At 37.2% G+C, this 112,703-nt stretch carries 135 protein-coding genes, 2 tRNA genes and 3 other annotated features (2 of these 140 running past the window's edge); of the genes, 21 read left to right on the forward strand and 116 right to left on the reverse strand.

The genetic code is table 11. The annotated features are described in order from the left end of the window. The 6 genes from rnc to OXT66_RS04910 form a co-directional block, all read right to left on the reverse strand. Window positions 1-549 carry the 5' portion of a ribonuclease III gene (gene rnc / locus OXT66_RS04885; RefSeq protein ID WP_268596249.1) on the reverse strand. Its footprint begins 144 nt before the window's first position, so 549 of the gene's 693 nt are visible here — the first part of the coding sequence; its start codon is at window positions 547-549; its stop codon lies beyond the left edge, outside the window. A gap of 78 nt (window positions 550-627) precedes the next feature. Then, a complete protein-coding gene (gene acpP / locus OXT66_RS04890; RefSeq protein ID WP_268596251.1) occupies window positions 628-873 on the reverse strand; it encodes an acyl carrier protein in 246 nt (81 codons plus the stop codon). A gap of 69 nt (window positions 874-942) precedes the next feature. Further along, window positions 943-1,977, reverse strand: coding sequence for a phosphate acyltransferase PlsX (gene plsX, locus OXT66_RS04895; protein WP_268596254.1), 1,035 nt, complete (start codon window positions 1,975-1,977; stop codon window positions 943-945). A gap of 10 nt (window positions 1,978-1,987) precedes the next feature. Continuing rightward, on the reverse strand, window positions 1,988-4,018 hold the full coding sequence (gene recG, locus OXT66_RS04900; RefSeq protein ID WP_268596255.1) for an ATP-dependent DNA helicase RecG: 2,031 nt from the start codon (window positions 4,016-4,018) through the stop codon (window positions 1,988-1,990). 72 nt (window positions 4,019-4,090) lie between these two features. Continuing rightward, a complete protein-coding gene (locus OXT66_RS04905) occupies window positions 4,091-5,779 on the reverse strand; it encodes a DAK2 domain-containing protein (protein WP_268596257.1) in 1,689 nt (562 codons plus the stop codon). Window positions 5,780-5,810: 31 nt separating this feature from the next. Next, entirely contained in the window at window positions 5,811-6,173 is a 363-nt protein-coding gene (locus OXT66_RS04910; RefSeq protein WP_056978361.1) for an Asp23/Gls24 family envelope stress response protein, read from the reverse strand. Window positions 6,174-6,392: 219 nt separating this feature from the next. On the opposite strand from OXT66_RS04910, the gene rpmB reads away from it, so the two are divergent. Next, window positions 6,393-6,578, forward strand: a complete 186-nt coding sequence (gene rpmB / locus OXT66_RS04915; RefSeq protein WP_035179685.1) for a 50S ribosomal protein L28 — start codon at window positions 6,393-6,395, stop codon at window positions 6,576-6,578. Between the two features lie 89 nt (window positions 6,579-6,667). Here the strand turns inward: rpmB and OXT66_RS04920 are convergent, their stop codons facing one another. The 11 genes from OXT66_RS04920 to gmk all read right to left on the reverse strand — a co-directional run bounded on the left by OXT66_RS04920 (window position 6,668) and on the right by gmk (window position 18,717). After that, window positions 6,668-7,324, reverse strand: a complete 657-nt coding sequence (locus OXT66_RS04920) for a thiamine diphosphokinase (protein WP_268596262.1) — start codon at window positions 7,322-7,324, stop codon at window positions 6,668-6,670. A 1-nt stretch (window position 7,325) separates the two neighbouring features. After that, window positions 7,326-7,979, reverse strand: a complete 654-nt coding sequence (rpe, locus tag OXT66_RS04925) for a ribulose-phosphate 3-epimerase (RefSeq protein WP_268596264.1) — start codon at window positions 7,977-7,979, stop codon at window positions 7,326-7,328. Window positions 7,980-7,990: 11 nt separating this feature from the next. Then, window positions 7,991-8,884 (reverse strand): ribosome small subunit-dependent GTPase A, encoded by an 894-nt coding sequence (gene rsgA, locus OXT66_RS04930; protein WP_268596265.1) that lies wholly within the window; start codon window positions 8,882-8,884, stop codon window positions 7,991-7,993. A gap of 74 nt (window positions 8,885-8,958) precedes the next feature. Then, window positions 8,959-11,097, reverse strand: coding sequence for a Stk1 family PASTA domain-containing Ser/Thr kinase (pknB, locus tag OXT66_RS04935; protein WP_268596492.1), 2,139 nt, complete (start codon window positions 11,095-11,097; stop codon window positions 8,959-8,961). Continuing rightward, entirely contained in the window at window positions 11,090-11,839 is a 750-nt protein-coding gene (locus OXT66_RS04940; RefSeq protein ID WP_268596267.1) for a Stp1/IreP family PP2C-type Ser/Thr phosphatase, read from the reverse strand. The genes pknB and OXT66_RS04940 overlap by 8 nt, the downstream gene beginning before the upstream one ends. A gap of 15 nt (window positions 11,840-11,854) precedes the next feature. Further along, window positions 11,855-13,201, reverse strand: coding sequence for a 16S rRNA (cytosine(967)-C(5))-methyltransferase RsmB (gene rsmB, locus OXT66_RS04945; protein ID WP_268596270.1), 1,347 nt, complete (start codon window positions 13,199-13,201; stop codon window positions 11,855-11,857). Then, entirely contained in the window at window positions 13,194-14,144 is a 951-nt protein-coding gene (gene fmt / locus OXT66_RS04950) for a methionyl-tRNA formyltransferase (RefSeq protein ID WP_268596272.1), read from the reverse strand. The genes rsmB and fmt overlap by 8 nt, the downstream gene beginning before the upstream one ends. Window positions 14,145-14,167: 23 nt before the next feature. Next, window positions 14,168-16,567 carry a primosomal protein N' gene (priA, locus tag OXT66_RS04955; RefSeq protein WP_268596274.1) on the reverse strand — a complete coding sequence of 800 codons (2,400 nt, stop codon included), beginning with the start codon at window positions 16,565-16,567 and terminating at the stop codon, window positions 14,168-14,170. 5 nt (window positions 16,568-16,572) lie between these two features. Then, the gene (gene coaBC / locus OXT66_RS04960; RefSeq protein WP_268596277.1) at window positions 16,573-17,787 is read right to left on the reverse strand and encodes a bifunctional phosphopantothenoylcysteine decarboxylase/phosphopantothenate--cysteine ligase CoaBC; all 1,215 of its coding nucleotides are present in this window, start codon (window positions 17,785-17,787) and stop codon (window positions 16,573-16,575) included. A gap of 94 nt (window positions 17,788-17,881) precedes the next feature. Further along, complete coding sequence (rpoZ, locus tag OXT66_RS04965) at window positions 17,882-18,100, reverse strand: DNA-directed RNA polymerase subunit omega (protein ID WP_054669783.1); 219 nt, start codon at window positions 18,098-18,100, stop codon at window positions 17,882-17,884. Between the two features lie 2 nt (window positions 18,101-18,102). Continuing rightward, complete coding sequence (gene gmk, locus OXT66_RS04970; RefSeq protein WP_056978370.1) at window positions 18,103-18,717, reverse strand: guanylate kinase; 615 nt, start codon at window positions 18,715-18,717, stop codon at window positions 18,103-18,105. 163 nt (window positions 18,718-18,880) lie between these two features. On the opposite strand from gmk, the gene OXT66_RS04975 reads away from it, so the two are divergent. After that, window positions 18,881-19,189, forward strand: coding sequence for a hypothetical protein (locus OXT66_RS04975; RefSeq protein ID WP_268596279.1), 309 nt, complete (start codon window positions 18,881-18,883; stop codon window positions 19,187-19,189). 42 nt (window positions 19,190-19,231) lie between these two features. Here OXT66_RS04975 and recN read toward each other — a convergent pair whose 3' ends face one another. The 20 genes from recN to miaA form a co-directional block, all read right to left on the reverse strand. Then, window positions 19,232-20,938 (reverse strand): DNA repair protein RecN, encoded by a 1,707-nt coding sequence (gene recN / locus OXT66_RS04980; protein WP_268596281.1) that lies wholly within the window; start codon window positions 20,936-20,938, stop codon window positions 19,232-19,234. Between the two features lie 18 nt (window positions 20,939-20,956). Next, the gene (locus OXT66_RS04985; protein ID WP_268596283.1) at window positions 20,957-21,415 is read right to left on the reverse strand and encodes an arginine repressor; all 459 of its coding nucleotides are present in this window, start codon (window positions 21,413-21,415) and stop codon (window positions 20,957-20,959) included. Between the two features lie 13 nt (window positions 21,416-21,428). Continuing rightward, entirely contained in the window at window positions 21,429-22,247 is an 819-nt protein-coding gene (locus OXT66_RS04990; RefSeq protein WP_268596285.1) for a TlyA family RNA methyltransferase, read from the reverse strand. 3 nt (window positions 22,248-22,250) lie between these two features. Beyond that, window positions 22,251-23,135 (reverse strand): polyprenyl synthetase family protein, encoded by an 885-nt coding sequence (locus tag OXT66_RS04995; RefSeq protein WP_268596493.1) that lies wholly within the window; start codon window positions 23,133-23,135, stop codon window positions 22,251-22,253. Then, a complete protein-coding gene (locus tag OXT66_RS05000; protein WP_268596286.1) occupies window positions 23,128-23,373 on the reverse strand; it encodes an exodeoxyribonuclease VII small subunit in 246 nt (81 codons plus the stop codon). The genes OXT66_RS04995 and OXT66_RS05000 overlap by 8 nt, the downstream gene beginning before the upstream one ends. Continuing rightward, on the reverse strand, window positions 23,363-24,721 hold the full coding sequence (gene xseA, locus OXT66_RS05005; protein ID WP_268596287.1) for an exodeoxyribonuclease VII large subunit: 1,359 nt from the start codon (window positions 24,719-24,721) through the stop codon (window positions 23,363-23,365). The genes OXT66_RS05000 and xseA overlap by 11 nt, the downstream gene beginning before the upstream one ends. Then, window positions 24,711-25,574, reverse strand: a complete 864-nt coding sequence (locus OXT66_RS05010) for a bifunctional 5,10-methylenetetrahydrofolate dehydrogenase/5,10-methenyltetrahydrofolate cyclohydrolase (protein WP_268596289.1) — start codon at window positions 25,572-25,574, stop codon at window positions 24,711-24,713. The genes xseA and OXT66_RS05010 overlap by 11 nt, the downstream gene beginning before the upstream one ends. Before the next feature lie 87 nt (window positions 25,575-25,661). After that, window positions 25,662-26,075 carry a transcription antitermination factor NusB gene (nusB, locus tag OXT66_RS05015; RefSeq protein WP_268596291.1) on the reverse strand — a complete coding sequence of 138 codons (414 nt, stop codon included), beginning with the start codon at window positions 26,073-26,075 and terminating at the stop codon, window positions 25,662-25,664. A gap of 2 nt (window positions 26,076-26,077) precedes the next feature. Continuing rightward, a complete protein-coding gene (locus OXT66_RS05020) occupies window positions 26,078-26,515 on the reverse strand; it encodes an Asp23/Gls24 family envelope stress response protein (RefSeq protein WP_268596292.1) in 438 nt (145 codons plus the stop codon). 29 nt (window positions 26,516-26,544) lie between these two features. Then, window positions 26,545-27,105, reverse strand: coding sequence for an elongation factor P (efp, locus tag OXT66_RS05025; protein WP_268596295.1), 561 nt, complete (start codon window positions 27,103-27,105; stop codon window positions 26,545-26,547). A 113-nt stretch (window positions 27,106-27,218) separates the two neighbouring features. After that, on the reverse strand, window positions 27,219-27,515 hold the full coding sequence (rpmA, locus tag OXT66_RS05030) for a 50S ribosomal protein L27 (RefSeq protein WP_268596297.1): 297 nt from the start codon (window positions 27,513-27,515) through the stop codon (window positions 27,219-27,221). Window positions 27,516-27,539: 24 nt separating this feature from the next. Beyond that, window positions 27,540-27,875, reverse strand: a complete 336-nt coding sequence (locus tag OXT66_RS05035) for a ribosomal-processing cysteine protease Prp (protein WP_268596299.1) — start codon at window positions 27,873-27,875, stop codon at window positions 27,540-27,542. Window positions 27,876-27,890: 15 nt separating this feature from the next. Continuing rightward, complete coding sequence (rplU, locus tag OXT66_RS05040; protein ID WP_054669815.1) at window positions 27,891-28,199, reverse strand: 50S ribosomal protein L21; 309 nt, start codon at window positions 28,197-28,199, stop codon at window positions 27,891-27,893. Between the two features lie 14 nt (window positions 28,200-28,213). Then, window positions 28,214-28,288, reverse strand: a sequence feature (ribosomal protein L21 leader region). Window positions 28,289-28,919: 631 nt separating this feature from the next. Further along, a tRNA-Arg gene (locus OXT66_RS05045) sits at window positions 28,920-28,993 on the reverse strand. Window positions 28,994-29,072: 79 nt separating this feature from the next. After that, the gene (locus tag OXT66_RS05050; protein ID WP_268596302.1) at window positions 29,073-29,612 is read right to left on the reverse strand and encodes a dUTP diphosphatase; all 540 of its coding nucleotides are present in this window, start codon (window positions 29,610-29,612) and stop codon (window positions 29,073-29,075) included. Between the two features lie 8 nt (window positions 29,613-29,620). Then, the gene (locus OXT66_RS05055; RefSeq protein ID WP_268596303.1) at window positions 29,621-30,553 is read right to left on the reverse strand and encodes a hypothetical protein; all 933 of its coding nucleotides are present in this window, start codon (window positions 30,551-30,553) and stop codon (window positions 29,621-29,623) included. Further along, a complete protein-coding gene (locus OXT66_RS05060) occupies window positions 30,546-31,445 on the reverse strand; it encodes a hypothetical protein (RefSeq protein WP_268596305.1) in 900 nt (299 codons plus the stop codon). The genes OXT66_RS05055 and OXT66_RS05060 overlap by 8 nt, the downstream gene beginning before the upstream one ends. Window positions 31,446-31,622: 177 nt before the next feature. Beyond that, window positions 31,623-32,966 carry a type I glutamate--ammonia ligase gene (glnA, locus tag OXT66_RS05065; RefSeq protein ID WP_268596307.1) on the reverse strand — a complete coding sequence of 448 codons (1,344 nt, stop codon included), beginning with the start codon at window positions 32,964-32,966 and terminating at the stop codon, window positions 31,623-31,625. A 38-nt stretch (window positions 32,967-33,004) separates the two neighbouring features. Then, window positions 33,005-33,352 carry a MerR family transcriptional regulator gene (locus OXT66_RS05070; protein ID WP_056978384.1) on the reverse strand — a complete coding sequence of 116 codons (348 nt, stop codon included), beginning with the start codon at window positions 33,350-33,352 and terminating at the stop codon, window positions 33,005-33,007. A gap of 83 nt (window positions 33,353-33,435) precedes the next feature. After that, window positions 33,436-34,362, reverse strand: coding sequence for a tRNA (adenosine(37)-N6)-dimethylallyltransferase MiaA (miaA, locus tag OXT66_RS05075; RefSeq protein WP_268596309.1), 927 nt, complete (start codon window positions 34,360-34,362; stop codon window positions 33,436-33,438). 98 nt (window positions 34,363-34,460) lie between these two features. Here miaA and OXT66_RS05080 point away from each other — a divergent pair, with 98 nt between their 5' ends. Further along, window positions 34,461-34,637 carry a DUF3042 family protein gene (locus OXT66_RS05080; protein WP_082620585.1) on the forward strand — a complete coding sequence of 59 codons (177 nt, stop codon included), beginning with the start codon at window positions 34,461-34,463 and terminating at the stop codon, window positions 34,635-34,637. A gap of 40 nt (window positions 34,638-34,677) precedes the next feature. On the opposite strand, the gene OXT66_RS05085 is transcribed toward OXT66_RS05080, so the two are convergent. The 7 genes from OXT66_RS05085 to OXT66_RS05115 form a co-directional block, all read right to left on the reverse strand. Further along, window positions 34,678-35,091: a rhodanese-like domain-containing protein gene (locus tag OXT66_RS05085; protein WP_268596312.1), complete on the reverse strand. Its 414-nt coding sequence runs from the start codon at window positions 35,089-35,091 to the stop codon at window positions 34,678-34,680. A 25-nt stretch (window positions 35,092-35,116) separates the two neighbouring features. Beyond that, window positions 35,117-36,031: an ROK family glucokinase gene (locus OXT66_RS05090; RefSeq protein ID WP_419146379.1), complete on the reverse strand. Its 915-nt coding sequence runs from the start codon at window positions 36,029-36,031 to the stop codon at window positions 35,117-35,119. 59 nt (window positions 36,032-36,090) lie between these two features. Further along, on the reverse strand, window positions 36,091-36,306 hold the full coding sequence (locus tag OXT66_RS05095; RefSeq protein WP_054669828.1) for a YqgQ family protein: 216 nt from the start codon (window positions 36,304-36,306) through the stop codon (window positions 36,091-36,093). Between the two features lie 40 nt (window positions 36,307-36,346). Further along, window positions 36,347-36,958, reverse strand: coding sequence for a rhomboid family intramembrane serine protease (locus tag OXT66_RS05100; protein ID WP_327059000.1), 612 nt, complete (start codon window positions 36,956-36,958; stop codon window positions 36,347-36,349). Window positions 36,959-36,995: 37 nt separating this feature from the next. Further along, the gene (locus OXT66_RS05105; RefSeq protein WP_268596318.1) at window positions 36,996-37,565 is read right to left on the reverse strand and encodes a 5-formyltetrahydrofolate cyclo-ligase; all 570 of its coding nucleotides are present in this window, start codon (window positions 37,563-37,565) and stop codon (window positions 36,996-36,998) included. Window positions 37,566-37,615: 50 nt separating this feature from the next. Further along, complete coding sequence (gene rpmG / locus OXT66_RS05110; protein ID WP_082620588.1) at window positions 37,616-37,765, reverse strand: 50S ribosomal protein L33; 150 nt, start codon at window positions 37,763-37,765, stop codon at window positions 37,616-37,618. Between the two features lie 119 nt (window positions 37,766-37,884). Continuing rightward, window positions 37,885-39,939, reverse strand: coding sequence for a peptidoglycan D,D-transpeptidase FtsI family protein (locus OXT66_RS05115; protein ID WP_268596320.1), 2,055 nt, complete (start codon window positions 39,937-39,939; stop codon window positions 37,885-37,887). Window positions 39,940-40,064: 125 nt separating this feature from the next. On the opposite strand from OXT66_RS05115, the gene OXT66_RS05120 reads away from it, so the two are divergent. Then, the gene (locus OXT66_RS05120) at window positions 40,065-42,692 is read left to right on the forward strand and encodes a YfhO family protein (RefSeq protein WP_268596322.1); all 2,628 of its coding nucleotides are present in this window, start codon (window positions 40,065-40,067) and stop codon (window positions 42,690-42,692) included. Window positions 42,693-42,826: 134 nt separating this feature from the next. Here OXT66_RS05120 and OXT66_RS05125 read toward each other — a convergent pair whose 3' ends face one another. The 9 genes from OXT66_RS05125 to OXT66_RS05165 all read right to left on the reverse strand — a co-directional run bounded on the left by OXT66_RS05125 (window position 42,827) and on the right by OXT66_RS05165 (window position 51,066). Next, on the reverse strand, window positions 42,827-43,135 hold the full coding sequence (locus tag OXT66_RS05125; protein ID WP_268596323.1) for a HesB/YadR/YfhF family protein: 309 nt from the start codon (window positions 43,133-43,135) through the stop codon (window positions 42,827-42,829). Between the two features lie 126 nt (window positions 43,136-43,261). Beyond that, window positions 43,262-43,738, reverse strand: a complete 477-nt coding sequence (gene greA / locus OXT66_RS05130) for a transcription elongation factor GreA (protein WP_268596324.1) — start codon at window positions 43,736-43,738, stop codon at window positions 43,262-43,264. 18 nt (window positions 43,739-43,756) lie between these two features. Beyond that, on the reverse strand, window positions 43,757-44,428 hold the full coding sequence (gene udk / locus OXT66_RS05135) for a uridine kinase (RefSeq protein WP_268596325.1): 672 nt from the start codon (window positions 44,426-44,428) through the stop codon (window positions 43,757-43,759). A gap of 19 nt (window positions 44,429-44,447) precedes the next feature. Continuing rightward, window positions 44,448-45,539: an endolytic transglycosylase MltG gene (gene mltG, locus OXT66_RS05140; protein ID WP_268596326.1), complete on the reverse strand. Its 1,092-nt coding sequence runs from the start codon at window positions 45,537-45,539 to the stop codon at window positions 44,448-44,450. Between the two features lie 38 nt (window positions 45,540-45,577). Then, on the reverse strand, window positions 45,578-47,992 hold the full coding sequence (gene pheT, locus OXT66_RS05145; RefSeq protein WP_268596327.1) for a phenylalanine--tRNA ligase subunit beta: 2,415 nt from the start codon (window positions 47,990-47,992) through the stop codon (window positions 45,578-45,580). Window positions 47,993-48,001: 9 nt separating this feature from the next. Continuing rightward, on the reverse strand, window positions 48,002-49,048 hold the full coding sequence (gene pheS, locus OXT66_RS05150) for a phenylalanine--tRNA ligase subunit alpha (protein ID WP_268596328.1): 1,047 nt from the start codon (window positions 49,046-49,048) through the stop codon (window positions 48,002-48,004). A 48-nt stretch (window positions 49,049-49,096) separates the two neighbouring features. Then, window positions 49,097-49,316: a binding site (T-box leader), on the reverse strand. A 42-nt stretch (window positions 49,317-49,358) separates the two neighbouring features. Beyond that, on the reverse strand, window positions 49,359-49,706 hold the full coding sequence (locus OXT66_RS05155; protein WP_268596329.1) for a winged helix-turn-helix transcriptional regulator: 348 nt from the start codon (window positions 49,704-49,706) through the stop codon (window positions 49,359-49,361). Window positions 49,707-49,729: 23 nt separating this feature from the next. Continuing rightward, window positions 49,730-50,218 carry an HD domain-containing protein gene (locus tag OXT66_RS05160; protein WP_268596330.1) on the reverse strand — a complete coding sequence of 163 codons (489 nt, stop codon included), beginning with the start codon at window positions 50,216-50,218 and terminating at the stop codon, window positions 49,730-49,732. A 68-nt stretch (window positions 50,219-50,286) separates the two neighbouring features. After that, window positions 50,287-51,066: a TrmH family RNA methyltransferase gene (locus tag OXT66_RS05165; protein WP_268596331.1), complete on the reverse strand. Its 780-nt coding sequence runs from the start codon at window positions 51,064-51,066 to the stop codon at window positions 50,287-50,289. A 46-nt stretch (window positions 51,067-51,112) separates the two neighbouring features. Between OXT66_RS05165 and OXT66_RS05170 the strand changes: the two genes are divergently transcribed. Then, window positions 51,113-51,391 (forward strand): acylphosphatase, encoded by a 279-nt coding sequence (locus OXT66_RS05170; RefSeq protein WP_268596332.1) that lies wholly within the window; start codon window positions 51,113-51,115, stop codon window positions 51,389-51,391. A gap of 88 nt (window positions 51,392-51,479) precedes the next feature. Beyond that, a complete protein-coding gene (gene yidC / locus OXT66_RS05175) occupies window positions 51,480-52,391 on the forward strand; it encodes a membrane protein insertase YidC (protein WP_268596333.1) in 912 nt (303 codons plus the stop codon). Between the two features lie 38 nt (window positions 52,392-52,429). Here the strand turns inward: yidC and OXT66_RS05180 are convergent, their stop codons facing one another. Together OXT66_RS05180 and OXT66_RS05185 are read right to left on the reverse strand one after the other, a co-directional pair. After that, the gene (locus OXT66_RS05180) at window positions 52,430-53,893 is read right to left on the reverse strand and encodes a HAMP domain-containing sensor histidine kinase (protein WP_268596334.1); all 1,464 of its coding nucleotides are present in this window, start codon (window positions 53,891-53,893) and stop codon (window positions 52,430-52,432) included. After that, the gene (locus OXT66_RS05185) at window positions 53,890-54,582 is read right to left on the reverse strand and encodes a response regulator transcription factor (protein WP_268596335.1); all 693 of its coding nucleotides are present in this window, start codon (window positions 54,580-54,582) and stop codon (window positions 53,890-53,892) included. The genes OXT66_RS05180 and OXT66_RS05185 overlap by 4 nt, the downstream gene beginning before the upstream one ends. Before the next feature lie 240 nt (window positions 54,583-54,822). Here OXT66_RS05185 and adhP point away from each other — a divergent pair, with 240 nt between their 5' ends. Then, window positions 54,823-55,842 carry an alcohol dehydrogenase AdhP gene (gene adhP / locus OXT66_RS05190; RefSeq protein WP_268596336.1) on the forward strand — a complete coding sequence of 340 codons (1,020 nt, stop codon included), beginning with the start codon at window positions 54,823-54,825 and terminating at the stop codon, window positions 55,840-55,842. Between the two features lie 136 nt (window positions 55,843-55,978). Here adhP and rpmF read toward each other — a convergent pair whose 3' ends face one another. The 27 genes from rpmF to OXT66_RS05325 form a co-directional block, all read right to left on the reverse strand. Beyond that, entirely contained in the window at window positions 55,979-56,155 is a 177-nt protein-coding gene (gene rpmF / locus OXT66_RS05195; RefSeq protein WP_268596337.1) for a 50S ribosomal protein L32, read from the reverse strand. 47 nt (window positions 56,156-56,202) lie between these two features. Next, window positions 56,203-56,757 carry a YceD family protein gene (locus OXT66_RS05200; protein WP_268596338.1) on the reverse strand — a complete coding sequence of 185 codons (555 nt, stop codon included), beginning with the start codon at window positions 56,755-56,757 and terminating at the stop codon, window positions 56,203-56,205. Between the two features lie 78 nt (window positions 56,758-56,835). Continuing rightward, window positions 56,836-57,966, reverse strand: coding sequence for a nucleotidyltransferase (locus tag OXT66_RS05205; RefSeq protein WP_268596339.1), 1,131 nt, complete (start codon window positions 57,964-57,966; stop codon window positions 56,836-56,838). A 1-nt stretch (window position 57,967) separates the two neighbouring features. After that, window positions 57,968-58,708, reverse strand: a complete 741-nt coding sequence (locus OXT66_RS05210) for a class I SAM-dependent DNA methyltransferase (protein WP_268596340.1) — start codon at window positions 58,706-58,708, stop codon at window positions 57,968-57,970. Continuing rightward, window positions 58,708-59,061, reverse strand: a complete 354-nt coding sequence (gene rsfS, locus OXT66_RS05215) for a ribosome silencing factor (RefSeq protein ID WP_268596341.1) — start codon at window positions 59,059-59,061, stop codon at window positions 58,708-58,710. Before rsfS ends, OXT66_RS05210 begins: the two co-directional genes overlap by 1 nt. Window positions 59,062-59,063: 2 nt before the next feature. Beyond that, a complete protein-coding gene (gene yqeK / locus OXT66_RS05220; RefSeq protein ID WP_268596342.1) occupies window positions 59,064-59,681 on the reverse strand; it encodes a bis(5'-nucleosyl)-tetraphosphatase (symmetrical) YqeK in 618 nt (205 codons plus the stop codon). Continuing rightward, window positions 59,674-60,309 (reverse strand): nicotinate-nucleotide adenylyltransferase, encoded by a 636-nt coding sequence (locus tag OXT66_RS05225; RefSeq protein WP_268596343.1) that lies wholly within the window; start codon window positions 60,307-60,309, stop codon window positions 59,674-59,676. The genes yqeK and OXT66_RS05225 overlap by 8 nt, the downstream gene beginning before the upstream one ends. A 12-nt stretch (window positions 60,310-60,321) precedes the next feature. After that, a complete protein-coding gene (locus OXT66_RS05230; RefSeq protein ID WP_268596344.1) occupies window positions 60,322-60,633 on the reverse strand; it encodes a YhbY family RNA-binding protein in 312 nt (103 codons plus the stop codon). Between the two features lie 12 nt (window positions 60,634-60,645). Then, the gene (gene yqeH / locus OXT66_RS05235; RefSeq protein ID WP_268596345.1) at window positions 60,646-61,785 is read right to left on the reverse strand and encodes a ribosome biogenesis GTPase YqeH; all 1,140 of its coding nucleotides are present in this window, start codon (window positions 61,783-61,785) and stop codon (window positions 60,646-60,648) included. 17 nt (window positions 61,786-61,802) lie between these two features. Next, complete coding sequence (locus OXT66_RS05240) at window positions 61,803-62,315, reverse strand: YqeG family HAD IIIA-type phosphatase (protein ID WP_268596346.1); 513 nt, start codon at window positions 62,313-62,315, stop codon at window positions 61,803-61,805. A gap of 73 nt (window positions 62,316-62,388) precedes the next feature. After that, the gene (gene rplT / locus OXT66_RS05245; RefSeq protein WP_056978409.1) at window positions 62,389-62,745 is read right to left on the reverse strand and encodes a 50S ribosomal protein L20; all 357 of its coding nucleotides are present in this window, start codon (window positions 62,743-62,745) and stop codon (window positions 62,389-62,391) included. A gap of 48 nt (window positions 62,746-62,793) precedes the next feature. Then, window positions 62,794-62,988 (reverse strand): 50S ribosomal protein L35, encoded by a 195-nt coding sequence (gene rpmI / locus OXT66_RS05250; RefSeq protein WP_054669913.1) that lies wholly within the window; start codon window positions 62,986-62,988, stop codon window positions 62,794-62,796. 31 nt (window positions 62,989-63,019) lie between these two features. Continuing rightward, on the reverse strand, window positions 63,020-63,547 hold the full coding sequence (infC, locus tag OXT66_RS05255; protein ID WP_082620590.1) for a translation initiation factor IF-3: 528 nt from the start codon (window positions 63,545-63,547) through the stop codon (window positions 63,020-63,022). A 19-nt stretch (window positions 63,548-63,566) separates the two neighbouring features. Next, window positions 63,567-63,696: a sequence feature (ribosomal protein L20 leader region), on the reverse strand. A 42-nt stretch (window positions 63,697-63,738) separates the two neighbouring features. Further along, complete coding sequence (dnaI, locus tag OXT66_RS05260) at window positions 63,739-64,665, reverse strand: primosomal protein DnaI (protein WP_268596347.1); 927 nt, start codon at window positions 64,663-64,665, stop codon at window positions 63,739-63,741. Between the two features lie 16 nt (window positions 64,666-64,681). Continuing rightward, on the reverse strand, window positions 64,682-66,040 hold the full coding sequence (locus OXT66_RS05265; RefSeq protein WP_268596348.1) for a DnaD domain protein: 1,359 nt from the start codon (window positions 66,038-66,040) through the stop codon (window positions 64,682-64,684). Beyond that, window positions 66,021-66,500, reverse strand: coding sequence for a transcriptional regulator NrdR (gene nrdR / locus OXT66_RS05270; protein ID WP_268596349.1), 480 nt, complete (start codon window positions 66,498-66,500; stop codon window positions 66,021-66,023). Before nrdR ends, OXT66_RS05265 begins: the two co-directional genes overlap by 20 nt. 21 nt (window positions 66,501-66,521) lie before the next feature. Beyond that, complete coding sequence (gene coaE, locus OXT66_RS05275; RefSeq protein ID WP_268596350.1) at window positions 66,522-67,109, reverse strand: dephospho-CoA kinase; 588 nt, start codon at window positions 67,107-67,109, stop codon at window positions 66,522-66,524. Continuing rightward, a complete protein-coding gene (gene mutM, locus OXT66_RS05280; RefSeq protein WP_268596351.1) occupies window positions 67,099-67,941 on the reverse strand; it encodes a DNA-formamidopyrimidine glycosylase in 843 nt (280 codons plus the stop codon). Before mutM ends, coaE begins: the two co-directional genes overlap by 11 nt. 12 nt (window positions 67,942-67,953) lie before the next feature. Then, window positions 67,954-70,608, reverse strand: a complete 2,655-nt coding sequence (polA, locus tag OXT66_RS05285; protein ID WP_268596352.1) for a DNA polymerase I — start codon at window positions 70,606-70,608, stop codon at window positions 67,954-67,956. Window positions 70,609-70,731: 123 nt separating this feature from the next. Further along, complete coding sequence (locus tag OXT66_RS05290) at window positions 70,732-71,430, reverse strand: Bax inhibitor-1 family protein (protein ID WP_268596353.1); 699 nt, start codon at window positions 71,428-71,430, stop codon at window positions 70,732-70,734. Window positions 71,431-71,498: 68 nt separating this feature from the next. Continuing rightward, window positions 71,499-72,830 (reverse strand): UDP-N-acetylmuramate--L-alanine ligase, encoded by a 1,332-nt coding sequence (gene murC, locus OXT66_RS05295; protein WP_268596354.1) that lies wholly within the window; start codon window positions 72,828-72,830, stop codon window positions 71,499-71,501. Window positions 72,831-72,865: 35 nt separating this feature from the next. Next, complete coding sequence (locus OXT66_RS05300) at window positions 72,866-75,268, reverse strand: DNA translocase FtsK (protein ID WP_268596355.1); 2,403 nt, start codon at window positions 75,266-75,268, stop codon at window positions 72,866-72,868. A gap of 56 nt (window positions 75,269-75,324) precedes the next feature. Further along, window positions 75,325-75,966 carry a YtpR family tRNA-binding protein gene (ytpR, locus tag OXT66_RS05305; RefSeq protein WP_268596356.1) on the reverse strand — a complete coding sequence of 214 codons (642 nt, stop codon included), beginning with the start codon at window positions 75,964-75,966 and terminating at the stop codon, window positions 75,325-75,327. Window positions 75,967-75,985: 19 nt separating this feature from the next. Next, a complete protein-coding gene (locus OXT66_RS05310) occupies window positions 75,986-76,306 on the reverse strand; it encodes a thioredoxin family protein (protein WP_268596357.1) in 321 nt (106 codons plus the stop codon). 117 nt (window positions 76,307-76,423) lie between these two features. Then, a complete protein-coding gene (trmB, locus tag OXT66_RS05315) occupies window positions 76,424-77,071 on the reverse strand; it encodes a tRNA (guanosine(46)-N7)-methyltransferase TrmB (RefSeq protein WP_268596358.1) in 648 nt (215 codons plus the stop codon). Between the two features lie 19 nt (window positions 77,072-77,090). Continuing rightward, window positions 77,091-78,305: an ABC transporter permease gene (locus OXT66_RS05320; protein WP_268596359.1), complete on the reverse strand. Its 1,215-nt coding sequence runs from the start codon at window positions 78,303-78,305 to the stop codon at window positions 77,091-77,093. Continuing rightward, window positions 78,302-79,039: an ABC transporter ATP-binding protein gene (locus tag OXT66_RS05325; protein ID WP_268596360.1), complete on the reverse strand. Its 738-nt coding sequence runs from the start codon at window positions 79,037-79,039 to the stop codon at window positions 78,302-78,304. The genes OXT66_RS05320 and OXT66_RS05325 overlap by 4 nt, the downstream gene beginning before the upstream one ends. Window positions 79,040-79,165: 126 nt before the next feature. Between OXT66_RS05325 and OXT66_RS05330 the strand changes: the two genes are divergently transcribed. The 3 genes from OXT66_RS05330 (at window position 79,166) to OXT66_RS05340 (ending at window position 80,921) form a co-directional block, all read left to right on the forward strand. Beyond that, a complete protein-coding gene (locus OXT66_RS05330) occupies window positions 79,166-79,594 on the forward strand; it encodes an HIT family protein (protein WP_268596361.1) in 429 nt (142 codons plus the stop codon). A gap of 2 nt (window positions 79,595-79,596) precedes the next feature. Beyond that, window positions 79,597-79,914, forward strand: a complete 318-nt coding sequence (locus tag OXT66_RS05335; RefSeq protein ID WP_268596362.1) for a hypothetical protein — start codon at window positions 79,597-79,599, stop codon at window positions 79,912-79,914. Window positions 79,915-80,039: 125 nt separating this feature from the next. Beyond that, a complete protein-coding gene (locus OXT66_RS05340; protein WP_268596363.1) occupies window positions 80,040-80,921 on the forward strand; it encodes a peptidylprolyl isomerase PrsA in 882 nt (293 codons plus the stop codon). A gap of 67 nt (window positions 80,922-80,988) precedes the next feature. On the opposite strand, the gene OXT66_RS05345 is transcribed toward OXT66_RS05340, so the two are convergent. The 7 genes from OXT66_RS05345 to OXT66_RS05375 all read right to left on the reverse strand — a co-directional run bounded on the left by OXT66_RS05345 (window position 80,989) and on the right by OXT66_RS05375 (window position 90,429). Continuing rightward, window positions 80,989-81,936 carry a 3'-5' exoribonuclease YhaM family protein gene (locus OXT66_RS05345; RefSeq protein ID WP_268596364.1) on the reverse strand — a complete coding sequence of 316 codons (948 nt, stop codon included), beginning with the start codon at window positions 81,934-81,936 and terminating at the stop codon, window positions 80,989-80,991. An 11-nt stretch (window positions 81,937-81,947) separates the two neighbouring features. Next, window positions 81,948-84,440: an ATP-binding protein gene (locus OXT66_RS05350; protein ID WP_268596365.1), complete on the reverse strand. Its 2,493-nt coding sequence runs from the start codon at window positions 84,438-84,440 to the stop codon at window positions 81,948-81,950. Further along, on the reverse strand, window positions 84,430-85,659 hold the full coding sequence (locus OXT66_RS05355; RefSeq protein ID WP_268596366.1) for a metallophosphoesterase family protein: 1,230 nt from the start codon (window positions 85,657-85,659) through the stop codon (window positions 84,430-84,432). Before OXT66_RS05355 ends, OXT66_RS05350 begins: the two co-directional genes overlap by 11 nt. 66 nt (window positions 85,660-85,725) lie before the next feature. Beyond that, the gene (locus tag OXT66_RS05360) at window positions 85,726-86,070 is read right to left on the reverse strand and encodes a YlbF family regulator (RefSeq protein WP_268596367.1); all 345 of its coding nucleotides are present in this window, start codon (window positions 86,068-86,070) and stop codon (window positions 85,726-85,728) included. 73 nt (window positions 86,071-86,143) lie between these two features. Beyond that, a complete protein-coding gene (locus tag OXT66_RS05365) occupies window positions 86,144-88,273 on the reverse strand; it encodes a PBP1A family penicillin-binding protein (protein WP_268596368.1) in 2,130 nt (709 codons plus the stop codon). A 127-nt stretch (window positions 88,274-88,400) separates the two neighbouring features. Continuing rightward, window positions 88,401-90,095 (reverse strand): arginine--tRNA ligase, encoded by a 1,695-nt coding sequence (gene argS, locus OXT66_RS05370; RefSeq protein ID WP_268596369.1) that lies wholly within the window; start codon window positions 90,093-90,095, stop codon window positions 88,401-88,403. Window positions 90,096-90,358: 263 nt separating this feature from the next. Then, window positions 90,359-90,429 (reverse strand) — tRNA-Gly (locus OXT66_RS05375). A gap of 112 nt (window positions 90,430-90,541) precedes the next feature. On the opposite strand from OXT66_RS05375, the gene OXT66_RS05380 reads away from it, so the two are divergent. Beyond that, complete coding sequence (locus tag OXT66_RS05380) at window positions 90,542-90,883, forward strand: DUF1516 family protein (protein WP_268596370.1); 342 nt, start codon at window positions 90,542-90,544, stop codon at window positions 90,881-90,883. A gap of 40 nt (window positions 90,884-90,923) precedes the next feature. Here the strand turns inward: OXT66_RS05380 and OXT66_RS05385 are convergent, their stop codons facing one another. From OXT66_RS05385 to asnB, 4 genes are all read right to left on the reverse strand, one after another. Then, the gene (locus OXT66_RS05385; protein ID WP_268596371.1) at window positions 90,924-91,646 is read right to left on the reverse strand and encodes an aspartate/glutamate racemase family protein; all 723 of its coding nucleotides are present in this window, start codon (window positions 91,644-91,646) and stop codon (window positions 90,924-90,926) included. Between the two features lie 155 nt (window positions 91,647-91,801). Continuing rightward, window positions 91,802-93,052, reverse strand: a complete 1,251-nt coding sequence (locus tag OXT66_RS05390) for a carboxylate--amine ligase (RefSeq protein WP_268596372.1) — start codon at window positions 93,050-93,052, stop codon at window positions 91,802-91,804. Between the two features lie 5 nt (window positions 93,053-93,057). After that, window positions 93,058-94,593 (reverse strand): UDP-N-acetylmuramoyl-L-alanyl-D-glutamate--2,6-diaminopimelate ligase, encoded by a 1,536-nt coding sequence (locus tag OXT66_RS05395; protein WP_268596373.1) that lies wholly within the window; start codon window positions 94,591-94,593, stop codon window positions 93,058-93,060. A 20-nt stretch (window positions 94,594-94,613) separates the two neighbouring features. Then, window positions 94,614-96,494, reverse strand: coding sequence for an asparagine synthase (glutamine-hydrolyzing) (asnB, locus tag OXT66_RS05400; protein ID WP_268596374.1), 1,881 nt, complete (start codon window positions 96,492-96,494; stop codon window positions 94,614-94,616). A 208-nt stretch (window positions 96,495-96,702) separates the two neighbouring features. Between asnB and OXT66_RS05405 the strand changes: the two genes are divergently transcribed. Together OXT66_RS05405 and OXT66_RS05410 are read left to right on the forward strand one after the other, a co-directional pair. Next, window positions 96,703-96,936, forward strand: coding sequence for a hypothetical protein (locus OXT66_RS05405; RefSeq protein WP_056978430.1), 234 nt, complete (start codon window positions 96,703-96,705; stop codon window positions 96,934-96,936). A 56-nt stretch (window positions 96,937-96,992) separates the two neighbouring features. Beyond that, window positions 96,993-97,487, forward strand: coding sequence for a hypothetical protein (locus OXT66_RS05410; protein WP_268596375.1), 495 nt, complete (start codon window positions 96,993-96,995; stop codon window positions 97,485-97,487). 47 nt (window positions 97,488-97,534) lie between these two features. Here the strand turns inward: OXT66_RS05410 and OXT66_RS05415 are convergent, their stop codons facing one another. The 5 genes from OXT66_RS05415 to OXT66_RS05435 are packed head-to-tail and all read right to left on the reverse strand — an operon-like array spanning window position 97,535 to window position 99,425. Continuing rightward, window positions 97,535-97,960 carry an Asp23/Gls24 family envelope stress response protein gene (locus OXT66_RS05415; protein WP_268596376.1) on the reverse strand — a complete coding sequence of 142 codons (426 nt, stop codon included), beginning with the start codon at window positions 97,958-97,960 and terminating at the stop codon, window positions 97,535-97,537. Between the two features lie 18 nt (window positions 97,961-97,978). After that, entirely contained in the window at window positions 97,979-98,398 is a 420-nt protein-coding gene (locus tag OXT66_RS05420; protein ID WP_056978431.1) for an Asp23/Gls24 family envelope stress response protein, read from the reverse strand. Between the two features lie 14 nt (window positions 98,399-98,412). Then, window positions 98,413-98,601 (reverse strand): DUF2273 domain-containing protein, encoded by a 189-nt coding sequence (locus OXT66_RS05425; protein WP_054671891.1) that lies wholly within the window; start codon window positions 98,599-98,601, stop codon window positions 98,413-98,415. A 14-nt stretch (window positions 98,602-98,615) separates the two neighbouring features. Then, complete coding sequence (gene amaP / locus OXT66_RS05430) at window positions 98,616-99,161, reverse strand: alkaline shock response membrane anchor protein AmaP (protein WP_056978432.1); 546 nt, start codon at window positions 99,159-99,161, stop codon at window positions 98,616-98,618. Window positions 99,162-99,173: 12 nt separating this feature from the next. Next, entirely contained in the window at window positions 99,174-99,425 is a 252-nt protein-coding gene (locus OXT66_RS05435; RefSeq protein ID WP_268596377.1) for a GlsB/YeaQ/YmgE family stress response membrane protein, read from the reverse strand. A 184-nt stretch (window positions 99,426-99,609) separates the two neighbouring features. Here OXT66_RS05435 and OXT66_RS05440 point away from each other — a divergent pair, with 184 nt between their 5' ends. Further along, window positions 99,610-99,828 carry a CsbD family protein gene (locus tag OXT66_RS05440; RefSeq protein WP_054671876.1) on the forward strand — a complete coding sequence of 73 codons (219 nt, stop codon included), beginning with the start codon at window positions 99,610-99,612 and terminating at the stop codon, window positions 99,826-99,828. A gap of 198 nt (window positions 99,829-100,026) precedes the next feature. Then, complete coding sequence (locus OXT66_RS05445; protein WP_419146380.1) at window positions 100,027-101,127, forward strand: deoxyribonuclease; 1,101 nt, start codon at window positions 100,027-100,029, stop codon at window positions 101,125-101,127. Between the two features lie 36 nt (window positions 101,128-101,163). On the opposite strand, the gene OXT66_RS05450 is transcribed toward OXT66_RS05445, so the two are convergent. Further along, a complete protein-coding gene (locus tag OXT66_RS05450) occupies window positions 101,164-101,307 on the reverse strand; it encodes a hypothetical protein (RefSeq protein ID WP_156410666.1) in 144 nt (47 codons plus the stop codon). 217 nt (window positions 101,308-101,524) lie between these two features. Here OXT66_RS05450 and OXT66_RS05455 point away from each other — a divergent pair, with 217 nt between their 5' ends. Continuing rightward, window positions 101,525-101,845, forward strand: a complete 321-nt coding sequence (locus tag OXT66_RS05455) for a DUF898 family protein (protein WP_054671874.1) — start codon at window positions 101,525-101,527, stop codon at window positions 101,843-101,845. 333 nt (window positions 101,846-102,178) lie between these two features. Here OXT66_RS05455 and OXT66_RS05460 read toward each other — a convergent pair whose 3' ends face one another. The 7 genes from OXT66_RS05460 to OXT66_RS05490 all read right to left on the reverse strand — a co-directional run bounded on the left by OXT66_RS05460 (window position 102,179) and on the right by OXT66_RS05490 (window position 104,985). After that, a complete protein-coding gene (locus OXT66_RS05460; RefSeq protein ID WP_268596379.1) occupies window positions 102,179-102,349 on the reverse strand; it encodes a hypothetical protein in 171 nt (56 codons plus the stop codon). 19 nt (window positions 102,350-102,368) lie between these two features. After that, window positions 102,369-102,590, reverse strand: coding sequence for a phage terminase large subunit (locus OXT66_RS09665; RefSeq protein WP_419146381.1), 222 nt, complete (start codon window positions 102,588-102,590; stop codon window positions 102,369-102,371). A gap of 5 nt (window positions 102,591-102,595) precedes the next feature. Further along, window positions 102,596-103,027, reverse strand: a complete 432-nt coding sequence (locus tag OXT66_RS05470; protein WP_268596381.1) for a terminase small subunit — start codon at window positions 103,025-103,027, stop codon at window positions 102,596-102,598. Window positions 103,028-103,045: 18 nt separating this feature from the next. Then, window positions 103,046-103,753, reverse strand: coding sequence for a hypothetical protein (locus OXT66_RS05475; protein ID WP_268596382.1), 708 nt, complete (start codon window positions 103,751-103,753; stop codon window positions 103,046-103,048). Between the two features lie 433 nt (window positions 103,754-104,186). Then, complete coding sequence (locus OXT66_RS05480; protein ID WP_268596383.1) at window positions 104,187-104,432, reverse strand: hypothetical protein; 246 nt, start codon at window positions 104,430-104,432, stop codon at window positions 104,187-104,189. 72 nt (window positions 104,433-104,504) lie between these two features. Next, complete coding sequence (locus OXT66_RS05485; protein WP_268596384.1) at window positions 104,505-104,675, reverse strand: hypothetical protein; 171 nt, start codon at window positions 104,673-104,675, stop codon at window positions 104,505-104,507. Between the two features lie 121 nt (window positions 104,676-104,796). Continuing rightward, window positions 104,797-104,985, reverse strand: a complete 189-nt coding sequence (locus OXT66_RS05490) for a helix-turn-helix domain-containing protein (RefSeq protein WP_268596385.1) — start codon at window positions 104,983-104,985, stop codon at window positions 104,797-104,799. 127 nt (window positions 104,986-105,112) lie between these two features. On the opposite strand from OXT66_RS05490, the gene OXT66_RS05495 reads away from it, so the two are divergent. Continuing rightward, on the forward strand, window positions 105,113-106,096 hold the full coding sequence (locus OXT66_RS05495; RefSeq protein WP_268596386.1) for a hypothetical protein: 984 nt from the start codon (window positions 105,113-105,115) through the stop codon (window positions 106,094-106,096). A 59-nt stretch (window positions 106,097-106,155) separates the two neighbouring features. On the opposite strand, the gene OXT66_RS05500 is transcribed toward OXT66_RS05495, so the two are convergent. Next, a complete protein-coding gene (locus OXT66_RS05500; protein ID WP_268596387.1) occupies window positions 106,156-106,290 on the reverse strand; it encodes a hypothetical protein in 135 nt (44 codons plus the stop codon). Between the two features lie 51 nt (window positions 106,291-106,341). Here OXT66_RS05500 and OXT66_RS05505 point away from each other — a divergent pair, with 51 nt between their 5' ends. From OXT66_RS05505 to OXT66_RS05515, 4 genes are all read left to right on the forward strand, one after another. Continuing rightward, window positions 106,342-106,821, forward strand: coding sequence for an Arm DNA-binding domain-containing protein (locus OXT66_RS05505; RefSeq protein WP_268596388.1), 480 nt, complete (start codon window positions 106,342-106,344; stop codon window positions 106,819-106,821). Between the two features lie 4 nt (window positions 106,822-106,825). Next, entirely contained in the window at window positions 106,826-107,086 is a 261-nt protein-coding gene (locus OXT66_RS09670; protein ID WP_419146377.1) for a tyrosine-type recombinase/integrase, read from the forward strand. Between the two features lie 571 nt (window positions 107,087-107,657). After that, on the forward strand, window positions 107,658-107,825 hold the full coding sequence (locus OXT66_RS05510; protein WP_268596389.1) for a hypothetical protein: 168 nt from the start codon (window positions 107,658-107,660) through the stop codon (window positions 107,823-107,825). A 356-nt stretch (window positions 107,826-108,181) separates the two neighbouring features. Continuing rightward, window positions 108,182-108,358: a hypothetical protein gene (locus OXT66_RS05515; RefSeq protein WP_268596390.1), complete on the forward strand. Its 177-nt coding sequence runs from the start codon at window positions 108,182-108,184 to the stop codon at window positions 108,356-108,358. Here OXT66_RS05515 and OXT66_RS05520 read toward each other — a convergent pair whose 3' ends face one another. The 9 genes from OXT66_RS05520 to OXT66_RS05560 all read right to left on the reverse strand — a co-directional run. Next, complete coding sequence (locus tag OXT66_RS05520) at window positions 108,359-108,580, reverse strand: hypothetical protein (RefSeq protein ID WP_268596391.1); 222 nt, start codon at window positions 108,578-108,580, stop codon at window positions 108,359-108,361. A gap of 129 nt (window positions 108,581-108,709) precedes the next feature. Further along, on the reverse strand, window positions 108,710-109,753 hold the full coding sequence (locus OXT66_RS05525) for a GH25 family lysozyme (RefSeq protein WP_268596392.1): 1,044 nt from the start codon (window positions 109,751-109,753) through the stop codon (window positions 108,710-108,712). After that, complete coding sequence (locus OXT66_RS05530) at window positions 109,753-110,049, reverse strand: holin (protein WP_268596393.1); 297 nt, start codon at window positions 110,047-110,049, stop codon at window positions 109,753-109,755. The genes OXT66_RS05525 and OXT66_RS05530 overlap by 1 nt, the downstream gene beginning before the upstream one ends. Continuing rightward, window positions 110,049-110,273: a hypothetical protein gene (locus OXT66_RS05535; RefSeq protein ID WP_268596394.1), complete on the reverse strand. Its 225-nt coding sequence runs from the start codon at window positions 110,271-110,273 to the stop codon at window positions 110,049-110,051. Before OXT66_RS05535 ends, OXT66_RS05530 begins: the two co-directional genes overlap by 1 nt. Next, entirely contained in the window at window positions 110,270-110,650 is a 381-nt protein-coding gene (locus tag OXT66_RS05540; RefSeq protein ID WP_268596395.1) for a hypothetical protein, read from the reverse strand. The genes OXT66_RS05535 and OXT66_RS05540 overlap by 4 nt, the downstream gene beginning before the upstream one ends. A gap of 11 nt (window positions 110,651-110,661) precedes the next feature. Further along, window positions 110,662-110,811 (reverse strand): XkdX family protein, encoded by a 150-nt coding sequence (locus OXT66_RS05545; protein ID WP_268596396.1) that lies wholly within the window; start codon window positions 110,809-110,811, stop codon window positions 110,662-110,664. Between the two features lies 1 nt (window position 110,812). Further along, complete coding sequence (locus OXT66_RS05550) at window positions 110,813-111,271, reverse strand: hypothetical protein (RefSeq protein WP_268596397.1); 459 nt, start codon at window positions 111,269-111,271, stop codon at window positions 110,813-110,815. Between the two features lie 13 nt (window positions 111,272-111,284). After that, the gene (locus OXT66_RS05555) at window positions 111,285-111,755 is read right to left on the reverse strand and encodes a hypothetical protein (protein ID WP_268596398.1); all 471 of its coding nucleotides are present in this window, start codon (window positions 111,753-111,755) and stop codon (window positions 111,285-111,287) included. A gap of 9 nt (window positions 111,756-111,764) precedes the next feature. Beyond that, on the reverse strand, window positions 111,765-112,703 hold the 3' portion of the coding sequence (locus OXT66_RS05560; protein ID WP_268596399.1) for a hypothetical protein. 189 nt of this gene lie beyond the right edge of the window; the window shows 939 of its 1,128 coding nt (coding positions 190-1,128); the start codon falls outside the window, past its right edge; the stop codon is at window positions 111,765-111,767.

Raw genomic sequence — 112,703 nt, forward strand, 5'->3', positions numbered from 1 at the left:
TAATAACTCATAATCGATTGTAACCGGACCATCGTGCTGAGCTAGTTCTTGTAATTCCGTTTTGTGGTCAAAGAAATCAGCGAAGACTCCCTGATCTAATTTAGGGAAAATTACAATATGACAAAAGCGTTCAACTGCTTTTTTACCTTGATCTAGATATAAAGCGCCTACGAAAGACTCAAAAATATCACAAAGAAGTGAATCTCGCTGACGGGCATGAGCCTTTTCTTCACCCTTACCCAAACGAATATATTGATCAAAATGACATTCTCGAGCAAAGCTACTAAAACTTTGTTCATTAACCATCGCTGCCCGTAAACGAGTTAGTCGCCCTTGTGGAAGTTTAGGATATCTTAAAAAGATGTACTCAGAAACCACTAATTGTAAAACGGCATCACCTAAAAATTCAATCCGTTCATAAAATTTAAGATGTTGTTCTTTATGCTCATTAACATATGAAGCCTGAGTAAAAGCTTCGTCTAGTAAATCCGGATTGCTAAAGTGAATATCAAAATCTTTAGCTAGCATTGCATTTAAATCGGCAATCATTAAATTTCTCCCTTTTTTAATTCATACGAAAAAAATTGAAATCCATTCCTGCTGGAATAATTTCAATCTTTTCAAGTTTTATTTACTTTGTTGCGCCAAAATATAATTAACGGCCTCGTCAATTGTATTAAGCTTTTCGGCATCTTCATCCGAAATTTCTGCGTTAAAAGTATCTTCTAATTCCAAAACAAATTCTACGAAATCAATTGAATCAGCATCTAAATCAGTTTTAAAATTAAGATTTCCTGTAATAGTACCACGTTCTACATCAAACTGATCAGAGATAATATCAGCAATCTTATTAAAGATTTCTTTTTTTTCCATGTTTTCACACCTAACTTAATACGTTTGTTTTTTATCTGTGTTCAATATACTAATTATACCAAAAGCTAGCTACTTTTTGGTGGTCATTTTACTTTCTTCTAACCGCTCTTTATTTTCAGTTACGTAATCTTTTAATTGTTCGACCAATTTAGAATCCAAAATTACTTTAATTTGAGCCATCGTGTTGCTAACCGTTTCAGCTTTGCTACTACCATGTGTTTTCACTACTGGTGCATTTAAGCCCAATAAAACAGCGCCGCCGTGCTTGGAGTAATCCATCTGGTTAGCCATACCTTTTAAGCCATCCTTGAGCATTAAAGCCCCCAACTTGGTCTTTAGTCCGCCGTCTACCACCGCAGATTTCAACAATTTCATCATCGCTAAAGCAGTTCCTTCAATGCCTTTTAGCACCGCATTACCAGTAAAGCCATCTGTAACTACCACATCGGCTACTCCGTTAAGGAGATCCCGTGATTCCACGTTACCGATAAAATTAAGATCGGCATTTTCAGCTAGTAAGTCATGAACTTTGCGGTGATTCATATCACCTTTATCCGCCTCGGTACCGTTATTAAGTAATCCTACACGCGGATTGTTAATATGCATTACATTTTCAGCGTAAAATTTACCCATCAATGCGTATTGATACATATTTGCTGGCTTAGTATCAGCGTTGGCTCCCACATCTAACATTACAAACTGCCCGTTGTCTGTATTGATTACAGGTAAAGTTGTAGTTAAACCGGGTCTATCAATTCCTTTAATCCGACCAATTACAAACAGTCCAGCTGCTAAAACTGCACCGGTGTTTCCAGCAGAAAAGAAAGCATCAGCCTCTTGATCCTTAACCGCCTGAGCTGCCATAACCAAGCTAGAATTTTTCTTTTGGCGAACGGCTTTTACTGGTTCATCTTCCATAGCGATAACTTCATCAGCTTGAACTACAGAAATATTTTGTTTATTTTTCAATAATTGATTAATTCGATCAGTTTGTCCGTATAAAATAAATTCAACACTCGAATCGTTATCACGAGCTAACTCTACCCCTTTAACAATTTCATCAGGGGCGAAGTCCCCGCCCATTGCGTCAACCGCAATTTTCATTTTGATTGCCTCACATATTATTTAAATTTGGTTTAATCATTTTTAAATACATAGCTAATTCTACATTCTCTGGTTTGGTTTGCCAATTTTTTTCACTAGTTATTTTCCTAGCAGCTTGAGCAGCGACAGTTAAAATATTTAAGTCTCCGACTGGATCGGCTAATTTAAATTCTGGTGCCCCAGACTGCTTTAAACCGACTAAATCTCCTTGTCCTCGCAATTCTAAATCTTTTTGAGATAGATAAAAACCATCAGTACTTTCAACTACCGCCGTCATTCTCTGCTTACCAATTTCAGTTTTAGGATCCGCAATTAAAATACAATACGACTGTTGTTCTCCTCGTCCTACTCGGCCCCTTAATTGATGCAACTGTGCCAACCCAAAATGATCAGCATCTAAAATAACCATCGTGGTTGCATTCTTAACATCTACGCCGACTTCAATCACCGTAGTAGCTACCAAAAGTTGAAATTTGCCACTAGCAAAGACTTGCATTACCGAATCTTTTTCGGCATTATCCATGCGACCATGAAGAAGACCCACCGAATAATGTTCGCCAAAAATCACTCGAAAACGCTCAAAAATAGCCGTAGCATTTTGCATATCTACTGCATCCGATTCTTCGATTAATGGTGCTACCACGTATACTTGATGACCTTCATTTAGTTGCTTACCAATAAAATTCAAGGCTTGTTTAGTCTTGCTAGTGGGTAGCCAAGTAGTTCTGATGGGCCGTCGGTTAGCTGGTAATTCATCAATAATAGAAACGTCCATATCACCATACGTAGTAATTGCTAGTGTCCGTGGAATAGGCGTTGCCGTCATAGACAATACATTGGTTGCCTGTCCTTTGTTTTTCAATTGAGTCCGTTGATTCACCCCAAAGCGATGTTGTTCATCAATTACCGCTAACCCTAAGTCATGGTATTTAATATCACTTTGAAATAATGCGTGAGTACCAACCACTAAATTAACTTCCCCGTTAGCAATTCGAGGTAATAATAACTTACGAGCGGCCGGTTTGGTAGACCCGGTTAACAGACTAACCGAAACGGAACTGCCCGCAAATAAATCAGCTAGTTTATTAGCATGCTGTTCCGCCAAAATTTCAGTAGGCGCCATAATTACGGCCTGCTTACCAGCAGAACAAGCAAATAGCATGGCTGCCGCAGCCACAATGGTTTTACCACTACCCACGTCTCCTTGTAATAAGCGATTCATTTCCTGAGGAGCTTTTAAATCATTAATGATTTCATTAATGACTCGTCGTTGCGCCTGTGTTAATTCATAGGGTAGATTACCAATAAACGCTTCTAACTGGTTGATATCACCATTTAATACTGCAGCTGCATTATTCTGACGCTGTGCTTGGCGTAATTGTTGAATTTGCATTTCATACAACAAGAACTCAGTGAACTTAGCCGTTCGAATGGCTCTTTGGGCTTGTTTAGGATCAGTAGGAAAATGCATTTCTCGAATCATATCAACAAAACGTTCTAATTTTAGCCCCTGTCGTAAATTTTCAGGAATAATTTCTGGAATTATGGATTGATACTCATCAAAAGCAAGTTTAACTAACGTCCGAATAGTACTTTGCTTAACTTCTTTGGTTGCAGGATAAATAGAATCAAATTGATTATCAGTAGAATTAATAATCTTAATTCCAGTAATTGATCTTCTGGTTTGGTCAAAAACACCGTGAACCATAATCTCTTGTTGAGCACTTAACTGTTTTTTTAACCAGGGTTGATTAAAAAAAGTTACCGTGTAAGGTTCCTCATTTACCAGTAATTGAAAATTAAGCCTAACTCGTTTGCGACCAAATCGAATTAATGTAGGTTCACCTAATACCGTCCCCTTTACAGTAACTTTTTGGCCATCTGTTGCGGTAACTAGATCAGTTAGGGACAAATCATCGTAGCGCCTAGGAAAATAGGTTAATAAATCAATAATTGTTTCAATTCCTAATTTATTTAAAGCCACCGCTTTTTTAGGTCCCACGCCTTTTAGTTCGGTTACCTTATCTGATAATTGTTTCATGGTGATTTTCCTTCTAATAGCATAAGGGACCGGTAACAATAACGTTTCCGGCCCTTTAGGGAATCAATAATTTTATTCTACTGAGATTAAGAATGGATAAACTGGTTGATCACCTTCGTGAACTTCCACTTCTAATTCATCGTCTAACTCAAGAATACCATCGGCAACTTCTTGAGCAACGGTTTCATTCGTGTCCGCTCCCCAGATAACGGTAATAGCTTCACTATCTTCATCCAGCATGTCCTTTACCATTTCGGTAGCAGTTTGGACTAATTCATCGCCAACCACCTTAATGTCGCCATCTACGATTCCCATTAATTGGCCTTGCTTAATTTCTAAACCATTTAGGCTGGTATCTCTAATGGCGGTGGTTACTTGACCTGATTTAACAGTGTCTAGGTTAGCTTCCATCATTTGTTGGTTGTCTTCAAGGCTAGCTTCTGGATTATATCCTAATAAAGCGGTAATTCCTTGAGAAACGGTTTTACTGTGTACAATTTTTGCAGGAACATCGGCAACTTCAGCTGCTTGCTCTGCGGCTAAGAAAATATTTTTGTTATTTGGCAAAACGATAACATTCTTAGCATTAGATGCATTAATCATATTAACAATATCTTCAGTACTAGGATTCATAGTTTGACCCCCACTTAGGACCTCACTAACTCCCATACTTTCAAATAACTTAGTTAATCCAGCTCCACTAGCAATTGAAATTACTGCGGTTTCTTTAGGCTGCTGATTAGCAACTTGCGCACTTTGTTCTGCATCTTCGTCTTGTTCGATAATAGTTTCTTGTTGTAAACGCATGTTATCTACTTTAACTTTGGCCAAATCACCAAATTCTTGGCCCCAAGCAATAACTTTGCCAGGATGTTCGGTATGCACATGAACTTTAACAATTTCTTCGTCGTTAACAACTAGTAAGGAATCACCTAACCCAGCTAGATAATCATAAAAGGTTTGATAATCAAAATCTTGGTCTACTTGCTTACCTTTACCGATTCTAACCATGATTTCAGTACAATAGCCGTAAACAATGTCGTCTGGATCTAGTTTACTTTGCACGCTTTGGTGATGAGTTGCATCAATCATTTCAGTCATTTCAGCGTCATTTGGTTGATGAGGATCTTCACTTTCAACTGATCGACCATTTAAAATATCGTCAAAAGCTTCTAAAACGAAAGTTAGCCCTTGCCCACCGGAATCAACAACTCCAACTTGCTTCAAAACTGGAAGTAAATCAGGTGTCTTGGCTAAGGCAGATTTAGCATTTGTATAAATTGCATCCATCACAGCCGTAATATCGTCGGTAGTAGCCGCAGTCTCTTTCCCTGCTTGAGCAGCCAATCTCACAACTGTTAAAATAGTTCCTTCAGTGGGCTTCATAACGGATTTATAGGCTGTTTCGGTAGCTGAAACAAAGGCATCTGCTAAATCTTGAGCTCCTAATGTTTCTTTTCCATTAGTTGATTTAGAAAAGCCCCGGAAAATTTGAGATAAAATAACCCCAGAATTACCACGAGCCCCCATTAATAAGCCTTTAGCTAAAGCATTAGCTAAAGCACCAACGTTATTACTTACTTCTTGATTGACGTACTTTTCACCACTAGCTAGTGATAAAGACATGTTAGTTCCTGTATCTCCATCAGGCACCGGAAACACATTCAATGAATTAATAAATTCCGCATTTTTAGTTAGTTTGCTAGCTGCGGCTTGCACCATCGCAGTAAACTCGGTATTGGAAATTTTGGTCACTTTCAAAAACTTAATCCTCCTTGGTCAATATTAAATATTAGTCTGCGAGTACTTGAACTCCTTGAACAATCACATTGACCGAATTTGCAGTAACCCCAAGCATACTTTCGAGGTTGTACTTAACTTTTGATTGAACGTTTTTTGAGACTTCAGAAATTTTAGTTCCGTAACTAACGATAATATAAACATCAATAGAAATGCCATTATCATTTTGGGTAACTACTACCCCACGTGAATAATTTTCACGCTTTAAAATATCATTAACGTTATCACGTAATTGGTTTCTACTTGCCATTCCAACAACGCCATAATTATCAGTAGCAGCTCCGCCGACTACCGTTGAAATAACGTCATTATCAATATCAACCGTTCCAAATTGGGTTTTGATTTTTACGGCCATAAGACATAGCCTCCTTGAAATTAACAATTTTATAAATTACATCAATTTATAATACCACAAGTAATGTTAAAACTAAACTTAAAGCCGATTATGAATGCTGTCAAGTATAATTACTTGAAAGAAAACTATTGCAATGGCGCCTAACATATGATAAATTAATCAAGTGGAATAAAGCAACGCTTTAAATATATACCGATAAAGAAAGGGGATTTGTTACCCATGGCTAAAGATTTTATCAATGGCAAACGGACTCATTTTGGTAACAAACGTTCACACGCCTTGAACTCAAGTCGTCGTAGCTGGAAGCCAAACTTGCAAAAAGTACGCATCCTTGTGGACGGTAAGCCTAAAAAAGTTTGGGTTTCTGCTCGAACTCTTAAATCTGGAAAAGTTACCCGGGTTTAGTTAAACTTTTAGATCAACTCTGTTGTTGGTCTTTTTATTTGAATTAATTAAAAACTCCTCACAACTACAAATGGTTGTGAGGAGTTTTTTTATTGCCAATCTTTACTTTGAATTACACAAACTAAACCACTATCAAAACTAAAATGGCCAGTTTCACCTACAAATTCATTGCTAGCAAATGAAATCGGCCGATTAGCCGTGAAATTAGTTAGCCGGTACTTTTCATCATTTAGGGTCAAATTAGTAACTGGTGTTAGCGGTACGAAGGCTAAATACTTTTTATCCACTTCCTTAGTAATCTGATAATTACCAGGCAAGTAAAAACTAATTGTATTTTGGCGATCAATCATTCTAATTTTCGTAGCATTTTTCCGAAATCTAGGTTCTAACACCAACCACAAATTAGCTAGAAAATGGTCGATACGGCCACCTGTAGCTCCGTAAATATCAATTTGATCCGCTTGAAACTCATTTAAAGCAACTAATAACCCTAATTGCGTATCGGTATCGTCTTTTTCAGGAATCGATTGCCGAATATCAGTGACATGCTCTTTAACCACTGCTAATTCTTCAGTAGACATAGAGTCAAAATCACCAATCGCTACCAACGGGTCAATTCCTAATTTTATTAAACGGAGATTACCTCGATCTATTCCGATCCAGTCACCTTGAATTCTATTATCCAAAAGACTTTGTGGCCATAATTCTTGCGGTCCACCGACTAATAAATTTAGTTTAGTTGTCATTTTACTTAGTAGCTTCCTTAATTGCGTTAACCTTACTTGCTGGATCAGCATCATCAAATACATATGAACCAGCTACGGCTACGGTTGCTCCTGCTTGATATGCAGCCACAACGGTTTCGTTATTTACCCCACCATCAATTTCAATATCAAAATCAAGGCCTTGATCCTTCTTGATTTGATCTAATTCTGCAATTTTTTTGATGGTTTCTGGTAGGAATTTTTGGCCCCCAAAACCAGGGTTAACGGTCATGACTAATACTTGATCTACCATGTAAAGAACGGGTTTAATCATTTCTACAGGAGTACCCGGATTAATTACTACTTCGGCCTTAGCCCCGGCATTTTTAATCATTTGAAGTGCCCGGTGAATATGTGGAGTAGCTTCAACATGAACCCCAACTAAATCAGCACCAGCATTCACAAAGTCTTCTACATAACGTTCTGGGTTTTGAACCATCAAATGAACGTCTAAAATCATGTTGGTAATTGGTCGAATAGCTTTAACCCAACCAGCCCCGTAAGAGATAGAAGGTACAAATTGACCGTCCATAACGTCAATATGCAAGTATTCAGCCCCTGCATTATCGACTACTTCGATATCTTTTTGTAAATTAACATAATCTGCACTTAAAATTGATGGCGCTACTTTGATCATAATTAAATTCCTCACTTTTTATTATAAATTGGTTTACGATTTTTAATATCCGTATATAGTTGCAAGTAGTTTTCATAACGACTGTGCATTATGATCCCTTCTTCAACCTCTTTTTTCACTTCACAATCCGGTTCATTAACGTGCACACAGCCCCGAAAGCGACAATATTTAGAAGCGCGTTTAAATTCAGGAAAATACTGAGCTAACTCATTAGCCTGAAGCTCAAACGGATCATACGATGAAAACCCGGGAGTATCCGCAATTAGTCCATCACCGATTTTTAGTAAACTAACCTTTCTAGTAGTATGTTTACCTCGATTCAAGGCCTGTGAAATTTCACCAGTCGCTAATTTTAACTCCGGAGCAATGTGGTTTAAAAGGGTTGATTTACCGGCCCCGGTTTGCCCCATAATTACCGTTTCATTGCCATCTAAGGTCTGCTGAACTTCAGTTAAAGAAGCTTCATCAAACGATGTTTCCGGTAAAATCACCTGATAATCTACTTTACGGTAGCCTTCAGCTAATTGTTGAAAGTATGCCAACTGATTAGCGGGCAATAAATCTGTCTTGGTGAAATAAATTACCGGTTTAATTCTGCTAATCTCTAGAGCAATTAATTGCCGATCCAATAAATTACTAGAAAAACTAGGCTGAACTACAGCAGTAGCCACAATAGCTTGATCAATATTAGCTATTGGTGGTCTGGTCAATTCATTTTTACGTGGCAGGATTTTCAAGATATAGCCCTGATCATTGTCATCTAATTGAAATTCTACTTCGTCGCCAACTAGCGGGGTCACCTTTTTATTTCTAAAGTTACCCCGCGCCCTAGTACGATAAAGTTCACCGTCAGAAATGACATCATAAAACCCACTTAATGATTGTTGAATCTTTCCCTGTTTCAATAATTCACCTCCCAAAAAAATGCTTCTCCACTATTATAAGCGAAAAAGCATTTCTTTAGGTAATAAATCTTTAATTAATTGGAATTAGAGGTAACATTATTATCTCGCAAAATAACTTTACCGTCTCGAACTACTTTATATTTTCCCACTTCATTATCTGCTAATTTAAATGGCAAAATGACGTTGGTATCTTTGGTAATTACCATCTGTTTGTAAACACTAGCAAATGAATGGTCATGGTCTTTCAAGTAAATTAACACAATATTTTCTGCAGGATTGGTCTTCGAATTATTATCGGATTGATCATTTTCGCTAACACTAGAACTACTATCCATACTACTTTGCACATCATCAATGCTATCAGTGCTAGATGAAGACGCAGCTAAGTTGGTGTTAGATTCATTATGACTGTACGCTGTATTCGTCATTTTATTTTGATCGGTAGTAGTTGAACTATCAGCAAACGGAATTTTAATTCGAATATTAAAGCTAGAAATAGCCGCTTGGGTTTTTTGTTTTCCACGAGATAAATAAACCATTATGCTACTACCCTGCTGAACGGTTTGGCCAGCTCCGGGGCTTTGCTTGACGACCTTACCCTTAGCTTGGATATTAGAATAAACATAATCAAATACCGGATTAATGCCATTATCATTCATATAATTAATAACTTGTTCCTTAGTCATGCCGGTGAGATCGTCTAGTGTAACCTGTTTAATGCCGGTAGACACTATAAAAGTTAATACTTTATTGTTAGGATCAAAGCTTTGTCCCGGTTTAAAATCTTGCTGCAAAATTTTACCAGACTTAAAAGTTGCCGATGAAGTGTTTCTTCGCTTAACTGTAAAGCCTCGGTTTCTTAGTTGAGCCGCCACCGTTTTATAATTTTGTCCAACATAATTCTCTAATTTAATTAATTTAGGACCAGAGCTCACTATTAAATTAACTTTAGCTTTTTTCTTAACAGACCGGCCAGCCTGGGGATTAGTTTTAATTACGTTGTTTTTTTCGACCTCATCACTAGCCTCGTAATTAACCTTACCAACAGCTAAATCACTTTGAGTTAACCGCTTAATGGCCGTTTGGCGAGTTAAATTGGTCAGATTAGGAACACTAGTTTTACTACCTAAACGAGCTAATAAAATTAGCGTCATTCCCAATAACGCTATTATGGTGGTCACTACCACCCACAACCATTTATGCTTCTTTTTTCCTTTGTTCTTTTTATTAGTTTTTGGTTGGTTAACCGATTTGTCAGCAACCTGTGAATTTGATGTTTCATTGGCTTTCGTAGCTGCTTCAACTAATTCTGGACGCATAGGAGCAAATGGCATCACTTTGGTCTTCCCGTCGTCATCCAATTCTGGAATGAATTTAGGTTCATTAGCCCTGGATTGATCTAACGATGTCCGTAAATCATCAGCCATTTGGGCCACGGTGTCATATCTGTGCTGAGGATCTTTAGTGGTAGCCTTTAAAACCACATTTTCTAAAGCCTGAGGAATTCGGGGGTCAAAATCTCGCACTGCTGGGATTGGCGTTTGAGAATGTTTAATGGCAATCGAAACGGCGGTCTCTCCGTTAAATGGTACTTTGCCGGTTAACATTTCATACAAAATAATTCCCAAAGAATAAATATCTGATTGCTGATTAGCTACCTGCCCTTTAATTTGTTCTGGCGAAAGATAGTGAATGGAACCCACGATTGACCTAGTCTGAGTCATCGTATTTTCTGATTCCGCCTTCGAAATACCAAAATCAGTAATTTTAGCGTAACCGTTTTTATCAATTAATACGTTTTGGGGTTTTAAGTCTCGATGAATAATATTATGCCGATGAGCTTCATGAACTGCCGAAAGAATCTGCTCCATGATATCAATTACTTGGGCATACGGAATTGGGAAATGATTTTTAATGTAGTACTTCAAATCTTCTCCATCAATGTACTCCATAGCAATATATTGCATACCATCCATCTCATCAACGTCATAAATTCCCACAATATGTGGATTATCTAACGCCGTGGCAGCCATGGCCTCATGTCGAAATCGTTCTTGGGCCTTTTTATCATCCCTAAAGTCTAGGCGTAATACTTTAACCGCTACTAACCGATCCAAAATCAAATCTTTCGCTAAGTAAACGTCCGCCATTCCACCTTCACCTAAGCGATCAATAATTTGATAACGGCCATTTAAAACGAAACCTTTACGCATCATCAATCACCCCGGTATCGTCTAGGATTAAAAGCACTGTAATATTGTCGGCTCCTCCATTCTGATTAGCTTCTTGAATTAGGAGTTCGCATTTTTCCTTTAAAGTAGTTTGACTATTTAAAATAGTTTTGATTTTATCAGGAGTAACCATATTAGTTAGCCCATCTGTACATAACAACAATTGATCTCCTGAAGTAGTTTGGTATCGATGGTAATCTGCCTTGGCTTCCGTATTAATACCTAGGCTTTTGGTAATAATGTTTTTATATGGGTTATGTTCTGCTTCAGCCGGAGTTAAATCACCGTTTTTAACTAACTCGTTAACGTATGAATGATCCTCAGTCAGCTGAGCTAACTCATTAGCATGCAATACGTATCCCCGACTGTCTCCAATATTAGCAATTACCACCTGTTCATCAGAAATTAACGCCGCCACTAAAGTAGTTCCCATACCTTCTAAATCTGGATCTTCAGCAGCATAATCCAAAATTTTTTGATTGGCAATTACTAACTCTGAGCTCAACCATGTCTTTGCTGCAGACAAGTCGGTCGCCGTACTCATTTTAAATTGAGTTCCCAAATAAGTGACTGTCATTTTAGAAGCTACTTCACCGGCGCGATTACCACCAATGCCATCCGCTATAATTGCCAAACTAATATCCTGAGAATTTTTAAACGCTCCGACCGCGTCTTCATTTTTCTCTCGGACCATCCCTTTGGAAGATTGATACGCAATTTGCATACTAAATTCACTCCATCACTGTTTGATTAACGTACAAACGTAAAAACCATCTGACAAATAGTCATCTGGATAAATTCGTAGATCTGGTTGATTTCGATCTGCTTTTAAATCTAAATCCGTATGGGTATATTGTACTTCAAATTCGGGATGGTTCATAACAAATTGGTCAATCACGTTTTTATTTTCCTGGTTAACAATAGTACAAGTACTATAAGTTAATTGGCCACCTACTTTTAACTTAGGGGCTACTGCATTTAAAATGGCCAGTTGAGTTTGACTTAATTTTTCAATATCTCCTGGTGTTTTTTGATATCTAATCTCTGGTTTTCTCCGCATTAACCCAAACCCGGAACAAGGAGCGTCTACTAGAATTTCATCAAACAGTTCATCTTTAAATACATCACCGACGTTTCTGGCATCTAACGCTTGAGCTACTATTTGCTCATTAACGTGCAGTCGCTTAGCATTTTGATTAATTTGCTTCATTTTGTTTTTGTGAATATCTAAAGCAACTACTTGTCCCTTTTCAGCTGCACTTAATCTTGTAGCGATTTGGGTAGTCTTGCCACCAGGAGCCGCACACGCATCCAAAATCAAGTCACTAGCTTCAATTGGCATTGATTCTGCTGGTAACATTGCACTTTCATCTTGAACCGTTAACTTACCATCAATAAAGAAATCAGATTGAGTAATTGGGATTTCACTATGTTCAATGACAATTCCCTCACTAGCCACTTCACTAGCCTTAGCGTCATAACCGGCCTCATTTAGCCCGTTGAGTAATTCATCCCGACTAATTACGGCTAAATTAGCTCTAACCGATTGCTTAGGTGGCTGGTTTAATGACATTAAAATAGAGGTGGCTTTGTCTTTTCCTAATTGATCAATTAGAAGTTCCACAATCCATTGCGGCACACTACTAGTAACAGCTAGCCGTTCAACCAAATCTTCAATTTGATTGGGGTCAGCTAACTTTTTACGATCCATAGCATGTAATACTCCAGTTACCATTCGTCTAATCCCATCGTGTCCCATCTTTTTAGCTACTTTAATAGTTTCATCAAAAATAGCACGTTTAGGAATACGATCTAAATACTCCATTTGATACATTGCCGTATATAGTAGTTGAACTACCCACTCATCGACTTGAGCTGGATTTTTTAAAAATGGAGCTAGTTGGTACTCAAACGTCATTTGGTGCTGTAACACTCCGTAAACGATAGATGTATACAGTCTTCTATCGGCTGAACTTAATTCAGCTTGCTTTAAGTCTGTATCTACCTGTAAATTGGAGTAAGCTCCCTGCTTAGTCCGCGTTAAAGTTGAAACGGCTAATTGTCGGGGATTTGTTATTTTATTCATTAAAAATCACCTGTTGTTCCTCTTTTAAATTTTGACCGCTACCATTTAGATAAGCGGTGATATCTTGTTTAGGCTTACCCGCTGGTTGGATAACTTCTAATTGAAGTACAGAGTGTTCCCCCGCTGCCACCCACAATTGATGCTTAGTTTTCTTAACAATTTGACCGGGCTGTAAGTCCGTAGTTTCTGTTAAGGGAGTAGTTTGCCAAATCTTGGTCCGTTGACCATTAAAGTTAACGTAAGCTCCTGGAGCAGGTCTCAGCCCCCTTACCTTGGCATCTACCAAGCGTGCTGGCTGAGTAAAGTCCAATTTTTCTTGATCTGGCTGAATGTTAGGAGAAAAGACTACTTGATCTTCTTCTTGGGGGATGGAAACAACACTACCATCAATCACCTTAGGCAAGGTAGTCAATAGTAAGTCTCGACCAATAATGCTAAGCTTATCAAACATCGTTGCCACGTCGTCATCTGGTCCAATCGCAATAGCCTGCTGTGCTAAGATATCGCCAGCATCCATTTTCTTTTCCATGTACATAATGGTAATACCCGTTTCAGTATCCCCATTCATAATAGCGTACTGTACAGGTGCTCCACCGCGGTACTTAGGTAATAATGAACCATGCACGTTTACCGCCGCAATCTTGGCTGCTGCTAGTAGCTTGCTAGGTAAAAATTGGCCAAAGGCAGCCGTCACAATTAGATCTGGTTGCATAGCGATTAATTGCTCTAATTCTTCACTACCACTTAACTTTTCTGGTTGCAAGACTGGTAAGTTCAATTCAGTAGCTAACTGCTTTACTGGTGAAGGGGTAATTTTATGTTTACGGCCCACTGGTCGATCAGGTTGCGTTACCACGGCTAAAATATCATAGTGGTTATCCACTAATCCTTGAAGAACTGGGACGGAAAATTTAGGGGTTCCCATAAAAATTACAGAGGTCATTTTAATTCCTTCTTTCAAATTAATTACATAAAGTCCATTGGTTCATTATCAATACCAATTTGGATTCCTGATTTGGCCCTTTGTTGAGCTTGATTTAATAATTCAGTTAAAGTTGTAGATAATGTCGGTTCTTGACGGTATTTAATGATTATTTGGTAATAATAGCGTCTATTAATCCGTTTTATTACCTTCGGAGTGGGTCCTAAAATCACCGCATTAGGCGCCAAACGCTGTTGTAGTTGATTTAATACGGCAAACGACTGTGCTATCACTTGCTTTTCGTTTTCAGCACTAATAGTGATCTTAACGGTAAAATAATATGGCGGGTACTTTCCTGCATGTCGGACTTTCATTTCCGTACGGTAAAACTCTTCGTAATTTTGTGTTTGAGCCAATAAAATAGCGTAATGATCAGGATTAAAGGTCTGAATGATCACCTGACCAGCTTTGTCGGCTCGACCCGCTCGACCCGCTACCTGAGTAAGTAATTCAAAGGTTCGTTCACTAGAGCGAAAGTCTGGAAATTCCAAACCCGTATCCGCATTTAATACCCCTACTAGGGTGACATTCGGAAAGTCCAGTCCCTTAGCAATCATTTGGGTACCCACTAAAATATCAGCTTGTTGTTCACTAAACTGTTTAATAATCCGTTCGTGAGCCCCCTTTTTTCTAGTGGTGTCCACATCCATTCGTAAAACTCGCGCAGTCGGAAACAACCGGTTGACCGTTTCTTCTAGTTTCTGACTACCCATTCCTAATTGACGCAACTTAGTACTACCACATTGATCACATTTATGGGGCATTGGTCTGGTAAACCCACAATAATGACATTGTAGCTGCCCTAGATCTTTATGGTACGTTAACGAAATATCACAGTTAGGGCATTTAGGAACAAAGCCACAATTGCGACACAAGACAAACGAAGAGTAGCCCCGGCGATTTAACATTAAAATGATCTGTTCATGCCGTTGTAATTTGGTTTTAATTGCCGATAATAAGGAGGCTGAGAGGTCACTATCTGATCCACCAGCAATTTCTTGCTTCATGTCCACAATCTCGACTTCTGGTAATGCTTGATCATTAATACGATGGGCTAATACTAGGCGTTGATAAACACCTTTACCCGCTCTAGCCCTAGTCTCTAATGACGGTGTTGCACTTCCTAATACCACCGGGCAATTATGATAAGCACCGCGCCATTTAGCTACATCCCTAGTTTGATATCGCGGATTTTCTTCTTGTTTATAACTACTATCGTGTTCTTCATCCATAATGATGACTCCGATATTAGCAAGCGGGGCAAAAACGGCAGATCGTACCCCTACCACTACTTTGGCAGAGCCAGATTCAATTCGCCGCCATTCATCAAACCGTTCACCTACCGACATAGAAGAATGCATCATTGCAACTTGCTCACCAAACCGACTTCGAATCCGTCCCACAATTTGAGGAGTTAACGTAATTTCAGGTACCAATAACATTGCAGTTTCCCCCTGTTGTAAAGCGTTCGCAATTACCTGTAAATAAACCTCGGTCTTCCCTGAACCAGTCACTCCTTCTAGTAAAAAGGTCTGATTTTCATCTTGGTTAATACTACTATTAATTGTCTGCACGGCATTTGCCTGTTCGAGGTTTAACGTTAATGGTTCAGATTTAGTCACTGCCGAAGTAAACGGATTACGGTTTTTAGTTACTTGAACTTTAGTTAACCAACCTTTTTCTTCAGCTAATTTAATAGCACTGCCCGTAATTTTTTGCTTAGCAGCTTCAGTTTGTAGAATTGGAGATGCACTTTGCTTTAATAATTCTAACAAGCGCCACTGCGCCTTAGCATTATTGGGGAGTTTGTCTTGAATTTCAGTTAGCTTTACTTCCGACTTAGCCGCCTTAATCGCAGTTTGGGTCAATTGGTGGGCATGATTACTCAGACTATAGTGTTCTGATACTAGTCCTTGTTGAAGTAACCTACTGATTCGCTTTAATTGGGACTTGTCCAATGCTTTAGCTACGTACTCTATTTGAGATTGACCGTGAAAAATATCATTATTGTCGGTCAATACAGTTTCATCAGCAACCGTCAAAAATTTCTTGGCCTTAGTCCGCATCCCGCCTGGAATAATAGTTTGTAAACAACTAATTAAAAATGAATACGTATCTGCTGCCATCCATTGAGCTAATTGCAATAATTCCTCATTTAAAATTGGTTGCAAGTCTACCGGTGCGATGATATTTTTTAATTTTCCTGAGAAGGTTTGATTATCGGTTAGCTCAACCACAAAGCCCACCACCTGACGGCGACCAAAAGGCACTAACACGCGCATGCCCACCTGAATAATATCTAATAATTGGTCGGAGATCCCATAGCTGTACGGCGTATTAGTCTGGGCTGTAGGAACATCAACAATAACTTGTGCAATTGGCAAGGTGCTTATTTCTCCTTTAAAATATCGGTTGCGATAATATCAACTATTTCCGCCGCCACTTTAGCCTTAGATTCAACTGGCGTTTGACGTTGACGACCATCAGGCCACATAAACGTCACCTGATTATCATCAGAGTTAAAGCCAATTTGACTTTGACTTACGTCATTAGCCACCATCAAATCCAAGTGTTTAGCGGTTAATTTTTTTTGAGCATTTTGCTTTAAATCATTAGTTTCCGCTGCAAATCCCACTAAAAATTGATCAGCTCTTTTCTTAGCGCCCATAGTAGCCACAATATCAGGATTTTCCACTAATTCCAAGGTCATACCGGGATGCTCTTTATCTTTTTTAATTTTATGGTCAGCAGAAGTAGCCGGGCGAAAATCTGACACCGCTGCCGCCATCACTAATCCATCAGCGGTAGCAAACTGTTCATTAACCGCCTTATACATATCATTAGTCGACGTCACAGAAATAACGTTAATTCCATTAGGAGGCGTTACTTTCATACTACCCGCTATCAAAGTTACTTCAGCTCCCGCCTTTTGAGCAGCAGTAGCCACCGCCACCCCCATCTTTCCTGATGAATCATTAGTTAAATACCGAACCGGATCAATTCGTTCTCTAGTACCACCAGCAGTGACAACAATCTTTTTACCTGCTAATAGCTGAGGCGTTGATTCTACTTGTTCTTGGACCCAGTTTAAAATGGCAGCTGGTTCTGGCATTCTGCCTTTACCTTCGTAGCCTTCCGCTAAAAAGCCGGTGGCCGGGGGCATGATGGACATCCCAAAGGACGTCAATTTAGTTAAGTTATCAGCAGTAGCTGGATTAGCCAGCATGTGATTATTCATCGTAGGAACTACAAAAATGGGACTAGTAGTTGCTAACAATGCTGAGGTAACAATATTATCTGCAATTCCATTAGCCATTTTAGCAATCGTATTAGCAGTTGCTGGTGCTATAATTGCCACATCCGTTTGATCCGCCAAAAAGATGTGATTAACTCTATCTGCGTGAGGCGTTTCAAATTCATCTACGTATACATGGTTTTTACTAACCGTCATAAACGTCAATGGCGTCACAAACTCAGTTGCGGACTTGGTCATCACCACAGTAACATTGTTGTTTTGCTTAACCAATAATCGCGTTAATTCTAAAGACTTATAAACAGCAATACTACCAGTTACGTAGAGGGTTACATTTTTATTTTTTAACATTTCCTCACCCCTAAATTAATTTTCTGTACTTATTGTACCAAAATTATTCTAGAAAAAAATAAACCGAGAATTATTCAATTCTCGGTTTACTCGACTAATCAAAGTCTTGTTCGGTTGGATCAATTTTTAAGACTCCGGCTTCAATTTCTTCAAGCGCCTTACCAACTGATTTATCAGACTTATAATCCGATTTTGGTAACAATAATTTAGCCCCAGCATCAATTTCATGAGCCCGTTTGCTGGCTAACATGATTAATGAATAGCGAGAGTCAATTTTATCTAGTAATTTATCAACTGATGGGTAAAGTAGCATAATTATTCGTCTCCTAACATTGATTCATATTCGGGCATTACCCGATTAACTTTTAAGCGTTCACTTTTAATAATTGTTTTAATTCTTTCCACTGCTTGTTCAACTTGGTCGTTAAGTACAGCGTAATCGTAATTTCGCATCATTTGAATTTCAGACGCGGCTTTTTTGATTCGCTTATTAATAACTTCAATATCATCAGTACCACGACTAATTAAACGGTGTTTTAATTCCATTAAATCAGGGGGAGTTAGAAATACGAAAATACCATCTGGACAGTTAGCCCGAACTTGCATGGCACCGTTAACCTCGATTTCCAAAAAAACATCTTTGCCTGAGTCTAAAGTTTCATTTACATATTTGATTGGTGTTCCATAATAGTTGTCAACATATTTGGCGTATTCCAACATTTCACCATTTTTAATGTTTTCTTCAAATTCCTCTTTGCTAACAAACAAATAATCTACTCCATCGACTTCACCGTCACGTGGTTGCCTGGTAGTCATCGAAATAGAGTATTTGAAGTCAACATCTGGTTCTTGAAAAAGCGCCTTACGAACGGTCCCTTTACCTACGCCAGATGGGCCTGACAATACAATTAGCATTCCTCGTTTGGTCATTGAACTAACCCCTTCAATAATTGTTAATATTATTCTATTATCACCTTTTTTGCTTACAATAACAACTACATTTCGCAAATTTAGTAATTTGGCGAAAAAAGGTTGCATTTTCGAACAGCCGTTCGTATAATAAAAACACAAACAAATGTTCGGGGTGACGATTATGCAAAACAAATCCAATAACAGTTTATATTCTTTTACACGTGGCGCGCGGCAAAAATATCACCAACTTTTTGCCCCGACATTTACTCGATTAAATTTAAAACAAATGCCTAGTTTTCAATTACGGTTATTTTTAAAACAAGCCACTAACCAACGTTTACTGATTCAAATGGATTTTAATTCTGGCGGTGAATCGGTAATTGGTAACGTAAGTCAACTTAATAATGAGTGTTATCTTATTACCACTCAAAATCAACGTTTCACTAGAATTGCCCAATTAACTGATATCAAAGCAGTTCAACGAATTTAAACTTAATAATAGTGAATGGTCCGTCAATAATTGACGGACCATTTATTTTGCAGTAGCAATGATCTCGTGTTTTTCTCTCACTGCTAAATCAATCAATTCGTTGGCGTGTTCTTCTGTCAACTTCGTAATTTCGGTTCCGGCAAACATCCGTGCAATTTCTTCTACTCGTTGTGCCTCGTTTAATTCTAAAACGCTGGTTTGAGTTCGTTCATTCACCGTTTGCTTGCTAATAAAATAGTGATGATCACTCATGGCGGCTACTTGAGGTAAATGCGTAATGCATAGTACTTGTGATTTAGTAGAAATAGTAAAAATTTTATTACCAATCGCTTGAGCCACTCTACCAGAAACTCCGGTATCCACCTCATCAAAAATAATAGAAGTTACCCCCGCAGCCTTAGCAAACATCGTTTTTAATGCCAGCATAATTCGCGAAAGTTCTCCGCCAGACGCACTTTTAATTAATGGCAGCACTGCTTCACCAGGATTGGTTTGGATGTAAAACTCTACTTGATCACGACCTATTTCAGTCAATTCCTTGCTTGGGGTAATCCGCACTTCAAAAACAGCTTTTTCCATAAAGAGATCCATTAACTGGTGATGAACAGCCTTTTCTAACGACTTAGCAGCCTTTAATCTTAGAGAAGTTAACTTAGTGGCCAATTGCTCTAACTCAGTAGTTAGTTGTTGCCGCTGCTGCTCTAACGCATCTCCGTCTCCCTGATCTCCCTGCATTTTAGTTAATTCTGATTTAATTTTAGTTTCATAATTTAGAATTTGTTCAATGTTATCACCATATTTACGTTTCAATTGAAAAATGGTATTTAATCGTTGTTCTACTTCTTCTAGTTCTTCTTGATCAAATTCTTGACTACTTAACTGTTCAGAAATTTCACTACTGGTATCTTGCAGACCATAGTAAGCACCGCTTATTGCTTCATATATTTTTTGAAAAGCCGGATCTAAATCACTGATGTCTTGTAAGGAGCTCATTGCCGTTCCAATGAAGTCTAACGGACTATTATCATCGTCACCATTAATATTCATAAAAGCGGAAGCCAAAGCATCATGGATTTTTTGAAAATTATTTAATCGATCGCGAGTAGCTATTAATTCCTCTTCTTCTCCAACGACCAAATTAGCCCTGCTAATTTCATCATACTGAAATTGAAGCATGTCTACTCGTTGAGCCCATTCTTTTTCATTTTGAGCTTTTTCTTTAATTAACTTAGTCAAATCTCGGTATTTAGCAAACTTTTCTTGATAAGTCACCAATACTTTTTTTAATTGGATTCCTGCCACCTCATCTAATAAATGAATATGTTTATCCGGATTCATCAATTCTTGTTGGTCATTTTGTCCCTGGATGTCAACTATGGTGCTCCCTATTTTTTTCAGGGTTCCCAGATTAACTAAAATACCGTTAATTCTAGCACTAGTTCTTCCCGTTGCAAAAATTTCCCGTTCAATGATGATAGTACCATCATCGTATTCAATACCGTAATCATCTAGTAATTGATAAGTAGGACTGTCCTCAGGAAAAGCAAATCTTCCTTGAATAATGGCTTTTTTAGCTCCACTCCGGACAAGATCATGGGACGCCCGGCTACCAGCTAACAGACTCACCGCATCAATAATGATGGACTTACCAGCTCCAGTTTCACCAGTCAAGACGGTCATCCCTTCTTGAAATTGAATATCTAGGTGCTCAATAATGGCAAAATCCTTAATCGCTAGTTCTAATAACATAGGCGCTCCTTTCTGAAATTAATTAAATTGAAGCATTTGGTTAATTTTAGTTTCTAGCTGTTCACGTGCTGTTTCAGCAGTACAGATAACCAAGACCGAAGAATCATCTCCCAGTGTACCAAATACTTCTGGAAAGGCCATCTGTTCTAATAAGTTAGCCACTACCGGACCACTTCCTGGAATTACTTTAATAAAAATGAAATTATCCTGAGTCCGCATAGAAACAAACGAATCACTAATGGTTTGTTGCAGTTTGCGAGAAGCATTCAGAGTTTTTTGCGGTGGCATGCTATAACGATAGCCACCATTTTGAGCAGGGACCTTTAATAATTGCATCTCACTCATATCCCTAGATACAGTTGCCTGAGTGACGTCTACACCCTTTTCTTTTAGTAAGTTCACGAAGTCTTCTTGCTTTTTAATTTCATGATCAGCTAGTAACTGCCGAATAATATTTTGGCGCTCTTGCTTTTTCAACGCCTTCACCTCACTATTCTTTATTTTTTAATTCGTTATAAGCCGCATCAATTACTGCATCGATAGAAACCGTTGAATCAATTTCTGGTTGTTGAGTTGCCTTTAAATGAACCAAAAATTCAATGTTACCACTACCGCCTTTAATTGGAGAAAAATCTAAGTTTAAAACGGAGAATCCGTTATTTACCGCAAAGGATAGGATTTTATCAATTACGGCTTCATGAACCGCACGATCCCTAACAATTCCGTGTTTACCAACATTAGCTTTACCGGCTTCAAACTGTGGTTTAATTAAAGCCACCACGCTGCCATCTTCTTTAATGATTTTGCGTAATGGTGGCAAAATCAATTCCAATGAAATAAACGAAACATCAATAGAAGCAAATTCCGGTTGACCCTCGGTAAAATCCGCTAATTCAGAATACCGAAAATTAGTATGTTCCATAACTACTACTCGAGGATCTTGGCGCAACTTCCATACTAATTGATTGCTACCCACGTCTAAAGCATAACTGAGTTTAGCCCCATTTTGTAACATTACATCAGTAAAGCCCCCCGTGGAGGAACCAATATCTAAGACTACTTTGTCAGCAACACTAATTTGGAAAGCATCTAATGCTTTAGCTAATTTAAAGCCACCGCGACTAACGTAGGGCATTGGTTCGCCCTTAATGTGTAATTCAGTATCTACCGGAATTTTAACTCCCGGCTTATCTAATCGCTCTTCGTTATCACCCAGAACCTCTCCAGCCATAACGGCACGCTTAGCTTTCTCTCTGGTATCAAATAACCCCTGTTCTACTAGTAATACGTCTACTCTTTGTTTTTCCATTAATTAATTTTCCTCATTTAACTTAAAATACGAAAAAAATGACTCTAATAAAGTTGTATTTAGTCCGGTTTGTTCTTCAGCTAATTGCAATGCCTGCCGACCTTCTTCAATAGTAGTTGCTAGTTTTTGATAAGCTCCATCTAGCCCCAATAAATTAGGATAAGTATTTTTATTGCCGTCTTGTGCCACCGGCTTCCCCAGGTCCGCTTCATTGCTAGTAACGTCTAAGATATCGTCGTAAATTTGAAAAGCTAACCCAAAACTATCAGCAAACTGCAGCCAATTAGTGTAATCCGTTGCATCAGCCATAATTAACCCACTTAATACGGCATAGTGAATTAAGTCCCCAGTTTTTCGTTTATGCAGTTGCATTAATTGGTCAAGGGTTAGTTGGTTGGCCTCGTTAGCAACGTCATCTACTTGTCCTGCTACCATTCCGTTAGGCCCAGCAGCTTGAGCAATTCCGGCTACTAATTGGACTTGCTGTTGTGTAGATAGTTGATTAGTCGTCAGCCATTCAAAGGCTAGAGTTAACAAGGCATCTCCCGCCAAAATAGCAATATCTTCCCCAAATTTAACGTGATTAGTGGGCTTTCCCCGCCGCAAATCATCGTTATCCATTGCTGGCAGGTCATCATGGATTAAAGAATAAGTATGTACTAATTCCAATGCCGTCGCTGCTTTTAGTCGATCTTCAGTTATTGAGACGTTAAAAGTTGTTAACGTCGCTAGCGTTAATAGTGGCCGCAGTCGTTTACCGCCTGCCGCTACGGAATAAGTCATCGCTTCGTTTAACAATGGTTGTTGGATTTGTTGTTTTAATTGACTAGTTAAATATTCATTGATTTTTGTCACCCACTGGGTTTCAAATTCATTCAACTTATTCATTGCCATTATCACTTTCGTTAGAAGTTTCAAAGTCAGTTTCATTACCATTTTGATCGATCATTTTAGTCATGGTTTCTTCAGCCTGGCTTAATGTTTTTTGCAATTCATTAGTTAGGGTGATTCCTTTTTTAAATTGATCCATAGCTGCTTCTAAAGGAGTGTTACCTTGTTCTAATTGTCTAACAATTTCTTCTAATTGTTGCATTTTTGCTTCAAAAGTTAATTCACTATCTGCCATTATTTCCTCCATCTGGTTGTTGTACCTCTATCGCTTTAGCAATTACTTGTCCATCATTAAATTTAATGGTTAATTTTTCTTCATTAGTTACTTCACTGACACTATTAATAATTTTTCCTTGGTCGTTGGTAGTTACTGTAAATCCACGACTCATTATTTTCAATGGGCTTAGATGATCTAAAGACTCAACCAACAACTGCAAATGCTGCTGTTGTTCACTTAAATCATTGCGGGTGTTTTGTTGCAATTGCAAAGCTAAAATCTTTAATCGTTGTTGAGCAGCCTTGATTTGATTTACTGGAGTCGTCAATTTCAAATTAGTATTAGCAGATACTAAACGTTGCTGCTTATTTTGAATGGTTTGCCTAGTAGCACTAGTTAATCGTTGGACTAACAAGTCAATTTGTTGACTATAATTCTCGTAAATTCGTTGGGGATTTCTCATTACTGGTGACTCTAATAGTCGCGTCAGTTTAAGTTGCTGTTGCTTTAAAATACTCGAAATTCCATTTACCAGTCGCACTGCATCCGTTGAAAGAGTGGCCTTCACCTGATCTAGTCTAGGAACTGCTAATTCAGCGGCAGCCGTTGGTGTAGCTGCTCGTCTATCAGCCACTAAATCAGCAATTGTGGTATCCGTTTCGTGGCCCACTGACGAAATTACTGGGATGGTGCTATTAAAAATAGCCCTAGCAACCACTTCTTCATTAAACGGCCATAAATCTTCGATCGAACCCCCACCACGACCAATAATTAAAGTATCAAATCCACCAAGTTCATTAACCTGGTTAATCCGACTAGCAATATCGGCAGCGGCTTGACTACCTTGAACCAAGGCCGGAAATAATACAATTTGAGCAATCGGAAATCTGCGTTTTACAGTAGTAATAATATCACGAATTACCGCCCCACTTGGAGAAGTAACCACAGCAATTTTTTTAGGAAAAACTGGTAGCTCTTTTTTAGGAGCACTAAACAGACCTTCTTGATCTAATTTTTGTTTTAACTGTTCTAAGGCCTGGTAAAGTTGCCCCACTCCATCTGGTTCCATCCGTTCTACATAAATTTGATAGCTACCAGATGGTTCGTACAACGAAATATGTCCCATTACTAGGACCTTCATGCCTTCTTCTGGCCTAAATTTAACTTTATTAAACGCTGACTTAAACATGATTGCATTAATTTTAGCATGATCATCTTTTAAACTGAAATACTGATGGGCGTTGGGACGTAATCTAAAATTCGAAATTTCACCGGTTAAGTAGATTTTGCCTAAATACGGATCATAATCAAATTTCCGTTTTAAATATTGGGTTAGTGCGGTCACTGATAAATAATCATTCATCATTTGTTGCCCCCCATTCCGTTAAGTCCACGGTTTGTTGCATCAAAGTAGCAATCGTCATTGGTCCTACTCCACCTGGAACTGGGGTAATGGCAGCCGCCTTTTGCCTAACCGTTTCAAAATCAACATCACCCACCAAATGGCCGTTTTCGTCCAAATTTTGCCCTACATCTACTATGACAGCACCTGATTTTATCGCCTCAGAATCTAATAATCGTAAGACTCCAGTTGCTGAAATAACGATATCAGCATCTTGAGTATATTCAGTTATATCATTCGTATAACGATGTAAGATACTAACAGAAGCGCCTGCATTAACTAATAAAGCAGCCATTGGCTTACCCACTATGGCACTTCTACCAATTACCACCGCTTTTTTCCCACGCAATGAAATATTGTACTGCTGTAGTAATGTCATAATACCCTTAGGAGTGCATGCCACTGGATAATTACCAGAGTGATTTAAGTAAAGTTTACCAACATTAGTAGTGGTAAAGCCATCAACATCCTTCTCTGGAGAAATCGATTGCATAATTTTTTGCTCATTCAACCGTGTAGGAAGCGGGTCTTGCACTAAAATTGCCTGAATTGTCTGATCGTGATTTAATTCGGCAATTAGGTTAAGTAACTGGTTTTCCGTAACAGTAGCCGGAACCGCCTTAATAATTGAGTTAACACCTAACTTCAAAGCCAGTTTATGTTTGTTTCTAACGTACCGCTGACTGGCCTGGTCTTCACCTACAATCACTACCGCTAACCCCGGAACAATTCCACGTTGCTTTAATTTTAAAATCCGGTTACGAGTTATTTCGTTTAGATCATTCGCTGTTTTTTTGCCATCCAATAAAATTGCCAAATTTTCACCTCATTTATCTCTTCTATTTTAGCGTAATTTGGTTCCACTTGGGGATACAAAAAAATAGATTTACAAAAAATTGCAAATCTACTTTTCAATATTCTCAAGTTCGTGTGACAAAACGCCGTTCACAAATTTCCGAGAACGATCATCACTAAATTTCTTAGTTAACTCTATGGCTTCGTTGACCGATACCTTAGCTGGGGTATCTGGTACAAAATGAATTTCATAAAGGGCTAATTCCAAAATAATTAAATCGGTTTTAGCTAAACGGCCTAGTGACCAGCCCGCTTTTAAGTGCTTAGAGATAATTGCATCGATTTCTGCTTTATTGTCGCTAACTCCCTGTACCAAAGTTGCTAGGTAATCAGGAAATTCATCACCATACCGACCGTCAGTCAATACCTGATAAAATTCTTCACGATCAGTATCCGGATTAGTGGCAGAAGCAAAAAGCGTTTGAAACGCAATTTCTCGAATTTGGTGTCTGTTAATATCCACTACTATTCCTCATTTTCTGAATTGGCAAACGGATCGTTAGGGTCAACCGTGTTGGTCGTTTCCTTTTCAGGAACCACTCCAGCAACGTGAACGTTGACCTGTTGGGCTTTCAAATTAGTCATAAACAATAATTGTTCTTTAACCTGATCTTGAATTTCTAAAGCAACCTTAGGAACAGAAACGCCGTAGTTCAGAAAAACTGAAATATCAACCGTTAATTGATCCCCGTCGTAACTAATTTTAACGCCCCGACTGTGCTCCTTACGCCGTCCAAATAACTCATTAACGCTTTTAGATAGTGAATTACTTTGCATACGATTAACGCCGTCAACTTCAACGGCCGCAATTCCAGCAATAATTTCCAACACTTCGGGAGTTATTTGAATTTCGCCCAAATTGGGATTATCAGATTGCAAAATGATATTAGTGTCTTCAGCCATAGTTAAGCCTCCGTTTTAGCAAATTTAGCCTAAGCTCGTGAAATGTAAGTTCCATCAGTAGTGTTAACCACTAATTTATCGCCTTGGTTGACGAAGAATGGAACTTGAAGGGTTAAGCCAGTAGTCATAGTAGCTGGTTTAGAACCACCTGAAGCAGTATCACCCTTGATACCTGGTTCAGTTTCTGCAACTTCTAAGGTAACAGTGTTAGGTAATTCTACCCCTAAGGTTTCTGAACCAAATTGGGTAACACTAACTTCCATGTTTTCTTGTAAGTAGTTTAGTTCATTCTTGATATTTTCACCAGGAATGGAAATTTGATCGTAAGTGTCCATGTCCATAAATACGTGATCAGTACCGTCTGCGTAAAGATATTGCATCTTACGAGTATCGATTTGGGCTTGTTCCATCTTAGCTCCGGCACGGAATGTCTTTTCTTGAACGGCACCAGTTCTTAAGTTCTTTAGTTTTGAACGAACGAAGGCGCCCCCTTTACCAGGCTTAACGTGTTGGAAACTAATAATCCGCCAAATTGCGCCATCTACTTCGATGGTTAAACCATTTTTAAAATCAGCAGTTGAAATTGCCATGATTGTTTTCCTCCTCAAATTTACAGTACATAACTGTATTATATAATATTTATTTGTTAAAATAGTAATTTTTGCTAAAAAAAGGGCCTGAAATAGGCCCTTTTTTGATTAAATTACTTAGTTGCAGCTTCAGCGACTGGGTATACAGACACTTGACGCTTGTCTCGGCCCATTCGTTCAAAACGAACAACACCATCAACAAGAGCAAATAAAGTATCATCGCCACCACGACTAACGTTTTTACCTGGGTAAATGTGAGTTCCCCGTTGACGGTAAAGGATTGAACCACTGGTTACAGTTGAACCATCAGCTGCCTTAGCGCCTAGACGACGACCAGCTGAGTTACGACCGTTGGCAGTAGAACCGCCCCCTTTATGGTGAGAGAAGAATTGCAAATTCATTTCAAGCATAGTATTACACCTCCAAAATAACTTTTAATTGATAACAGCTGTCTGGATGTACTGACCATATTGAGCAGTGACGTCTAACAGCCCTTTTTCAAACGTTTGTAAAATGGCCTGAGCCTGCAAACGTTGCTTTTCATCCGAAAGACTAGGAATGACAACGTGCATAAAGCCCCCATTTTCGTCATCCATGTCAACATCAACAGTTACATTAGCAACCGACGTTAACCCGTTAACAGTCGAAATTGTTAATACTGAAGCGGCAGCACAGACAATGTCTGAGCCATACTCAGCAAAATCTGCATGACCTGTCATTTCAAAATCAATAATTTGACCTTTTTCATGGGTAATTTTAGCCTTAATCATTCCATCACTTCCAAACTAAGCGTTGATAGAGTCGATAACCACTTTAGTATATGGTTGACGATGACCCTTCTTAGAACGAGAACCCTTCTTAGGCTTGTAACGGAAGATAGTAACCTTCTTTTCACGGCCTTGCTTTTCAACAGTTCCGTTTACAGAAGCACCATCAACTAACGGAGTTCCGATCTTGGCGTTGTCGCCACCGACCATAACAACTTGATCAAAAGTTACTTTGTCGCCTTCGTTTGCGTTCAACTTTTCAACGTAAATAGCGTCGCCTTCTGAAACTTTATATTGTTTACCACCAGTAATGATAATTGCGTACACGATGTGCACCTCCTTGTTTTGCTTAGACTCGCCGAAATAAAGCGACCTAACGGTACTTAATAGCTCAAATCGCGCGGTTGTAGCTGTGGAAGCCACAATTACAACAGTCCTGATTATATCTAAGAATGTCAGTCACGTCAACACCTAAGCAATAAAAAAACGACCGTTACCGGCCGTCTTTTTATTTTTTAGATGCTAGATGTTTGCTATTTTCCTTAATGGACGTTGAGTTATCGACATAAATCTGAATAAGGCCAGCAATAACTGAAACTGAAATAATAACAATTACGAATCCCACAACTTCCACCTCCACAAATCAAGCTCCTAGAATAATATAGGATAATATCATTATCTAGGATAAAGCTCTTGAATTCAATTATGATGACTAAATCTTAACTCAACTTAATAAAACAATCATTTCCTTAAGTAAATCATAATAAATTAATAGATTTTATGAAAAAAATCCATAGTTAGTTAAGCTACTGCCAAATAAAAAAATATTATTTTAAATACGTTCTCAAAACATTGATATGACGGTATCCTTGCAAATGAGTTTACTGCCAAATTACTGCCAAATGATTTCAGAAACTATGTAAATCTATGGAAAATTGCGTTAATTTAAAAAAATTATACAAACAAAAAAATAAGCTTAATTCCCTGTCATATAAAGGATTAAGCTTATTTTTTAAATTACTTATGTGAAGCTATATTATTCTCAAATGTCGCAGGAGAGATTCGAACCCTCGACCTACGGTTTAGAAGACCGTTGCTCTATCCAGCTGAGCTACTGCGACAAATCATCTTATATTATAAGTAAGAAATGATTAACCGTCAATAACAAATTAACTTTCTAGAGCAAAAAGATTTTAATTGCTAATAATTATTTTGTTGGCGCTCAAAATTTAATTGATTTTTTTGTTGAAAAGCCGTTTGAATTTGCTCTGGACTGAACTGAAAATCAACTAACCCTAATTTTAAGAACAAGTGCCATGCATGAGCAAAACTGCTTTGATCATGATTAAAGTAACTCTTAAATAACATCTGTTTCAAAATCAAATACTGCTTATCTAAAAATTGCTCTGGCTTTTTAGCAATAATATCAGCTATTTGTTCTTGGGAGTCTAAAATAACAGCAGTCCATTTTTTTAAGCTAGCCAATAGTAAGAAGAAATCAAATGCATCACAATACTCAACCAACAAAGTTTCTTCCGGAGTTTTTCCTTCATCATGCTTACCACGATGAGTTTTCCAAACTTTAAACCACTCAGAAGTATTAGCCACTTCTGCTAGTTCCACATCCAACGCAACATAAGCATTAGCTAAACGGCGTTCCGGATTCCAACTAAGTCCCTTTTGTTGTTCGATACTTCGATTTAAATTTACCGAAGCCATTAACATTTGCTTTAAATCCATAACTACTCCTAACCAAATGTGTATGAATCAGCCAAAATAGCTAAGCTCTTATTATTTATCAGATACCATTCACGAATAAATGGGTAATCTAATAATAAATCTAACCAACTTTCTTTTTGCTGTTCATCATGTACTAAAGCTCCCCACCTAGGTAAGTCTTCACTACCAGAATTCATCACGGTTAGTGTAATATCGTGGTCTAATTCCAAAACTGCTTCATCCTTAGGGCCTGACATCAACATGTAGTCGCTCTTAGCTGCGTCAACAAACAATTGATCCAAAATATCACGATCGATATCTCCAGCCGCAAAGGCGTAAAACTCACCGTTAACACTATCCAAAATGTTAAAGTCTACTTTAAAGCCAAAGTTTTCTTTTAAAATTTTGGCAAAATCAACTAAAACACTGACAGCATTTTTAATGTTAGCTGTTTCGGTACCTTCTAGGGTAACCACAAAGTAATTAACTAAGGCATCACTATTAAATAAAACTTCTTTTTTCTGTAAGTTTAAATAAAACAATGGTTGGTGATTTCTAGTTGCAGCAAAGAAGAAGCCACTACGGTTTTTAGGAGACTTAAAGAATGAGAAGTTGTCTTCGTTTAATAACTTGAACCGCCCTTGTAATTTTTCTACCCGCTTAACTTCATTAACAGCAAAATTACGTGGAATTTGCTTTAACTGTAGCATTCTATCCATGAAGATAAGTTGGACATCTTCATCTGAATATTGGTGGGGAAAGGTAACAAATTCAGAATCTAGCTGAAAATCAGTCAACCCGATGGCAGCAGTTAGTAATTCATTAGAATCTTGAGTATTGCAAAGAGTAGTAAATAGTTCTACATACTCATCCCCCCGCTTTAAACCTCTGCTAATCGCATCGCTATAACGAGTTAAAGAATCGGTACTAGAAATAATTTTAGATTCAGTTTCTTTAGTCATTAGCATTCACCTGGTCTTTCTCATCAGTATTGTCACCGAGGCTTCGCAGGTATTTTTGGTAAAGTTGGTCATTACTCTTGGTAAAGTCTTCAAAGCTACCAAAAATTTGTTTGATACTTTGCCGTTCAAATCCTAAGATGGTTTCTTCCTTAGAAAGTTTTAAAATTTCAGTTTCATTTTTCTTAATCTGTTTGCTAGCGTCCGCAGCTTGTTGATCTAAATTCAACAATGATTGTAATTGATTTTCTAACTCTTGTTTTTCTTCCTTAACCCTTGCTGATTCCCAAGGCATTGCTGACTTATTATCATAATCTCTTAGTTGATCTTGGAGTTGCCGCTTTTGAACATCTCGTTGATTTTGTTCAGCTACCAATTGGTTTAAACGTTCCGTATCATCAGCTAAATGATGCATTTGAGGTGCGTTAACTTGCTGGTTATTAGCTTCCAAGCGGAAAGATTGGGCTAACTTATCGTATTCTTCTTCGTTGAATTCAAAAGCGACGTTAATAACATCTAACTTTCCGAATAAGCGATGATCCCACCAATTACCGAAATAAATGTCAAATTGTCCTAGTTCATATTCATGATAATAAAAGAAAGGATATTCTTTTCCCAAAAAATCAATCAGCTTATAACTAAGGTGGTGGCTTAATTCCGCCGTTAAATCCTCAGCCAAAGAAAAATCATAAGTTTCTGTTGATGAGCTAGCAATATCATCACCGCTAAATTGATCTAAATATCTTTGATTATTAATTAATTGATAAACGTGTAAATCATTACCGCTTTCGATCGAATTTTGGAGGTCGTTCAAATACTCCAGTTTTCCATTTAAGGATGCTTTGAGGACTGAACCGTTTTGTCCAAATTGATCGGTACTTTTTTCTTCGACCATTGTTATTTCCTCGTTATTTTATTGTTTTGTGGATACATATTTAATGTTATCTGAATTGTTTATATAAATAAAGACATTTTACTAAAATATTGAGTTTTATTTAAGTAAAAGAATCAATTTAAAAAATACCCAAAAAGGTTTGTTTTCCAAACACTTTTCAGGTATTTCTAATTCAGCTTAATATTTATCCAAATACTGTTCTCGTTCCCAGTCCGAAACTTGAGTCCGGTAAGAATCGTATTCTAGGTTTTTAGCCTCCACAAAACTTTGGCAAAGTCTCTCGCCAATTGCGGCTTTCATCACATCATCCTTAACTAAATCCTTTAAAGCATTGTGTAAGGTGTCTGGTAAGTTTTCAATGTGGTTTTGTTTTCGCTCGGTTTCGCCCATGCTATAGATGTTACGATCAACACTTTCCACGGGTTCTAACTTATTCTTCAATCCATCTAATCCCGCTTCCAATACTGCGGCAATTGCCAAGTATGGGTTAGCAGCTGGATCAACACTTCGTAATTCAATTCGAGTAGAGTTACCACGAGCGCTTGGAATTCGAATTAGTGGTGAGCGGTTAGATCCTGACCAAGCAACGTAAACCGGTGCTTCATACCCCGGAACCAATCGTTTGTATGAGTTAACAATTGGGTTGCAAAGTGCGGTATAAGCTCTAGCATGCTTCAATAAACCGCCTAAGAAGTGATAAGCAACGTCTGATAATTGCATTTCTCCATTTTCATCGTAGAATACATTTCCGTTATCATCAAACAATGACATATTTAAGTGCATTCCTGATCCATTGATCCCACTTAATGGTTTAGGCATAAAGGTAGCATAGAGACCGTATTTTCTGGCAACCGTTTTAACTACCAGTTTAAAGGTTTGAATGTTGTCGGCAGCAGCTAAAGCATCTTCATACTTAAAGTCGATTTCGTGTTGCCCAGGAGCTACTTCATGGTGAGCAGCTTCAACATCAAAGCCCATTTCTTCTAAGGTCATAACGATTTCACGCCGACAATTTTCACCTAAGTCCATTGGGGCCATATCGAAGTAACTACCTTGATCATTTAATTGGGTAGTCGGTTGGCCATTTTCATCCATCTTGAAAAGGAAGAATTCTGGTTCCGGACCAATGTTGAAGTCTTTAAAACCAGCAGCCTTCATGTCCTTAAGCACGCGAATTAAATTATTCCGTGGATCACCTTCAAACGGCTTGTTGTCGGTTGTATAGACTTCACAAATTACCCGCGCAATTTTACCCCGTTCGGAGCTCCAAGGAAAGACCATCCAAGTAGATAAATCAGGATATAAATACATATCACTTTCTTCAATTCGCACGAAACCATCAATAGAAGAACCATCAAACATCATCTTATTGTTTAAGAGTTTTTCTAATTGGGTAATTGGAACTTCCACGTTTTTAATTGTTCCAAATAAATCGGTAAACATTAGTCTCAAGAAACTAACATTTTCTTCTTTAACCATTTGTCGAATATCGTCTTTAGTGTAATTATGCTTGGTTGCCATTATGGGCTCCTATCAAATTTAATTTGGTTTGTTAACTTCTAATGAAGTGGTTTGTGGTGAGGATTAATTAACCCTCCGCTACGCATTAATTCTGATTGCAATAACTTTCTAGCAGCACTATCGGACAATTGGTCCTTAGCCTGCTGTTTATGTTCCAGATGCTTAATATCTTGAATCGTCATTCCACTTTCCAAGTAATCTTTAATTAATAATAACCGGTCTATGTCATTTAACGAGTATAGGCGGTGATTACTAGCACTTCTGTTTGGTGAAATTAATTCCTGACTTTCATAATATCTTATCTGGCGAGCAGTTAGCCCTGTCAACGTTATTACCGTTCCCATTGGTAGAACGGACATCGATCTGCGTAGTTCTCGTTCACTCATTACAGCCTCCAAATCTTGAACTTATGTTACCACTGGTATAGAAAGTGTCAAGATTTGATGTTAGATAATCTAACATCAAAATATTAATTTTTAGTTAACAGCCAGTTAGCAACATCCGTCTCTATTTTTGTTAATTCTGCTGGCTGTGCCACTAAATCGTACCAACCATTAACTTTAGTTTTATTTCTAAACCACGTTAACTGGCGCTTAGCATAGTGCCTGGAGTCCTTTTTGACCTCTGCTACTGCGTTTTCAAGAGTAGAATTACCGTTAAAGTACGGATTAAACTCTCGATAGCCAATTCCTTTACCAGCAGGTAAACTTTCCCCTCCTTGGTCAAACAACCAATGAGCTTCTTTTAGTAACCCAGCTGTCATCATTTGCTCTACTCTGGTATTAATGCGATCATACAATACAGCACGTTCTGTAGTTAACGTTATTACATATGGATCTATTTCTGGAACATGGTTGGTTTGCTCTAAAATAGAGTGCCCCGTTTTTTCTTTTACTTCAATTGCCCGAATAATTCGAGAGGTATTAGCCGTGTCAATTTGAGCTGCTGCTAACGAATCAACTTTCTGTAATCTGGACAACAAAGCTATTTTTCCTTGTTGTTCAGCAATGTCTAACAACTCTGTTCTTAATTGAGAATCAAAGTCATAGTCTCCTCCCAGTTGCAAACCATTTAATAATGCCGATATGTAAAAGCCAGTTCCACCCACAATAATTGGTAACTTATCACGACTAATAATGTCTGCAATCGTATTTTGGGCATCGGTTACAAAATCAGCAACCGAATAACGTTCATTCACATTTTTAATATTTATTAAATGGTGTGGAATTCCTTGCTGCTCATTTGGCAAGATCTTAGCCGTGCCAATATCTAAATGACGATATACCTGCATTGAATCACCAGAAATAATTTCACCATTAAATTTTTGAGCTAATTTGATAGATAAGTTCGTTTTGCCCACTGCAGTGGGGCCCACAATCACAATTATTTTTTGCATTTTTTCACCTGAATTAGTTGTTTTTTAATCAATTTACTAGATATAACCCATTAAATAAAGCATAATAGAAACATAGATAAAAATAAGGAGGGATATTTATGTCTAAATTCGCTAAAGGAATCGTAGTTGGCGTTGTTGGTACAGTAGCTGCCGTAGCCGGTGCCTTACTATCATTCCAAAAAACAGTTGTTGAACCTATCGAAGTTCAAGAACAAAAATTTGATGATAACCGAAAGAAAGCTATGCGCAAGAGTCGTTCTGCCCACCATGGCTAATCAATCTAAAATAAAGGGTTTGAGCAAATGCTCAAACCCTTTATTTATTACTCTTTTTTTCTTTACCATCCCAGTTTTGGTAACCAGAATTTAAAATGTAAAGTTGATTATAGCCCTTCTTACTTAAAAACAAAACAGCTCGCTTACTAAGAGTTTTGCCTTGATCATAAAGGTATACAGGTAAGTCAGGTCGAATTTGACGATAGAAATTACGAATGGTTGAATATGGTACATTTCTAGCTCCTAGAATGTGACCCGCATCAAAATTATTCTTTTCTCTTAAATCAATAATTTGAGCTCGCCGCATACCGGCTTTGAACTCATCATTATTTAGATACGTAGCTCGACTTTTAACTCGGGCATTGTCATAAAGACGATATCCTAACCATCCAAGCAAGAGAACTACTACAATGATAGCTAATACTTCCGTATTATTTAATGCTGCAATAATCAAAAAAATCTCCTCACCTTGTCAAAAATTAAGCGTTCATTGAATTTTTAAATTGTAGGGCTAATGATGCGGCACCGATAACTCCAGCATCATTTCCTAACTGAGCTAATTTAATCTTAGTTGAATCTCTAACCGCTGGAAAGGCGTTGTCTTGGAAATACTTAGTAGTTAATTGGAGTAATGTATTACCGGCATTAGAAACGCCACCACCGATAATAATATTTTCAGGATTAAGGGTATTTCCAACATGCGATAATGCCAATCCTAAATATTTACATACTTCGTTAACCACTTGATTAGCTAATATATCACCATGATCAGCTAAGAAAAAGACAGTTTTAGAAGAAATACTTTGGCCATTGTCAATTTGATCTTTCAACTGAGAATTACCATGAAATTGATTAGCCATGTCTAAGGCAACATTAACTACCCCAGTTGCAGAAGCATAACGTTCTAAACAACCTCTCTTACCACAGGTACACAAGAAACCATTAGGCTTAACGGTAATATGACCGATTTCACCACCACCGCCATTAACTCCGTGGATTAAGTGACCATCGGCAATAACTCCGCCACCTACGCCGGTTCCTAAAGTAACAAAGACAACATTATCTGCTTCACTACCCGCGCCCTTCCAAAATTCACCTAAAGCTGCAGAATTAGCATCGTTTTCTATCACAAATGGTAATCCTAGCTCTTGTTGAATTTGTTCTCTGACTGGTTGAATAGTTCTCCAATTCAAGTTAAACGCTTCGTTTACTTCTCCAGCATCATTGTCGACTGATCCTGGGGTTCCCATTCCAATCCCAGCAAAATCATCAACAGTAAAATCTTCCTTAGCCATCCGATCCAAAATGGACTTAGAAATATTAGGAACAATGTGAGAACCTTCATCACTGATATCAGTGGGAATTCTCCATTGTGACAAAATATTGCCATCCATATCTAAAAATGCGAATTTAGTAGTGGTACCGCCTAAGTCAATTCCGATTAACTTTTGCACTAAAGGTCCCTCCCGTTATTTTTTTGCTCTTCAATGCGGTGCTGTTGGGTCAAAACTAATTTCGCTTGAATAAACTCATCTTGGGTAATAAGTTGGGCTTGATGGAGATGATCCAACTCCAACGCCATAACTTCAATATCCCAAATTCGTTTTCCAACATATACGTAAATGTTAAATTTCTTTAGTAGTTGTTGAACGTCATACAGCGTTTTCATTATCTCACATCCTCACTAAAAATGCTCGTGTTTCTGAAAATTAAAATTGACTGGTCATACCCATTCTAAACATGGCAAATGCCACTATAATCACCGTAAGTGAAGCAACAATTCGTTTGGCTGTACTAACTTTAGCATTAGGAACTCCTAAAACGTAACCTAATAAAAAGCCCCCAACTAAACCGCCTAAATGACCATAGATATCAATTCCACTAACAAATAAGTCAGTACCAATATTTAACACCACAAATAGTAAAAAATTGCGGGCTAAGGCACGGATTGCCTGGTTTTCAGAGAAACTTTCACCCAGCATCATAAAAGCGCCAAAAAGGCCAAAAATAGCCGTACTAGCACCAGCAGAGATATTTGGTGAAAATGCAAAACTGGCTAAGTTACCCATTACTCCCGAAAGTAAAAACAATAGTAAGTAACGCCAATGACCAAAGAAACGTTCTACCCAGGGGCCAATGAAGTATAACGTAATGGAGTTCATTAAAATATGAGTGAACCCAATATGGATAAACATCGGGGTAAATAATCGCCAATACTCTCCGGCCCGTATTAGTGGATTATATTTAGCTCCAAATAAAACTAAATTATAAGAATCCGTAGTGCCTCCGTTAATGGTCATAATGATGAACACAATAATCATGACACCTAACAAGCCATACGTAACAAATGGTTGATTTTTAATTGTTTTCACTAACTACTCCTCCTGGCGTCAGTACTTGGTCGACTTTAACATCAAACTCTTCAACTGGCCAGAGTGGTTGTTTAAAATACTGTGGTGGTAAAGCTAATGATACAGTATTACCTTGGTAGTCAGCCAAATACCGGTCGTAAAAGCCAGCCCCAAATCCAACCCTAATTCCAGTTTGTGTAAAGGCTAAGCCCGGAACCACAATTAAATCAATTTGTTTTTTAAGCACTACCGTACCGGTTTTAGGCTCTACCACCCCAAATTTAGTTTTTTCCAACGTTAATTCATCATCCATTTGATAAAATTCCATTTGAAGTTTAGGCAATGTTTTGGGAATCACCACCTGTTTACCTAATAAACGAGCCATGTTAATGATAGGCAAAGTATCTAATTCTCCTGGCATATTCAGTGTGGTTGCGATAACGTTAGCCTCTTGAAAAACAGGTAAAGATTGTAATTGTTGATATAAATTTAAAGAATCAGTTACCGCATTTGTCGTCTGAAAATATGCGGCTAACTGGTCTTCTTGAGTTTTTCTTAATTCCTTTTTATTAACCACAATTCATCATCCTTTGTAATAAAAAAAGGTTTGGGTAAAATACCCAAGCCTTATTTTGTTTCGCGATGTAATGTAACTTTGCGTTGACGTGGGCAATATTTATCAAGCTCCAAACGATCAGGGTTGTTACGACGGTTCTTGCTGGATAAATAATTACGTTCGTGGCATTCAGTACATTCTAAAGTAATGTGTACTCGCATTGAGTTATACCTCCAAACCTTTAATTAAAGTGAAGCTAATTAGATAGCTCTAACCTAAAATAGTTTATCATTAATTAATTCAAATTACTAGTTAAAAAGCAATTAAATGTTAAGTATTTTTACTTAACAGTAGATGAAGACTGAACATCCTTCCAATAAGCACTATAGATTTTTTTAGCTAGTTCCATATTATTGCTTTCGGCATCTACTCCCAAGTTAGGCATTGCTAAGGCAACTACCACTTGCGGATCATCGGTTGGCGCATAGGAAGCTAAACTTAAAGTAACTGTTTCGGTGCCATTATAGAACGTTTGAGCCGTCCCAGTTTTAGCGGAAACACTTGGACTAATAGAAGCCAATTTACCACCCGTCTTATAAGCATTATTACCATGAACCACCTGATAAAAGCCACGCTTAACCAAATCTTTTTCCGCTTGCGTCATTGGAATAGTATTTAAGACTTTAGGCATCACGGTAGTTTTCACTGCCCCTAACTTACCATCGTTGCTAGTGCCCCGAATGGATTCCACTACATGCGGTTGAATCCGATAGCCACCATTAGCCATTGTAGACATATATTGAGCAACTTGGATCATAGTATAAGCATCGTAGTTCCCAAATGAAAGGTCTAAAGCATTACCAATATGGGATCTAGTACTTGGACCAGCGATCCCCGTAGTTTCTCCCGGAATATCAATCCCAGTCTTCACTCCTAATCCAAATTGTTCAAAGTAGCCACGCATTTTATTAAAGATACTAGTAGACATATTGAGGCCACCACCAGAAACATAGTTAAACTTAGCTTCCTTCATTGCTAATTGCATCATATACGAGTTAGAAGAAACTTCTAATGCCCCGGCAGCATCCACAGCAATGTTTTGTCCCCCGTTTTTATTAAACCAAGAAGTTTTCTTTACCCCACCAACGTTAATTGGCATATCGGTTAAAACACTGTTAGTTGGAGTAATAACCCCATCCATTAAAGCTCCAGAGACCATGGCTCCTTTAACAACGGAACCCATAACGATCGAATTATTAATAGTTCCTAAAACGTTATTGGTGATTTTAGCAGTCGCTGGATCTCTATCAACTCCGGCCATCCCAATAATTGCTCCGTTTTTAGGATTCATAACTACTGCATAAGTCCCCGTTGAATATCCACCAGCTCCTTCTTCAGCTGATCTAACTGCTGCTTGTAGGTCCTTTTGGAATTTAGCGTTAATGGTCAATTGTAAGTTGTCTCCCTTTTGACCACCGTACTTTTTGATTTCCTTAGTAATTTGATTATCACTGTTTAAAATTACTTCAGTTTGAGATTTGGTTCCACTTAGAACGGATTGATATTGTTTTTCCAAATAACTTTGACCAACACTATCATTTCGTGAGTAACCTTCGGCTAATAACTCATTAACCCGATCACTTGGCAACCCCGTCTTTTCGTTAGAAACCGTTCCAGAAATATTTTGGATGGATTTACCACTTGGGTAACTTCTTGTCCAGCTGGTTCCCACGTTTACTCCGGGCATTTCTGCTAAATGTTCACCTACTTCAGCTAATTCTCGTTGAGAAACTCCGGAGTCCTTGATGTAGGTAGTTGATAGTTGGTACGAACTACTCATTTTAGCAAAAATAACCGCAGCATTCTTCATAGCTTTAGTAAAGTGAAGTTGCTTACTATTGTTTTGTACATAATCTAAAGCCATATTATATTGAGCCGTTGCAGTATACTTGCTAATATTAGGGATCTTAGCCATAATCTTTTTTAAGTTGTTATTATCTGCTAAATAATAATCTGCCAATTGCCGAGAAGTTAAGGAGCTATGTGATACCTTTACGTATTTAGACAGCGTATTAGCTGTCTTATAAATATCACTAGATAACTCATTAACTCCCTTGGTATAGGTAATGGCTTGATGGGCTGAATTACCCACCAATACTTTACCGGTTGAATCATAAATCATTCCCCGTTGAACATTACCAGTCATCGTGGAAGTATCTGATTTATTCACTTCAGCTTTAAAGCGAGCCCCATACATAACTTGCAAATACGCCAGCTGCGCTAATAAAGCGGCAAATAAAATTCCGACAATCACAAAAATAATGTTCAGTCGGAAAGGTAGAGTGGAACCTTTTTTATTCTTATTACGGTCGTTTTTCTTTTTAAATATTTTCAAAGTTTATTACTCCTTACCATGATAAATATTCTATCAAATTTAAGGGGCAAAAACTAGCTGCCATAACTAATCTTAAACATATTATGGTAACCTAAAATAATGAATTAACTGGAAAGGAAGTTAACATGAAATTAAAACAACATCCCTTAATTATTAGTTTTTTACTACCAATAATTATTACTACTATTTATTTTGCCTTCCGGGGGATGGCTCCGTTTGGTCAGTCGTCCATTTTAACCGTCGATCTTGGTCAACAATATATTGACTTCTTCGCTTATTTTAAGCATACGTTGTTAACTGACCCAAGCAGTTTTTTATACTCTTTTTCTAAAGGGCTTGGCGGTGATATGCTGGGTACTTGGGCGTATTATTTAATGAGTCCGTTAAATCTCATTTTATTATTTTGTTCCACCAGCCAGTTGCCCAGTGGCATATTAATTCTAACGGTACTTAAATACGGCTTATCTGGGTTAACCTTCGCCTATTTATTAAAAGCCAACAAAGTTAATACTGCATATATCCCTGTTTTTGCAATTTCGTATTCATTGATGGGGTGGGTGATTGCTAATCAATTAAACATTATTTGGTTAGACGCAGTTATTATCTTGCCGTTAATTTATTTAGGATTACAACGCCTTATTTTACAGCAACGCGTTGGTACTTACATTACTTGGCTAGCCATTATGTTAATCGTTAATTACTATCTTGCTTTCATGATCGCTATCTTTACCGTTTTAACTAGCTGGTTTATCAATATTAATTTCAGTAATAGTCGGCGTCAGTTTTGGCAAAACCAATGGCGGTGGTTATGGAGTTCTTTAGTTGCTGGTGGAATATCCGCAGTTATTACCCTACCAACTTTTTATTCTTTACTAACTAGCAAAATTAATTATTCAGAAAATAAAATAAATTGGAAAATTGAATATCTTCCACTAAAATTTTTCGGCAAGTTTTTTACCGGCTCCCTAGATTTTAAACAATTACCCAGTGGGACGCCCAATATATTCGTAGCTAGTTTAGTACTAATTTTATTTAATTATTTTTATTTTTCCAAGCAGTTCAACCGCAAACTCAGACTAACACATGGACTAATTACCCTCATTTTATTTGTATCAATGTGGTTTGAACCCTTAGATTTATTTTGGCACGCCATGCAAATGCCAGTGTGGTACACTTATCGATTTGCTTTTATATTTTCATTTTGGTTAGTTTTAACTGCTGCAAAAGTTTTCACTACAGTTTTAAGTGATGAATTGTCATTAAATGCTCTTAAAAAAGCACTGATCATTAGTTTTATAACTATATTTGTAGTGGGTATACTGTTACCCAAACTAGAGTACCTAACTCTCACTAATTATATCTGGGGAATTATCTATTTTAGTTTAACTGCAGCTTTAATAATTTTAGTGCAGAAATTTAAACTATGGCAAGTTAATTATCTTCCGGGACTGCTCCTACTCTTAGTTGGAGCCGAAATGGCCTTTAACTTAGTAAACTCCTTGAACAACCTTGCCTACCTCTCCAAAGATGAATATACCGTCCCAGCTTCAATTATTCAGCAACAGGCTGCTAGGCTTCCACAAAAACCAAATAACTTTTACAGGGTGGCTAGCACGTTTATGAGAACTAAAAATGATGCTTTAACTGGCAGCTATAATGGTACCTCTGTTTTTAGCTCAACCTTGGAAAGTACCAGTAGCAAATTTTATGGTAATTTAGGTGCCCCCGATGGAGATTCTTTTATTGCTTACACTAACGGTACCACCTTTAGTGATACTTTATTGGGGATTAAATATTATTGGAGTGCTAATGCTGTTCAAAATCCATTAACTGGCAAACCGGCCAATTCACCACTAGAAACTCAAACCACCCGACCGGACCTTAATAGTTATCCGATAATGAATAAGGATCAATACGTTTCTACTCATGTAAACTCAAATGCCCTCCCAATAGCATTTCTAGCTAATGCCACTGACTTTAATTATCAAACTACCAATTCGCCCATTGCATTTCAAAACCAACTCTTTACTCAAATTACCAACCAATCTCAGTCTTTAATTGTCCCGACTAAATTACCTACTTTAAATTACCAAAATCTTTATCCGGTTAACAAATTAACCAATTCTGTATTGAGAAAACGCCAATTATTGAATCCTGCTTCGTTTAACTTTACTTTAAAAGCTAAAAAGGGCCATTCCTATTACCTAACCTTAGGCTCTGATGTTTCTAGCAAAGAAGTAGCGATTTACGTCAACGGTAAAAAAATAAAGCAATATTCCAATTACCGACATACCGTAATTGCTAACTTAGCTAACGTAAAGAAAAATGAAAACGTAGCTGTTTTATTTGTGGTTAAAAAGAACAACGCTTGGCTCCAAAATGTTAATTTGTATCAATTAAATAACAAACGTTTAAACACAGCATTAAAAGAAACTAAGACTCGTTCATTAAAACTTACCCATGTTTCCAATACCAACGTTACAGGAAACATTACCATCAATAAAAACCGGCAAGACTTACTAACCACCATTCCAGCTTCTAAGGGCTGGCATGTCAAGGTTGATGATCATCCAATTAAAACCCAAACCTGGGGACAAATGTTTCTTAAAGTTCCTCTGTCTCGTGGTCACCACCGGATTCAAATTACCTATTGGCCACAAGGGCTGACTGCTGGCATAATTATTTCCTGCTGTTCACTTTTACTTTTGGTAATTATTTTAATTAAGAAACGCCCAAAACAAACCCTTATTTAAAAATCTCCAAGTCATGAAATGACTTCGTGGTCCAAAATAAAGAAAAATAGACTTTAACACATTTCCACGTGTTAAAGTCTATTTTTTATGGCTTCAAACAATTTATGTCATAACCATTTTTATTAATTTTGTATTTATAGTTCGCCATTTTCCGTATAAGTGTAGATTAAATTTTCCCCTTTAGCAGGATCAAAATCAATATCAAAATCTAATCCTTTAAAGAACCATTCATCTGGCATTGCCACAAAAAAGTTAATGCCATCTTTAATGGTGCTAGCGTACATTTCTCCTGGATCGTCATCTCGAGCTAAAGCTAAAGAAAAACCGTTATGAACTGGCGTTTTACCGTAAACTTTACCGTAAAAATGAACCCCATTACCGCTTTTTAAACCCATTTCATCTTGAAACCACTTGCTAGCTGCATCAGATACCGTAATCTTCATTTAAAACACCTCTTAATTCATTATGAATTCGGTTACATTATACCATTGATAGCTTTTTTTCACAAAGTTTTAATTGTAAAAAAATAGCTAATTAGTCAATTTCGTAAACTAATTAGCTATCTGTTTTTATTTAACTTCTGTAATTTTAACCTTCATTGAACCAGCTGGAGTATCGATAGCCACTTCTTCGTTGATTCGGTGACCAATTAAGCCCTTAGCAATTGGGGATTCATTAGAAATTTTGCCCGCCATTGGATCTGCTTCTGCAGCCCCCACAATTTGATAAGTTTCTGGTTCTTCATCCGGTAACTCCTGAAAAGTAACCATTTTACCAAGGGTTACTTCGTCTTTATCACTAGAATTAGAATCAATAATTTCAGCATATTGAAGCATATGTTCAATCGTTTGAATTCGACTTTCTAGCATACTTTGTTCGTCCTTAGCAGATTCATATTCAGAGTTTTCTGATAAATCTCCGTAGCTTCGAGCAATTTTAATTCTTTCAACTACTTTAGGTCGTTGGTTAATTTTTAAATCTTCTAATTCTTCTTCTAATTTGACGCGCCCTTCAGCGGTCATTGGATATGATTGTTGTTCAGCCATGTTTTTTCCCTCTTTTTATTAAATGGTAGAATCGACGTTATTTTCGACTTGAGTATTGCCGCGTTTACTTAAGATGGAACGAATTTTAGTAGTTAATAGATCAATGGCCACCTGATTTTGCCCGCCTTCTGGAACGATAATATCAGCATACCGTTTGGAAGGCTCCACAAATTGATGGTACATCGGCTTAACAGTTGATAGATATTGAGTGATCACGCTATCCAGTGAACGCCCCCGTTCCTTGGTATCTCGTTGAATTCGCCGAATCAAACGGATATCATCATCAGTATCAACAAAGACTTTAATGTCCATCAGGTCCCGTAAGCGTTGATCATCTAAAATTAAAATTCCCTCTAAAATAATTACTTCTCGAGGTTCTTGCCGAATAGTCTCAGAACTTCTAGTAAGTAAATTATAATCATAAACTGGTTTTTCAATTGCTTGGTAATTTAATAATTGTTGTAATTGTTCAATTAAAAGGTCCGTATCAAACGCCAGCGGATGATCATAGTTAACAGCTGCCCGTTGTTCCATAGTCATGTCCGCTTGATCGTTATAATACGAGTCTTGTTGTAAGATCGTCAAGGAGTAATTGGATAATTGATCAAAAATTGTACGACTAACGGTGGTTTTTCCACTACCGGATCCACCAGTTACCCCAATTACTACTGGTCGTCGTTTATCGGTCATTAATATTTCCCTTCTTAATTTATTCCATGTATTTAGCAACATTTGCTTGGTGTTGTTCATACGTTTTAGCATAATAGATTTTTTGAGTTTTGGTATTAGCTACAAAGTACAAGTAATCCTTCTTGCGATCAATTGGATTAAGTACCGCTTTAATGGCGCTAATCGATGGGCTATCAAATGGTCCTGGTCCAAAACCAGCATTAACGTACAAGTTATATGGTGAGTCGACCTTCAAGTCTTTAGCCGTTAACGTTTTACTATTCTTGTGAATAGCGTAAAGAACCGAAATATCTGATTGAATTGGCATTGAAATATCAATTCGATTTAAGAACACACCAGCCATTCTTTGCCGTTCTTTTTGATCAGCACCTTCTCGTTCAATTAACGAAGCTAAGGTTAGAACTTCTTGAACAGTCATTTTGCTCTTTTTAATCTTATTATAATAAGGTTTCAAGACAAAATTAGTTTGAGCCACCATTTGGTCAACTAGTTCTTGTAATGAAGTATTCTTTTTAACTTCATACGTTGCAGGATACAAATAACCTTCTAATAAATACCGTACTCCTTTAGCTTTGAGCGCTGAATTCAATAAGTGTGGGTATCTAGTAGCTAATTTCTTAACGAAAGTTCTGTTATTAACTAGTTTCTTGAAATCACTTGCAGAAAAATCAGTGGTATCTTCAATTTGTTGAGCAATTTGGTCTACGTTAGCACCCTCACGTACCAATAATTTACCCGTACTACTTTGAATTGGTTCATCACTACCACCCTTTTGTAGGTCTTTAGCAATCGTCTTAAGACTCATAGAAGGTTTTAATTGATAGTAACCAGCCCTAAAATTACTCATGTTGCTAGACTTAACATAGTAATCAAAGACCATACCACTACGTACAATTCCTTTATTTTGTAAAATCGAACCAATTTGCTTGTTCGAAGCCCCCAAAGGAATGTGGATTTGAGTAACCGTATTGTCTTTTGGATTTAAAGGCTTCAATGATTTTTGGAAATAACGGTAACCTAAAAAGCCCACCACTAAAGCCAAAGCAACTAAAATACCAATCACCCAAATAATTATCTTTTTACCTAAACTAGGCTTTTTTTCACTTCTCATCAGTAGTTCCTCCTTGTGATTGATTATACAACGTGAGCCTACCGAATCGAGGCGTTTAATTCTTCAGTTAAGTGTTTTTTAATTTTATCAAAAGCAGTGTTGACTTCTTCATCTTTCAAAGTGTCCTTAGGATTAACGTAGGTCAATGAGTAAGCCATTGATTTACGTCCAGCAGCTACTTTAGCGCCCGCATAAACGTCAAACAAATTAACTGCCTTAAGATATTGCCCACCACGCTTATTAATAATAGCCATTATCTGGCTGTTAGTAACGTCTTTAGCCACTTCAATCGCAATGTCTCGTTTGATGGCTGGATATTTAGCAACTGGTTCGTATTTGCTATCTTGTTTTGGCATATCAATCAATTCTTGTAAGTTGAGTTCAAATGCGTAAGTAGTCCCAATCTTATATTGCTTAGCCACTGAAGGATGAATTTCACCGATAAAACCAACTTCGTGTTCATGAACTAAGATTTTAGCGGTTTTACCTGGGTGCATTTCAGGGAATTCGTTAGTAGCAACGTATTCTACTGGTCCAACAACACTAAGATTAGTTAATAATTGGTTCACAATACCCTTTAGTTGATAGAAATCAGCTGGTTGAGCTGCTTGGTTCCAACTAGCAGAATCAAATTCACCAGAAATTACTCCGGCTAAATGTTCAACTTCGACTGGGCGAACTTGATCAACATCAGTTTTGTAAAAGACCCTACCTTGTTCATATAAAGCTACGTTTTTAACGTGATGAGCATTATTATAAGCCACATCATCTAACAAACCACTGATCAAGCTCATTCTTAAAACTGAGTGGTCTTGAGTCATCGGCCAGTTTAACTTGGTTAATTCGCTAGGCTGCATCAAGAACATCTTTGCTTTGTCAGCAGTAGTTAAAGAATAAGAAATAGCTTGCGTTAATCCTAGTCCTTCTAACGCATGGCGACTAGCTCGCGTAATTTTTTGTGCTTCTGTTAAACTACCAACGGTTTCTTGAGCAACCGGTAAGGTAGTTGGCAGTTCATCGTAGCCGTAAATTCTAGCAATTTCTTCATACAAATCAGCGGCTTCAAAAATATCCCAGCGTCGAAGCGGAACGGTTACCGCAATGGCTTCATTGTTAACCTGAGTTTCAAATCCTAACCGATCAAAAATAGCAATGATCTCAGCTTCTGTTAAGTCAGTTCCTAATACTTGGTTAACTCGGTTAACAGTAATGGAAATAGTTGGCGGAGTAGTTTGGAGTTCTGTGGCATTAAGAGTACCTTTGGCAACACTACCAGTAGCTAATTCTTGAATCCAAGCTGCGGCTTCATCTAAAGCGCGTTGAACGCCAGCAACGTTAATGCCGCGTTCGAACCGTTGAGCAGCTTCTGTGTGAATTACATGGTGCCGGGCGGTCTTTCTAGTACTAATTGGATCAAACACAGCGGCTTCCAAAACAATATCAGTGGTTTGATCAGTAACTTCACTATTTAAGCCACCCATCACCCCAGCAATTCCAACTGCACCATTTTGATCCGCAATTATAGTATCTGTACTAGTTAATTCATATTCTTTTTCATCCAAAGTTTGAATGGTTTCGTTTTCCTTAGCTTTTCGAACTTCTAGATGATTACCAGCTATTTTAGCTAAATCGTAAGCATGTAGTGGTTGACCATATTTCCAAAGGACGTAGTTAGTAGCATCTACCACGTTGTTAATTGGACGAATACCCGCTTGCCATAAACGAATTTGTAGCCATAGTGGACTAGGTTTAACTGCCACGTTATTAATTACACGAACTTTATAAGTAGGTGCTAAATCGGAATTAGCTAAAACCGTAATTTGTTCGTCGGTAGCCTGAGTACCATCTTCGGTCACTGATTTAACTTCAAAATGATCTTTAAGATCGTAAATAGCAGCCAGGTCCTTTACAGTTCCAAAAATGCTTAACATATCTCCTCGATTAGGAGTGACGTCAATATCAATCAAGGAATCTTCCATACCTAGGTAGGAATATACTGGATCTCCCAACACCGCATCATCCGGAAGGAAGTAAATACCATCAGCCCATTCCTTAGGTACAACGTCCTTAGCCATACCTAATTCTTCTAATGAGCATAGCATCCCACTAGATTCAATACCGCGCATTTTTGATTTCTTAATTTTAACGTTACCAGCTACACGAGAACCTGGTAAAGCTACAATAACTTTTTTACCGGCAGCGACGTTAGGGGCCCCACAAACAATTTGAAGGTTTTCAGCCTCACCCACATCTACTTGACACACATGTAAATGATCAGAATCTGGATGATCTTCTAAGGAGATAACTTCACCCACTACAATTTTCTTTAATCCATCCATGGGAACGGTAACTGAATCTACTTCAACAGCAGACCGTTCAATTTTTTCAGCTACTTCTTTAGCTGGTAAATCAAGGTCCAAGTATTCTTGAAGCCATTTGTAAGAAATTTTCATCTGTCTTTTTTACCCCTTTCGGTCAAATTGTGTTAGGAAGCGTACATCGTCTAAATAAAAATCACGAATGTCATCGACACCGTATTTCAACATTGCAAACCGATCAGGGCCAATCCCAAAGGCAAAACCACCATAAACATCTGGATCAACGTTAGCCATTCTTAAAACGTTAGGATGAACCATGCCGGCTCCTAACACTTCAATCCAGCCAGTATGTTTACAAATATCGCAACCTTTGCCCATACAGTTAAAACAAGTAACGTCTACTTCAACTGAAGGTTCCGTAAATGGGAAATAACTAGGCCGCAATCTAAAGTCAAATTTGCTCCCAAAGATATGATTGATCATGGTTGCTAACGTACCCTTTAAATCAGCCATTGTGATGTGTTTGTCAATCACTAAACCTTCAATTTGGTGAAATTGATGAGAATGAGTGGGATCATCAGTATCCCGACGGTAAACGATCCCTGGAGAAATCATTTTTAACGGACCAGCATTAAAATCATGCGTTTCTAAAGTCCGGGCTTGCATTGGCGAAGTTTGAGTTCGCATCAAAATATCATCTGAAAGGTAGAAGGTATCTTGCATATCTCTAGCGGGATGGTCCTTGGGCAAGTTCATCATTTCAAAGTTATACTTATCTTCTTCTACTTCAGGACCGGTTAGAACTTGATAACCCATTCCAATGAATAAATCTACCACTTGGTCAATAATCTGTTGAATTACGTGTGGTTGGCCTTGACGAACCGGAGTTCCAGGCAAAGTCACATCAATGGTTTCACTACTTAGCTTGGCCTGTAAAGCAAGATTTTCTAAATATTGTTTTTGTTGTTCAATTTTTTCAGTTAAAGCATCCCGAATTTCGTTAGCATAACTACCAACTACTGGCCGTTCTTCCACTGATAAATCCCGAATTCCTCGTAAAGCTGAAGTGATTGGTCCTTTTTTTCCGAGTAATTTCACCCGAATATCATTTAAGGTTTGGAGATCAGCAGCATCTGCAATTGATGTTAATCCTTGATCCTTAATCTTAGTCAACTCATCTTTTAATGACATATTGTTCTTCCTTTCTTCAACGCAGCCCACAAAAAAACTCCGCCCCCACAAAGGGACGAAGTCACGCGGTACCACCCTAATTTGCAGTTAAATTAATAACTACACACTTAAAATCAGTAACGGTGATCAACCGGCAAAATTTTCGTTAATAATTAATTCCCATTTTGCTGCTCCAACAGTGAATTCAACGACGCTTCGCCTTTTTCGCACCGCCCAAAAGGTCTCTGATTCCAGCAATTCGTTTACTACTTGTTATTATCGCAGTTTCTCTCAAAATAATAAGCTATAATAAAAAAATGGTCAAGTCGATTTAACAATCGGCTGGGTACCATTTTTCAGACCAGCTATGAATGGCAGCCATAATGGGAGCCAATTCTTTGCCTTGTTCAGTTAATGAATATTCCACAAATGATGATTCTGGTACGGAATACCGTTCTACGACCCCGTCTTCTTCTAATTCGCGCAATCGATCAACTAATACTCGATCGCTACATTTTTCTACTTGACGAGAAATTTCTCTAAAACGTAAAGTGCCTTCTTGAAGTAAGACATCAATAATTAATCCGTTCCATTTTTTGCCTAAAAATGAAAAAGTTTTTTCAAATTTCGGACAAAGATAATAATTGTTTAATTGTTCCATGGTTGGGTCAGCTTTCATTTCATGGTCCCTCTTTCTAAAAATTAACCAACGCTTTTAAGTAAGGCAGATACCTTATTTCTAATCGGAGTAAAGAATTCACGAACTGCTTCGTAATCGTCTACTAGTGAGACAATCATACTTTCTCGGTACTTAGGCCGAGCGGATGTTAGGCCCCACATATGTTTTAAAATGATATCACGTTCTTTAGGTGATAAACTAGTTACCTTTTCTGCATTTCTCAACGCCACTCTAGGGTGAATAAATGCGTGAGAACCTAAATCAAATTTAGTAGTACGCCAGTCATAATAAAACATATCATGTAATAGCCCTGCTCTGGCAGTGGCTTTGTAGTCCAAGTGCCGAGCTTTCGCAATTTTATAACTGTCAAATGATACTGAAATTGAATGCTCTAAACGAGTAGAGTTGTGATGCTGAGTGTACTCACCTAGTTTTTGAACGCTAGGGTCAGCTAATAAGTCAGAAACCAATGCAACGTATTCAGGATCGTTTTTCCATTCATTATTTAACATGCAATTCCCCTTCTCATTTTTTCTACCAGTATAATACTAGTAATTGAACCGAATAGCAACATATTTGACTATTTTTTTGTTAGTTGAAACATTAAAATTCCGGCAGCCACTGCTACGTTCAATGACTCCGCTTTCCCGTTCATGGGGATATATAGATTTTGGGTGGTGGCAGTTAAAATTTCTGCGCTAGTGCCGTTACCTTCATTCCCCATAATTAACCCGAACGATTCGCCAGTAGGTACTTGATCATAAGCTACTGCTTGAGGATTTAATTCAGTACCGTACGTAGGAATATCTTGGTGCTTAAATTCAGTTAACCATTCCAACAAATTGCCGCTTAAAAGTTTAATATGAAATTGACTGCCCTGCATAGAACGTACTACCTTGGGATTATAAAGGTCTACGGATCCGTCACCTAAAACCACTCCAGTCAGACCTGCTGCATCTGCTGTTCTAACAATCGTTCCAACGTTACCAGGATCTTGCAATTGATCTAATAGTAACCATTGACCATGTAAGTTGTTAGGAATCTTACTGGATTTATTATTTACTAAGGTCGTTGCAAACACCCCTTGTGGTGTTTTCGTGGATGAAATGTGTTTGGCTACTTCTTCAGTAATTTCATATCGCATAGTTGTTGTTGGCAGGCTTTTTAATTGATTCCAATCGTTAGGATCCACTACCATAATTTCAACCAGGTCAATCCCCGCTTTTAAGGCTTCAGAAACTAAGTGCCATCCTTCTAATAGGTAGGTACCACTTTCTTTGCGCCCTTTTTTAGTTTGTAGTTTGCTCCACCGTTTAACGTGGGAATTTTGATTTGACGTAATACGTTCAACATTTTGCATAGTTAAGCTCCTATATCTGAAAAAATATAATAATGAGGTGTTATTAATGGATTTAAAAACAATTTCAATTAACGTTACCGGTATCGTCCAAGGAGTGGGCTTTCGTTATTACACCATCAAGGCCGCCAGAAAATTGGCGCTGACCGGTTGGGTCCAAAATTTACCAGATGGTTCGGTTCAAATTACGGCAACTGGACCAGTCGAACAGTTAGATCAGTTTAGTGCAATTGTTAAAAAATCTCCTGCCCCTGCCGGTAAAGTAACTAATTTTACTATCAATTACTTACCCTACCATACTTTTGATGGTTTTAACGTTAAATATTAACTAAGTTCTTAGTTTAAATTGAAATAAAGCTAAATTTAAAGTAAGATATTTTTGTTTACTATATATCGGATAGAGAAAGGCAGATTAGATGAAAAAATTCAAACGAGGTGCAACCCTGTCATTATTGGGAGGCCTCGCATTAGTATTAAGTGGCTGTGTTCGAACTAAAAACGGTCACCCTTACGGTTTTGTATATGATTATTTAGCCAAACCAGCTCAACACGTGATGGAATGGTTAACGCAGTACGTTGGTAGTTATGGTTGGGCCATTATCGTTTTAACGGTGATTGTCAGAATGATTTTACTACCAATGATGGTTAGTCAAATGAAAAAGTCCACCATCCAACAAGAAAAGATGCAGTTAGTTAGACCCCAAATGGATATCATCACTAAACGCCAAAAAGCAGCTAAAACCCAAGAAGAACAAGCGGCTGCTAGCCAACAAATGATGAAACTGTACCGGGATAACGGTATTTCTATGACTGGGGGGATTGGTTGTTTACCCCTAATAATTCAAATGCCAATCTTTGCTGCTTTATATGCTGCAATTCGTTATTCACCAGAATTATCCCATACCGTTTTTATGGGCATTCGCTTAGGTGAAACCAGTTGGGTATTAGCCGTGTTGTCGTTTTTGGCCTACTTATTACAGGGATACCTATCCATGTTGGGGACCCCAGCCTCTCAAAAGAAGCAGATGGCATCTATGATGCTATTATCTCCCATCATGATTTTATTCTTTACCATGTCAGCTCCCGCTGGTTTAGGCCTTTACTTCTTTATTGGTGGTTTGTTCGCCTGCGTCCAAACTCTGATTATTAATCTATATCGACCAAAAATCAGACGCGATGTAGAAAAAGAAATGGGTGAAATCAAACAAGTCGTAGTTGATGATATTTCCACCCCCGTAAGTGAAGAACAAGAAGATCATAGTCTTCCTGCCACCCCTAAAAAAAATAATCGTAATCGCAATGCTGGTAAACAGCACAGAGATAAATAAAAAAAGCTTTGATTGTCACTTGGCAATCAAAGCTTTTTTTAATGTTGTTGATCAATTGGTAATTCTATTTGGAAAATAGAACCATAACCGGGTGAACTTTCAATCGAAATTTTACCGTGATAGGCATCAATTAAGCGAGCAGCAATCGAAAGTCCAAGACCATTACCACCTTTATTTCGACTGCGAGCTTTGTCTACTCGGTAAAAGCGATCAAATACCTTTTGTAAGTCATCAGCGGCAATTCCTTCCCCAAAGTCTTGCACAGCAATATTAACCATTGTTTGTGTTTTGGATAGTGACACGTGAATTTCTTTTCTAGTTTCTGAATACTTAACTGCGTTATCTAGTAAAATAATTAGCACTTGTTCCAAATGATTACGATAGATTTTAACAAATAAATCGCTATTGACATCATTGTCCAAAGTAATTACGAAATCGGGATGAATCATTTTGAAATCGTTATAAACTTGGTTGACTAGTTCAGACACATCAGTCACTTCTTCACCGTAGTTAACCTCTATTTGTTCTGCTCTAGACAAATCTAACATTTCAGCTACCAAGCTTTGCATTCGTTTAGTTTCTTGAAGCGAGGCCGTTAGGGACTCTGTTAAAATTTCTGGGTCGTCTTTTCCCCACCGCAATAGCATTTCCATGTGTCCCTGAATTACTGCTACTGGCGTTCGCAATTCATGGGAAACATCTTCCACAAATTGTTGCTGTTGATCGATGTAACGTTGCATTTGATCCAACATATCATTAAATAAATTTCCTAAAGCAGCTAATTCATCATGAGATTTAATACTAGGTACTCGAATGTCTGCATCTGGAGTTTTTTTAATTTCATTCATGGTATTTCTAATTTCATTAATGGGTCTTAGTAACCAAGCGGTTAGGATATAACCGAATAAAGCCGCAATTAAGACTGCTAAAATAATTAAAACTGCCGTTAAGGAAGCCACCTGGCGAACAGTGTTGTGGTAGCTATCTAATTTATCAATTACTTGAACGTAGCCCACTATTTGACCAGTTCGATTAATCAATGGTTGACGCCCAACTAGAATGGATTGATTGCCGTTCTTGATGGTGGTTACTTTTTGTTGTTTTACGGGATTAAACTTTACTACGTTATTTTTTCTAGAAGTAAATAACCGTTTGGAATTGGCGTTATATACTTCTAGAGTAACATCATGACGAACCAAATTAGTAGCTAAAGAGTCAGTATACCAATTTTTTTGTTGGTTAGGTCGTTGGTCTTGAAAAGCCAATGCTCCTTCGACAGAATCACTAGTTAATTGATTATTAGTATTTATTCTGGTAGTTACCGCTGTTAAAGTATTCCCTACTTGTGTACGCTCTTGCTGTAACAGGACTCCAGAAAAACGGTAAAATAATAACACCGTAAACAACGAAACAATTACTAGTACACCCACACCAGTCGCTAACGCCCATTTTTGTTTTAACGAGGCTTCGTGATTAATAATTTTTTTCCAAAACGTTTTCATGAACGCATCACATATCCCGTCCCTCGTACAGTTTGAATATAACTAGGTTGATCTGCTTTATCAATTTTATTTCTTAAGTAGCGAATGTAAACATCCACCACATTAGTTTCACTATCAGTATCGTGTCCCCACACTTGGGTTAATAAGAAATCACGAGATAGTACTGTATCAACGTTTTCCATTAGAATTAAGAGTAATTCGTATTCTCGTTTAGTCAAGTTAATTACTTCGTTATCCCGTCTAACGATACGCCCATTTTTTTCAATAGTAAGATCTTTAAATTGCATCTTGTCTTGTTGTTCACTAACTGCTGGCTGTTGTTTTTCAATCTCAATTCGGCGCAGTAACGCTCTAATTCTAGCTAGTAGTTCTTCAATAGCGAATGGTTTCACGATATAATCGTCTGCCCCATGATCAAACCCGGATACCCGATCAATCACCGAATCACGTGCGGTCATCATTATAATGGGGGTATTTTTCTTTTCTCGTAACCGTCTAGCCACCTCTAAACCATTTAATTCTGGCAGCATTAAATCTAATAAAATGACATCAAAATTTTCGTCAAGGGCTGTTTGCAGTCCCGTTCTGCCATCTATCGCTACTTGAATCTCATAGCCCTCATGTTTTAGCTCTAGTTCCACGAACCGGGCTAGGTTTTTTTCATCTTCAATGATTAAAATTCGACTCATTTAATGTTACTCCCTATTTCAACTTTTAATTTAGTTGGACGTAAGTTCTCTCTAATTTTAACATACTCTTCAGAGCTTTACAGGCGTTCTCAGCTGCTACACTATCGGAATTTAATCATTTATAAGTAAAAAATCAGTTAAATCGCCAAAAACATTGTTCATGATTTCACTTGAATTGCAGTATTATTTATGTTTTAATAATAGCGTTCCAAAGTTGAGATAAAGAGAGGTTATTTGGATATGAAAGCAGCAGTTGTAAGAGATTCAGTTGATGGTTACGTTGATATTAAGGATGTTGAACTCCGTCCCATCAAAGCCGGTGAAGCACTAGTTAAAGTTGAATATTGTGGATTATGTCACACTGATTTACACGTTGCCGCTGGTGATTTTGGTAAAGTGCCTGGCAGAATTATTGGTCACGAAGGAGTCGGCCGAGTAATTGAAGTTGCAGATGACGTTACTAACTTAAAATTAGGTGATCGAGTATCTATCGCTTGGTTCTTTAAGGGTTGTGGTCACTGTGAATACTGTAATACTGGCCGCGAAACTCTTTGCCGAAACGTTGAAAATGCTGGTTTTACCGTTGACGGTGCCATGGCTGAAGAAGTTATCGTTGATGCTAACTACGCAGTAAAAGTACCAGAAGAATTAGATCCTGTTGAAGCCACTTCCCTCACCTGTGCCGGGGTTACTATGTACAAGGCATTAAAAGTTGGTGAAACTCGTCCAGGTCAATGGGTTGAAGTAGTTGGTGCCGGTGGATTAGGTAATCTTGCGGTTCAATTGGCTCACAACGTTTTTGGTGCCCACGTAGTTGCTGTTGATGGTAACGAAGCTAAATTGGCTGCTGCTAAAGAAAATGGTGCTGATATCACTATTAACCGTCACGATCCAGATGTTGCTGAACAAATCCAAGCTAAAGTTGGTGGTGTTCATAACTCTCAAATTACTGCAGTTAATACAGACGCATTTACTACCTCTGTGAACGCTTTACGTCCAGATGGTAAACTAGTCGCGGTAGCCCTTCCTAAGGGTGATATGGCCCTTAATATCGATAAAACCGTATTAGATGGTATTCAAGTTGCTGGTTCGTTGGTAGGAACTCGCCAAGACTTAGCTGAAACTTTCCAATTTGGTGCTGAACAAAAAGTAAAACCAATCGTACAAACTCGTCGGTTAGAAGAAATTAACGACATCATCGATGAAATGAAAAATAACCAAATTGTTGGTCGAATGGTTATCGATTTTACCCAAGAATAATAATTAAATTGAAATTTTTCTTACAAAAAAAGCGGAAGATAAGGCCTTTAAGGTCTTACCTTCCGCTTTTTAGTTATTAAAAGGCAAAATAAAAACCCCCGTTAGAATCCATGGTGTTCTAAACAAGGGTTATTTATTATTTAACGTTCATAACCTGACGGCCATCGTAGTAACCGCAACTAGGACAAACTTTGTGAGATACACGAAGTTCGCCACAGTTTGGGCATGCGCTCAAGTTAGGAGTATCTAACTTGATATGGGTCCGACGTAAACGCTTCTTAGTTTTTGAAGTTCGACGTGCTGGTGTAGCCAATTCAAACCCCTCCTTTTTATAAAATATCCACTAGTGAAATTTTATGTCTAATCTTCACTATCATCAAAAAATTGAGATAGCTTAGCTAGACGTGGATCAACTTTTTTAGTATCTTCTTGGCGTTTTTGAAATTCCTCAGAACTCAAAACTTCCCAATCATTTCCCTTCGGCATTTCTTCATTACCGGCAATTTCGTCAGAAGATAAAACGATCATTGGAATTTGTAATACAATGTTTTCCGCTACGGCGTTATCAATGTCGATTTTTCCATCTTCACTGACCATGAATACCGCTTCTTCATCATCGTATCGTTGTTCCGCTGCCTTGCTGTTGACGTAAATTTCATCCATCTGAAAATTAACTGGTAAGTCTACTGGTTTTAAGGAACGAGTGGAAGGAACCGTCAAAGTACCTTTAACATGTAGTGAAGTTACTACATCGCCTTTATCAGTAAACGCTACTCCAGAAATTTTAAACTCAGATGCATCTAAAACTTGGTCTGGGAAACGTTGTAATAATTGTTGCTTAACATTAATAGTTTCATTAATCTCAAGCGGCCGATTGCTAGAGTAATCTTTAAGTTCGTTAAAATACAATTTCACTTCTAGTCCTCCAATGCAACATGTCTCATTATACTGACTACTTAAAAGCTTGTCAAGGTGAATTCCTTGATAGCATAACTAACTTAAATTAATAATTGGGTGGCGATAAAAATCCTGTGGTTGATTAGTTATCAACTGTCTTAACATCCCTGCTCGATAGTCCAATACCAATTCTTGTTTGCTTAAATCATCCGTTACCTTAGTAATTAATGGTAACTCCAAGTGTTTCTTTTCTTGATTTAAATAGGCTTGACCAACTTTGTTGAACCCCAAGATGCGTAAATAATCGTTAGGTAACTTCATTTCTGCATCATAGGCGTGCATTAGCACATAAACGCATAAACGTTGAATCCGAGTATAGGTATACCGCTTCGTTTTAACTCCTCGAAGAAATTCTGCAAAACTAGTTGCCTGCTTAGCTACCTGTTTTAGTCGATATTCAATTCCTTCGGTCATTTGATAGATGCGCCCTAATTCTGCAATAGGTGTAGCTACTAATTCATACCGTAATAGTGGCCAGAATGCTTGCCAAGTTACCATCTGATTATTAGTAATCAGTTGATAAGTAGCTGCCGGTAATTGCCTCTTTAATTTAGACCATTCTGTATCCTGAATCGCTGCTCTAATGGCTGAAGCACTACTAATGAATCCCGTAGTTAACTTAGTATCTTGATGATTACTTTCCAGCCGTTGAACCGGAACTAACTCAATATCAGCCCCTTGTTGGACCTTAGCATTAGCATAACTAAAAAATAAAATATCATTAGATTGGTTAACTGTAATTCCAGTCGCCTTGGTCAAATAATCACTATACTGCGTCGCAAATGTTTGATCAAACTGCTTAAATTGATCTTTATCTGGTTGATTAGCAATTAACTTTTGGTAATCCAAATTAGGCGTCTCCGCCCCAAATGATAGCCAAGTAGCATGAATAGCCTCAGCCAGTTTAACGCCCCCAGCAGCAAATAAATGGGCTGGTTGAACCGCATAATTAAACGGTAATTCCACTACGAGATCAACACCATTAGCTAATGCTAATTGAGCTCTTTGCCACTTATCAAACGCCGCCGGCTCTCCTCGTTGAACCCAGTTACCACTTAATAAAGCGATCACTACATCAGCTCCGGTTTGCTCCTTGGCTGCCTTTAATTGATACAGATGACCATTATGAAATGGGTTATATTCAGCGATAATCGCTACCGCTTTCATGCTACCCCTCCTTGATGCATTCAAAGAACCAGCGCTTAACTTTTTCCTTATAACCGTGTTTACCAAAATCGGTAGTCACGGTAACGGAGTTAAAGCCAGCGGCTTGCAACATTTGTTGATAGTCTTTAACTGCATAAGTTCTTTCCTGATGGAGTTCTTCATAACGTTCATAGTTATTTTGTTGTTCATCAAATTGAAAGAAACTCAATTCATGTTCAACAGAATGTGGCGCAAATTCACCTTGATAACTAGTCCACATAAATGCCCGATCGTCGTCTTGGTAATTGTACATATAACCTGGATAAACTTCATCAGTTTGATATGGTGTAATCACGTCGAATAAAAATTTTCCACCTGGTTTAACATGCTGATTAATTTGCTGAAATGCTTTGAGTAAATCTGTTTGATCAATCAAATAACACAATGAATCATCAAAACAAGTTACCACATCAAAAACTGGCAATTCAGAAAGATCTCGCATATCTACTTGCACTAAATTTGGCGTTAACCCCGCATTAATTAAATGTTCACTGGCTAATGCCAACATATCATCAGATAAGTCGCCACCAGTGACTTGATAACCATTAGACTGCAAAATAACTGCCAATCTACCGGTCCCACAAGCTAAATCTAAAATAGATTCATCGGAATTAACTCTTTTGGTAGTATATGCAGCCCACTTATCGTACATTTCTGGATCAAATAGGTCGTCATAAAATTGAGCAAATTCTTGGTAAATCATTATTCTGTGATCCAGTCCGTTACATTAAGCATTGGCGCATCAGACCAAAGTTTTTCTAAGTTATAAAATTCACGGGTTTCCTTTTGGAAGACGTGAACAATTACGTCACCAAGATCCACTAAAATCCATTCAGCTTTAGTTCGACCACTAACTTGATAAATTTTAACATCATTGTCTTCCATTTGATCAATGATATCTTCTGCAATGGCTTTAACTTGTCTGTTGGAATTAGCATCTACAATGACAAAATAATCGGCCATTAAGCTTTGTTGCATATCTAACACAACAATGTCTTCACCGCGTTTGCTATCAGCAGCTTTTACTGCTAATTCTGCTATTTTTTTACTATCCATTATTACTCCTTAATTTGTTCCGGTACCCAGGCATTATACGTGATGATAGTTTGCGGATATACCGGAAGTTTGTTTTCAATTAAATACGAAAGCGTTTGTTGAGTCTGACAGCTGACCCCAGCTGCTAAAGAAATCTCCGTAGCTTTTCGAGCTTTTATAACTCCCGGAAAATCCCTGCCAGGTTCAATATAATCTGCCATATACACAATCTGAGCTAATTTACTCATATATTGATGGCCCACAGTATGGTACTCCACCGCTTTTAAAATATCAATATTTTCAATTTGTAGTTCTGTTTTCACAAAAAGCCAACCAACTACTCCGTGCCAAATAGCATTGCCGTAATTCAACAACTCAGTATCTAAATGATATTGGTTAATTGCTTTAATAAAATCTGTATCTGGACGTTGTTTAGCATAATCATGGACCAAACCAGCAATACTTGCTTTTTCAACTGACTCTCCATATTTTTGCGCTAGTTGAATGGCAGTACGTTCTACCCGTAAAACATGGTTGAACCGACTAGTAGTTAGTGCTTCACGTAGTTTGGCCACTAACTCTGCCCTACTAAGTGGAGTGTACTTACCAGTATAAGTGATTTCTGGTTCTAGATTATTCATACAACTGATGCTCCTTTATATACTGTTCTACTGCCGTTGGCACCAAATAATTAATCGATTGATGCTGTTTAACTTTACTTCTAATTAACGTTGAAGAAATATCAACAAACGGCACATCTACCCAAATAATGGGATATGGTGATTTTTGTTCATATCCATGGCGTTTAACCCCCACAAAGTGAACCAAATTAACTAATTCATCAATTTGATACCATTTAGGAAGATATTCTACCATGTCACCACCGATAATAAAGTAGTATTCTGTCTCCGGATGAGCCTGATGAAGGGCCCTCATAGTGTCAACCGTGTAGCTGATACCGCCTCGAATAACCTCCATCATTTCAATGCAAAACTGAGGATTATCAGCAATTGCCCTATTAACCATTGCAACTCGATCTGCAGCCGGAATTGCTATTTTTTTATCGATGTGAGGTGGCGTAGCATCTGGCATAAACCGAATTTGTTCCAAACCCAATTGATTTAATACTTGGTCAGCAATAATTAAATGACCCAAGTGAATTGGATTAAAGGTACCACCTAAAATACCGATTTTACGTGAGACTTCATTTTTTTGCTTTACGGGCTGAGTTTCAACTACGGTTGTTGTTTGCCGTTGTGCATTTGCCATTTGATCGATCTCCTACATTTTAAATACGTCTTTAGAAATGTTTTGGTTTTCCTCATCTTCGGATGGCATAAATAATAATAGCACCCGACCGATGGTTTGAACCACGGTAATGTTACTATTTTTTTCAACGTAATTTTTAACGTCTGCAGTGGTTACGTCAGCGTTTTGTAGCACGTTCACTTTCATGAGTTCGCGTTTATTTAAGGCTCCGGTAACTTCTTGTAACCAAACTGGTGATAAACCGTTCTTACCAATTGAAAAGACCGGGCGATAACTATTAGCTAAAGCTCGTAAATAACGTTTTTGTTTTCCTCTAAGTTCCATGTAAACTCCTCTTTAAATCATTGCTGGTCGAATCAAAACGGCCACTCCCTCAGGAGCATATCCGGCAACCGTTACCCCGGCTGGGACTGTTATCCAACCAAGTCCTTCTAAAACAATGTCGCTTTTCTTGTCTGTCTTAAATTCGTGCCGCACTAATTTAGGAAAATCCGCTACATTCTCAGCAGTTGGTGGCGTTAACATTTCACCAACGTGTTTTTCGTAAAAGCTAGTAGCGTTTTCTAACTTGGTCCGGTGCACAAATAAGTTGTTTTCTACGTATAAGGTAAAGCCATGTTTAGCGTCTCCAGCCACGTAATCAAAACGAGCTACACCACCCAAAAAGAGTGTTTGAGCTGGATTTAATTGATAAACACGCGGTTTAATTGTTTTAGCTGGAGTAACTAATTTCAATTCTTTTCCGTTTAATAAATGAGCCATTTGTTCTGGTTGAATAATCCCCGGAGTATCTACAATCTTTTGACCATCATCTAACGGAATATTGATTTGATCTAAAGTAGTTCCTGGGAAACGAGAAGTGGTAATTAATTCTTGAATTCCAGTGGCCTGTTTAATGATTTGATTAATTAACGTGGATTTACCAACGTTAGTAACCCCAACTACATATACATCCTTACCATCGCGCAACTTATCAATTTGATTAAGCAATTGATCCACATTTTGGTTACTTTTAGCCGAAACTAAAGCAACATCTACTGGCCGAATTCCGGCAGCATTAGCTCGTTGTCTTAACCAGTCTTTTACCTTGCTAGTTTTAATTGAGCTTGGCAAGATATCTAGTTTATTTCCAACTAATAAAACATCGTTATTACCAACAAATCTATGCAAACCAGGAATTAAGCTACCGTTAACATCAAAAATATCAACTACATAAACGATTAATGAATTAGTATCTCGGATTTGGCTTAACAGTTTCAAAAAATCATCATCAGTTAAACTGACCGGCATAATTTCATTATAATGCCGAAGTCTAAAGCAACGTTGGCAATACACCTCTCCATTAGCTAATCCTTTATCTAAAGCTGATTGAGGAGTGTAACCCAGCTGATCTTTATCTTCTGTTTGCACCTTAGCTCCACAACCAATACAGTGAACTACTTGGCCTTCAAATACGACATCATTTGTTTCAGTCATTCATTTCTCCTTTTAAATTACCAATGCATTTCGGGATACTTAGCTTGAACTTTTTTCCAAACAATTCGTTCAAGATTACGGTTAATCGTGGTATTCCAAGCATCGTTAGGAACTAACGGTTTAACTAAGATACAGTCAATTCCACACCGATTGGCCGCCCGTACGTCGGTCAATACCTGATCACCAATCATCACTACCTCAGAACGATTTAAGTGCCACTCTTTGATTGCCCGATTAATTCCAATTCCCGTTGGCTTTAGAGCTCTAGAAATAAATTCTAAGCCTAGTGGCTCAATTGCTTTGGCAATTCTTTTTTTACTATTGTTAGAGACTACAATAACACTTATCCCGTTATCTTTCATTTCTTTTAACCAGGGTCTTAACCGGGGATCTCCTAACGACTTATCCCATGGCATTAAGGTATTATCTAAATCTGTAAAAATAGTAGTAAGTTGATTTTGTTTTAAAAATGCTGGAGTAACCTCAAAAATGGATTCAAACATCCACGTTGGTTTAAATTGTTCTAACATAATAAACCCCTAACTTACTGCCCATTATCAAAAAAACTTCCACCCTCAAAAAAGCGGTGAAAGTTTTCAATGATTATTTAAGGGCTTTTTTTGCTTCGTCAGTTAATGCTTTAAAAGCATCAGCATCGTTAACTGCTAAGTCAGCCAACATTTTACGGTTCATGTCAATGTTAGCTAATTTCAAACCGTGCATGAATTGGCTGTAACTAAGATCATTCATCCGAGCAGCAGCATTGATCCGGGCAATCCATAATTTACGGAAGTTACCTTTGTTTGCGCGACGATCACGGAAAGCATAAGTTTCCGATTTCATTACTTGGTCTTTAGCGGTCTTGAATAAACTGTGCTTTGCACCACGGTAACCTTTAGCAAGTTTTAAAACTCGTTTCCGACGTGCGTGTGTAACTGTTCCACCTTTAACTCGTGGCATAATAAATTCCTCCTGTGTAAATCAAAAATTAGATAAGTTATTCGGTTATTATTTAGAAAGCATCTTAATGTAACGCTTTACGTTAGTTGCATCCATCATGCTAGTACCACGTAATTGGCGACGTTGCTTCTTAGTCTTACCGTGGAAACGGTGGCTAGTGTATGCATTGGCACTCTTTAGACCACCATTAGCAGTTTTCTTGAAACGCTTTGCAGCGGCACGGTTTGATTTTTGTTTAGGCATTGATCTAAATCCTCCTTAAAATAATTCGCTTTTATTTCTTGTCGCTTTCTTTAGGGGCGAGCATTAAGAACATGCTACGTCCATCCATTTTAGGCTTTTGTTCAACACTAGCAACATCAGCAGTTTCTTCGGCCATTCGGTCAAGAACTTTTCTACCAATATCCTTGTGAGTAATTGCCCGGCCCTTGAACCGGATAGAAACTCGAACTTTTTCGCCTTTAGCCAAGAATTTACGTGCGTTTTTTAGTTTAGTATTGAAGTCATTGACATCAATTACTGGACTCAAACGAACTTCCTTGACATTCACAATCTTTTGCTTTTTACGGGATTCACGATCTTTCTTTTGTTGTTCAAATCGGTACTTTCCGTAGTCCAAAATCTTAGCAACTGGTGGTTTGGCCTTCGGAGCGACCAATACAAGATCCAAATCAGCATCATCAGCAAGTTTAAGTGCTTCGTCACGACTTTTAACACCCAATTGATCCCCATCGGCACCGATCAGACGAACTTCACGAGCTCTAATTCCGTCGTTAACCATCATATCCTTTGCTATGGTAATTCACCTCCAAATTTTAAACAAAAAGCAGAAAGAGCGGACGCAAGCGCCCGCTCTGATATAGCGATTAACACAATTGTTAATCGAATTCGATATCAAGCCCAGTGATTAGAATCACTAAGGCGAGAAGCGGGTTGCTTCTGCTTTCATTTCAACTTCATAATCATACCATCAGTATTACTGAGTGTCAACGATTAGTTTTGTTGCCGGCGATTATAACCTTCCATGGGTATTTCACGAGCTAAAAAGCGAATTCGTTGCATCAACCGTTGAGCTTTCAATGGCTCATCATCACCACGTTGATTAACTCGTAAATGTTCATTAGCCAACTGATCCATCGTAAAATTAGAACTAAAAAAAGTTGGTAATTGTTGCTGCATTCGATATTCTAAGATCACTCCTAAAATATCATCTCTAATCCACGATGACATTGAATCTGCACCAATATCGTCCAGCATCAAAATCGGAGCTTTTTTAATTCGATCCACTTGTTCTGCTACCGTATTATTACCAATTGCCGATTTCATTTCCACCGCAAAGCTTGGAAAGTGAACCAAAGTGGTTTTAATACCCTTTTCAGCTAATTCATTTGCAAGTGCTCCCAGTAGATAGGTTTTTCCTACCCCAAACGGGCCAGATAAATAAATGCCCGGTTCAAAACCAGGTGCTTGCACATGATCTACGAAGTTGAGTGCAGCATCTAAAGCATCAAACCTTTCAGCATCGTGATCAAAATTACTTAATCGAGCTTGCCGAATGTCTTTGGGCATCATAATCGTCACTATTCGCTGTTGCAACACTTTTTGTTGATTTTTTGCAACTACTTCAGGCGAGGCCGTGTAAGAAATGTCGATTAGGTGATCATTAACCACTAACTGTGGGAAATATCCAGGAGCAAACGTTTTTTCTCCCTTAGCTACCTGTTGTTTGTCATTATAAAATTCATATAATTTAGCAGCACCACGAGAAACTGCCCCGTCAGCCAATTGCTCTTGATTGCGGGTTAAAAACGCGTTCACGTCCTCATCCGCCATTACCCGTTTCATGATGTCAGCAAATTTAGCATTAAAGTTAGTTTGTTGGCCCATCATGGCCTTAATTTCATCCCCTAATTTTTTCACGACCGTTCACCAGCTTTCATTTTTTTAATTTGTTCAATCGTTCTTGCAATTTCTTTTCCTGTTCAGGAGTTAATTTAGTAGTATTTTTAGCAGATGCAGTGGTTTTTGCCCACTCCGGCAGTGTTTCTTTAATGCTTTTACGACCATTATTATTGCGAGACCGTACCGGTTTAGCAGTCGCTTTTTGTTTTCTTTCCTGAAGTTTACTAATTGCCTGTTCAGCCGTTGCGATTTTTTGTTGACTCCAATCATTAGCAATGGTTTCAGATAGGCTCTTATTTAGAGTAGCATGTTGTTCATCAACCAGTAAATGGTAAATCAAGATATTAATTACCGAATTGCTTAAAATGTGCCGGCCAATTAAATCTCGAACTAATCGTTCTTCTCCCGAAGTAACAAAACCACGTTTTTGTTTTTTAATTTGTTGCAAGAATTGGAGGGGCGCCATTTGACCGGCAAACTTAGTAATTTGTAATTGTTGTGCTGATAAATTGCTTTGAGGATTAACGGCAGGAGTTGTCTCAGAACTAGCACCTTCCAAAGTGCCTCTGACTGGTGCCCTGAAATCATTAGAAATTACCGTTTTTAATTTCTTAACATCTAACCGATTAGTTTGTAAATTGACCGCCTTTAGTACATATTTTCCCATTTGTACTTCATCAATACCATACAATGCACTTTCGGTTTGAATAACTTCCATAGCCAACTTTACACTATCCAACTCAACAAAACTATTTTCTAAGATACTTAGTAATAATTTTTCGTCCAAGGGGCGCTCTTGGTTGGTATTTTGTGGGCCTACCTTAAAATCTCCCAATTGGTTTTTAACTTGAGTTAATTGAGCCTGGTTCCGCTTCATTCGCTCCACAATTAATGGAAAAGTATCAGTTACAGAAGCCGTAACCTCTTCAGCCTCTTCTGGAATATTTTGTTTGGGAACCATTCTGTTTTGAACTTGCTGAAAAACCTGATCTCCCAATTTTTCCAACAACAAAATAGTTAATAGATCAGTAGCAAAAAACTCTTTGGCAGATAAAGGTCTTCGCACCAAATACATTACTTGATTCTTACTATTAACTAACCAGGTCTTTAAAAGTCCGCAGGCTTCTAACATTTTACGATCAGTTTCTAATTGATTAATACTAACATTTAGTAAACTTTGTAGTTCAAAATGCGTATGGATTTGATTAGGTTGTTCCTGAAAAATGATTAGATTTTTAAGTTGAAAATAAAGGCCTAATGCACTTGTGCCCACAATCGGTCCGTATAAACTATTTAAAATCTCCGTTGCATTTTCAAAAACTTCATCTGCCACAACTAAAAAAGGAGTGTTAGGAGTCATTTTAGTTGCCAGACTAATCATCCCCCTTTTCATTTTGCCGATCTCTTTCCATGATTTCTTTTAATTCTTCATAAAAAACGGACATATCCTTAAATTGACGATAGACACTAGCAAACCGAATATAAGCAATTTCATCTAAGTTAACTAGTTCATCCATAACGTACTCACCAATTTGTTGACTGGTAATTTCATTATCTCCAGCAGCTCGAATTTTATTTTCAATTTTATCAACCAAACTAGTAATTGCGTTCATTGAAACCGGTCGTTTTTCTGCAGACCGTACGATTCCCTTAGTCAACTTTTCTCGACTAAATTCTTCACGGTTACCATTTTTCTTAATAACTAATAAAGGGGTTACTTCGACTCGTTCAAACGTAGTAAACCGAAATCCACACCGTTCGCACTCACGACGGCGGCGAATAGCCCGTCCGTCATCCGTAGGTCGACTGTCAACTACCTTAGAACCATTATTACCACAATGGGGACATTGCATTTTGCTTCACCTCTTTAACACTCACTGTTGAGTTAACCAATCAGCTACCTGCTGATAAGTTTTTTGCTTCGTTTCAGAATTATAAATCACATAATCCGCCAATTGTTGTTTAACTTCCACTGGCCATTGTGCTTGAATTCTCTGATTAGCCTGAACAATTGACAAATTATTTCGTTGCATCAATCTTTGAAGTTGAATATTAGCAGTACAACTCACCATCAAGATTTCATCTACTAATTGTTGGTAGCCATTTTCAAATAAAGTGGGTGCATCTAATACAATTAGTGAATGTTCCTTTAGTTCCTGAACTTCTTTAACAATTTGTTGTCTGATAAACGGATCAATAGTTCGAACTAACAATTTTAGCTGTTCCTTATCGCTAAAGACGATTCTCCCCAAAGCTTTACGATTCAATTGACCGTCACTTTGCAACATGTCCTTGCCAAATTCAGCTACGATTGCAGCCAAGCCTACAGTATCCTTGGCTTCTACTCGTTTTGTAATTTGATCTGCATCAATAATTGGAATTGCTTGTTGGCTCAAAAATGAGCTAACTAGTGATTTGCCCGTTGCAATTCCCCCAGTTAACCCAATAATTTTACTCATCATGTTCTCCATGTAATTGCTGACAGTACGGACAAAAACTAGTTCCCCGCTGTGCAACTTTAATTTTTTCGATAGTGGTACCACAACGAAGACAAGGTTCTCCTTTTCTACCATAGACCTGCAAGTAATTTTGAAAACTACCTGCTTCGCCATAAGCATTGGAATATGAATGCACGGTAGTTCCATGTCCTGCAATGGCTCTTTGAATTTCATCAATAATATTAGCCCGTAAATCAGCAATTTGGGCTTCTGGAATTTCATTTACAGGCTGTAACGGATGAATCTTGCTCATCCATAGCACTTCGTCAACATAGATGTTTCCCAAGCCAGCAATATTACTTTGATCCAATAAAAATGGTTTTACTTGTCTTCTACCTCGCTTGAAAATGTCCAGCATGTAATCTAACGATAGATCTTCTGCCGTGGGTTCAGGACCAATAGTTTGTAATCCAGCCACTTCGAATTCCGTCCCGGTCTTGACCAAGTTCATTCTCCCAAATTTACGAGTATCATTATATCTTAATTCACGACCATCAGCTAAATGAAAAACAATATGTGTATGTTTACCTAAAGTTTCGCCTTCGGGTTCTACATCGTATTTACCTTCCATCCGAAGATGAGAAATAATTGTATAGCCGTTACTAATTCTAAATAATAAATACTTGCCTCGGCGATCAATTTGTTCAATAGTCTGCCCCTGCAAAGTCGCGTTAAACTCTTCTGGAGTCACATTAATCATCTTAGGATATAAAACATCTACGCTGGTAATTTGACTGTCCTTCACTAACTGGGTTAGTCCTCGACGAACGGTTTCTACTTCTGGTAACTCTGGCAATTGTAATCCCCCTTATTTAGCATCGTACCAAGTCTTACCGTAGTGGCTTTCCACCTTCAACGGAATGGCCAGCTTAACAGCCGAATCCATAATTTGTGGTACAATTTTTTTAATTTCATCTAATTCGGATAATGGTACTTCAAAAATCAATTCATCATGCACTTGCAGTAACATCTTAGTTTGGTACCCCTCTAGTGCCTTATCCATCTTAATCATCGCTTTTTTAATGATATCAGCAGCACTGCCTTGAATTGGGGTGTTCATTGCTGTTCGTTCCGCAAATGATCTGCGATTGAAATTGCTGGAATTAATATCGGGTAAATAACGACGGCGTTTCTCCAAAGTTTCTACATAGCCGTGATCCTTTGCAAAATCAACAATCTCAGATACGTACTGTTTGACTCCAGGATATTCTTCAAAGTAACGATCGATGAATTGCTTAGCTTGCTTTCTGGTAATACCCGTATTTTGCGCTAATCCATAATCACTAATTCCATAAACGATTCCGAAATTAACTGCCTTTGCTTGGCGTCTTAATTCTGGGGTTACCTGTTCATTAGAATCTAATCCAAAAATTCTACGAGCCGTAGCAGCATGAATGTCTTCGCCTTCACGGAAGGCTTCTTGCATATTTTGATCGCCACTAATGGAAGCTAATACGCGTAATTCAATTTGAGAATAATCTGATGAAAAAATAACTTCTTCACTTTGAGACGGTACAAAAGCAGACCTAATCTGCTTACCCTCTTCAGATCTAATTGGAATATTTTGTAAGTTAGGATCCACCGATGATAAACGACCGGTAGCGGTCAACGTTTGTAAATATCTAGTATGAATCTTACCGTCAGCGGGATTAATAACCTTTAATAATCCCGTAATATAGGTTGATAACAGCTTAGATACTTGGCGGTAGTCTAAGACACTTTGCACAATGGGGGCATCTGGAGCCAATTTTTCTAAAACGTCTACCGCCGTGGAATAACCAGTTTTGGTTTTTTTAATCACTGGTAATTTAAGTTTATCAAACAAGATATGGCCTAATTGCTTAGGTGAACCGATATTAAATTCTTCGCCTGCCTGCCGGTAAATTTCAACCTCTAACTCAGCCATTCGTTCTTTTAATTTGCTACCCATTTCCTCTAAACGACTAGCTTTTACGGTAATCCCAGCAATTTCCATTCTAGCTAAGACTAGCGCCATGGGTAATTCCATTTTCCAATATAGATCGGTTTGATTATGTTTATCTAAGTCGGCAAACAAATCTACTTTCAAGTTACTAATGGCTGCTATTTTATGAACTAGATGTTCTAAAAATACTGGTTGATCTACTGGGATACTTCGCTTAGCGCCTTTACCATAAACTTCTTCATCCGTTTTCACGTTTTGATATTCATGTTCTCTAGCCACCACTGCTACATCGTTACTATTATTAGCTGGGTTTAATAAATAAGAAGCTAATAGTAGATCAAAATTAACTCCGGCTAATTTAATTCCTAAATTATTTAAGGCTACATATGTTTTCTTTGCATCAAAAACATTTTTCTTAACGTCAGCCGTCTCTAATATTTTAACGACCACTTCATTATGCAATAATTCTGCATCATTAGTAGCATACCAGTGATCCTTATCACCCAATGCTAAACCAACAATTTGAGCGGTATGATAATTTTCATCATCTAATTCAATTTGTAATTCAATTTCTGAATCCAAACTGGCTAATTCACTGATATTTTTAGCCGTAAGTTGTTGAAATTTAATTTCGGAGTATACATCTTGATCATTTACGGCCTCTGGATCCATTGCCGCCAAAAAAGACTTAAAATCCATTCGCTCATAAAAATCAATTAGTTTAGGAGTATCAGGCCCCGTGTATTTGCAATCAGCTAAACTAATGGTTAACGGCGCTTGGCGATTAATTGTAGCTAATTCTCGAGCCAATTCAGCCTTATCACGATCGGCCAATAAATTTTCGCGTAATTTGTTACCACTAACATCATCAAAATGATCATAAATGCCAGCAATACTGCCAAATTGTTGAATTAATTTTTGAGCGGTTTTATCGCCAACTTTGGTAACACCAGGATAGTTATCGGAAGTATCTCCTTTAAGCCCTTTAATTTCAACGATTTGATCGGGCCGTACCCCTAATTTTTCTAACACGTAATCCGGAGTGTAAGTTTCTAATTCAGTAACTCCCTTTTTTGAAACTTGAACGGTAGTCATCTTAGATGTCAACTGAGTTAAGTCGCGATCTCCGGTAATCACCGTGACTGCGTAATCGCCAGTATCTTCTGCCTCCTTGGTTAAGGTACCGATAATATCATCGGCTTCATAGTTAGCCAATTCATAAGTTTTGATTCCACGGTCTTCAACTAGTTCTCGAATAAATGGCATTTGTTCAGATAATTCATTGGGAGTCTTGGAACGCCCCCCCTTATAACCATCGTATTTTTCAGTTCTAAAAGTAGTTTTTCCAGCATCAAAAGCAACTAATGCCTCGTCAGGTTGTTCTGCCGCTAATACCTTATCTAGCATTCGGTTAAATCCATAAATCGCGCTCGTATGGAGTCCCTCACTATTCGTAAAGCGATCAAGTGACTGATACAGGGCAAAAAAAGCTTTAAATGCGATGCTATTTCCGTCAATTAGCAGTAATTTTTTGGGCATTATTTTCTCCTTTAGGTTAAATCTCACAATTCATCTTGTTATATTTTACCACTTGCAAGCCTTATTATCATTGATCGAATACGAAAAAACGATGATTTCAACAGATTGAAATCATCGTTTAGTTTATTTATTATCACCATAACCAAAAATGGAAAGCAATTGTAGAAATAAGTTAACAAAATCTAAGTAGAGCTGAAGCGCTCCGTAAACCGCTAACCCATTTTCTGAAACTTGGCCACCATATTGGTTATACATATTCTTAATTCTTTGGGTATCATATGCCGTCAAAATCGTAAAGATAATCACCGCAATAATCGAAAAGACAAATGAAATCAGACTGCTTTTCAAGAAAATATTGATAACCATTGCGATAATCAATGCAATTAATGCCGCTGAGGCTTGTGCCCCCCAACGAGCTAGGCTTCGTTTGGTGATTAAGCCATAAGCCGTCATTGAAATAAAGATCGCTGAGCTGGATAAAAAGGCAGCTGCGATTGACGTTCCCGTGTAAGTGATGAAAATGCTAGAGAAGAAAACACCACTAACAACGGCATAAACCATTAAAATAACAAAGCTTAAAGTTGGTCGCTTCATCGCTTGAACCGAAATGATCATCGGCATTACAAACCATAAAATTAACGACCCCCACATTACCCACTGATTTTGAACTAGAACCAATGGACTTAAAACATTGCCAAAGTAATATGCGGTAGCAGCTGAGACTAGCACCGCGATACTCATCCAACCATACATTTTGGTTAAAAATTGATTCAAACCGGCATTGTCATTTACAACCTGGCGATTGTTTGAATAGTTGTTCATATTAGTCCACTCCTTCTATCAAATTGAGAATAGTGTACCAAAATCAGCCAAATAAGCAAGCAATTAGATTAATTGATTTTATTACTTAAATGACTTAATAGCTCTTCATAGGCATTTTCGTATTTCAAAATATCTCCAGCTCCCATGAAAACAACTACGTCATTGTCATAATCCAAAAGTGGCGACATGTTTTCTACTGACAATACTTGACCACCCTTGGTAATCTTTTGGGCCAAATCAGCACTAGAAACATCCCCAGATTGTTCTCTAGGTGAACCATAAATATCAGTTAAAAAGACTTTATCTGCTAGGTCTAAACTAGTAGCAAAATCATCCATCATAGCAATGGTTCTGCTGAAAGTATGTGGTTGAAAGACTACCACGATTTCTTTATTGGGATATTCTTGTCTAGCAGCATCAATTGTGGCTTTGATTTCAGATGGATGGTGAGCATAATCATCAATAATCGTCATGCCCTCAACTTTTCGTTCAGAAAAACGGCGTTTAACGCCCTTAAAAGTTAAGAGTTCATTTCTGATCTCATCTAAGTCAACATCTTCAAAGTAAGAAACCGCAATTACGGCCAATGAATTTAAAACATTGTGTTCACCAAATAGTGGCACGGCAAATTCACCTAAATCTTCATCGTGATACCAAACGTTGAACTTAGATCCCTTGGTAGTCCGTTTAACATCTACAGCTCTAAAATCATCAGTTTCATTCAAACCATAGTAATAGATAGGCACATTAGCTTTAATTTCACGAAGATATTGATCATCTCCCCAAGCAAAAATTCCTTTCTTCACTTGGCTAGCAAAAGTTTGAAATGCATCAATTACATCGTCAATACTTTGATAATAATCTGGGTGATCAAAATCAATATTAGTCATAATTGCATAATCCGGATTAGTGGCAAGGAAGTGCCGACGATATTCGTCTGCTTCATAAACAAAGAAACGAGCGTTAGGTACCCCTTTACCAGAACCATCTCCAACTAAATAATCAGTGGGAGCAATTCCACTAAGAACGTGGGCCAATAAACCGGTTGTACTAGTCTTACCGTGAGCTCCGGCAACTCCAATACTAGTTTTTCCTTCAATCATTTTACCTAAGAATTCGTGATAACGATAAGTAGGAACTCCCATTTCATGGGCTTTGACTACTTCAGGATGATCATCTTTAAATGCATTACCCACAATTACAATCATATTATCTTGGATGTTATTTTCGTCGAACGGCAAGATTTTAATCCCCGCCTTTTCTAACCCCCGTTGAGTAAACGTGTACTGAGTAATATCTGATCCTTGAACTTGTTCTCCACGATCAACTAAAATTAGCGCTAATGCACTCATTCCAGTTCCTTTAACTCCAATAAAATGATAGATTTTTTTGGTTTCCATTCTTAATTCCTCTCCGCATCCTAATTATTAACGCATTAATTCTTTTCTTCATGATAATAAACTTCACGAGGTTTTGATCCGTGTTGTTCAGAAATATAATGATGCCGTTCTAGTGCATCAATGATATTGGCAGCTCGATTGTAGCCAATTGAAAATAGTCTTTGCAGTTTTGAAGTAGAAATGGTGTCTTCGTTGCTAATATATTGCAACACTTCTGGCATCAATTCATCTTCATTATGGCTCTCCACTACTTGCTTTAGTGAATCAGGGGTAAATAGGTATTTAGGCTTGCCTTGTTGCTTTACAAAGTCCACTACGTTTTCTAATTCTTCGTTAGTTACGTAGGCTCCTTGCAGTCGAATAGGTTGCGGTGCTCCGTTACCTAAGTACAACATATCACCTTTTCCAAGTAATGATTCTGCGCCACCGGTATCGATAATGGTACGGGAATCTACTTGACTAGAGACCATAAAGGCAATTCGAGTTGGAATATTATTTTTAATTGTTCCAGTAACAATGTCTACACTTGGTCGTTGAGTAGCCACAATTAAGTGAATACCAGCAGCCCTAGCTTTTTGGGTAATTCTCACAATATAATCCTGAATTTCACTAGAAGCCACCATCATCAAATCAGCTAATTCGTCAATAATAACTAAGATATATGGCATTTTTAATCCATACTCTTCTCGTTCTTCTGCTTTATCATTAAACTGCTCAATGTTTCTAACCCCCGCAGCCGATAATTTTTCATATCGTTCGTCCATTTCCTTAGTTACCCACTTCAAGGCAGCAGCAGCTTCTTGGGGATCTGAAATAACCGGTGATAACAAGTGCGGAATTTCGTCATATGGTGCCAATTCAACAGCCTTCGGGTCAATCAATAACAATTTAACTTCAGCTGGATTGGCTTTATACAAAATAGATACTAATAAACTGTTAATGAAGACGCTCTTTCCGGAACCAGTTGCCCCCGCAATTAAGCCATGCGGCATTTTTCTAATATCAGTAACTTGTGGCCGACCAGAAATATCTACCCCCACTGCAGTTGTTAATGGTGATTTTTTCTCCGCAAATTTAGGCGTATCAATAATTTCTGAAAGCATTACTGGCCGTGGATTTTTATTAGGAATTTCAATTCCGACGGTAGATTTACCAGGAATTGGCGCTTCAATTCGAACATCCTTAGCAGCCAAAGCCAACTTCAAATCATCACGTAAGTTAACAATTCTCTGGACTTTCACTCCTAATGCCAACTTGATTTGGAATTGAGTAACTGTTGGACCATTCGTCCAGTCAACGACCTTAGCATCTACTCCAAATGCTGCTAGAGTCTTATCTAAGACGTCAATTTGATTTTCAATCCAATCTAATATTTGATCGTCATCCGTATCTACGGGTGGAGTTAATAACTCCATACTTGGGAATTGATACTCGGCAAGATTAATTTCTTCATCAGAGTCAGTCAATTCGTTTGGAGTGTCTTCTAATTTTGGCTGTTCCACGGTTGATTGAGTTAATTGTTCTTCATCAGTGTTAGTTTCAGTAGGATTCGTCATTAAACTTCGCACTGGGTTTTGGAATCGTTGATTAATTTGCTTTTCTTGAACTTCATCAATAGTTTCTGGTTGTTCAATCTCAATTTTTGATTCCGGTAAAGCAGCTACTTCGCGATCTGTTTGAGCCTTTTCTGATTGATCATCAAAGAAAGGCAACTTAGTTTCAGTAGCCTCTTCACCCATTATTGAAGAAAAGGTTTTACCTAAGCCACCTGGTACTGATTCTTCTTCTGATTCTTCCGTTATTGGTTGCGTACCTAAATCAGTAATTTCTACATTTTCGTCAGTAACATCTGAAGCAGTTAAACCTGTTTTATTAGCTTTAATATCCTCATTAGCCAAGTCGCTAACTTCATCATCTGCTGGTTTAGTTACATTTTCAACTGAATCTACAACTTCCTCTTCATCTGGCTCAAGCAATGCCGGTTTATTTTCGGTTAATTCATCAACCGTAACAATAGCATCTGCTGGCTTTTGTTCAACTTCGGTTATTGTTTCTGGTTCATTAGGGTCTCCAAATAGAATTAAATCATCCGGTTTAATTTTCAAGTTTGCAATTAATCGTTCATAAAATCGGGCTCTTTGATTAGATTGCCGGTCAAAGAAGTGAACCATTTGGGCATTAGGTTCCTCTATAGAGGTTCTTTTTTTAGGTTCAAATTTTCTAATTTGCTTAGAAAACTTTGACTCTGACACCTGGCTTGGCTGGTTATTGGTTCTATGTTTAATCGGTGCAACGGTATCCGCTAACGATTGGGAACCTCTGGAAGCTGATTTTTTCTTAGCTTCCTGTTGCGGTTGTTTATTTTGTTGTATTGTTCTTTGAACCGCTTTGAGGTCCTTACGCCAACGATAATATGCTGGCCCATCATAATTATTCATTCCACCACACCTAAAATTTTATTAATCAAAAATACTACAATATAAATAGTTACTTATTAGTCAAACAAATGCTGAGCTTTAGTAAAATCAAATGGTTCTCCCACTTGGTAACCATCTTCTGGCAAAATCAATGCGCCTGGTACTTGCGGAGAATTAGGAATTTTCAATTCTCTTCCTGAACAAATCATCCCAAAACTTTCTACGCCTCTTAATTCACCCGGCCAAATAATTTGACCGTTAGGCATCATTGCACCTACTTTAGCAACTACTACCTTAATGCCCGCCTGCATATTAGGAGAGCCACTGACAATTTGAAGTTTCTCACCATTATTAACTTCGGTCAAAGTAACGTTTAAATGATCAGAATCTGGGTGAGCTGTCATACTTTCAACGTATCCCACCACAAACTTAGGATCATCATCGTAATGCAACGTAAATTCAAACTGGTGCTCACTCAAATAAGCGTTTAACTTATTAACTTGATCTGCAGATAATTCAATTTGGCCTTGATTATCCTTAATTTCTGGTAAAATCTCGCTAGCGGCTAAGAAATTAACCCCGATAGTTTCACCAGAATCAGTTGCAATGATTTGCGCAACGTTATCTCTAATTTCAGTTCTTTGTTCTTCAACATCTTGGCCCATAATAACCACTAAAGTATCACCAAGAGTTTGTGCGTTATAGCTTGCAATTAGCATTAAAAAAATCCCTTCAATATTAGTTTAATGAATTAATGAAAGTTTCTACTTCTTGTTTAGTTTTACGATCCTTGTTAACAAGCCGACCAATTTCTTCGCCATTTTCAAAGGCGACAAAACTTGGAATGCCAAAGATATTCATTTCAGCTGCAAGGTCGATATTTTCGTCCCTATCAACTGCCAAGAAAGTATAGTCACTGTATTCCGCCTCAATTTCAGGCATCGCTGGCTTAATAAAACGGCAGTCAGGGCACCAATCTGCAGAGAAGAACAACATATATTTACCAGAGCTAACTTTTTCCTTCAATGATGCTAAATCCATTTTTTCTAAACTCTCCATAATTTGGTAGTCCCCTTTCAAAATTAACAAATTCAATTTTCACACTTTAAATATTATATAACAAAACGGCCGAGTTATCAGCCGTTCTAAAGAAACATTATTAAGGAATTAGTAAAATCAATTTTTAGCGTTAAAGTGAGCCACTAATTTATAAATAGGCCCTTTGGAACTAAATTTTTGTTCATACTCAGTTTCAACATTATCTTCATTTGCATCTGAGCGATGTAAGTCAAGATAAACGGCATCAAAAATCAAACCATAATTATTAAAACTGCCTAATGAATATTCGAATAATCCACGATTATCGGTTTTAAATTCGATGTCGCCAGTTGGCTTTAATACCATCTGATAACCCTTTAAAAATTGAGGAGAAGTTAATCTTCTCTTAGCGTGGCGTTTCTTAGGCCATGGATCAGAAAAGTTCAAGTAGATTCGATCTACTTCACCAGTTGCAAAAATTTCATTCACATCAGCCCCATCCGTCAGAACCAATTGAACGTTAGGCAATGGATTTTCTACTAGTTTTCTTAATGCCACTGCAATGACTGACGTCTGCAACTCAATTCCAATGAAATTGATATTAGGATATTTTTTAGCCATTTCGGTAATAAATTGGCCTTTTCCAGTACCGATTTCTACGGCTAATGGTTGATCTTTAGTAAATCGTTCTTGCCATTTTCCTTGTAATTGTTGTGGTTCTAACACAATAAATTCCTGGTGATCATTAATAAAATCATCAGCCCAAGGTTTTTTTCGTACGCGCATAGTTAATTCTCCTCATAAATCAAGCTTTAGTTATTTTTTGAACGCGTCTAGGCAAATACATCCGTAAGAACCAGACCAATTCAAGTAACTCAACCATTATAACCCCCACAATCGTTGCAAAACTACCAATATTAGCAAATATTACTACAATAGCAAAGATTACTGCCACAATCACTAACATCCACCGAATAACAGTTTGAAAACTAGCGGTCTTGTTTTGTAACGTTACGGGATAAATATGGATAAAGACGTTATCGTCAAAGTGTTGATAAAATGGAATTAATTGAAATCCAATCAAGTAAATAAATAGGGCTGAGATCATGATTGGTAAATAAGTACCATGAATAAAGAATAACATTACTGCCCCAATCAAAGTTAACCTAAAAAATAAGCCACTCATTTCGTTATCCCTAATAATCCCGTGAGCATATAAATACTTATAGGTGTTTTTGGGAATTAATTCGATTCGTTTTAATAATGGGTCTAACCATTTTCTGCGTTTAACATTTCCTGTTAGTGCAGGAACATCGGTAAACAAATTGAAAAATTGATAGACTCGATGCATACGACCATTTTCAGTAGCAGTTGCTTCTCGCCAATTTAAAGGCCGATTCTTGATCTCGCCACTAAAAATCGTAGCCCCAAGCAATGCTGCTAAACTAATTCCAAAAGCAATGAAATAATTAAAATACAAGCCAATAGTTAAAACTATTAATGGCAAAACATAATGAATTAGTTGTTTTACCCTCTTAGATACTAATCGATACAAGAAACCTAAGTCTGTAACTAATAAAGTTCCCTTAATGGCAACAACCGTAAGTAATAAGGCACCGACCTGCAAAATAGACACTACATGTCCTATATGGATTAACGGCATGAGTACTACGGTTACAACCAGCTGAATGATAGCAGCTAGGGGAAAACTATAAGAAAACGCCGTTTTAAAATATTGCCACATCTGGCCTTCTCTAGGTAATAAAAAGACAAAATCAGGTTCTCTGATTAAAGTGGCTAAATTTCCTAACTGTTCTACCAAAGTAATTACAACAATACATAATGGCATTAGCCACCATTCTGATCCCGATAGGGTTTTAAGTAAGTTGGAATAAGAATAACCCAATCCCCCTATCAAAAATAACAGTGCCAAGACAAAGTAATCATTAAACACTAGTCGTAAATACTTAAACATTTCGGTTAAATGACTACTCAAACGACTGGTATATAATGATTTCATTGTTTATCCCCGTCCTTTGCAAGTGATAAATAAATATCATTAAGTGACTCGCCGGCTTCCGGAAAGGCCTGTCTTAATTCAGATAAGGTTCCTTCAATTCTAACTTGTCCATCATGTAATAATACAAACCGATCACAAAAACGTTCGGCTGTATCCAAAACGTGAGTAGACATTAAAACGCTAGCACCATTTTGTTTGCGATCTTCAATTAATTGAAGCAAGTCATCTACCGCAAGTGGATCTAATCCCAAGAATGGTTCATCAATAATAAATAACTTAGCATTGGTAATGAAAGCACAAACAATCATAACCTTTTGGCGCATCCCTTTAGAAAAGTTATCAGGGAACCAATCTAATTTGTTATCTAGACGAAACAGCTTTAGCAATTCATGAGCCCGTTGCCAGCTTTTATCTGCGTCCAAATTATAAGCTAAAATGGTCATTTCAATGTGTTCTTTTAAAGTCAACTCCTTATAGACGATTGGAGTTTCAGGAATATAAGCAATTTGTTGTTTATATTTTTCCACATTTTCCGGTAAAGTCTCACCGTTAATTTCAATCTTGCCGGAAAACGGGGTTAATAACCCAATAATATGGTTAATAGTGGTTGACTTACCAGCCCCATTTAATCCAATTAAACCTACCAATTCTCCATCTCGAACGTCAAAGGAAACATCCTTTAACACTGGAATATTGGAATACCCACCTACTAAATCGGTTACTTTTAAACTCATGTTTTTCACTTCTCTATCGTTAAATTTTATTGGCTTGATTATACCATACCCCCTGTTTTTTCACTAAATCAAGGATGTTTTAATGGTATAATGAGCTAAATACTTGTTGAAAGAAGGAAATTTTTCATGAAAGATTGTGTCTTTTGCAAAATCGTAGCAAACGAAATTCCTAGCTATACCGTCTATGAAGATGAGGTCGTTAAAGCTTTCTTGGATATTTCTCAAGGTACTCCTGGTCACGTATTAGTTATTCCAAAGAAACATGTAGCTAATATTTATGAATATGACGAAGAACTAGCAGCAGCAGTTTTTCAACGGATTCCAATGATTGCTAGAGCTGTACAAGCTTCCAATCCGGCAATTAAAGGCCTGAATATTGTTAATAATAACGGTGAGGTGGCTTACCAATCAGTATTTCATTCTCACTTCCACCTGGTTCCTCGTTACACTAACCATGATGATTTCAGCATGCACTTTAAAGATAATTCTGATAAGTACAGTCCTACTGAATTAGCAGCAATTCAAGAATCAATTAGCGAACATATTGGAGAATAACAATGAAGTTTTTAACTAAAGTATCATTAGCAGCAGTTGCTGGGGCTGGTTATTACCTATTTAAAACCAAACAGACTCCTGCCGAAGCAGTGACTAATCTTAAAGCCGAAATTAATCACAAAAAAATAGCTCTTCAAGAATTTAAAGCCGCCCGCCAAAAACTCAATGAATCACTTGCTAATTTTAAAAGTGAGATGGGAACTGTTGATGTGGTTAGTAATCAGTTTCAACGAGAGTTAGATGAATTCATGTTCATTATTCAACCCCACATTGATGAATTAAATAAGTACGTAGATAAGCTTAATAGTCAAACTCATTAATTCTATTTTTTTATATTCTTTTAAATTAAGACTATTTTAAGGCTATTAAGCAACAATTAATTGAGGGTATGTTATGATGTTGTTGAATTGTTTTACAAAATAAATAGAAATGGATGTGTCCTTTTATGAAAAAATGGCTAATCGCTTTAGCCGGTGTCCTCATGAGTGTCACTCTTGTTGCTTGTGGAAGCAAAACGGTAGCAACCACTGATGGTGGTAAAGTTACAGAAAGTGCTTACTACAGCAGCTTAAAGAGTACTTCAAGCGGTAAACAAGTCTTGCAACAAATGATCCTTAATAAAGTTCTAGAAAAGGACTACGGGGATAAGATTAAGGAATCAGAAGTAAACAAGCAATTTGATCAATACAAAAAACAATATGGTTCATCATTTAACACCATTTTGCAACAAAACGGTATGACTGCTTCTGGTTTGAAGAAGGATATTCGTTCTAACTTGCTCTTAAAAGAAGCTGTTAAGGATAACACTAAGATTACCGATGCTGAAATGAAGAAGCAATTCAAGAGTTACCAACCTAAAGTTACTGTTAACGAAATCTTGGTATCTAAGAAATCAACTGCTGAAGATGTCATCAAGCAATTAAAAGACGGCAAGAGCTTCTCTAGTTTAGCTAAGAAATACTCTACTGATACCGCTACTAAGAATAAAGGTGGTCGTATCGATCCATTCGATAACACTAATACTACCCTTGATAGCAGCTTTAAGACTGCCGCATTTAAGCTTAAGAACGGTGAATACACTACTACTCCAGTTAAGACTCAATACGGTTACCAAGTAATCCAAATGGTTAACCATCCTGAAAAAGGCAAGTGGGAAGATCACAAGGATGAACTTAAATCTCAAATTATTGATAGTAAGATGAATGATAGTACTACTCTTCACGACGTAGTTTCTAAAGTTCTTAAGAAAGGTAACGTTAACATTGAAGATAAAGACCTTCAAAACGTCTTATCAGATTACCTTTCATCATCTTCAAGCAAAAAGTAAACTAACTACATCATAATATTAGTTCCTAAATAAAAAACACAATATCAAAAGATATTGTGCTTTTTATTTATTTAGAATTAGATTTATAAAATCGCCTATTATCAAGGCCAAATATTCTATCTGAAAAATCACCAGGTTCCGTATGTGCTAATGCTTTTTGAATCATCATAATCCCCGCATCTAACATATCAATATTATGCAATATTTCAGCTTCCAATAATTCTGGCCGTTCTGGAGATCCATATTCCAATTCTCCGTGGTGAGATAAAATCATATGGCGTAATTTCAATACTTGTTCATCATCTTGATGTAATCCTAGATGTTCTGCGGCTTCCACAATTTCAGCATCCATGATACTAACGTGGCCAATCAAATTACCAGCTAAAGTATAACTGGTAGAAATGGGTCCCGATAATTCAACCACTTTACCTAAATCGTGCAGGATAGTTCCAGCATACAGTAATGGGGCATCAATTCCATCATAGTAACGAACTACGTCATGAGCTAGAGCCAACATTGACACTGTATGGTAGGCCAATCCCCCTTCAAAGTCATGGTGATTAGATTTAGCGGCCGGATAAACATAAAATTTGTTGCCATATTTTTGTAGTAAGGCTCGAACAATTCTATTATAAGTGGCATCTTCAATTTCAAACACAGACTGAGTAATTTGTTCTTCTAGCTGCTCTTTACTTAACGGAGCACGTTGAACATAAGACATTGCATCATGCGGTTCTTCATCTGTTGCCAGTCGCATTGCACTAATTTTAATTTGAAAATTCCCCATGTAAGTTTCTTTTTTGCCCTTTAATAAAACCACCTTGCCGGCTTGAAAATTATCTACATCTTGAGCAGAAGCATCCCAAAACTTACCACCAATTTCCCCTGACCGATCTGCAAATAGCAGGTCTAAAAATTGTTTGCCGGTTTTGGTGGTTCTTACCTTAACATCCTTAAGTAACGCAAATAATTCAAATGTTTCGTTATTAGTTAATTCTTGAAGTAACTTAGCCATAACCACTCTTCCTATCCTAACTTAATGATTTGTTCACTATCGAAATTAATTAACTGATTAATATCTGCTGTATAGAATAAGACTTGATTCTGCTTGCCAATTTCAAGTAATAATTCTTTAGCAGCTTGCTTACGATGACCATCAAAATTAACGAAGCCATCATCAATAATAATTGGTAATGCGAAATCTTCATGAAAGCCAACAGCTAAGGCCAAAACTAACGCAAAATAAAGTTGTTCTAGAGTTCCTTTAGATAGCTCATTGATATCAAAAATAGTATCGTCTTGCCTAACTACTCTAATTGTATCTTGAAAAATAACTTTGTTGTAATTTTGATTCGTTAAAATAGCAAAATACTTAGTAGTTAAATCTAATACCTTAGGTACCCGCCCCTTAGTAATAATATTCATCGCTGATTCTAACCAATTTAAGGCACTTTGGTATCCCAACCATTGGGTTACATTGTTAGTGATTTCCGTTTGTAAATTAGCTTGTTGCTGCCGTAGTTCATAATAACTACCATCGTGCACTAAATGTTGAATGGTAGCCTGAGCTTCAGCAATTTGTTTGCTTTGTTCATTGTTTAGTTGCTGTTTAGCAGTTAGTTTGCCTTTCAGATCATTAAGTTGATCTGTTATATTTCCTAATTCGGCATCATCCGTGGTGGGAAGATCCGCTAACTGACTGGTAATAACCTTTAATTGAGTTTGATTATCGCGGTATTCCTGGTTAATTTCTCCCTTTTTAGCTAGTTGTTGTTCATCACTAATTCCAAATTGTTGATAATCTTTTTGAAGTTTGACTTTGATTTGATCTAATTGAATTTGTTTTTGCTTAACTTGTAGTTGCTGAGCCGCTAATTGATTTGCTTTTTGTTCAGCAGAAGTTTGCTTTGCCTGCCAATCAATCACGGTAGATTGAATCGCCGTTAACCTTTCACGCTGACTATTAGTTGCCGTTGGTAACCAATGTGCCGCAAATTGCCAATGACTTAAATATTCTGTCACTTGCTGGGTTAATTGAGCTAATTGACTAGTTTGTTGTTGAATTTCTGCTTGCTGTCGTTTAATTGACTGTAAATTAGATTGAATTGTTAACCATTGTTTAACTGGTACACCAGTTAAATGGTATTCTTGGCTAATTTGTTCAATTGGAGTTAATTGGTCATTATTAGCAGTCGATCCCGCTTTGCGATTATTATTTGAATGCCACCAATTAAAACCAACTCCGCCTAAGCCCAATACTGCTAGGATTATTAACCAATTCAAATGAGTAACTAAACCAACAATAAAGGCTACTGCCCCAACAACTAAGGAAATCACTGGGGCAGAGTTACTAGTTGATTGTTGCCGTCTTGAACTATTGTGATTAGTTTCGTTAATTAATTGACTAATTTCTCCTAATCGATCGGCTTCAAACGGAATGGGTAATTCTGCCATTGAAAATCCTAAATCATTAGCTTGCTGAGCTATATTTTGTTGTTTAGCGGTAATTTCTCGTTCTAAAAAATTAGCCTGAGAGTTAAGATCTAAATTAACTTCTAATTGTGGTTGCAATTCTTGAATAGTTTCTTGATGCTGCTCTAAAAATTTAATTAACTCTTCCTCAGTTGCCGAAATGGGTTGTTCATTGGTCATCGAAGCTAACTGCTTAGTTAAATTTTTACTTTCCATTACTAATTGTTGCATTTCAGTAATTTTTTCAATTGGCACAATCTGTGACCTCAATTGATTGATGCTCTTCGTTAGCTGTTGCTTTTTGGTTATAAGCGGAGTAGTTTGGGCCAAATGCTGATATTCTTGGACTTTAGCCTGTAATTCAGTAATTTCTTGGTCTGTAGTCGCTCTTTGCAATTGCTTAAGTTGAGCGGTTTGTTGATCATACTGTGGATACTTATCTTTAGCCGTCTCTACTTGATTAACTAACTGATTATATTCTTTTAACTGTTGGTTAATTAATGGTTTTCGTCCGCGAGGAGTATATAAACTATCAGCTTTCTTTTGTAAATCGGCCTGTAACTCAAACCAATCATTAGCATTACTAATGCCAATTTGTTGAATTCGCAATCTAAGGTCATCAATGCTCATTTTGTAAAAGGCTTGTTGATCTAGTTCACCGAAATAAAAAAAGCTAGTATATACGCTACGATCAATGGGTCCCAATATTTTTTGCAAGTCTGAATTCGACAACTCAGTCTCGTGAGTCATATCATAAAAATCAACTTTACCCCCATGCGTACCGGTTGTTCTAGTTAGCCGATAGGTAGTTTCTTGATCTATAAATACTATTTCACCACCGTAAGCACTACTATTTTTGGGAATGTACTGACCATGTATTGCTTGTCGTTTAGTTTGAAAGCCAAATAATACGGAGATAATAAAATCAATCATCGTACTTTTGCCAGCTTCGTTAGGCCCATACACTACTTGAACTGGTGCCGTAAACGAAAAATGTTGATCTATCCACTTACCATATCCGTAAATGGTTATTTCTTTAATTATCACGTTCTGCGGTTCCTTTCTCAGCAAGATGTTGTTCTAAAATTTGAGCGGCTAAATCACTAACCTCTGCTTGAATTGCTGGAGAATCTAGCTCTTCTTTAATAAAGCTCTCTTGGTCAAAATTATTTAGTAGTAGTTGAAAATTATCATTAGTAAGTGCTGCTATCTTAGCCTCTTCAAATGATTGGCGTTCTTCTTGGCTTCCTAACTGCACTGGACTAGGGAGTAATTTAATAGACGTAACCCAAAAATTATATTCTGATAATAACTTAGCGTTAGCGTCCTGAAGTAACGGCAACAACTGACCATTTATAATTGCTTGTTGCTGTTCACTAGAAATAGTACCAGTTACTTCAACTCTGATAAAATTCATTTTAGTGAAATTTTTCTTACTTAACTGTTCTAAAATATAAGCAACCATCTCGGTTACTGGTTGAACAGTCAACGTAATTGTAATCCGTTGCCATTCAATAGTTGCTGTCGAAATAAATTTAGTAGTTAACTGTTCTCCCTGACTTTCTACTAATAAACATCCCTTTGAACCAGCTTCATTAATGTGACGTCCTTGGGTATTACCAGAATAATTAATTACTCGTCTCTCATCTAAGGATTGGCGTTGATGAATATGTCCTAAAGCCCAGTAATCATAATTTTTAGCGTTAATCTCTGCTAAAGAAAACGGTGCATAAGTTCCTTCAGTTGAATTGATTCCCTCCGCACTGCCATGTAGCATTCCCAGATTCCAGTCTACTTGTGAATCAGCCTGCGGATAATTAGTGATCATTCGTTCAGATACCCACTGATTAGCAAAACTAAATCCACTAATTGCCACTATAGTTCCGTCTTTTAATGTCAATTTGGTGGTAGTTACCACGTTAGGAAAAACAAAAACATTCTCAGGAAATCCTAATTGCTTGATATCTCCCGCAAAGTAATCATGGTTACCAAAACTAATCAAAACTGGAATTTGAGCATTATTTAGTCTGTTTAACTGTTGGTTTAAAAAGTACTTGGCATTAATACTTTGTTCAGCTCTATCAAATAAATCCCCAACCAGTAAGACAAAATCAACTTGATTATCGATGGCCGCATCAAAAACCTTGGTAGCCGCATCAAAAGTTGATTGTTGCATTTGTTGTAATAACGTAGTCGGCATTTTAGAATTGGCCAATCCCTTAAAAGGACTATCCAAATGCAGATCAGCTACATGAATAAACTTCATAATTACCACCTTAATTTTAATATACGAAAAACGCCGGGAACTTAACTGCCCCGGCGTTTTGAATAATTAGTTACGATATAGATCAGAAATTGGTTCAGTTACTACTTGGTTAATTTGACCTAACAGTTGGTTAACTGCTTGTTCTTTATTCATTAGTTCAGTGATAGCAGGAACTTTTTCTAATTGACTAGCAAGATCGTGAGCTTGCTTTAATTCATCATCAGTTGGTTCGATACCTGCCATTTGCTTTTTTTGAAGGTTTAATTGAACTTCTTGGAAATCTTTAAACAGATCAAAGCTCTTAGTATCTGCCTTCATGTTACCGTAAGCTTGTTTTAATTCCTCAAATTGAGGAGTATTTTTAAGTTCTTTTTGTAGTTGAGTTGCTGTTTCCATAATTTTATCAGCCATTTTCAGTTCCACCTTTTTATTAATAGTTATATTTTAACACACCAACTAGCTTTTTTTGAAACCGTTTCTACTTTTAAAATAATCCGCTAAGAAAATCCGCAGCTTTTTGTTTAATTTCATCAGCTCCCTGGCCAATATCATTTACATATTCGCTAGCTTTATCTTTAACGTCACCCCAAAATCCATTACTACCACTATTTTTATTCTTGTTTCTGTCAGCCATAATGGTTTGAGCATCTTGGGTATCAAAATCAGAATTCTTTGTATAAGGTAACATTCCCGTCATTTCACTTTGGAATAAAGGTCCTACACCATTGCCACTCAAGTTTTCCAAATGATGTTCGGAATTTGTATTGTCGAATCCTTCCCAGGTAGCAACTACCAGATCAGGAGTATACCCAACAATCCATTTGTCTTTAGTAGCCTGACCAGTAGCACTAGAATCGGCTTCAGTACTACCAGTTTTTCCGGCTACGGAATAGCCGGCTGGTTGAGCATCGACCCCAGTTCCAGAAGTAAAGACGCCTAGCATCATGCTTGTCATTTGCTTAGCAACGTTTTTAGAAATAATTCGTTTACCTTCCGGTTTTTGAGTATTATCAACTACTACTTTACCAGTTGAATCCACAATTTTTCTAATATAGTAAGGCTTCATTAATGTGCCTTCATTAGCAAATGCAGTGTAAGCACTAGCTAATTGCTGAGGTGAAACCCCAGTAGAAAGTCCCCCTAATGCCAGGGCTAAGTTATCATCGGACTTGGTTATTGGTAAACCAAATTTTTTAACTGATTCGTACCCTTTATTAACCCCAATTTGGTTTAGTAACCAAACCGCTGGTGCATTCTTACTTTGGGCTAAAGCTTCATACATTGGAATTTGCCCAGCATACATATTATCGTAGTTTTTAGGAGCATAGTGATTAGAACCGTATGACTTGTGCTTGTCCACCAATTCTGAATCAAAGTTATAGCCTGATTGAAGTGCTGGCGTATATACTGCAATTGGTTTAATGGTGGATCCTGGTTGTCGTTTAATTTGAGTAGCCCGGTTATATCCTCGAAAGACGTGCTCTCCACGACCACCCACTACGGCTTGAACACCACCTGTAGTTGGGCTAACTGCGATTGAAGCAGCCTGAACTTTAGTCCCGTCGCTAGCATTGGATGGAAATAACATATCGTTATCAAAGTTAGTCTGCATAGCAGCTTGTTGATTTTGGTTTAAATTAGTGTAAATTTTATACCCCTTGTTCATAATCTCAGATTCAGTTAATCCGTATTTATTAATAGCTTCATCAATCACTGCATCAAAGTAATACGGATATTTATAACCATCTTTATGAATGTAGGCATCCACCACTTCAATGGGAGTTTGCTTATACTCATTAGCTTGTGCTTGTGTAATTTTTTTATTTTCTACCATTAATTGCAAAACAACGTTTCTACGTTGCTTAGCAGCTTTAGGATGATCAATTGGATTATAAGCACTGGGTGAAGTTAACATTCCGGCCAAAACTGCTGCTTGCGGAACAGTTAAATCACTAGCGTTACTACCAAAATATTTCTTAGAAGCGTCTTGAACACCCCAAACTCCGTTTCCAAAGTAAGCATTATTCAAATACATGGTTAAAATATCATCTTTAGAATAGACATTTTCCACTTGAATAGCTAAAAATAATTCCTTTAACTTTCTAGTCAAAGTTTGTTCCTGGGATAAATAGGCGTTTTTGACTAATTGTTGGGTTAAAGTACTCCCCCCACCACTAATATAGTCTCGGTGAAGTAATTTATTTTGAATATACAACAAAGCTGCCCGACCAAATCCCTTAATTGAAAAACCGTATTCCTTGTAAAAATTGCGATCTTCAGTAGATAATACAGCTTTTGAGATATTTGGTGAAATTTTACTTAATTTCACGTAAGTACCCTTTTGGGCATACAACTCACCCGCCTTTTGATTACTAGAATCCATAATTTCAGTTGTTTGGGCTAGCGAAGACTCTAAATTTTCAACGTTGGCCGTTTTAGCCTGATACGTTAAGTAAGCACTTAAAATCAATGCAACACTTAAAAAAGTCACCAAAAACCATTGAGTGAAATGCCACTTCCCCCAATAGTAGCGAAAGATCTTGCTGAATCGTTGCCAGTGTGGCTTTAACCATTGCAACAAGCGCGACCCAAAATTATTATTTTGATTTCTCATATATTATTTACTCCTCTTAATAAAGCAGGACTATTGTACCATATCCCTTAGAAAAGCAAATTTTTCTTACTCAAATTTAAGCTGGGCTTTAAAAATAAAAACCATCCTTAAAAGGATGGTTTTTAGATTACATTTCATCAGGAGCTTTGACTCCAAGTAAGTTCAATGATTCTTTTAGGACGGTAGAAACTGATTTAACTAACGTTAAACGAGCAGCTAATTGATCATCTTCTACTAAAATCTTAGAATGAGCATAGTATTTATTGAAGGCCTTAGCTAATTTCAATGAGTACTTAGCAATTTCAGATGGTTCGAAATCTTTGCAGGCACTTTCAACTACTACAGGGAAATCATTAAGAATTTGGATAGTTTCCCAAGCATTTGGATCGCTTAAGTGCTTGTCTGCACTATGGAAATCAACCGGGTTAGCTTTACGTAAAATACTTTCTGCTCGAGCATGAGAATATTGAACGTAAGGACCAGTTTCCCCTTCAAAACGTAATTGATCTTCTAAAACGAAGTCAATGTTGTTAGTTCGTTCGTTCTTAAGATCACCAAAGATGATAGCCCCAACCCCAACTTCTTTGGCAACTTCTTCTTTGTTAGGTAAATCCGGATTTTTTTCTTCAATTTGTTTTTGAGCTAATTCAATAGCTTCATCTAATACTTCATCTAACAAAATTATACGACCCGAACGAGTTGATAGCTTCTTACCATTAACTGTAATCAATCCGAATGGAATATGGTGAAGATTTTCAGCAGATGGCAAGCCCATTTCTAATAAGACTGCTTTTAATTGTTGGAAGTAGTAGGTTTGTTCTGACCCAACCACGTAAAGATTCATCGATGGCTTGTAAGTACGATCACGGTAAATTGCCGTAGCGATATCGCGAGTAATGTAAAGAGTAGCGCCATCACTCTTTAAAATCAAAGCTGGGTTCAAGTCGTATTTATCCAACTTAACTACTTGAGCACCTTGAGATTCTTCAAGGAGATTCTTATCCTTTAAGATATCAATACCAATGTTCATCTTATCATTGTAGAAAGCTTCTCCATTGTAGGTATCAAAAGTTACCCCTAACTTATCGTAAACTTCATTAAAGGCTTTGAGGGATTCTTCTCGGAACCATTCCCAAAGTTGGGTAGTTTCTTCATCGCCATCTTCAAGCTTTTTGAACACTTCTCGAGCTTCATCATCTAATTCAGGATGTTCTTTGTCTTCTACGTGGAACTTAACGTAGTACTTAACTAGATTGTTAATTGGATCCTTACGAACATCATCTTCGTTACCCCACTTTTTGTAGGCAACAATTAACTTACCGAATTGAGTTCCCCAATCTCCCAGATGGTTATCCTTAATTGGATGGTAACCATTTTTGCTTAAAATCTTAGCAATTGAATTACCGATAACGGTGGAACGTAAATGCCCCATTGAGATTGGCTTAGCAATGTTAGGTGAAGACATATCAATTGGCACATTACCGCCTTTACCATTATCATTTTGACCATAAGCTACGCCTTCTTCAGTAATAGTGGTCAAAACTTCATTACTAAAACGTGCTTTGTCCAAGAAGAAGTTAATATAGGCGCCCTTTACTTCTACTTTTTCATAAGCAGCAGTATCAATCTTAGCGACTAGATCTTCGGCAATCATATTAGGAGCTTTGTGTATAGTTTTAGCTAACGTAAAAGTAGGAAAAGCAAGGTCTCCCATAGCTAATTCTTTTGGCCGTTCTAATTTTTGATATACTTCAGCAGATGTGAGATCATCAGTTCCTAATGCTTGTAAAATTGAATTAGTTACTTGTGCTTTATAATCCATTTTGTATTCCTCCAAAATTAACGATAAAAATAAAAAATCTCCTACAATTAATAAATAATTGTAAGAGACGAGCTAACCCGCGGTACCACTCTATTTGATATTTCTATCCGCTTTATTATTGTCTTTTAGTTCTAAAAAGCACGCTTCAAAAGGATTTAGGTTTGCCTTTCACCACCACAAACTCGCTTCACTAAACTACCTTTTTACTACTCTTTTATCGTTGAACAATTTCCTGCAAAATTCAATGAAGTTAATCTTCATTAAGCGGGTGACGGGAATCGGACCCGCGACACAAGCTTGGGAAGCTTGGATTTTACCACTAAACTACACCCGCAATCAACAAAGATAATTGTATCATTAATTTAAATAACTGTCAGTAATTTTTTCTTAAAGTAGTTGCAATTTGAATAAACTAATTGGATACTAAAAACGAAGGAGTGAAGCATATGTGGATCTTAATTAACTTTTTAGCTTGGGCTGGTTTTATTCTGGTGTTACAATCAGGCCTCAGTCAATCAATTGAAAAACAAATTATAAAAAAACTTATTAGAGCTCGCTTATTTTACTTAATTATCATTATTAGTCAAGTAGTTATCGGTATTAGATCTTATGAACGCTATCCCTTTTTAACTATTTGTGGAATTATTTTAACCTTAATAATTATCCTAGGAACCGAAATAATATTTAGTAGACGTAGAACGACAACTATCAAAGGCTATTCTATCTGGTTGCTACTGTTATTAATTACTCTAGCATTATTAAATCAAACTATTATTAATTTCTTTTAAAAACAAAAAAACTAACACAATTGTGTTAGTTTTTTTGTTTTTACTTATTAGCTGCTCGATTTTTTAATTCGAGATCAATACAGTGTTCAGCTAACACTGATTGAGCATCTAAAACGTTGAAGCCAGCGCTTCCGGCCCGTTCTTCAGCTACTGAAAGTTCAGTACAACCTAAGATAACAACGTCGCAACCGCGATTATTAACCATTTCGTTTAAAATTTCGTGGTATAAGTCAGCATCTACTTCGTTCTTTTCTTTAATATCATCATAGATCAATTCCATCGTCTTCTTAGCTACGATATCATCTTCAGCTGGTTTAACTAATTCATAGCCAGCATCAATGATTGGTTGATCGTAAATACCATCATGTAAAGTTCCTTGAGTAGCAATTAAGCCCACTTTTTTAGCATTAGGATATTTAACTTTAATTTCCTTAACCGTTTCAAGAGGCATATGCAAAATAGGAACATCGGTCAAGGCCTGTAAGTCATCATAGAAGTAATGAGCGGTATTACATGGAATAGCGAAAAAGTCTGGTCCTAATTTGCTTTGTTGTTTGATGTCTTCAGACAAAGGAATAAATGGATTAGGCTTGCTATGATCCAAAATATAAGCGGTCCGGTCAGGAATCGTTGCGTTATTTACTAAAATATAGTCCAAATAATCCTGGTCCTTAGTTGCCGGAGTCTTTTCATTTAAAATATGAATAAAGGTTTCGGTAGCTTCAGTTCCCATACCACCAATAATTGTAAAGAAGTTTTCCATAGTAATATCACCTTGCGTAATTTTTTGCGTTAATAGCGCACATTTATGAATCTTCCGTTTCGTCGATTGTAGCATATTTATAAAACGTTGTCAGGAGGCCTTAATTTTAACTTAATAAAAAACGTTCTTCTATATTTAGAAGAACGTTTAAACAACTATTTGGCAACGAAATACTTCTTAAAACTAACCGCATAATTGTGCATTGCCCATTTGTAAAGCGCATAACGTTTAGGATTTTTATCCTTGCCATACCAGAAAGTAGAACCCCAGCGGCCATCCTTAATTAAAGAAATAGCATGGTCAGTAACTTCACTTTCCTTAGCGTACTTTTCAAAGGTACTTGGGTTAACCCCTAACCATAAGAAGTAATTGTTAGTATCTTTGTTAGCCCGTAATGCTTCTTTATCCCCAAGGGAGTCAAACGCGTAATCTTGGATTACCCAATCAGCTAACTTGTAACCATTTAAGGAAACAAAGAAGCTACTCCGACCTTGGCGAATATTCATATCAAATAACTTGTATTGTTTGTCACGGTGATCGTATTTCATATCAAAGTTAGCAAATCCAGTATAGTTAATTGATTCCAAGAAGTGTTGAATTTGATCATAAATGGTATCGTTGTACTCTGGCATAATGGCAACGTAATTACCAATAGCAGCAGGTGCTGGATCTTCCAAAATTGGGTGACCTAAACACATCAATTTAACCTTATGATCTTTGCCAACGTAAGCATTCAAGGTACGCATATTACTATCATCACCAGGAATGAAATCTTGTAAGATCATTTCAGATTTGTAACCATTATCGTAAGACTTAGCAATGATATCTTTTAGTTCTGCTTCGTTTTGAATAGTGAAAGCTTTTTTCCGACCTTCAAAATGAACGTCTAACCATTCAACACTGTTAGCAGCTTTTAATGCTACTGGATATTCAAAAGGTTGATCAATTTCTTCGTGGTTATCGTACATTTCTTTAGTGATTACTCGAGTACCAGGGTATGGCATATCGAATTTATCACACATTTCATAAAAACTAACTTTATCGTTAAGTTTCTTGATCAAATCATAGTCAATGTATGGACAAACGAAGACATCTTCAAGATCGGCCTTGTGGCGAGAGATCAATTCGGCATAACCGTCCCCACATGCAATTAAGATAACTGGACCTTCTGCATCCTTATAACGTTCCTTAAGTTTTAACATGGTTTCAAACCAAACAGGATCTTCTGCAAAACCATCAATAAATTCCATATCAACAATCTTAGAATATCTAGTTGGAGCTAAGTTAACTTCAGCAAAAGTTTTAACTGGCTTACCATAAATTTCGTATAATGTTCTGGCCATACCATAAGCGTTAAAATCGCTTCCTAACAAAATCGGTGTAAATGCTGGTGTTGTTTGGTCCATATCTGTCACATTCCTTTCACGAATTGTTTAACAATGACTGAGTCACTTTCATATGGTACATCTTGGTTATTGATCTTTTGGTAAGGATCATGGCCCTTACCCGCAATCACTACCAAATCATTAGGGGTGCTCATTTCAATTGCTCGTTCTACTGCCGTTTTGCGGTCAGCCACGTATTCACTTTGAACCGCTGCATTTTGAATATTATCAGCAATTGTTTTAGCAATTTGAGCGGGATCTTCAGTTCCTGGATCATCGACAGTCAATAAAGCAATATCGGCTGATTCACCAATTGCCTTGCCGATTCCATAACGCCGATCTTCACCTTTATCCCCGGTACTACCGGTTACCACAATAATCTTGCCATCTGGCGCTTGAGATTTTAAATATCCCAATAATGAATGAAAACTAGCATAATTATGTGCATAGTCAACGTAAACAGTTCCATGATTATTAGTTTCGTATGTCTCCATTCTACCAGGAACGACGGTGGACTGTAACCCCATTCGGATATCCTCTTGGCTTAATCCAGATAGAGCAGAAGTAATAATCGCAGCAACCGCATCAACTTCATTAAAATCACCAGGAAGACTCAATTCGTACTGCCCAGTTAAATTCAATTGCTTAGCCTTTTCACTAACTGCTGATACTGAAATAACATTGTCGGTTAAAGTATCGCTGATTGCTTCAAACTCAACGTCTACGGGGATATTATCCGTAATTTCAGCACCTTTGCGAGCAAATAAATAAATATTTTCTGGTTGAGAAGTGGCCTTAGCTGCACCATAAACATCACGTAAATGCTGAGTTTCCGCATTAATTACACAAACTTTGGAATTAACTAATAATTGCTCTTTACAATAGAGATAATCAGCAAACGTTGGATGTTCATTTTTACCCAGATGATCAGGTGAAATATTCAAGAAAACGCCAATGTCATATTTTAAATTGTAAACACGGTCTTTTTTATAAGCTTGAGAAGAAACTTCCATAACCAATTGCTGCATTTTATTATTAACAGCTCGATCCATATTGTTGAATAGATCTAACGATTCTGGTGTTGTTAAACTAGACTTAAAAGTATCGCCTGCCGCATTGCCAACCACCGTATTAATGGTAGAAAACAAAGCTGTTTTACCAGTAAATCGTTGTTGCATAATACTATTGGTAAAGTAAGCAGCCGTTGTCTTTCCTTTAGTTCCGGTATATGCAATAATGTTTAACTTATTTTGGGGGAAATCATAAAATGCTGCCCCCAAAACTGCCATTGCTCGTTGAATATCAGTAACAATAATGGCTGGTAACTCAACATCGTAACGTTGCTCGCTAACATATGCTTTCGCACCACTATCTTGAGCTGATGTTAAAAATTCAGCCTTAAAGTTCCCCTTACAAAAAAACAAAGTTTGTTCTGTTACTTGACGAGAATCATAGGTTACTTGAGTAAAGTCAGCACCTAGATTAGCACTTAAATCACTAGTAACTAATAAGTTATGTTCTTTTAACAAAGTTAAAATCTTACCTACATTAATCTGAGGCATTCTATCAACCACCCTAGTGTCTAAACTTGTGTCCGATGAACTAAATCAATCGTTTTTTCGCTAGTATCTTCTGGGAAGTATACTTGGTACCACAGAATAAAGGTGTAGATAGTAAAGATCTTTTGCATATTAGACTTACCATTAGCATGTTCGTCAAGTAACCGATCCAATTCCGCAGTATTAAAGAATTTTTCAGCAGTATCAGAATGGAAAGTTTTCACGATTCGTTCATGATACTTAGGATCGTTAATCCAACTTGCAATTGGTGATGGGAAGCCCATTTTTTCCTTCAAAGCAGTTTTCTTAGGTAATTGCCGTTCAGCAGCAGTTCTCAAAGAAATCTTAGTTTCGTCAGGAGTAATTCGGGTGTTAACTGGCATTGTAGCAGCAAATGCAGCCACTTCTTTATCAACTAATGGAGTCCGAACTTCTAAAGAGTTAGCCATCGACATCCGGTCTGCCTTGTGCAAAATATCGAATGGTAGCCAAGTATTAATATCAAAATACTGCATTTGAGTCATTTCGTCCTTACCAGCCACATCATCAAAGATATGTTGAGTGTAAGCACCAGAATCACGATTTAAACTAGGATCTTTAAGGACTTTATTTCTATCGTCATAGTTAAAGACATAGTTAACCCGGTAATAACGTTCACTCAATGGTTGAGCACCACGAACTAAGAATCGTTTACCGTGGAAACGAGGCATTTTACCAGCAACAGCTCCCAAAACTTTTCTAATTGGCTTTGGCACCATTTTTTGGTAGCGTTCAAATGGAATGGCTTCCAAATAAGTGTTGTAACCACCAAAGAATTCATCGGCCCCTTCACCAGATAAGGCTACTTTAACGCTTTCGGAGGTCCGCTTAGTTAAGTAGTAAAGTTGAATAGCAGATGGATTAGAAAGTGGTTCATCCATGTAATACATCATGGTTGGTAAAATATCGAAGTAATCGTCACCATTCATGTAAATTTCAGTATTCTTTTGCCCAATTTCCTTAGCAAATTCAGTAGACCAGCTTAATTCACTGTACTTAGAATTCTTAAAACCAATAGAAAATGATTGGATTGGTTTTAGTTTTGATGCTTCATTTAAAACATAACTGGAGTCAATCCCACTAGATAAGAAACTACCAACTTCAACATCGGCAATCATGTGGGCTTTAACAGAGTTATCTACTAATTTTTCAATCTTATCAGCATCTTCTTCAACTGTTTGAGTTTCATCGATGTGATCGTAGTTAAACTTGTAGTAGTGGTGAGTTTCAGTCTTGCCATCTTTGTGTAAGAAGTATTGACCAGGTAAAACCTTGAATACATTCTTAAACATCGTTTCACTAGATGGAATAAATTCAAAGCTTAAATGAATTGGTAACAAGCTAAGATTTAATTCCTTCTTAAAGTTAGGATGTTCCAAGAATGACTTGATTTCTGAACCCCACATAAAGGTATCACCATCATCATAGTAATATAATGGCTTGATTCCAAAGTGATCACGAGCCCCAAAGACTTCTTGAGTCTTGCTATCATAGATAACAAACGCAAACATTCCTCGTAATTTTTGGAGCAGATCAGCACCCCAAGCTTGGTAACCATGAATTAAAACTTCTGAATCTACATCAGTTCTAAAGTGGTAACCCATATCTTGTAGTTCTTTTCGGATTTCTTGATAGTTATAAATTTCACCGTTAAAAGTTAAAACCTTGGTTTCATCCTCGTTAAACATTGGTTGCTTACCGTGGGCAAGGTCAATAATTGATAACCGCCGAAATCCCATAGCTGCTTTGCCATCGGCGAAGTACGCTTCATCATCTGGTCCCCGGTGTTTAATCCGGTCCGCCATATGGTTAATCGTTTCCTCAGGCACATCTTCTTGATTTACATAGCCGACAAATCCGCACATATGCTGATCTCCTTTTAAATAGATAGATTGGTTTTTCGATCATTTGGTAACTGACCGCAAAATTTAAGTAGTCTTCATTTTAACAGATAATGGGCATTTAATACTAGTAGGATAACAATTTCTTAAAAAAAGAAGTTAATTTGCAGTTTACATTTTTGCTTTGGAAAATTATAGGTTATAATGGAAAAAAGACCGAGGGGTGAGTTAAATGAATGAAATCGTATTTTTCAATCCTGCAGACTCAATTGGCAATTTTCATGACTACAATGAAGCTATCAAGAGCGCACAAATCTACAAAGAAAAAAATAACAACGAAGCCAAATCGGTTTTAGTCGTTAAAGGGGTAAATAAACCCGAATTTGAAATTTTCTTAGCCGACGACGTTGTAAATGATACCAATACTACCAACGGTGAAGCTTACAAAATTAACGAACGATTTTAAGAAAGTCCCCTGTTTTGGGGATTTTCTATTGTTTAATATTTGGAGGAATTATTTTTATGAAAAAAAGAATCGCTACTCTAGCTGCTTTAGCAGCTATTCCCTTTTTCCTAGCTGCTTGTTCTTCAAGTAACAGCTCTAAGCAATCCAGTTCATCATCAGAATCAAGCACCTCTCAAACTGCCAAGAAGACTAGCAGTAGTAATAGTAGTTCCGATGCATCCATGGCTAACAGCGCTAGCCATAAGATTAACTGGAAAGGTGGCGTTTATACCACCAAATATTCTTTAAAACAAATGCAACGAAAATTCAACGTTCACTACTATACTACTAAGGAATCCAACAAAATCACTTGGTATCACAATAAATACATGGGATTAACTCGAGGAGCTAATATTAAAAATCAAGCCAAGGGAGTTAAGTCTACTCAAGGTAAAATTACCGATCCCACTAGCTACTACGCAGCATTCTTTACCTATAATACTAAGCAACAATTTCAAAGCAAAAAATACGTTAATCTAGAAGACGGTAGTTTCTACGTTCAAAGATTTTAACTAAAATAAAAGGCCTGACTTTTTATAGTCAGGCCTTTTATTTTAGTTTAGTCATGTTCTTTACTCTTCTTTTTAGACTTATCGCTGTTCTTTTGTTGCCATTCTTCTCTAGTCAACATGTCTTTAACATCTAACTTAACTTCAGTTACTTGATAACCGGTCATCAATTTAACCGCACTAGTAACTTTATTGGTTAACCGATCTAAAATATCATCGGCTTTTTTACCATATTCTAAAATCACAGCCATTTCGATCATTACTTGTTTTTGCTCGGCATCCAAATCAATGGTTACCCCTTTTTCAGGATTGTCACTAGTAGTTAACCGACTGGAAAGATTTTCAAATACGTTACCTTGCAGTCCCAAAATACCATCAATTTCACTTGCTGTTTTTCCGGCAATTTTTTCTAAAACTTCATCGTCAAATACCACCACTTGTTTAGGTTCTAATTTATTTGTTGCTTCAGTAGCCATATGCGTTTCTCCTTTCAATTACTTAACTTTATTTTCTGTGTCAACAGTTGAATTAGGCTTACCAGATGCTTGCGCTTGCCATTCTTGTTTGCTCATCACGTCGTCAACTTGTACATTGATCTCGATTACTTCTAATCCGGTTAGTCGTTCTAAATCTTGTTGTACCCGTTGGCAAACTTGTTGAAAGACTTGACGCATATCTTTACCGTATTCGATTACAATATTGAGGCTAATTGCAACTTGTTGTTCTCCTACTTGTGCGTCCACACCCTGAGTAGGATCTGAATCGCTCCGAAATCTATTGCCTAAATTACTTAGCATCCCGCCCTCTAGTGACAGCACCCCATCAACATTGCGGGAAGCTAATCCGGCAATTTTTTTAATTACATTGTCATCGAAAGTTAGTTTAGTTTGAATTTTTGATTTGCTATTATCCATTTCAAAACGCCTCCTTAAGATTGCCTAGTTAAAAACTGTCCGATCTTTTGTCTTAAGGCACCCAGATCAATTTTGATAAACCGTCCAATTAACCACCCCGCTACTCCTAAAGCAGCGACTAAGACAGCTGACCAAAATCCCTGAAATACCCAGACAATTCCTAAAATAATTCCCAAGACGGCTCCGATTAATCCGTTACTCATATCAGCACCCCCCTTTAAATCACGTTAACTGGACGTGATCTATTTACCGGAGTAATTTGGGTAACTGGCTTAACAACCTTCAAATCTAATTGGGAACTTAAATAATCAATAACAAACTCATTAATTTGATTTGCTAATTGTTCCACGTTTTGATTTTTAGTTGCTTCGACTTTAATTTTGACTTTTGCTTTTTGATTACGCTGTAATTTAATACCCACTACCGGCGCAATTACATTGTATTTTTCAGCTAGTTTATACTTCAAATTTTTTTCTAAAACATGTTGAGGAACCTCTAATCTACCATTGGAGTCAGTCAATACTAGTTTAGGTCTGGTAATTGGTCTAAAAATGCCCAAGGCTACCAAGACTAATCCCACTAAACCAATTAGTATCATTGAAACAAACCCTAGATAGCGAAGCCATTCTTGATTGTTTTCCGTAGTTTCTCTAAGCCATAAAGAAACTTTTGGAATGTCAATCCAAAAACCAATAAAATAAATTGAAGTTACTAGCAGAACAATACCTACAATGATAAATATTATCTTGTTGTATGCTCGCATAAGAACACCGCCTTATTTACTACGCATCCCAAATAGTGCAGAAACAATTAATACTAAAATAATTGCTCCCAGAATTGAAGGGAATAATGCCATTCCGGCTAAGCTTGGACCCCAAGTTCCCAATAGGGTTTGACCCAACCACGAACCAATTAACCCGGCTAAAATATTAGCAATCCAACCCATGGAACTACCTCGATTGGTAGCCGCTCCTGCAATTGCTCCGATGATTGCACCAACAATAATTGACCATAACCATCCAAACATATATATCTCTCCTTTCAATTAATTCATTATTAATGATTTATCGTTATTATAGATTAGGTAAAAATAAAAGTGCAAAAAGAACGCTTTCACTTACTAAAATACAGCTGTTTCAACAAGCGTCTAATTTGATTTTCCTTACCACGATTGAGACAATAAATATATAAATTATAAGGAGGTCACTGATATGGCATTAGACGATAGACTCGATAGTACTAAAGACAAGGTTTCAGGAAAAGTAAAAGAAACCGAAGGAAAACTCACTGACGATAAGACTAGAGAAGCCCAAGGAAAAGCCGAAGGACTTCTTGGAAAAGCTAAGGATAAGCTTACTGATGCAAAGGAAGCCGCATCTGACGCAATCGATGACGCAAAAGAAAAATTAGATAAGAAAAATAAAAAGTAGTTTACTTTCTTAACCGCCTAGAAATTAGGCGGTTTTTATTTTGGTCAATAATAATTAATGTTGTTATTGATCTCATTTAAATGGATAATTATAATACTTTAAGTAAATTCATATTGTTAAGCTTAAATATTTATTATTCATCGGAGGATTATTTTGATACATAAACATACCAAGTCGCCTTTTGCATTAATATTGACAATGCTACTTTCCGTTGGCTTATTAACAGGGTGCAGTGAACCTAGTACCGAAACCGCAAGAAACAATTCATCGTCTAGCCCAGTTAAAATTAGTGATACTAACCACTCAAAAACCACGGTCAACCAACTCAGTAAATCTAAGTCAAAGCAGAATAACTATCATTCAATCTTAACCAAGTTAATAAGTTATACTAATCAAGAATCAGCTGGCCCTACCCAAAATTATTATTGGGTTAATGGCCAGGCTAAATTGACCGGCTTTAAACATTTAAAGGCTGGTGACTATCGCTTTGCAGCTGATAGTCACGGAAGAGCTACCACGGCTAGAGCTGTCCTCACATATAATGAATATCGTAACTCACAAGGTGGTCGCCAAGGCACTCCATTAGAGCCAGCTATGTGGCCTACCAATAAAATTGTGGCAATTTCGTATAGTCTAACCGGGCGTACTTATCATGGTTACCTCTATAATCGAAGTCATTCAATTGCTGATAGTTTATTAGGGGAAAAATCATACACTTCTGCAAATAACTTCACTACCGGAACTCGTCCTCAAAATGTGGGGGCTGATCAGAATGGTGGTATGCGCTATGCTGAAGAACTAGCCGAAAACTATTGGAAAGAACATCCTAATACCGATCAAACCATTGATTACGAAACTACTCCCCTTTACTACAACGACGAACCCATTCCACGAGGATCCGTGGTAGAAATCAAATCTTCAGATAATGTTTTAAATTCTGAAGTGGTAGTTTTAAATTCGGTGGAAGGCATTAAGATCAACTATAACGATGGATCTGATAACGCTCCGATCTACCAAAAAAGTTCTAATGCGAATACCTCTAAAAAAGAAGAAACTACTAGTCGGACTGCCAGTTCTAACGACAATACCAATAATCAAGCTGCATCTGTCACTAATTCTACTCCCGCTCAAGATGGGGAATGGACAGTAGCAGAGGCCGGAAAAGTTTATGTTTCTGAAAGTAAGAAGTATTATTCTCGCGTTACTAATCCGCAAAATTATACTTACGAAACAGTGGCTGCAGCCCAAGCAACTGGTGCTACTAAAGCCAGCCGTGGTAACCAATACGCTAGACCATAAAAAAAGGAATCACGATATTTAATCGTGATTCCTTTTTTAAATAACTCTTCTTTTATCTTGTTCTGATCGCAACATTTGTTGATAGGCTAAAAATTCCTTTTTAGCCCAATCAGGAGCGTCTGCTTTAATAATTGTTTGTCCGTTGACGGTCACCCAATATTTAATTCCTTTAGGTTCCATTTAAGTCACCAGCTCTCTTTTATTTAAACGAATATTGTAGCACATTTTAATAAAAGGGATTGAAATAAAGCTTAGTACAAAAATTGAGAGTAATGTTGTAGAGATTATTCACAGGTTCGATGCCTGCTCGGGGATTAAGATTGTAATAGTTAAAGTAATTATGTATGCTTAAATTAATAATTAAGATATTATACTATATTTATAGGAGAGCTACTGTATGGAAGAAAAACATGGTAGGAATTCATTTTTTGACGGCGGGTTACTGCAATTAATTGGCTGGTCTATTTTAGGATTTATTATTACCACCGTCTCACTAGGAATTTTATATCCTTGGTCAGTAGTAATGTTATACGGTTGGAAGATCAATCATACCGTTATCGATGGCCATAGAATGAAATTTACCGGAAGTGCGATTGGTTTATTTGGTAATTGGATCAAGTGGCTAATACTTAGTATTATTACACTGGGAATTTATCTTTTTTGGGTCAATATCAAACTAACGGATTGGAAAGCCAAGAACACCACATTTATAAATTAGATAAAAATAAGGGAACCCTATCAAACACTGACCTGATAGAGTTCCTTTTTTATAATATTCTAACTGAGCAGGATTCGAACATTGTCGTCATACGGATTTGGTACACTGCTGTAGCCATCCCATATAACTTTTTTAAACAGACTGAACAAGTCATGGTTCATTCCTCTTTTGAAACAGATAAATAATCACGCAAATTAACTTTGTATCTTTTCTTACACCTTGTTGTTCAATGGATTGATTCATCCAATTAGTCTGAGAAGCAGTGGGATTATAACTATAAAAAGTAATAATATCTGAACCACCATGGTTCAAAGATTTATTAATCGAACGAATTTATGCCATTCCATTAAAATCAGCCGCTTCTTCATAGTGTTTGAACTTAGTATAACCATGACAAAATTTCTGTGACTTAACTTTTTGCGGTTTATCATCACCCTTAAATCTAATTTGTTGTCCTGTTGGGATATAAGTTAATTGCATTGGACTAACTGAATCATCCCACAATTTTGAAATTCCCAATTTATCAATAGCCCAAAGATATTGATAAAAAAATAGAATCTCTTAAGGCTACTGCCACCTTTCGCAAAACAACAGCATTTACTTGAGTGTCAGTCATGATTCCCATAATAATTTCAAGCGAAATAAAAGAGGATTTGGTTGAACCACGTCCTCCTTTGAGCCAATAATTAGAATATTCATGATTTTTAATATCATAATGCAGACCATAAAACGAGGGATCAATGATATCGCTTAACCATCGTTTTCAACTCCCGGAACATCGTCAATAATTTGGGCTGGATTAACGTTGGCTTTCAAATTATTCTTGTCCATACACATTGCATAACGTTTTCCAAATAATTCGGCAACTTTTACTATATCAGTTATTTGGGGTGTCGCTTCTACCTTCACACCTCCAGGAGTAACGATAGTTTCTTTTTCTTCACCACGTCTTACTCGAGATAAGAATTCCATCACATCTTGTTGGAAATCGATCTTATCGTTGTGTATTTCAGAAAACTGTTCCTTTAAGTAACTTGAAATGACAGGTTTTGACAAGTTTTCAGCTCTTATTTGTCGAGCAGAGTCTTCATTGTAACCAGATTTAATGGCAGCCTGCGTAGCATTACCACTAATTATATATTCGTCAGCAAACTTTTGTTGCTTATTTGTTAGTTTTGCCATTTGCAGGCCTACTTCTTATTAATTTTCAGTATTTTTCTCAGTGTCATCTTTTTTTGCATCTTTCTGGCTAACTAATTCTAAATTTTCAATTGGACCCTCTAAAATTTTACCGTTAAGATCTTTTACCTCAAGATGAAAAGATACATCCTGCGAAACTGGAGAGTTTTTAAATAAAAATTTGTACAAACTAATATATTCTACCGTTCCTGATTGACTCCCTTTTGAGGGCACAATATAGTACCTGTCGGGATCAACTATTTGATCCCCATCATTCCACTTGACACAGCTAGATATTACTCGCAGTAAATTATTAATATTCTCTGACATTTTGAATTTTTGATCAAAACTAAATTCCGTCATTAAGTCCTTTCTAGTCATTCCAATACTGGCTAGAGCGAAACTAAGTAAAAAATCAGCATCGGGGACTAACGTAATCTTCACGGATGTATCCGATTTACCAAGATTTACGACATCAAACTTCAAATTATACATGTCAAAAGCAAGATCTTTTTTCTGTTCCAGTTTTAAATTAATTTTTTCTTTATCTACTGACAAGTATAAAGATAACACTACTGCAGAGAATGTCGCTATGGCTCCTATCCAATCAGCAAGACTTCCAAAATTGTCATCAATAAAGAACAAGCATACAACCAATAGTCCACCAAAAATTGATGAAAAAAATGAAATCAAAATAGATTTCATGTATTTACTAATAAATCGTCTCATAATATTACCTCCAATAAAAAAGCATAGCAAAACCACAGCGTTTTCACCAGAGTACACAATGGAGGCAAAATAACAATCCGAGATAAAAATATACATATTAAAAACGCCCCGGCGAAAGGACATCTATCATCTCACCTAGAGTACCTCAAATTCAGCGATATAAAGTCTAGTGCGGATTCGAACAACTCCCCGCCAACCGCTAGATTCCTGAAAGAATGTTATAAATAAAGTTTGAATTAATCTATGCTACTACTTATAAAACTTTAAAATAGGCATTAAATAACACGTTTTTGACACTATTTGGACAAATCATTATAGATAAATCTTCAATGGCTCTTCCTTCATCTATAATGTACGGTTAACCTAGTTATCCAAAATAGGTTATTCGTGTTCCGGTTAGCCACTAAAGCTAGTTGATATGTTTCTTTAGCATTTACTTCACGAAACAATCCCCACTTGCCTTAAATTCTGTTAGATAATAATTATTGGGTGCTTGTTTGTTAATCACATGAAGTAGCTCTGGAGCATCTTTAACAATTGACTCATATTTTAACCACTCGTACCGATTTTCGTGATTAATACTAGGAACAACCACCACATAATTGTTAATGTGAGCTTTAATATCCACTCCTAGAAACCAACCAATGTTTTGTTGAATGAAGCTGTCGTTAGTAATCATAAACCAATCCCAGAATCGTTGCGCATTTCTTACTTTTAATTCAAAGCTGTTATTAATACTTCTTTCGTAAAATTAAATTTGTGTTTTATTAATTACCTTTACAGACATAATTATTTCCCCTTCCATTAATTTTTCTTTTTGATAGTCCAAAATGGTAAAAAGTTGTAGTAGCCTAACATCTTGATTCATCGGCTTTTCCATAATTTCTTCAACTGTGTGATTAACTTGTTCGCGTGTAACCATTGCTTTACCCTGCTTTCTGGCTTATCATAACCATATACATTACTTAAATATGAGTTTGTTAGCACGCCTATCGGTTGCCCCGGTGGGCGTTTTTATTGTATAAAAATTTGATATTACCCCCTTATCTGAATTCATCTAAACTAATGTCTAATGCATAAGCAATTTTGACCATTAACTCAAAACTGGGTTTCTTTATTTTTCCGTTTTTAAATGAATAAAGTACCGAGTTACTCTTAAATCCGATTAAATTGGATAACTGATTAATGCTTAATTCCTTTTCATCCAAAATTCGTTGAACTTTATTCCACATTAGATCACCTCCTTCGTCAATATATAGTGTCTAACAAATATTCCATGTGCAATATATTGAGTTTTTAAATTAATCATTGTAAAATAATAATCACATTAGGTATATGCAATGAATCGATAGGGAGCTGATGAAAAAACAAATGGATAATAAAACCGGATATTTTAATTCTGATGAATTCAAAAGAATGCAAAAACAGTTAGATCGTGTCGCAAAATTGACTGAATCTAATAGAAAATGGTTAAAACAAGTTAACTTGGCCTATAACCCTGTATTTAATCAAGTAAATACAGTGAATAGGACCATAAACTCTGCAATCAAAACAGCCGGCATAAGTCAGCTAGATATTAAACGAAATAACGAATTTTATAGAAATATTCTTAAAGGTATTCCCCATACAAATCCTTCAATTGCTTTAGGAACTAGAAATCAGTTATTAAATAACTATCGGTTTATTCAAAATTCGCCTTCTGTTAGTGCCATAGAATTAGCAATGAAGCCTCTTAAAGATTTCAATAAACGTTATGGTAAAACTATGACTATTTCTCAGATAGCTGCTCAATCCGCTAAATCTCAAAATTTTTGGTTAAAAGAAATTCAAAAACTTGCATTAACAAATATAAAAACAAGTACTCAATTCAACCACGTAGCTAATGAAATTGGATTAACTACTAATCATCCAACTGAAGAGCAACTTCAAAAAAGAATGGAAATACTACCTCCAGAAATTTCTCAAGAAATTGTTGAAGAATCGGAAAATATTGTTTCTAATGATATTACGGTTCAGAAAGAAGAAATCCACAATGTAGTTCAAAATCATTCCAATCAAAATGATGATAATCGCATTCATCACGCCATAGAAATTGGAAAAAATAAAATTAAAGAAATTAAAATTGATTACGCGTCCTTTCCGGAATGGCAAAAACCATTTTTTTCTGGATTTTTTGATTACTGTTCTGGAGCATTAATAAATTTGTGGATACACAATATAGGAATTTCGTTTACCGTTTCATTTTTAAGCTTGTTATTTGTTCAAAATGTAACTAAAATACACTCCGATTCAAAAAAATTTGTAAATAATAAATCAAATGACCCATGGAATAATAAATTTTAAAAATATTGAATTTCTCGCTCTTCACTACAGTAGATAGTGTTGAGCATTTTTTAATTACCCTATTCAAAAAAGTCTTCCTTAAATTCATCCCAACTGTGAAACTTACTTGAGTACCTCCCTAGTAAAACACCAATCACTAGCGGCGCACCCAGCATAATTAGCGCTGCAAACAGTTTTCCTAAAATTAAATACATACGAATCACTCCTTTAAGTCCGCCCGACTACGAAAATAAAGGAATTTAATAATGGCAATAACAAAAAATGGAAATAAATACACAGTTAGAATCAGTTACAAAGATAAACAAGGAAAATACCGTTCTAAGCAAAAAGATGGCTTTAAATCACGTCGTGAAGCTGAACTATTTGCTAGCAAAATGCTGATGGAATTAAACGAGGGTCACGATTTAAATCCCGATATTACTTCTTTTTATGATTTTTTTGTCGATTGGTATAAGACTTATAAAGAATTAAAGCTATCTAATCAAACTAAGAGTCGTTATCGCATTACGGCAAATGAACTCAAAAAATATTTTGGAGATACTCCGATATCCCAGATAAACAGACGGATATATCAAAAATTTATTAATCACTATGGTTCAACTCATGCCAAAAATACAGTTCATAAAGTAAATTCTCTAGTTAGAGCTTGCGTCAGAAGTGCCTTGCTTGACGACATCTTAAAAAAAGATTTTACGGCAGAAGTAGTTTTAACCTACAACGAATAAAAAAGTGGATTATCTAAATATAGATGAAATAAAACAATTAATTAACTACTTTTCTACTACTCTATCAACTAATTTCACCTCCAAACAAATAATTCTTACGGCCATCTTTACCGGCGCTCGGTTAGGTGAAATATCAGCTTTGACGTGGAAAGATATTAATTTTAATTTCAAGACCATAGCCATTAACAAAAGTTTGGATTCCTCTACCGGTGATATTAAGAAAACCAATACGGAAGGATCTAATAGAACTATCCGAGCCAATTAAAGTCTACTGGATATACTTAAGCCTTTGAAAGATAAGTATTTGAGCGATAACGTATTTACTAACCAATACGGAACCGTCCCTTCTTCTGCTGCTGTAAATAATACGTTAAGAACCGCTTTAAAAGAGTTAGGTATAAATAGACCTGGTTTTCATTTCCACAGTCTTAGGCACTCTCATGTTGCTTTTTTACTTGCAAAATGAACGTTTATAACTCAACTCCTAACGCCGCTTGTGAATAATATGGCCGTTACAAACGCGTTACAAATTTAATGGTTTTCTATGGTTTTGTATGGCTTTTTGGGGTGATTTTTCACAAATAAAAACGGCCCTACACGTTGGTGTAGAGCCATTTATATACTAAGTATAATTCACAAATGATGCCCCGAGCAGGAGTAATGAGTGTTCTGTAACCATTGATATATAAGCATTTTAAAATTAATTGTCCCAAATTTGTCCCAAATTTATAATCCTAGAAAATTGTCCATATTTTTGCTTTAATAAAAAAGTTTGCTCAATAATAAAAAAATCGCTCCCCTTTTTACGTATCTACCTATATAAAGGGAGTGATGAAATGAATTCTGATTTTGTGTACCATAAACACGCTGGTCAATTTTGCATCATGGCTAAGGGCAATCTTGCTGAAGATGTTGTTCTGCTGCAAGTTGGATATGGAGAACAACACTTGCACTACATCATGAGCTTTAATGAGTGGAAAAAAGTGCAAAAGGTATTGCAATAGTATGCCAAATGGCATATAATATAGTCATAGTCAAGCGAAGGAGTCATGACCTTCAAACTGACTTAGCAAGATAGTGCGTGCCACACCCCTCACTTATTCTAGACAAAAAAGAGGTGGTGGACGTGACTATAACTAGGAAAGGTTTTATGGTGTATGACGTATGTAATTGCGTTATACGTGTTATCTAGGGCCGCAATTAATTTTGCTAAAGCCTATCAGATAATAAAAAAAGCTAACCTAAAAGGTTAGCCCACCATAGAACCGCACTAGACTTGCGAACATGCAGGGGTTGTGCCAGCAACCTCTGCTTTTTAATACTCATATTATACAATCAAACTTTTAAAGGAGCAAGACTAATGAACATCGAAGAAATAATCAAACAGCTACTTGATAGCGATATTTCGGCTTACAGAATCGCTAAAGATACTGGAGTATCTCAATCGATCATTACTCGACTACGTAATGGTGACAGAACGATTGATCAGCTTACAGTTGGGACTGCACAAAAATTAATTGATTATTCAAAGAAGTAACTACCAGAGTTCACGCCCCTTAGGCTCACCCTTATCAAATACTCTTTTTGAATCGTTTAAATAATTTTGTTGGTCATAATTATCAAATCGAGAAAACAGTTTGGAATCATAAGAAGGTAGTACTTCTCTCCCTCTGTCCTCTCCCCAATCAATTTCACCTACGTTAGGTTCATTTTTTAAATTACCATATTTTTGCATTAATCTTGATTTTTCTTTTTTCATATATACCTCCTAATAGCAGCTATATCAACAATATAATTATACAACAAAAAAGCCCCCAACCAATTAAGGTTGAGGGTTTCTTTGGGTTAAAAGTGTACACACCTAGGATTTTCTAGATAATTAATTATATCACTTAATTTTTTTAACGTAGTTTTTGTTGGCAGTTAGATAAAAACCAGAAGAAGTTTTTAAGATCCATAATCCGGTTTTACTTTTTACGATATTTTCAATATCAAACTCTTCGCCTTTATAGTACTTACGTAAAGGCTTTTTACGATCAATATCGTGATACAAGTAAGCACTGTGGATTAATTTTACTCGTTTTAATTTCTTATCAACGTAATACATATTTTTAAAGTGATCTCGATTACCAGAAATCCAGAAACCTGAATCTGTCTTTAAGCGGGATACCCCGCTCTTCTTCACGTAGATATCTTTAATAACGAATTGAGTCCCAACGTCATAGTTTCTAATTTTAGTTTTAAGATTCTTATCCTTGTAAATGCCTATTCTAGTGGTAGCAGAAACAAGACGTGGATTAATTTTAAAGTATTCCGGTTTATGTGGCTTAACACCTTTAGTGAGTGCATTTACAAAATCGTAATTAACATCTTGATGATAACCTGCGAATTTATCTGAATATTGCCAAATATCTGTGTTATCAACTCCTGGCGCTGAAACGCCATAGTTAGCAACCCAAAGCAAATCAGCGTGTAAGGCTTTGGCATTTATTCTTCCGGCAGTAAACCAGCTAGCCATAGAGTAAACACCCGTTAGCCTACAGCCCTTACCTTTTAAGTAGTCCGTAAACGCATTACAGTCAGCAGTAGCCGGATAAGAATTAACTGCTGGGTTTTCAATATCCAGCATCATAGCACAGTTGGTGACATCAAAACCTAAGGCTTTAGCTTGAGTATAGAAAAAGTCTGCCTCATTGCGAGAGTCAGTGATTCCCCTCATTTCTGAAAAGTGGTAAGCATGCACTTTTAATCCCGCTACTTCCGCATTGATCCGTTGAGCTTTAGCCAAAGGGTTAACATAGGCAGTTCCGTAAGCAGAACCATCGGTCACTTTGATAATAACCGCCTTAACCCCTTTCTGCTTCATGATACGGAAGTATGAAAGCGAACTAGGCTGATAGCTTGCTACATCAATAACTAAAGGATATCCCATTATTTGCCCCTCCCGATCAATTCTGAAATTGAGCTAATCAACTCGTGTCCGCCAGCTGAAGCAAAGCCACCGGCAAGAATACCGTCAGCAACACCAACTAAGAGTCCAGTTGATGGACTATAACCACCCCAGATAGCGCCACAAATCATGCCGACAAATAGCGCCACGATAGGCAGATATTGATTTTTGTTAAAGTACGGTGTTACTTTTAAAGTACCCACAATTACATAGGTAACTGCAAAAATAGTCATCACTACATTTGCATTAACCTGATTTAGTAGTTCTACAATGTCCATTATTTTTCCTTCTTCCTTAACTCATCAATTTCCGCTTGGAGTTTATCGGCTCGTGCTTCGGCATTTTCGGCCCTGGTCTTCATTTCCGTGTACAACGTCCGCCAAGAATCAACATCGTCTTGCTCCTTTTGATGCTGCGATTTTTGCCGGCTTAAATGATACGTCCAAAAACCAGTTAAAATTGCTGGTATTAGTGGAATAACTTGGCTCCATACATGGTTCAACTCGCATCACTCCGATACGCTAAGATATTGATGATGAGGGTTAAACAAAGGTTAGAAATCCACGGCATGTCTAAACCCAAAATTACCCAGTGCAAAAATTGAAACGCCGTTAGCAACATCATCAAAGTGCTAGCAATAATTAAAATTACGTGATCAGCAGAAGTGTTTTGATGTCTTAAAAAAGCCCAGATTAACATAGCAATACCAGTTAAACTAAAAAGTCCCCCTACAATGTCATCATTAAGGAACCAGACGGCTAGGGGTGGCCACTGAAAATAACGGTCGTGGGTAATTAAAAAAATCCCAGTCAGTAACATGGTTAAACCAATCGTTACATGAAAAGGATTTTGCTTAATTTTATAAAAAAGGTAATTCATAACACGACCTCCTAAGCAGTCGGTGTCACGTATTCTTTACCGCTAATTTCTTTATACTGTTCAGGTGTGATATTACCCCAAATGACAAAGTTACCAAGTTGATCATCGGTCATCATACCCCATGACCACTGCATTTTAATCATTTCTAAACTAATAATCATCTTATTTACCCTCCTCAGTAGTTGTTCCTGCACTAAGTTGACCCATTGCTTGCGTTAGTTGGATTATCATTTGTTGTACTTGTTTCATAGTTGTATCTGTTTGACCTTGCATTTGAGTAAGCTGAATAACCATCTCTTGAACCTGAGGAACCAATTCGCTAAGTTGTGAAAGTTGCTTAGTTTGATCCGCAATCGTTTCGTTAGCCGCTTCCAACTGTTCCTTGTACCCTTGTAAAGTTTGATTGAATTCTTCAACTGTAACTTTTGGCAAGTTGCCGGGAGCCAGTGGTACACCCAGTTCAGAAATCCGCCACTTAGTAAAGTTGGTGGCAAACTGGTTGTCATACTGACTAGCAATCATAATTAGTTGATAATCGGCTGCGTTATCTTGTTCTGTTAAGGCAGCTAAAGCCTTAGTGATGTAACCATCTGAGTCTGTTTGTACATAATATTGTGCCATCGTGGCACCTCCTTTAGTTTGTTTTGGTGTAATTAATTAAAATACACGGCGATAAGTCTGCAGAAACACCACCTCCACTACCAAGGTGAGAAAGAGAAATTTTAATTTCTCCACCATTAGTATTTAAGCTTTGATCCGGTCCTACAAGGGAAATATGACCGGTGTTAGCTGTTAACGTAACGCCGGAAGGCAAAGTATGTCCTGCCATCATAACCATGGCCGTATGTTTACTTGAAACAAATTGGTAGCCTTCAGGAAGAGAACACAACATGTATGAGTCTTGGTCGGACTTAGCGATCGTAAAACCACCGTATAATCTGGCTGTTCCGTCTCCCATATCTTTAAAAAGAATATTTCCAGAACCCGGTTCTGCTCTAGGAGGTAATTCTAATTCGATCCAGTCTTGTTCTCCTCTTGATTCAAGGATCAATTTATCGCCGACTGCAATTTTGGTTATTTTATTTTCTCCAATATTAATCGTCATAATTCACCTCTAATAAATGAAGTAGGTAATCGTTGATCCAGCTTTATCTGGTAACGCATCATAATCGGTTTGGCTGATTAAGGTCCATGTTGCTTTTTCATCAATTTGCTTTTGCAAATCCGCATTTTGATCAATTAGCTTCTGAATATCTTCCAATGTAGCTAGCCCCTTTTGAATATCAGCCATATCTGCTTTGGACATCATATCCTCAGGTGCTGGCGTCCAATCTGTTTTTTGAGTGCCTTTTTCTAGCTTACTGTTGATAAGAGTAAAATGTCCCGTTTCTGAACCGTCCCATATACCAGAATTTCCGTATATCAAAACCGCTGTTCGATCAGACATTTCTTCTGGTACATCAAAAGTCACAGTTAAAGTTGAATCAACGATCGGAACGTCTGTAACACCATATCCATTATTTGCGTCGCCGGGCATACAAAGTCCGATTGAAATTTTTCCGTCGTTATTATCTGCTAATTCTGAGATTTTAGCACTAAAAGTTATTTTCCCAGTAGCGTCATCTAAATACGTTGGTAGAACAGCATATCGCTCAGTCCCCCAGTTAATTCCTACTTTTACTGGTGTTGCCGAATCTTTCATGTAGTTCCGCCCGCTAATTTTCAGCTTGTCGAGATCAGATGTTAGGACGTAATTGTTTAAGATGCTTTCTAATTCTTCATTAGAAACAGATCCATCTGGAGAGACAACAATAGTTACGTTAGCCGCATCACCAACATGTAATTTAACTTTAAAAGTTGTACCAACAACTGTAGAACCATTTTGAGCTGGGATTAAATCCGGATTTACCGAGGTGGCGATTCCATATAGAATTTCTTCTCCACCTTCAATTTTTGCAAAAATGGCAATACCATATAGTAAGTAATCTTCTTGCAAATCGCTATTCATTACCTTGATTGGAACATTTACAGTGTGATCATCTTGTACTGACAC

Origin of the sequence: Lentilactobacillus senioris (assembly GCF_026798195.1) — a bacterium.
Taxonomy (GTDB): Bacteria; Bacillota; Bacilli; order Lactobacillales; family Lactobacillaceae; genus Lentilactobacillus; species Lentilactobacillus senioris_A.

Excerpts from the sequence above, each read along its gene's own strand:
- OXT66_RS05125 (WP_268596323.1), bottom strand. The coding sequence starts at position 43,135 with ATGAAGATTACGGTATCTGATGCAGCTAGCAAGTGGTTTCAAGATGAA.
- rpmA (WP_268596297.1), bottom strand. The coding sequence starts at position 27,515 with ATGCTTGAAATGAATTTGCAATTCTTCTCTCACCATAAAGGGGGCGGT.
- OXT66_RS05515 (WP_268596390.1), top strand. The coding sequence starts at position 108,182 with ATGAACATCGAAGAAATAATCAAACAGCTACTTGATAGCGATATTTCG.
- OXT66_RS05555 (WP_268596398.1), bottom strand. The coding sequence starts at position 111,755 with ATGACGATTAATATTGGAGAAAATAAAATAACCAAAATTGCAGTCGGC.
- OXT66_RS05340 (WP_268596363.1), top strand. The coding sequence starts at position 80,040 with ATGAAAAAATGGCTAATCGCTTTAGCCGGTGTCCTCATGAGTGTCACT.
- rpe (WP_268596264.1), bottom strand. The coding sequence starts at position 7,979 with ATGATCAAAGTAGCGCCATCAATTTTAAGTGCAGATTATGTTAATTTA.
- OXT66_RS05380 (WP_268596370.1), top strand. The coding sequence starts at position 90,542 with ATGTGGATCTTAATTAACTTTTTAGCTTGGGCTGGTTTTATTCTGGTG.
- OXT66_RS05420 (WP_056978431.1), bottom strand. The coding sequence starts at position 98,398 with ATGGATAATAGCAAATCAAAAATTCAAACTAAACTAACTTTCGATGAC.
- OXT66_RS05435 (WP_268596377.1), bottom strand. The coding sequence starts at position 99,425 with ATGTTTGGATGGTTATGGTCAATTATTGTTGGTGCAATCATCGGAGCA.
- OXT66_RS05000 (WP_268596286.1), bottom strand. The coding sequence starts at position 23,373 with ATGGCAGATAGTGAATTAACTTTTGAAGCAAAAATGCAACAATTAGAA.
- OXT66_RS05325 (WP_268596360.1), bottom strand. The coding sequence starts at position 79,039 with ATGAGTTTAAAAGTAACCGATTTAGTAGGTGGGTATTCCAATATTCCA.
- OXT66_RS05160 (WP_268596330.1), bottom strand. The coding sequence starts at position 50,218 with ATGTTAAATAATGAATGGAAAAACGATCCTGAATACGTTGCATTGGTT.
- murC (WP_268596354.1), bottom strand. The coding sequence starts at position 72,830 with ATGGAAACCAAAAAAATCTATCATTTTATTGGAGTTAAAGGAACTGGA.
- OXT66_RS05170 (WP_268596332.1), top strand. The coding sequence starts at position 51,113 with ATGGATTTAAAAACAATTTCAATTAACGTTACCGGTATCGTCCAAGGA.
- OXT66_RS05365 (WP_268596368.1), bottom strand. The coding sequence starts at position 88,273 with ATGAGAAATCAAAATAATAATTTTGGGTCGCGCTTGTTGCAATGGTTA.
- OXT66_RS05265 (WP_268596348.1), bottom strand. The coding sequence starts at position 66,040 with ATGAAAAGGGGGATGATTAGTCTGGCAACTAAAATGACTCCTAACACT.
- rpmI (WP_054669913.1), bottom strand. The coding sequence starts at position 62,988 with ATGCCTAAACAAAAATCAAACCGTGCCGCTGCAAAGCGTTTCAAGAAA.
- gmk (WP_056978370.1), bottom strand. The coding sequence starts at position 18,717 with ATGACCAAACGAGGAATGCTAATTGTATTGTCAGGCCCATCTGGCGTA.
- asnB (WP_268596374.1), bottom strand. The coding sequence starts at position 96,494 with ATGTGCGGATTTGTCGGCTATGTAAATCAAGAAGATGTGCCTGAGGAA.
- OXT66_RS04975 (WP_268596279.1), top strand. The coding sequence starts at position 18,881 with ATGCAAAACAAATCCAATAACAGTTTATATTCTTTTACACGTGGCGCG.
- recN (WP_268596281.1), bottom strand. The coding sequence starts at position 20,938 with ATGTTATTAGAACTAGCGATTAAGGATTTTGCCATTATTGAGCACCTA.
- OXT66_RS05230 (WP_268596344.1), bottom strand. The coding sequence starts at position 60,633 with ATGGAACTTAGAGGAAAACAAAAACGTTATTTACGAGCTTTAGCTAAT.
- OXT66_RS05485 (WP_268596384.1), bottom strand. The coding sequence starts at position 104,675 with ATGGTTACACGCGAACAAGTTAATCACACAGTTGAAGAAATTATGGAA.
- greA (WP_268596324.1), bottom strand. The coding sequence starts at position 43,738 with ATGGCTGAACAACAATCATATCCAATGACCGCTGAAGGGCGCGTCAAA.
- rpmG (WP_082620588.1), bottom strand. The coding sequence starts at position 37,765 with ATGCGAGTACACATTACTTTAGAATGTACTGAATGCCACGAACGTAAT.
- OXT66_RS05475 (WP_268596382.1), bottom strand. The coding sequence starts at position 103,753 with ATGAGACGATTTATTAGTAAATACATGAAATCTATTTTGATTTCATTT.
- OXT66_RS05020 (WP_268596292.1), bottom strand. The coding sequence starts at position 26,515 with ATGGCTGAAGACACTAATATCATTTTGCAATCTGATAATCCCAATTTG.
- OXT66_RS05225 (WP_268596343.1), bottom strand. The coding sequence starts at position 60,309 with ATGGCAAATGCACAACGGCAAACAACAACCGTAGTTGAAACTCAGCCC.
- OXT66_RS05090 (WP_419146379.1), bottom strand. The coding sequence starts at position 36,031 with ATGGATGGCAATATTTTGTCACAATGGAGAATTCCCACTGATATCAGT.
- recG (WP_268596255.1), bottom strand. The coding sequence starts at position 4,018 with ATGAAACAATTATCAGATAAGGTAACCGAACTAAAAGGCGTGGGACCT.
- OXT66_RS05180 (WP_268596334.1), bottom strand. The coding sequence starts at position 53,893 with ATGAAAACGTTTTGGAAAAAAATTATTAATCACGAAGCCTCGTTAAAA.
- OXT66_RS05290 (WP_268596353.1), bottom strand. The coding sequence starts at position 71,430 with ATGAACAACTATTCAAACAATCGCCAGGTTGTAAATGACAATGCCGGT.
- OXT66_RS05545 (WP_268596396.1), bottom strand. The coding sequence starts at position 110,811 with ATGATTATTAGTTTAGAAATGATTAAAATGCAGTGGTCATGGGGTATG.
- OXT66_RS05490 (WP_268596385.1), bottom strand. The coding sequence starts at position 104,985 with ATGTGGAATAAAGTTCAACGAATTTTGGATGAAAAGGAATTAAGCATT.
- OXT66_RS05240 (WP_268596346.1), bottom strand. The coding sequence starts at position 62,315 with ATGTTAGAACAATTTAAACCAACGTGGATGTTTGAATCCATTTTTGAG.
- OXT66_RS05070 (WP_056978384.1), bottom strand. The coding sequence starts at position 33,352 with ATGAGTGAACGAGAACTACGCAGATCGATGTCCGTTCTACCAATGGGA.
- OXT66_RS05335 (WP_268596362.1), top strand. The coding sequence starts at position 79,597 with ATGAAGTTTTTAACTAAAGTATCATTAGCAGCAGTTGCTGGGGCTGGT.
- yqeK (WP_268596342.1), bottom strand. The coding sequence starts at position 59,681 with ATGAATAATCTAGAACCAGAAATCACTTATACTGGTAAGTACACTCCA.
- OXT66_RS05035 (WP_268596299.1), bottom strand. The coding sequence starts at position 27,875 with ATGATTAAGGCTAAAATTACCCATGAAAAAGGTCAAATTATTGATTTT.
- coaE (WP_268596350.1), bottom strand. The coding sequence starts at position 67,109 with ATGATGAGTAAAATTATTGGGTTAACTGGGGGAATTGCAACGGGCAAA.
- fmt (WP_268596272.1), bottom strand. The coding sequence starts at position 14,144 with ATGACCTCTGTAATTTTTATGGGAACCCCTAAATTTTCCGTCCCAGTT.
- OXT66_RS04920 (WP_268596262.1), bottom strand. The coding sequence starts at position 7,324 with ATGACAACTAAACTAAATTTATTAGTCGGTGGACCGCAAGAATTATGG.
- OXT66_RS05210 (WP_268596340.1), bottom strand. The coding sequence starts at position 58,708 with ATGATTTACCAAGAATTTGCTCAATTTTATGACGACCTATTTGATCCA.
- adhP (WP_268596336.1), top strand. The coding sequence starts at position 54,823 with ATGAAAGCAGCAGTTGTAAGAGATTCAGTTGATGGTTACGTTGATATT.
- OXT66_RS05360 (WP_268596367.1), bottom strand. The coding sequence starts at position 86,070 with ATGGCTGATAAAATTATGGAAACAGCAACTCAACTACAAAAAGAACTT.
- OXT66_RS05385 (WP_268596371.1), bottom strand. The coding sequence starts at position 91,646 with ATGGAAAACTTCTTTACAATTATTGGTGGTATGGGAACTGAAGCTACC.
- nrdR (WP_268596349.1), bottom strand. The coding sequence starts at position 66,500 with ATGCAATGTCCCCATTGTGGTAATAATGGTTCTAAGGTAGTTGACAGT.
- OXT66_RS04990 (WP_268596285.1), bottom strand. The coding sequence starts at position 22,247 with ATGGAAAAACAAAGAGTAGACGTATTACTAGTAGAACAGGGGTTATTT.
- OXT66_RS05165 (WP_268596331.1), bottom strand. The coding sequence starts at position 51,066 with ATGCAAAATGTTGAACGTATTACGTCAAATCAAAATTCCCACGTTAAA.
- OXT66_RS05410 (WP_268596375.1), top strand. The coding sequence starts at position 96,993 with ATGAAAAAAAGAATCGCTACTCTAGCTGCTTTAGCAGCTATTCCCTTT.
- OXT66_RS05060 (WP_268596305.1), bottom strand. The coding sequence starts at position 31,445 with ATGGTCGAAGAAAAAAGTACCGATCAATTTGGACAAAACGGTTCAGTC.
- OXT66_RS05395 (WP_268596373.1), bottom strand. The coding sequence starts at position 94,593 with ATGCCTCAGATTAATGTAGGTAAGATTTTAACTTTGTTAAAAGAACAT.
- OXT66_RS04910 (WP_056978361.1), bottom strand. The coding sequence starts at position 6,173 with ATGGCCGTAAAAATCAAAACCCAATTTGGAACGGTTGATATTGATAAT.
- OXT66_RS05355 (WP_268596366.1), bottom strand. The coding sequence starts at position 85,659 with ATGAAGTTTATTCATGTAGCTGATCTGCATTTGGATAGTCCTTTTAAG.
- OXT66_RS05540 (WP_268596395.1), bottom strand. The coding sequence starts at position 110,650 with ATGAATTACCTTTTTTATAAAATTAAGCAAAATCCTTTTCATGTAACG.
- OXT66_RS04995 (WP_268596493.1), bottom strand. The coding sequence starts at position 23,135 with ATGAATAAGTTGAATGAATTTGAAACCCAGTGGGTGACAAAAATCAAT.
- miaA (WP_268596309.1), bottom strand. The coding sequence starts at position 34,362 with ATGCAAAAAATAATTGTGATTGTGGGCCCCACTGCAGTGGGCAAAACG.
- OXT66_RS05480 (WP_268596383.1), bottom strand. The coding sequence starts at position 104,432 with ATGATTACTAACGACAGCTTCATTCAACAAAACATTGGTTGGTTTCTA.
- OXT66_RS05505 (WP_268596388.1), top strand. The coding sequence starts at position 106,342 with ATGGCAATAACAAAAAATGGAAATAAATACACAGTTAGAATCAGTTAC.
- OXT66_RS05300 (WP_268596355.1), bottom strand. The coding sequence starts at position 75,268 with ATGAATAATTATGATGGGCCAGCATATTATCGTTGGCGTAAGGACCTC.
- OXT66_RS05415 (WP_268596376.1), bottom strand. The coding sequence starts at position 97,960 with ATGGCTACTGAAGCAACAAATAAATTAGAACCTAAACAAGTGGTGGTA.
- rsfS (WP_268596341.1), bottom strand. The coding sequence starts at position 59,061 with ATGGATAGTAAAAAAATAGCAGAATTAGCAGTAAAAGCTGCTGATAGC.
- ytpR (WP_268596356.1), bottom strand. The coding sequence starts at position 75,966 with ATGCTAATTGCAAGCTATAACGCACAAACTCTTGGTGATACTTTAGTG.
- OXT66_RS05405 (WP_056978430.1), top strand. The coding sequence starts at position 96,703 with ATGAATGAAATCGTATTTTTCAATCCTGCAGACTCAATTGGCAATTTT.
- OXT66_RS05050 (WP_268596302.1), bottom strand. The coding sequence starts at position 29,612 with ATGGATTTAAAGCAAATGTTAATGGCTTCGGTAAATTTAAATCGAAGT.
- OXT66_RS05205 (WP_268596339.1), bottom strand. The coding sequence starts at position 57,966 with ATGAAAGCGGTAGCGATTATCGCTGAATATAACCCATTTCATAATGGT.
- pheT (WP_268596327.1), bottom strand. The coding sequence starts at position 47,992 with ATGAAAATTTCTTACAAATGGCTTCAAGAATACTTGGACCTTGATTTA.
- OXT66_RS05320 (WP_268596359.1), bottom strand. The coding sequence starts at position 78,305 with ATGAAATCATTATATACCAGTCGTTTGAGTAGTCATTTAACCGAAATG.
- yidC (WP_268596333.1), top strand. The coding sequence starts at position 51,480 with ATGAAAAAATTCAAACGAGGTGCAACCCTGTCATTATTGGGAGGCCTC.
- OXT66_RS05330 (WP_268596361.1), top strand. The coding sequence starts at position 79,166 with ATGAAAGATTGTGTCTTTTGCAAAATCGTAGCAAACGAAATTCCTAGC.
- OXT66_RS05510 (WP_268596389.1), top strand. The coding sequence starts at position 107,658 with ATGAATTCTGATTTTGTGTACCATAAACACGCTGGTCAATTTTGCATC.
- OXT66_RS05440 (WP_054671876.1), top strand. The coding sequence starts at position 99,610 with ATGGCATTAGACGATAGACTCGATAGTACTAAAGACAAGGTTTCAGGA.
- plsX (WP_268596254.1), bottom strand. The coding sequence starts at position 1,977 with ATGAAAATTGCGGTTGACGCAATGGGCGGGGACTTCGCCCCTGATGAA.
- OXT66_RS05120 (WP_268596322.1), top strand. The coding sequence starts at position 40,065 with ATGAAATTAAAACAACATCCCTTAATTATTAGTTTTTTACTACCAATA.
- OXT66_RS05080 (WP_082620585.1), top strand. The coding sequence starts at position 34,461 with ATGTCTAAATTCGCTAAAGGAATCGTAGTTGGCGTTGTTGGTACAGTA.
- OXT66_RS05455 (WP_054671874.1), top strand. The coding sequence starts at position 101,525 with ATGGAAGAAAAACATGGTAGGAATTCATTTTTTGACGGCGGGTTACTG.
- pknB (WP_268596492.1), bottom strand. The coding sequence starts at position 11,097 with ATGCGTAAAGGTTTCGTTTTAAATGGCCGTTATCAAATTATTGATCGC.
- OXT66_RS05525 (WP_268596392.1), bottom strand. The coding sequence starts at position 109,753 with ATGGGATATCCTTTAGTTATTGATGTAGCAAGCTATCAGCCTAGTTCG.
- rpmB (WP_035179685.1), top strand. The coding sequence starts at position 6,393 with ATGGCTAAAGATTTTATCAATGGCAAACGGACTCATTTTGGTAACAAA.
- argS (WP_268596369.1), bottom strand. The coding sequence starts at position 90,095 with ATGGATTATAAAGCACAAGTAACTAATTCAATTTTACAAGCATTAGGA.
- OXT66_RS05185 (WP_268596335.1), bottom strand. The coding sequence starts at position 54,582 with ATGAGTCGAATTTTAATCATTGAAGATGAAAAAAACCTAGCCCGGTTC.
- acpP (WP_268596251.1), bottom strand. The coding sequence starts at position 873 with ATGGAAAAAAAAGAAATCTTTAATAAGATTGCTGATATTATCTCTGAT.
- rplT (WP_056978409.1), bottom strand. The coding sequence starts at position 62,745 with ATGCCACGAGTTAAAGGTGGAACAGTTACACACGCACGTCGGAAACGA.
- amaP (WP_056978432.1), bottom strand. The coding sequence starts at position 99,161 with ATGCGAGCATACAACAAGATAATATTTATCATTGTAGGTATTGTTCTG.
- OXT66_RS05310 (WP_268596357.1), bottom strand. The coding sequence starts at position 76,306 with ATGGAGAGTTTAGAAAAAATGGATTTAGCATCATTGAAGGAAAAAGTT.
- yqeH (WP_268596345.1), bottom strand. The coding sequence starts at position 61,785 with ATGACTGAAACAAATGATGTCGTATTTGAAGGCCAAGTAGTTCACTGT.
- OXT66_RS04940 (WP_268596267.1), bottom strand. The coding sequence starts at position 11,839 with ATGCAAATTGCGTATCAATCTTCCAAAGGGATGGTCCGAGAGAAAAAT.
- polA (WP_268596352.1), bottom strand. The coding sequence starts at position 70,608 with ATGCCCAAAAAATTACTGCTAATTGACGGAAATAGCATCGCATTTAAA.
- rpoZ (WP_054669783.1), bottom strand. The coding sequence starts at position 18,100 with ATGCTACTTTACCCATCAGTTGATAAATTACTAGATAAAATTGACTCT.
- OXT66_RS05055 (WP_268596303.1), bottom strand. The coding sequence starts at position 30,553 with ATGACTAAAGAAACTGAATCTAAAATTATTTCTAGTACCGATTCTTTA.
- OXT66_RS05470 (WP_268596381.1), bottom strand. The coding sequence starts at position 103,027 with ATGGCAAAACTAACAAATAAGCAACAAAAGTTTGCTGACGAATATATA.
- OXT66_RS05445 (WP_419146380.1), top strand. The coding sequence starts at position 100,027 with ATGCTACTTTCCGTTGGCTTATTAACAGGGTGCAGTGAACCTAGTACC.
- OXT66_RS05425 (WP_054671891.1), bottom strand. The coding sequence starts at position 98,601 with ATGAGTAACGGATTAATCGGAGCCGTCTTGGGAATTATTTTAGGAATT.
- OXT66_RS05100 (WP_327059000.1), bottom strand. The coding sequence starts at position 36,958 with ATGATTATTGTGTTCATCATTATGACCATTAACGGAGGCACTACGGAT.
- xseA (WP_268596287.1), bottom strand. The coding sequence starts at position 24,721 with ATGATGAATGATTATTTATCAGTGACCGCACTAACCCAATATTTAAAA.
- trmB (WP_268596358.1), bottom strand. The coding sequence starts at position 77,071 with ATGCGCGTACGAAAAAAACCTTGGGCTGATGATTTTATTAATGATCAC.
- OXT66_RS05155 (WP_268596329.1), bottom strand. The coding sequence starts at position 49,706 with ATGAAAGCTGACCCAACCATGGAACAATTAAACAATTATTATCTTTGT.
- OXT66_RS05500 (WP_268596387.1), bottom strand. The coding sequence starts at position 106,290 with ATGTATTTAATTTTAGGAAAACTGTTTGCAGCGCTAATTATGCTGGGT.
- OXT66_RS05495 (WP_268596386.1), top strand. The coding sequence starts at position 105,113 with ATGAAAAAACAAATGGATAATAAAACCGGATATTTTAATTCTGATGAA.
- udk (WP_268596325.1), bottom strand. The coding sequence starts at position 44,428 with ATGACCGATAAACGACGACCAGTAGTAATTGGGGTAACTGGTGGATCC.
- OXT66_RS05530 (WP_268596393.1), bottom strand. The coding sequence starts at position 110,049 with ATGGACATTGTAGAACTACTAAATCAGGTTAATGCAAATGTAGTGATG.
- pheS (WP_268596328.1), bottom strand. The coding sequence starts at position 49,048 with ATGTCATTAAAAGATGAGTTGACTAAGATTAAGGATCAAGGATTAACA.
- rsmB (WP_268596270.1), bottom strand. The coding sequence starts at position 13,201 with ATGAATAAAATAACAAATCCCCGACAATTAGCCGTTTCAACTTTAACG.
- OXT66_RS05390 (WP_268596372.1), bottom strand. The coding sequence starts at position 93,052 with ATGGACCAAACAACACCAGCATTTACACCGATTTTGTTAGGAAGCGAT.
- OXT66_RS05095 (WP_054669828.1), bottom strand. The coding sequence starts at position 36,306 with ATGAAAACGCTGTATGACGTTCAACAACTACTAAAGAAATTTAACATT.
- mltG (WP_268596326.1), bottom strand. The coding sequence starts at position 45,539 with ATGAGAAGTGAAAAAAAGCCTAGTTTAGGTAAAAAGATAATTATTTGG.
- coaBC (WP_268596277.1), bottom strand. The coding sequence starts at position 17,787 with ATGTTAAAAAATAAAAATGTAACCCTCTACGTAACTGGTAGTATTGCT.
- OXT66_RS05345 (WP_268596364.1), bottom strand. The coding sequence starts at position 81,936 with ATGGCTAAGTTACTTCAAGAATTAACTAATAACGAAACATTTGAATTA.
- efp (WP_268596295.1), bottom strand. The coding sequence starts at position 27,105 with ATGGCAATTTCAACTGCTGATTTTAAAAATGGTTTAACCATCGAAGTA.
- OXT66_RS05450 (WP_156410666.1), bottom strand. The coding sequence starts at position 101,307 with ATGGAACCTAAAGGAATTAAATATTGGGTGACCGTCAACGGACAAACA.
- OXT66_RS05550 (WP_268596397.1), bottom strand. The coding sequence starts at position 111,271 with ATGGCACAATATTATGTACAAACAGACTCAGATGGTTACATCACTAAG.
- OXT66_RS05520 (WP_268596391.1), bottom strand. The coding sequence starts at position 108,580 with ATGAAAAAAGAAAAATCAAGATTAATGCAAAAATATGGTAATTTAAAA.
- glnA (WP_268596307.1), bottom strand. The coding sequence starts at position 32,966 with ATGGCAACCAAGCATAATTACACTAAAGACGATATTCGACAAATGGTT.